Origin of the sequence: Cohnella hashimotonis, from assembly GCF_030014955.1 — a bacterium.
GTDB classification, from domain to species: domain Bacteria; phylum Bacillota; class Bacilli; order Paenibacillales; family Paenibacillaceae; genus Cohnella; species Cohnella hashimotonis.
In genome coordinates, this window is record NZ_JAGRPV010000001.1 from 4,669,241 (window position 1) to 4,784,583 (window position 115,343).

The window sequence follows — 115,343 nt, forward strand, 5'->3', positions numbered from 1 at the left end:
CTTGACCACCTCTTCGTTCGCCTTCGCGCTCCCTCCGGGACTTGGGGCGGCACCGCCCTTATTTCCCCCGTTCGCGCAGCCTGCTGCAATTGCCAGCAGCAGAAGCATCGCAATCCACGCGATAGCTCTCTTTCTCGTATTGACCATTTCCCAGCCCTCCGTCTATTTTCTGATAGAATGTGACCTACGCCCAGAATAACATCCGGACGCAGCCTTGTCGGTATACGAAAAAACAGAATAGGTGGCTGAAACCGACCCTCTGTAAACGCTTTATATTTTCTGCTACACTGAAGCTGATTCCATGGATCGCCTCAAAGACTCCCTCTTATCGGCTATGATCGGTTCTTATTTTGGGCTTGCCATGGCGCGCGGGAATGATTCACGTACATTAGGTGGTGAATACTGACATGAAATTCCTCAAATTGAACATCAACCGCCCGCTCTCCTTCGTGTCCGCCGGCAGCTTCGTCGCCGACCAGCCCTGGATTCACACGAAGCGAAGCATCACAAGCTTTGAACTCATCATCGTTGTGCGCGATACCGTCTACCTGGAGCTCGGCGAGGAGCAATACCCTTTGCAGCCCAAGCAAACCTTGCTGATCCTGCCCAACCAGCCGCATTGCGGCTACGATTGGTCCGATAAGAACTGCTCCTTCCACTGGTTCCATTTTCAATGCGAGAATGATTACGAGGTTATCGAGGAAAAAGAACTGTACGCCGACCTGATCATGTTGGACAACAACCCGTATCTCCATCGTTTGGCCGATTATGTGTACATTCCCGTCTTTTCTTCCCCCCGGGAGATCGAGCGCGTGAATATTCTGTTTCATCAGCTGCTGCACACCATGGAATCCGGATATTACACCGGACATAGTCTGAACTACTTGGTTACGCTGCTGCTCATCGAGCTGTCCGAGCAGACGCTTTCCCAACTGAAGAGCCAATCACAGACGGACGAAGCGGCCGATCCGGCCGAAAAAAAGCTGATGAAGATTCTCGAGTGGATCCGCATTCACAGCGCCGAGCGTATATCGGTCCAGGACGTCGCCCAACAATTCACATACAATAAAGACTACTTAATTCGCTTTTTTAAAAAACATATGGGCATGAGCATGCAGGAGTATATCCATAGCCTGAAAATCGCCAAAGCCAAAAATATGCTGTACCAATCGTCCATGAGCATCAAGGAAATCGCCTTTGCGCTGGGCTTTCAGGACGAGAAATACTTCATGAAGCTGTTCAAACGGCTCCAAGGTCTGACGCCGACGGAATTCCGCAGCGCCTATTACCGCACGCACTTGAACAACAAATGACTGAACGGTCGCTATCGCCCGCGTCCTTCTTTCGCCGTAATGCCCCGCAATGCCTGCAAATTTACATCTTTTTCCGCCGATGTCGGTCCTTTTCAACAGGATAGCTGCTAAAGCGCAGTTATTTTCCTTCATCGGCCCCATTTCCGGCTTGCGCTTTGCATTTACCTACGCATTTGCAGGCATTTTATCCAGCGTCGCATGTCGGCACAAAATACCTGTATAAACGCAGGTTTTTTTGCCCGCCAAACATTCCTAAAGCTCCGGTACGCCAAAATCGCGCTAACCTTTCCGCAAATGGCCGCCCCAATTTATACTTTCCTATCTTTTAAGAAAAACAAGCCCTCGCGGTCTTTCGCGAGAGCTTGTTTGCCTACATATATAAGGGGAACGCCTCCATCCCGCCGTCAGTCGTCCGTCGACCATTCGTTGTCTCCCGGCTTCAGCTCGCGGTCGATCGTCCTTCCGTCGAGCCGAAGAGACAATCGGGCGCTCATCCCTTCCGGAATCCGGGCACGCACGCGGACGGCTCCGTTTTCTTCCCGATACCAGCCCGCTTGAACGATGCCGAGCGGCGTCCGCACATCGGCTTCGGCGAATGTCAGGCCGTCCGGCAAGTACGGGCGGATGACCGCCTTAGTGAAGCCCGGCGCTTCCGACCGGATGCCGACAACGAACTCTTGCAATAGCCGGGCCGGATAACCGTTCCACGCATGGGAGTGGCTCTCGATATCTTCCCAGCCTTCCCACATCGTTTTCGCCCCTTGAACCAGCATGTAGCCCCAGCCGGGATACTCCCTCCGGTCCAGCAGCGCGAACGCTTCGGCCTCCCGTCCGTTCTCGAACAGCATGCGCAGCAGCGGCAGCGAGAGCACGGTGCGGCATTCCCAGGGCTGGCTCGCCACGGAATCGATCGCCGCCTCGCGGTCTTCCGCCGGCACGAGATCCGCCAGCAGCGCGATGGCCGTCACGCCCTGGTGCGTGGCGGACGATTCCGAGCTGTCCCGGAACCGCTTCGCCTCCGGGTCATACAATTGACCGACGATCCGGTCCGACAGCTCGGACGCCAGGTTGGCGTAAGCGCCCGCCTCTTTTTTCTGCCCGAGCAATTCCGCCGAACGGCTCACGATCCGAAGCGCCAGCACGAGCTTGATTTGCTGCACGGTCAGATGTTCTCCGGCGTGTTCGACCGTCGGGTACGGCCAGTCGCTGATATGCCAGCCTTTGTCGAGCGGCACGAGTCCCGTCTTAGGGTCGCGGATGCCAACGAAATAGTCGGTCATGCGGCGCGCCGTCTCAAAATGCTTCTCCAGCACCGCTATATAGCCCGACGCTTCGTACAGCTTCCACATCAGCGTCGCATAGTGCAGATCCCACTCCGGAATCTGAATATGGAAGTCCTTGTGTTCATAGTTGACCGGCGCGACGAACGGGAACGTGCCGTCGGCCAGCTGCGCGTCCGTGAAGTCGGAGAGCGTCTTGTCGACGATGTCGATCGCGTCGAAATTGTACAGCAGCGTCTCCGCCTGCAAATCCGTGTCCGCCGTATATTGCGCTTGCTCGCGGTGCGGACAATCGACCGTCTGCCCCAGCGTGTTGTTCTTCTGCGTCCGGATGGCCGCGGCGTACAGCGCGTTCAGATGCTCGTCCGAGCAGGAGAAGCTGCCTACGTACGCCATATCGGTATGCGCCCAGCAGACGGTCACTTCGCCGGGCATGATCTCATCCGGGTATCCGGTCACCTCGACGTAACGGAACGCCTTGAAGGAAAAGTCCGGCTGCCACGTTTCCGTCTCCTCTCCGCGCATCGTATATTCGTCGTAATAGTGATCCGAATGCTCGTTCGTCACGTTATGCTTGACCCGGCCGTTCTCGTCGAGATCCTCCGACATCCGGAGCCGGATCGTCGCGCCTGCGATTCCCTTGAGCTTAAACTTCGGCCAGCCCGAAACAATGCGCCCGGGATCGAACACCTGCGGCCGCTCCTCGTCTACATCGCTTCCCGCCGGCTGCGGCAGCTTCGCGCAGACAATCTCCTCCTCGATCGCGCCTTCCGGAATCCGCTGGACCGCCATCGGCCACTGTTCCCGAACGATCCTGGCGATCTTCGCCTTCAGCGTCGCCGCTTCCGCGTTGCCGGCGAAGCGCCATTCAGGGTCCAGCTTGCGCGCGTCGAACTTCTCGATCGCCGATACCCGGCGATTTTGCTGATAGGGCGTCCCCGTCTCGTGCGGCATCTCCTTCAGAACGCGCCATGTCGCGTCGGTCCGAACGACTTCCTCGGTGCCGTCAGCATAGGTCAAATGAAGCTGCAGCCTGAAGCCCGGCAACCCGTCGTAGTAGTTCTGGCCGCCCCCGCCGAGGTAATGGGCGTCCGCCGTCAGGCAGTTCGCGCCGCTCGCGAGCAGCGCCGTTACGTCGTAGGCTAGATAAGCTTTTCTTTTCTCGGGATTCGTCGGCGCAGGAGAGACAAACCCGCCCAGTTTCTTTCCGTTTACGTAGACTTTTGCCGTATGATGCGCGGAGTAAAACAGCTTGGCCGAAACGAGCGCCCCCCGCACCTTGAATTCCTTGCGGAAATAAGCGAAATCGTTAATTCGGATGCGGCGAGATCTCCATATCCAATCCGCCTCCCATACGACCTCCAGATCCGGTCGATACCTCACTGTAGTTCCCGGCTCTTTATCGCTTGCAATCACGATGCCGCCATCCTCTCCGCTTCATTTTTCATTAGCATACTAGAGAGAATCGGTTGCTTGTAGAGGGGGGCATATGATATGAATAGGGCAATCGCATCCGGATTGAAAGGAGTCGTACGCGTGCCCGCTACGCCGTTTAAGCTTGAAGGCAAGATTTTCTGGCAGCCCGAATTTCCTATTGCGGTGACGCGGGAACGCGAGCGGTTCACGCTGCCGATTCACATTCACGACTTTGTGGAAATTCAATTCGTGGCCGAGGGCAAGGGCTTCCATTATATCGGGGACGAACGGATTTACGTGGAAAAAGGCGATCTGTTCATCATTCCCGTCGGCACGAGGCACGTCTACCGCCCCGCATCGGAAGCGCCGAAGGACGAGCTGATCGTCTACAACTGCCTGTTCGACCCTTCCGTGCCGGCCATTCTCTCGCGCGCGTACCCGCTGCCTGCGACGGCGCTGCTGCTGCTGTCGGGCGACGACCGGCCGTACCGTCGGTTCAAGGATCTCTATCAAGAGGGGAAAGCTTGCATGGAGGCGCTCTACCGGGAATACGGCTCGCAATTGCCCGGCTACGAAGCCGTGCTCTACGCACGCCTGACCGAGCTTCTCGTCTGCCTGCATCGCCTGGAGACGGCCGGAAGCGCTGCCGTCGCGACAAGCTCCCGGTTGTCCGCCGCGCTCGACTACCTAGAGCGCCATATCGACCAACCGGTTACGCTGGCCGAAGTCGCCGCCCTCCTCCCGGTAAGCGCGAGCTACATGCAGCGCATGCTGAAGCGAGCGACGGGACAATCGTTCACCGAGTACGTGCAAAACCTGCGCATCCGCAAAAGCTGCGACCTGCTGCGCCGAACGACGCTGCCCGTCAAGGAAGTGGCCGCGCGGTCGGGGTATCGCGATTTGAAGTTTTTCCACGAGCTGTTCCGCAAAAAAACGGGGAAAACGCCTATCGCCTACCGTAACGACGGGGACGACGCTGGCTTCTAGACAACGCGAAGCTCCGGCGCGAAGACGGCGGACCTCTTCGGCCGCCGTCTCTTCCTCTCTTTATTCGCGCTCCCTGATCACGGCTCGTAATAAACTTCGACTTCTCCCAACTGAAGAACGTAATGCCCGTTATTGTCCGGGCGCAGCGCCGAAGCGGAGATTCGGATTTTATTCGTCGTATCGGCGTATCCCCAAGTATAGGCAAGCGCTGCCCCCGAGACAGGCTGGGATTCGTTCGTCCGCGTTACCCGATCCTGCCAATTGGCGCCGTCCCACACTTGAATCTTAAAATCTTTCGGATAGCCATAAGGCTCGGTACGGCCGACAAGGACGACCTTGTTGAACTTGACAGGGGTGCCCATATTAATTTCGATCCATTCGGCATGGTCGCTCGTTATCCCCGTCTGCGTAGAAAAATTGGTCGATCTGTTGCCGTCCGTAAGCCGGATCTTCGGCCATCCCGAATACTCGCTGCTTACCGTGACCGCGGCATTAAGCGCCAGGTTCGAAGGGGCTAGCGGCAATGCATACAATCTGCCCTCCCCCGGCGCAAAGGAGGCCGACATCGCGCCCGTAGCCGCGTCGTAATTCGTGGCGACTTCAGCTCCGGTCGTTTTGGAGATTTCCGTTACCGCGCTCGGCTTGGGCGAAAGCGTGAACGAGACGGTCCGCGAATTGACAGTATCCCGGTTCGTCACCATGACATACGCGCGTCCGTCGGCATCCGTCGAGTATCCGATCACCAACGGATCCGCAGCATTGGACGGCTGAAGGAAAAAGCTCGATGGCAGCGCGGTCGTGCCCGCGGGCAGCGATCCGGTATGATATACGGCCCGGGAGGTCAGCGACAATAGCTTGGGTCCGAGCTTTAACACCTCCGCGTTAATATTTTGAGCGTACGTATACGAGGCGTTCTTGGTCCCGTCCGGCAGCAGAATGCCGTCATGGAAAGGCTCTCCTTGTCCGGACGGCGTCTCGTAGGTGAAGTAATTGATTCCTTTGGCCCCGTAGGCGAGGCTGGTGTAGACTTGGTACCTCATTTCCGCTTCCGAAGGCGCCCTTAGCATCCCCGTCACGCCCACGGCTTGAATATAGGTCCAAAAGTCGATCGATGCCGCCAACGATTGCCTGCGTATGATTTCCATATTCGAATAATAATCGGCGCCGATGCCGCCGCTCGCGCTGAACGGATAATGATCGTACATCAGGAAATCGGGGTTTTTGCTGGCCCAGCGATAGACGTAATCTTCATAGGAAAAAGCGGTCAGGTTTTGATTAAGCGTAAACCAGAAATCGCCGCCGGAGGGACTGCCCGCCACGTAAGCCGTGCCGTCCTTCTCCCATTCCGTTCCGTTCGCCGACTTCACGACCCCACCGACGGAATTGTCCCCGCCGCCTCCATGAGTCAGCTCCCAGTAATAGCTTGTATTCGGGCTGACGGCCGCATTTAAAGTAAACTGTGGGTCGTTCGTGCTCGCTCCCGACAGCGTCTGCTGGGCGATCAAGCTCGTTTTGGCGGGAGAATTCCACAGCTTGAGCGTCAAAGGCTCGTTCGTGCCCCAGGTATTTTTGTCGATATGGAGCTGCATCGTCGATATCGCCGTCGTCTTCGAATTTGTTTTAAAAGACTGGCCGACGGATTGAGCCGGACTGACGAATACGCCCATCTGTCCGCCGAAACCGAGGTTGCCCGCATAGGTCGGAAGCAAATTCACGTACGTCAGATGATCCGGATCCGCCGCTCTGATTTTCTCGATCGTGCTCTGCAAACCGACCATCTTCTCCGCGGAAGGCTCATCGAGAAGGTGATAGCCGAGAAAGGCGCCGTTCGTTCGATAATGGCTCGTAATATCGGCGATGTCGGCCGCATACGGCTCCGCCCCTCCGACGAACATGCTCCTGGCGTAATGAAGGTTGAACCACAGATCGCGGCCGGTCTGGGCAACGCCGTCCCGGTAAGCCGTTCCTCCGCTATACGCGTCGGAATTATGATAGATCACGTAGCTTTGAGCCGATGGCCCGTCGGCGGTCAGCTCCATGTAATATGTCGTGTTCGGCGTAAGCCATTTATAAAAATAGAAGACGGGATGGATCGTACCCGCCGGCCCGGTAATCGACGAGCTCCCGATCAGGGTCGTTTTGCTTGGCGAATCGTAGAGCTTCAACGTCATCTTCTGACCGCTCGCCGGCAGATTCTGATCCATGAACAGCTCCACGGTGTCGATCGCGATATCCGGCGTATTCGGCGTCGTGAACGTCTGCCCGAACGAATGGCCGTAGTTGAGGAAATCTCCCCCGTCGCCCAGGTTTTGCAATTCGTTAAATTTATAAGAGTCCAGTCTTTCTTCCTGCACGACGCATTTCAAGCCGTTCGCGGCGCACTGCGTCAATGCGGCATCGTTAAGGGTTTGGTTGATGACGCCGTTCGTTAAGAGCACGTAGGTAGCGTTCATGTCCTTGATCTGTTTGTAATTATTGAACGTCGTGTCTTGAGGACCCGGAGACCAAAAGATTCCGATGGGAAACGGAGCGACCTTCGGATCGGGGATCGCGGCTTGCGCGGAAGAAAAAGCGGAGAAAACGAAAAACGTTGCCGATAGGCCTAGAAGGAACGGTGTCTTTTTTCTCACGATAGAACCTCCTTAAGTTGAGAACGCTTTCCAAAATCAATTTTCGCTTTGCGCTTCACGCTGGCGAAGAAAAGAATGGGCAGTCCTGGGGCCGTGGGGCGCACTTGAGTTGCCGCGGGCCGAAAGTGCTTTCGATTAGAAGCACTTGCGCGCATATGGGTTGGCTCCGGCCCAAATTGCTTCCGATTAGAAGCACTTGAGCCCATATGTGTTGCCGCCTGCCGAAAGTGCTTTCGATTTGAAGCACATGGGCGCACTTGAGTTGCTGCCTGAAGTACAGGGCTGGCTCAGAAGGGTAAGCCCCTCGGAGACAGCCTCTCTTCGGACTATTCCAAATCCGGAACCGTCTTCAAGTTGTTCGTTCTTTCCTCCGAAATCTCGTCGTACCCCAGTTTTCTTTCCGTTTCCTGCCACTTCGAGATAATGCTTCTGATTTCATCCTCGGATTTGGCCAGCACGCCGGCTACGACCATGTCCTTCCACCGGGTCGCATAGCCTGCGCCCTTCTTCAATTCGATCGGTCCCGGGAGGACGTATGGCGCTTTATCCGTAATGTAGCTGTAGACCGGCTCTCCCTGCACGTACCCCATGTTTTTCAAGGTCTCGATGACGTCGGCCCGCTTGTCGTAGGCCGTCGGCGCGTAGTACTTGGCCTGGAGCTCGTAGTTCGGCGTCGGACTGTAATACCAAATCCCTTCAGGGATTTTTTCCGTGAGGCTGCCTTTGAATTTATCCGCGGCCGCTTTCGTCTCGACGATCTTGTGGTCCGCGTCGTATTCCCAATCGACGCCTTCTTGTCCGAAGGTCGTCAGCTTCCAGCCTTCTTCGCCCATCGTGTATTCCATGTACTTAATGAATGCATTCAAGTTTTCTTCACTGATGCTCTTCTTTATGATCCAGTAAGAGTTGACGCCAAGCATCGCCTTTCGGACGAAATCCGTGTTCATCGTCGGATTCGTCTTGCTGCTGAATACCGTCGTGCCTACGAACAGCCCGTCGGGGTCGACGCTCTCCAGGCTATCGTTGACCGTCATGACATGCGTGCCCCACGTTCCGAACAGGCCCACCCGGCCGCTGGACGCTTTCTCGATATATTGACCGTACTTCATCGTCAAGCTTTCCTTGTCGATCAAGCCTTCTTTGAAGAGCGAGTTGTAGTACGCCACAAATTCGTACAGATTTTCCGTGAACACCATGTCATGCCGCTTGACCTTGCCGTCGTTTTTGTCCGTGAACCAGTCGTTCAGGCCGACCGTCACGTTGCCGGAGCCCGCATAGGAGTATTCCGGATTATCGAACATGTATTTATTGTTCCAGAACATCTCTCCGAAATCGATCGAAGGAATGACCTTCTGTCCGTCGGGAAGCTTGATTTTGTCGCGGAAAGCGATCAGCGTATCCCGCAATTCATCCGTCGTCTTGGGCAGCGGAAGGCCGAGTTCGTCCAGCCAATCCTTACGGATGAGCGGCGCCGTCGCGGGCTTGGTTCCGAGCGGGGACTCGAAATTCTGAGGTGCGCGGAACTGCTTTCCGGACTCTACGTCCCTGCTGATCGGAAGAAGCTGGCTCACTTGCGCCTTGTAGTTCGGCATCCGGTCGAGGATATCGTTCCAGTCGAGCAGGATCCCGTTTCTGCCGAGCGAATCGATCGTTTGCGCCGCCAGCGTGGAGCTTGTCGTCATCAAGATATCCGGCATATCGGCTGCTTTGGTCGCCGCCCACAATTGAAGCTTCTTGTCGGCCTCGTCCGAGCTTCCCGCCTTCAGGACATTGAGCTTGACCTTGAAGCCCAGCGCCTTCTCGAGCTCGGGTCCGATTCTGTCCCGGGCTTCGTCTACGGTCGGCCATCCCCAGTTAAAGGAGGATACGGTAAGCTCCGCAGGAAGCTCTTCCTTCGAAGGCGCCGCCGAAGCGGTCGCCTGTTGTTCGGTCGATGAAGCCGCGGTCGCCGATTGTTGAGCCGCGTCGTTCGATTTGGCACAGCCGGCCAGCACGCTCGATACCGTCAGTGCAAGCGTGGCCAGCGATACGATCATCTTCTTTTTCTTCCTCATGCGAACCTCTCCCTATGATTTCATTATATATAAATACCGCGAGGTACTCATACCGCCTGTCCGATTAGCCTTTGACCGAACCCAGCATCATGCCTTTGACGAAGTACTTCTGAAGAAAGGGATAGACGACGATAACCGGGACCGTCGTGATGACCAGCATGGCCATTTTGACGGACTCTGCCGTAACGGTCGCTTTGAAGCCCGAGTCCATCTTGGATATGGACGCGATGTTGGATGCTTCGTTCGTTTGGATGATTTTCAGAAGCACGTTCTGCGCAGTCCAGAGGTGTTCGCTTGTCATATAGGTGAATCCGGAAAACCAGTCGTTCCAATGGAAAACGCCGATAAAAAGCGCGACCGTCGCCAGCACTGGCGTGCTGAGCGGCAGGACGATTCGCCAGAACAGGGAAAAATCGCTCGCTCCGTCGATGACGGCGGATTCTTCCAGGGCGGCCGGAAGCTCGTTCAAATAGCTGCGGAGGATCAAGATATGGAAAGTGGCGAGCAAATGCGGCAGGACGTAAACCATCACGTTGTTGACCAGACCGAGCATGTCCATGACCACGTAAGTCGGGATGATGCCGCCGGAGAAATACATCGGAATCAGCATCCACCAGGTCAGAAATTTTCGGAAGACGAAGTGCTTCTTCGTTAACGCAAAAGCGAACATCGCGGTCAAGACGACATGCAGCACGGTCCCGGCAACGACGCGGAACAACGTAATTTGATAAGCGTTTAACAGCTCCGACGTCTTGAAGATCGCTTTATAATTTTCGAAGGAGAACGACCTTACCCACAGGTAGAGCCCCCCTCGCTGCGCATCCAGCGGATCGTTAAGGGATACGATCAAGACGTAGTAGAACGGATAAATACAGACGAACGCGAAGAGGAGCATCAGCAATCCGTTGACCGCGGCGAACGCGTCGAGTTTTCGTTTCTTCTCCATGCCTAACCTCCGGCTATCAAATAATGGAATCGCTCTTGGCGGCTTTCGCCAAATAATTACAGACGATGAACAAGACCAGGCCGATAAAGGCTTGGAAGATGCCCATGGCCGTTCCGATCGAATATCCCGTGAGCCCCATATCCTTCAAGTATCGAAGCACGAGCGTATCCAAAATTTCGGCCTTCTGCTGAACGGTAACGTTCGACATCGTCCACAGTTGGTCCTGACCCGCCTTGAGCAAGTTCGAGGCGTTCAGAATGAACATCAGCACGATCGTGTTTTTGATGCCCGGCAGCGAGATGTGCCAGATTTGCCTGAATCGGCTGGCTCCGTCCACCCTGGCCGCCTCGTACTGTTGGACGTCGATCGCGGACAGGGAAGCGATAAAGATAATCGCGCTAAAGCCCATATTTTTCCAAGCTTCGGTAAATAGAATGATCGGGTAGAAAGCGTCCTTATCGGCCAAAAAGTAAAACGGCTCTTTCAGGATCCCGAGCGAGACGAGCAGGTCGTTCACGACGCCGCCGTCGATGGACAAAAGCTTGTACCAGATCCCGGCCGCGATGACCCAAGAGACGAAATAAGGCAAGTAAGAGGTCGTTTGAACGAACTTTCGGAACCATCCCGTGCTGATTTCGTTGATCATGAGGGCAAAAACGACCGTCGCGGGGAAGAGCAGGATCATTTTCAGCGCGCTGATGAGGATGGTGTTCTTGAGCGCGTTGTTAAAGTCGGGCATATCGAATAACGTCTTAAAATTATCGAATCCGACGAAGTCGCTTCGGAACACGCCTTTGAAGACGTCGAAGTCCTGAAAAGAAATGACGACGCCGTACATCGGCAAATAGGCAAACACGAGGAAGAACAGAAATCCGGGCAAAGCGAACGCGATCAACCATTTTTGCTGATAAAGCTTGTTCATGCCTTTCACCTTCTTAGCTATAAAATAATCCTCATTTAATGAAAGCGCTTTCTTTAATAATTGAGCCGGACCGCCCGTTCCGCGCTCAGCTTTGACCTTTCCAAAGCGTCGCTCGTAACGGACTCCATCCTCTCGTCGATTACGCCTTGCTTCTTATACCTTTACTTTAACTCACCTTACACCGCTGATCTTGCACGATTCTTACGCGTTTTTTGGACTTTTTTTACGCTTCGTGCGCCATTCGTTCGGGGTCGTTCCCGTCGTTTTCTTGAACACGCGATTGAAATACTGTTGGTCGGAAAAGCCAAGCCCGTGGGCGATATCCGCGATCTCCAGCGCTCCCTGCTCCAGCAGTTCTTTGGCCTTGTCGATCTTGAGCCCGGTCACGTATTTAACGAAGCCCTGATTAGTGGCCGCCTTAAAGACGCGCGACAGGTACGAAGGGTTAATGGCGAATTTATCGGATATTGTCTGCAGCGTCAATTCATCCTCGATATTTCTGGACACGTAAGCGATGATTTGATCGATGACCGACGAATTGAGAGCGGCATTGCGGAGTACGTCTGCCTCCGATCCGGGAGCAGCGCGGAACAATCGTTCAAGCATCGTCTCGATCGCTTTCACGATCGCACCGCGATCCTCGAGCTCGTCCAGCGCTCTCCCCGAAAGAACGTCCGGATCGATCCGCTCGATAAAATCGTAATCGTTTTTCAAGCAGAATCTTATCACGAGATTGACGTACTCGTTAAACAGGTAGTCGATGGAAATCTCTTCACGGCATTCGGCTAGCGAGCGGATGAATACATCCTCCGCGGTATGGCGAAGAAGGCCGATCGCTTTCGCGAGGCTTTTATTTTCCAGGCTTTGTTCGGCCAGCTTAAACTTTAGCGCGAGCGATTGCGAAGCGTTATTGCTGCGAACCTCGTTCGCGGCATACTGAAAGATTTGATCCGTTCCGAAGCAGAATCGGTTCTTCAGCGCCATCGCGGCTTGCCGGTAAGCCGTCTTCGGATCGCCGCAAGGCCGGCTGACGCCGATCGTAACCGGCAAGCCGTGCCGGTCTCGGAACGACGCGCGAAGCCCATGCGTCTCCTTAGCCGCCATGTCGGCTAGCCGATTTTCGTCCTCGCCGCCGAATATCAGAATGAAGGTATCCATGCCGAAGTAATTTTCCAGCATCCAGCCGTTTCCCGTTTCAGCGTCGAACCGATCGCGCATTTCCAAATAGACTTCGCCGCCGACCGGCTGTTCGCCGGCATGGAGTCTGACCGAGGCAACGACGTAGGCGTCGTGTCTCAGAATGGCGATTTCCCGATTCGCTTCCCTCTTCTCGGCTTCGTCCTCCCGCCGCTCGGTCAACAGATGATAGATTTCCTTTTCCATGGCCAAGCGACGATTTTCCCTGCTGACCGATTCGATCCGCTTGTTATCTTCCTTCGCCTGTCCGGATGCCTCGATCGCGGCCCGCATCGCCTCTACCACTTGAATGAGATCTTGGGCTTTGACCGGCTTGAGTACGTAATCCGTAACGCCGTACTTCATCGCTTTGACGGCGTAATCGAAATCGGCGTAACCGCTGATCACGATAAACCGGGTGTCCGGACACCTTTCCTTTACGGCCTCGATCAATTCCAGCCCGTTCAAGACGGGCATCCGGATATCGGTCAGAATCAAGTCCGGAAGCTCGCCGCCTTCGATCAAGTCCAGCGCTTCCCTGCCGTTGCCCGCCGTCAACACGCTTTCGAACGAAACGGAGCTGCCTTTCAGCAAATATACGATTTTGTCTCTGCTCAATTCTTCGTCGTCTATGACCATGACCTTCATCCGGATGCACCTCATTTCATTTTGCGGCTTGTAATGACGACTTTTGTCCCGTTCCCCTTGACGCTTTCAATCGCTATTCCGTAATTGCCGCCGAATAAAAGCTTGAACCGCATGTTCACGTTTTTCAGTCCTACGCCCCCGCGCGGCTCGGCATGCGGCAAGGAACCTCCTCCGTCGATGCTTTGCATGATCTGGCGAAGCTTGGGCTCCTCGATTCCGATTCCGTTGTCCGACACTTCCAGCACGATCGAATCCTCCGTTTCGTAAGCGCTGATCCGAATGAAGTAGGCCCCGGACATTTCGTTAAATGCGTGCTTGATCGCGTTCTCGACGACGGGTTGCAGCGTGAACCGAATCGTCAGGTATTCCGACACGCCTTCGTCGATCTCATAGATGACGCTTAATCGATTGCCGTAGCGAACCTGGATGATTTCCAAATAATTTTTCACGTGCTGGATTTCAGTTCCGATCTCCACGACGTTATGGCTTGCGATGTTCATGTTGTACCGGTAAAAATCGGCCAGCTTTTCCACCATTTCATTGATTCGGACATGATCCCGTTTGATGGCCAGCGAGCTGATCGCGTCGAGCGTATTATACAGAAAATGCGGGTTGATCTGGTCCTGCAAGCTCTTGATCTCGGCTTCGTTGCGGAGCACCTGGTTCTCCAGCACGTTTTTGACCATTGCATTAAAGCTCTGGCTGAGATCGCCGATCTCGTCGTTGCGGTTAATGTCGCTCCGGATTTTGTAGTTCGACTTCTCTATGTTTTTCATCGTCTTGGACAACCGCTTGAGATCCCGCGTGCTCCTCGTCACGAAGAGATGTACGGCAAGGATCAGGATGACCATCACGATGATTCCCGTCAGCATGATGATGATTTTCGAATCGTTGATTTGCTTGTCGATCTTGTTTTGGTTAATCAAAGAGACGACGTACCAGCCTGTCGTCGCGGAGTTTTTAACGTTGGCATAGTAGCTTGATCCGTTAAAATGGAGCGTATCGAACTCGGCCAGCCGGCCGATGTCTTTGCCGCTGAATTCGTCATACGTCGAGACATCGGAATTGAGGCTGAAAATCACCTTCCCGTCGGCCGTCGTAATCAGAATATCGTCGAAGGCCTGGTTGTTGACCCCGTTGAGAAAATCCGAGAACAGGTTTTTGTCGGCGCTCAGCACCATGAAGTCTTTTTCTCCGGGCAGATTGTCCCATAGCTTGATGGCTTGCGAGAATAGCGTATTGTTGTCCTTGCCCGGCAGCAGGGAGAACCCGGGCAGCAGCACCATCGATTGATCGGAATCAGTGATCTCGCGGTACATGTTCATACTCAAGGCGTTACGAATATACTTAAAATCCTGGCCGTCATTTAGATCCGTCGTCAGGATCTCCTGTCTATCGAAGAGAATGACCGACAGCGATTTGTACCCTTTGAAAAAAATGAGCGATCGGATGTTATCGTAAAAATGATTGTAAGCCGAGTAGCCTTCGTAGGTTCCGACGAACTTCTTGTCCGCGATCACGGGGAGATTGGCATCCTCGGAGAGGATCATTAGTACCTTCTGCATATCGTCGACGTAGCGGTCGATGCTGTTGCTGATCTGCGCGTTCAGGCTTGTGACGTACTGATTGATGTTTTCCTTCGTATACTTTTCCATAAAATGAGATAATAGCGCGCTTAAAACGGTAATAAATACGATGCCGATGACGGTATTGAACAAAATGAATTTATTTCGTAAACCAAAAAAGAGGAATCTCATCCTCTTTTGGAAATGTGGAACGATATTCGTTCTAATAAGATAACCTCCTGACGCGGAAGCCCGAACGATATGGCGCTGTAGGTTTGTCTAATTATATCATCGTCAGTCGAATTGCAGTGCAATTTCAGCTTTTCCGTCGAATCGCTCGACCAGGACGGTTTGTCGCGCCACGGCATAAGTTCCGCCCATGACGCTGGCCGGAATCGTCCCCTCCGGGTGCGGGAGACGGATGCTGACCGTATTCGGCTTCCTGTCCGAACGGCAAACGATTTTCGCCACGATCTCCTTCCGGTCCAAATGCGATTCGACGCGCAGCGAGACGGATCCGAAATAAGTCGCGATGCCGTCCAGCTCGATGACGTTGCCGCTCTCCAGCCATTTGCTCGGAATGCCCGGCAGCAGGTTCAACCGCTCTTCCCCGTCTTCCATATACAGCATCCACCGGGTCTGCATGAGAAACCAGCCCTCTTCGTGCGTCTTGTGCGGGCTGGCGTGCCAGAAGTGCTCCCAAAACGTATACGTCTCCCGGTCCGCCAATCCGGCAAAGCCGTTATAATAGGCTTTCAGGAACGGCTTGACCTCGCCGCGCTTCAGATGTACCCACGGATGAATGCTGTAGTACGGCTGGCTTAGCGCGACGTTGCTGGTACACATCAATTCATGATGGTAATTCAACATGAATTCCGCCGCGGCTTCGTCCGGACGAACGACCTCTTGAAAAACGAGGTAAAGCGGGCCGAGAAGCGAATCCCGCGTGGCGACCGACCCGTGCGTCAGCCACTTGCCGCCTTCCCCGTTCACGGCGAGCGGTCCTCTGTGCTCCACCCATGGCGGGACGGTCGGCACCCAGCTCCCGTCGGCCAGCGGGACGACCGGAGAATTCGCCATCGCGGCGAACAAAGCTTGACGGATATCCGCTTTAAAAGCTTGCGCCTCGGCTTCGATCCGCGCGGAATCGCCGGGATCTACGTTTCTGAGCATTTCCGCCAATCTGCTTAGTCCCATGTACGCATACCCGTTTAACATAAAGGAACGGAACGGATCTTCCGGATCCGCCGTCTTCCCTTCCAGCATGCCGTAGCCTTTGCCCCGCAGCGCCTCCGTTTTATTGCGGTCTCTCCACTTCTCCAGATAATCGAACGCTTTCAGCAAATGATCCTTGATCCGAACAACCCATTCGGCGTCCCGCGTATAGCGGTAATGCTCTCCGAGGCTCCACAACGCGGCGCCCGTTTCCAGCATATATCCGCCGTAATTTTGCATGAGGCCGTCGTCGTGCTGCTTATCCAGGAAAAACCGCAGCGCCCGTTCCGCAACGTCGTTCCAGCCCATGGATTCCATGAATTGAATGATCGGCGAGCTCTCCGAGCCGATCGCCGTATACACGCCGATCGTCGGGACGATCGTTCCGCCGGGCTCCAGTCCATAAGAGACGAGATCGAGATGAAGCAAGCCTGCCTTGACCATCTCTTCGATCCGCGGCTCGGGAAGCTTGATCGAAGCCGCCCGGGACAGCTTCTCCCGCCAGAACGCGCGGCACTCCGTCCATCGCTCCTCGAAAGACTGCCGGCTCAAGCCTTCGGCGCGTTCCCTGGAGATCGGACGGTGAGGCAGGAAAAATTCGAAGGCGACCGACGCTCCCGGAGGAAGGAGAACGGCCATCTCTTCCATACGAAGCGGTTGTCCGCCCAACTTGGATACGCAGAAGACACGATCCTCCGAATAGCGGGCGAACCCGTTATCGCCATCAAATTCGTATTGCTTGTCGTCGTTCAGGACAAAAGCGTTGGGCACGACGTTTTTGAACCATGCGTATCTGGGCACTTTGGCGTTGTTCGTGGCGACCGCCCGGAAGTAGAGCACCGTCTCCTCGTCCCGGTTCAGCTCCTGCGGAAGAATCTGTTCCCGCAACGCCGTCTGTTCTTCCGTCAGCATATGGAAGTGGCCGAAGCCGTCGGCGGCCAGATAGTGCGTGCCGCTTAACGTATCGGCATTTAGCGGGCTGCTTTCGTAAGAGACGAACGATACCGTATCGTAAACGACGTCGTTGTCCGAGATCGATGCGTGCAGAATGGGCAGCGTTCCGTCCTCGAGCCTGCGGGCGATTCCTTCCACGCAGCCGACGCCTCGGCCGAGCATGTACCTGTAACAGACGGGCTTGTCTTCGTTCTCGGATAGCTTCGCCTCGAAGCCGTGGAATCTCGGCTGCACCCAATCCCACAGCCGCTCCTCCCCGCCGACGCCGCGAAATCCGACGCCAAAAATCCGAACGTCGCGCGACAACCCGAGCCATGTCTGCGAAGCGAGCTTCCGCGTATGCGCGGCGGCGTTTTCGTAGCTTTCTTCCGGTTCCTCCTCGATCCGCTGCAGGTTGGTGATCAGATTCTTCGCCTTGATGTCGAGCTCGATTTGCTCGTAGGTCCGATCGTCTTCGGCTTGCGTGACGGCGACGCCGTAAGCGGGGATGTAGATCGGATAGCCCTTGTTCACGTCGCTCAGGAAAAAGCTGAACGGGTGCTGCTGCGTATCGATCTTCACCAGGATCGCAGGCAGACGATTAGGTTCCTCCGTTTCTACGGTCACTTCCAGCCGTACCGGATTACCGTCCGTCGAGAAACGATCCCCCTCGGACTTGCCGTTCCCCCGCACGATTGTCGTAGCGAGCGAGCCCGCCGTAGTCGTCACGGCCCCCTCGATCGGTCCAATCTTCCACTCAACCGCGATTTTTGCTTTCATTTATTCCGCCCCTTTATGTCGCAATCGCCATTTCGGTTAATCTTCGATCGTTCGATAGGTCGATTTATTTAAATCAAATATGAAAGATAATCGAACCCTAAGTGAAAGCGCTAACAGACATAATTCTACTATAGCCTGGGGCGAGAAAATACGATTGTACAATGCTTACGTTTTCTTTTGGACTTTTTTTACTTGGGGGAAGTCGTTTGCCAGAACTAGCCATTCAAAAAAGTTGATTGTTTACGCGGATAGCCGACGGCACACATCTGTCTGTCAACGCCCAAGAGGCGGTCGTCGCATCGGGCGAATGCATCGTGCTGGATACCTACCGGCCCGGAGCATATACGGAGGTGGTCTACTGCGTCGATTTCGGGCAAAAGCAGCGAGGAAGATTGCGGTTCGCGTATGCGGGAGCGCATGAGGACGCGGTGCCGTTCGATGCCTGCGACTCGACATTGGCTTGCCCGGCCATCGGTATAAGAGGCGTGTTTTTCGATGGCAACGATGTTCGCAATTTTCGATGGGCGGTCATACGGTGGGCCAGTGGCTGGGGGACGGAACGCCAAGCTTCAACGACGATTCTCAGCCTCATGTCGATCAGCTGCTTCATTACGTACCGTTTACCCCGACCTTTGTCGTTATTCAGGCGCCGATCGTGAACGAGTACCTTCGCCAGACGCCTCTGGCGGTTTTTTGGGATAACCTACTCACCTTGACCGGGAAGCTGAGAAGGCATTTCAATGCTGACGGAGAAGACAGAACGGACCTTCTGCTGCTGACGACGCCCGGCGACAAGCGTATCGCATTCGAAGGCGCGCCGTCGGCCGCGATCGGATACGAGGATTATTACGAGACTTTGAGAGCTTTCTCCCGTACAAGCGGTTTCGGCTTGATCGATTTTGCCAAGTACTTCGCGGACTGCGTACACCAGGGATTGTTGGATTACGAGCTGCTGTTCGACGATCCCATACATCCCAGCCCGTTCGTCAACGAGTTCATCGCCTGCAAGCTTGGGCAAGCCATTGATTTGCTTATGTAGTTCGCTGTGACAGCGACCACTCGCAATTCGATAAACACTTGCCCGGCGATCATTTCTTTACCACTCCGCTACGCTGCCGTCTTGATGGCGCCATATCGGATTTTTCCAGTCGTGTCCGATATGGGCCATCTTCCGCACGTGCGCCTCATCGATCTCGATACCGAGTCCAGGACCGTCCGGGATCGTGACGAAGCCATCCACGTAATTGAAGACGGACGGATCGACGATGTAGTCGAGCAGGTCATTGCCTTCGTTGTAGTGAATCCCCAGGCTCTGCTCTTGTATAACCGCATTATGGCAAGTCGCGTCCACTTGCAGGCAAGCAGCCAGCGCGATCGGTCCGAGCGGACAGTGCAACGCAAGCGCTACGTCGTAAGCTTCCGCCATGCTCGCGATTTTTTTGCACTCGGTGATGCCGCCTGCATGCGACACGTCCGGTTGAATGATATCGGCGTATCCGTCCGCGAGCAGCCTTTTGAAGTCCCACCGCGAGAACATCCGCTCGCCGGTCGCGATCGGGATATTCGTAGCGGACGCGATCTCCCGAAGCGCCTCGTTGTTCTCCGGGAGCACGGGCTCCTCGAGGAACATCGGACGGAATACTTCCAGTTCCTTGGCCAGAATCTTCGCCATCGGCTTGTGAACGCGGCCGTGGAAATCGATGCCGATGCCCAAATACGGACCGACAGCTCCGCGGACCGCAGCCACTCTCTTCAGCACTTCGTCGATCTTTTCGTACGAATCGATATATTGCAATTCCTCCGTCGCGTTCATCTTGACGGCGGTGAAGCCTTCGGACTGCGCGCGCAGCGCGGCTTCCCCCACATCGGAGGGGCGATCCCCGCCGATCCAGGAATATACCTTGATCTTCTGGCGGCAGGCTCCGCCCATCAGCTGATAGATTGGGGCTTGGTGGTATTTCCCCTTAATATCCCACAGCGCTTGATCGATTCCCGCGATGGCGCTCATCAACACGGGACCGCCGCGATAGAAGCCGCCCCTGTACATCGCCTGCCAATGATCCTCGATCGCGAGCGGATCCTTGCCGATCAGGTACCCGCTCAACTCTTCGACCGCGGCTCGCACCGCGCGCGCTCTGCCTTCCACGATCGGCTCTCCCCAGCCCGTTATCCCTTCATCCGTATCGATCTTCAGGAACAGCCATCTTGGCGGCACGACAAACAATTCCATACCCGTAATTTTCATGATCCGCTTCCCTTCGCTTGAATGGCATTGATCATATCTTGAATATGAGACTTCATGAGCGTTCTTGCTTGCTCCGCCTCCCGCTCGCGGATCGCGATGGCGATCAATCGATGATAACCGGCAGCCTTCTCCCGCATATACGGCAGCTTATCCGTCTCCCTCCTTCCTTGCGCCGACAAATCCGCCACGACGGACAGCATTTGGGCAAGCAGCGGGTTGCCTGCGCCTTCAGCGATCTCCTGATGATAGCGGACATCCGTCTGAAAATGCGCCTCGCCTCGCTCCATCTGCGCTTCCATCAGATCCGACAAATCACGGATCGACTTGGCCTGGGCCGCAGACGCCCGCATGGCGCAATAAGCCGCCAGCTCCGGCTCGATCGCAAGGCGCGCCTCCAGCAGCTCAAGCAGCGAACGCGTCTCCATTCCTTTGATCGGAGCCATCGGATCTTCGAGAAGACTCGGATCGTTGCGGACGAAAATGCCTCTGCCATGCTCGATACTGACGACGCTCCGGCTCTCGAGCAGACGCAGTGCTTCCCTTACTGCAGTCAGACTGAGTCCGTACAGCGACGCCAATTCCTGCATCGTCGGCAGGCGTTCGCCGGGCTTCCACGCTCCGGCGCGGATTTGTTCCTGTATTTGCTCGATTACTTCTTCATGAGCCAGCTTCTTCATCAGCGTCTCCCGTACAGCATTTTGCTAATTGATATGATCTTATATCGACTAAGATAATATCTTTATTTTCGATTTGTCAATCCTTGCATTTGCGGCAGGCAGAAATCTACTTTGTTCAATTTGATCCCGGCAGCGGCTATAATCAAGTTGATCGCAAGATGAAGTTCCTGCCAAATGGCGAAAATAGGAGGCTCGTAAAAGGATGAGCATGCGCAAACGTACGATAATCGGCATCGATCAACCCTGCTCGGTCATCGTCATGGGCGGCGTTCCGCTCGGGACGCGGCTGGACGAGCGGCAGTCCATGCGGCTGCTGGATCTCTATGCGGATGCCGGAGGCAACATGGTCGATACGGCCGAAGTTTACGGCAGCTGGGTGCCGGGCAAGGCGAACGCGAGCGAGCTCGTGATCGGTAAATGGATGAAGTCGCGCGGCAACAGAAGCCGCATGATCGTGACGACCAAGGGCGGTCATCCGGATCTGGGATCGATGAGCGTCTCCAGGCTTCAGGCGGCCGACATCAGAGCCGACGCCGAAGGCAGTTTGCGCCGGCTGCAGGTCGACGCGATCGACCTGTACTGGCTGCATCGCGACGACCGGTCGATCCCGGTCGCCGAGCTGCTCGGCTCGCTCGGCAGGCTGGTCGAGGACGGCATCATCAGGAGCTTCGGCTGCTCCAATTGGGAGACGGACCGGATCGCGGAGGCGAATCGCCTGGCGGCGGAGCAAGGCTTGCCGATGTTCGCCGCCAATCAGGCATGGTGGAGCCTCGCAAGCCTGGATTCGGCGCATATCGAGGATCCGACCGTCGTCGTGCTGGACGAGGGGATGTACCGTTATCATGCGGAGACGAGCCTGCCGCTCTTCGCCTACTCGTCGCTGGCCAAGGGCTTGTTCGCCAAGATGGAAGCCGCCGACCATGCGGGGAACGCTTATGAGGCGCCGCCCTTGTACGGTCTTCCGGCGAATAAGCGCCGGTTCGAGCAAGCGAGGCTTATCGCCTCGGATCGAGGCGTATCGATCTCGCAGGTCGCCCTCTCCTATATCGTCTCGCGCTCTTTCCCCGCCTTTGCCGTCGTTGGTGCGACTGACGAATCGCAGCTCGCGGACAGCCTCGGCGCAGGAGATTTGATGCTCGGCGATGAGGAGCTTGCCCTGCTCGATAACTGCCAATTTTCCGGATAAATCAAGCCGCGCCCCCTTCGCAGGAGGCGCGGCGTTTTCATTTTCGCGGCTGTTGTCACCTTATCGAGCCCAGGCAATATGCTGTAGCAAAAGGAGGATGCGCCATGTCGCTTTTGCTGCAGCCTGCCGATATCGAAAACGCCGAGCCCGCGCCGGAAGCGTGGAAAAAAGAGGCGTTTCGTGCATTTGCGGCCAAGATGTCCGACCGGAAAGCCCGCTTCCCTTGCATTCCGGCTACGCAAGCTTTCGCGCTGGGTCACCTGCGATACGGGTTCGTCGCGAGACCCTGGCATCCATCCGCAGCCGGGGAGCTGGGCGAGCTCGTCGCCGAATACGGCAAAGCGTCGCGCCGGTTCGGCGATTATTCGTCTTTGATCGTATTTTTTGACCGGGAGCCGGACGAAAAGGATGTTCTGGCCTACGAGGCGAAATTTTGGGACTTGTTAAGCGAAGCGAGCCGCATGGACCAAGCGGCATGGCCTGCGGACATTCCCGAGGACACCGGACAGCCGATATGGGAGTATTGCTTCGACAACGAACGGTACTTCGTATACTGCGCGACGCCGGCGCATCGCTCCCGCCAGAGCCGCCACTTCCCGTTTTTTATGCTCGCCTTGACGCCTCGCTGGGTATTGGATCGCTGGCACGCGCATCCCGCACGCGCGGCCGCTACGGCTCCCCTTATCCGCGCCCGCTTGGCCGCCTACGACGAAGCGCCGGCGCATCCCGAACTGAAGCCTTACGGCTCGCAGGGGAATCTCGAGTACAAGCAATACTTTCTGCGGGACGACGACACAGCGTTGACGGGCTGTCCTTTTCACCGCGAATTAAAGAAAGAGCATGCGGAATAAAAACGTTAGCCGCTCCTGTCCGCGTGAACGGGGATCTGCAACGATCAATCGATCGGTCGGCCGTCCGTGCCGACTGTCTCTCCCTAATCCTCGAGCTCGACGGCAAGCGCATGGACGTACGGCGTCGGCCGCCGTTCGGGCAGGCGCACGATCAACGCTCCGTCAGGCTGTTCAAACGGGACTTCGCCGGCGCCGAGCAGCTTGACCGACTTGACCCGATCCGCTTCCGTCAGCGTGCGTATCATCGCGATTCCGTCTGCCGGCCAGCGCATCTGGAAGGCATAGAGCATGTTGCCGCGCCGCGTAAACCGGAAATCCGCCGGCGTCCAATCGACGGCATCTTCCTTGAAGTGGTCGATCACGACGCTTGAAGGCCCCTCGCCGAATACGCGAAACGGGCGCGTTCCATAGACGGCCTCCTCGTTGATGCTTCTCCAAGCGGCCATTTCCCGCAGCAGATAAGTGCACTCGTCGTCCAGCGTGCCGTCCGGCTTCTGCGGAATGTTGAGCAGCAGATTGCCGTTTTTGGAGATGATGTCCACCAAAATTTCAATGACATGCGCCGGCGTCTTATAAACCGCGCGCACGTCATAGAACCAACCGCCGACGCAGGTGTCCGTCTGCCAGGGCTCGGGCTTGATGTCGCTCTCCTGGCTGCGCTCGATATCCAAAATGCCGATGGAATAGACGCTCTGCCGCCGATCCTTCTGATTGTATACCGCCTGGTTGACCCCTCCGTGCAGGCTTGCGCTCTTGTTGTACAAGTAGGCGACCGCCTCCAGCCCGGCTTCGAACACGGCCGCCTCGTCCGACTCCGTCGCGCTCTCCTCGATTCTGCCGAAGGGCAGGGCGCCGTCGGAGTAGAGCAGGTCCGGCTCATATCGATCGATCAGCTCTTTCATAACCGCCAGCCAATGCCGGTGCCAGCCTTCGTTCGTCGTATACCAGGGCTCAAGGTCGTGCATGTCTTTGTTCGGGCCGTAGTGCTCCCGGTTGGGCAAGTACAAATCTTCGTAAGCCGGGTCGTTGCCGTCATACGGAACGTTGGCATACAGGCCCGCTTTATCGCCGCCTTTGTTCGGCACAAACCAGCTGAAGGTCGCCCCCATATGCTCGGTCAGACCGAAAGGCAAGCCTTTCTTTAAAGCCGCCGCTCTCCACAGAGCTACGATGTCCTTCTTCGGTCCCATCTGCGCCGCATTCCACCGATGCAGCTTGGAGTCGTAATTAAAGAAGTTGTCATGGTGCATGGCCTGCGCGACGAAGTACTTGGCGCCCGCTGCCGCATACAGCTCCATTAAGGCGTCCGGATCGAACCTTTCGGCCTTCCAGCGCTGAACGATGTCCTTGTAGCCGAATTCGGACGGATGTCCGTACACGCGGGCGTGGTGGCGATATTGGTCCGTATTTTCGATATACATATTACGGGCGTACCAGTCGCCGAACATCGGGACGGACTGCGGTCCCCAATGGGACCAGATGCCAAGCTTCGCATCCCTGAACCATGCCGGGCACTCAAACGTTCTTAACGAATCAAAGGTCGGTTGGAACGGTCCGTTTTTAAAATCAGCTTTCAACAAAAGCACCTCCGGTTGTCCGATTCATATGGAGACAGTCCCGTTTCAAAGGGGACAGACCCATGGTAGCACCGGTATGCTATGCTGAAGAAGATACAAACCTAACCATTGCTTGTATAAAACTAACCATCCTTGCAGGTGAAAAAAATGATGAACGAACGCTCCCGCAAGCGACTTCTGCAGATGTACCTTTCCAATTTGCAGGTCAACGTGACCGCGTTAGGGTTTAATCCGGTCTGGTCCGATTGGCGCGACATCGATTATACGCCGGACTATAACAAGTTTTACTTGATTACGGACGGAGAAGGGTGGCTTAAGATCGGCGACCGGGAGCTCTATCCGAAGCCGGGCCAGCTGGCCCTCATGCCTGAAGGCGTCCGGCAATCGTACTCGGCCATTAACGACAAGCCATACACGAAATACTGGTGCCATTTTACGGCGAAGATCGGAACGATCAACTTGTTCGACCTGATTCGTCTCCCCTGGATGATCGACGTGCAAGAAGAGGACGGCCTGCCTGCCGATCTCTTCAAAGAGATGCTCCGGCTCCACCGGGCCGATACGCTGTCCTCGTCGCTGCATGTGAATGCCTGTATGCTCCGGCTCATCGGATACTTTCTCGACCGATCCGTTCCGGTCGACATCCAGCTCGCGCACGCCGAAACCTCCGATCTCCTCCGCGCCGTGCTGACCTACATCGACGATCATTTTCAGCGGAACATGACAGTGCAGGAGCTGGCGGATTTGACGCATATGCATCCCAATTCCTTTATTCGACTGTTCAAAAAGCACCTCGGCACGACGCCGATCCAATATATCAACCGCAAACGAATCGACAGCGTAAAGCGGCTGCTCACCTCTACCGATCTCACGCTATCCGAGATCGGCGCGCGGACGGGCATTCCCGATACCTCCTATTTGTCCAAGCTGTTCAAGTCGACGACCGGTCTGTCCCCGACGCATTATAAGATGCTCGCAGGGCGTAAGCTCGTTTGAGATTGGAGAGCGCGCCGCGCGAGAGGTTTACGTCGATTGCTTCATCGAGCGGCGCTCCATCCTGCGGAACAAAACCGCGAACACGACAATGCATCCGATCGCGAGCACAGCATTGTACAAGAACACGTTGCGCATTCCCCAGATCTCGCTCGCTTCTCCGCCCGCGTAGCTCCCGATCAAGCGGGCGATGCCCAGACAAAGCAGCGCATTTAGCGTCTGCCCGCTCGCTTTGAGTTCATCCGGCACTTCCCGGTTGATCACGGTAGCCATCGTGACGGATAATACGATAAAGATCAAGCCGTGCAGCACCTGCACCGGAATCGTCCAATAGGGATCATGGATGGCTGAGAACAAGTACCACCGCAGCGCCGCCGCGATGCCTGCGCCGAACAAGATGTAGTGGATGCGCACCCGCTGAAATATTTTCCCCGCCAGCAGCAGGAACGGCATCTCGCTCAGCGACGACAGGACCATCGACCAGCCGAGCCAGGCGTTGCTGCCGCCCAATTCCTGAAAATATAAAGGAAAAAACGTATAGTAGTAGCCCAACGTGATATGAAGAACGAAATTGACCGCCAAATAAAAGACGAGCTTGCGATTGCGAAACAAGATCCAAATTCGGATGCGACGTCCCTGCTTCTGATGGCCTGCGACCGATGGAAAGCGGAGGACGAACGCAAAAGACACGGCCATGACCATCGCGTAGACCGCAAACATCAGGTCTACCCGCTTCTCGGCAATCAAGCCGAACACGATCGACATGAGCGCGAATCCGAGCGTGCCCGCCAGCCGAATCCGGCCGAAGCCGCCCGCCCAGCGACGACGGTCCAACTCTTCAAGCGTGATCGCGTCGCTGAGGGCGAAGATCGAGGCCTGAAAAAATGTGAAAATGCTGATCATGCCTAGCAAATAGCCGAACCCGTCGGATAAAGGATACAGCAGCATGGCGCCTCCGCTCCCGGCGATCAGCAGCAGCAATATATGATTTTTGGTTTTGGCCCGGTCGCTGAGCGTTCCCCATACCGGCTGCGCAAATATGGCAACCAGCGGGCCGATGCCAAGCAGGATGCCGATCTGCGAGGCGTCAAAACCCGCATCGCGGAAGTAGAGCGGGATAAATGTGCCGTATACCGCGTTGCCCATATAAATGAAGAAATAAAACAGATAGAAATAGGAGAGTCGAACCGATGCTGTCATAAGTCGCTTCCTTTGCGGCAGGTTAAAAAAGTTGTTTCTAGCATAAGCCCTGCTGCCTGCAAGATCAACGCTGAATCTTGCAGACAGGCGGCGCGCGGCGCGAGCTCCCTCCCTCGTCGGTTTATCAACCTAGGTCATGCCCTTCCGAATACCTGCTGAGCAAAATTGATCCATCCTTGCGCCGCATGGGACACATAGCCGTCCTTCTTCCATATGATCCCCAGATCCCAACGGATATCCGGCTCGATCAGGTGGATGACCTGAACCATGCCCGGATCGAACTTCGCGCAGATCGTCTCCGGAAGCAACGATATCCCTTCGCCTGCGCATACCAGCTCATAGATGAAATCCCACTGCGTACTTTCGTAGGCAACCTTCGGCTCGAACCCTTCGCGGACGCAAGCTTCCTTCACCCGATCATGCAGGTTGAATTCCTGGTGGAAGAGAATGAACGATTCGTCCCGAAGATCGGTAAGCAGCACCTGCTCCCTCCCCGATAATTTATGCGACAGGGGAACAACCAGATTCAAATGTCTCTCCACAACAGGCACGATCTCGAACAGCCTCTCGTCAACCGGCAGCACGACCACTCCCAAATCTATCGCGCCCTCCAGCAGCAGCTGTTCGATCCTCTTGCCTCCCTCCTCGACAAGCTGAATGCGGATGTCCGGGTACAGCTGATGGAAATCGGAGATCACCTTGGGGAAAAAGCTTGCCCCGATTACAGGCGGAAGTCCCAAGGTGAATTGCCCCGTCCTCATCTCTGTCAAATCCGCTACCGCCGACAGCAGGTTCTGCATCGCATTCAATATCGTCTGGGCATGCGTCTGCACCACCTTCCCCGCTTCCGTTAACACGACTTTCCGCGTGGAGCGGTTGAGCAGCACGACGCCCAGCTCCTCCTCCAGGTTTTTCACCATTTTGCTCAGCGTAGGCTGAGAGAGATGAATAGATTCGCTAGCCTTAGAGAAGCTGGCATGACTAGCCACCGCCATAAAATAGCTTAATTGCCGTAAATCCATGGCTTTCTCACCTCTATATATAGATAAAATGCATATATTATATTCTATATATGTATTTTACCCATAAAAATATCGGTTGTAAAATAAGAATATATGACCTGCATCATACGGTCTTGGCGTTCGACGAGGAGGCCTTTCATGATCAAGAACATCGCTGTCCTGGGAGCCGGCACAATGGGGGTCGGGATCGCCCATCTGTTCGCCAACCACGGTTTCGCCGTATCCTTGTATGAACCGAATGATGCTTTGCTGCCTTCCACCAGGGAGAAGCTTCTCTCCATGGAGAGAACCGATGAACATTGCGCAGTCCTCTTATTCAGCGAACTTGAGAAAGCGGTTACAGAAGCCGACCTGATCGTGGAAGCCGTTCCTGAGCAGCTCACGATCAAGCGGGACGTGTACGGTCGATTGGCGCGGCTCATTAAGGAACAGACCATCGTTGCCTCCAACACCTCCACCTTCGCGCTCGAAACGCTGGCGGAGGGGCAGCCGTTCGCCAACAGGATGGTTATCGCCCATTTTTTCAACCCGGCGCATCTTATTCCCCTGGTCGAGATCCTGGGATTGCCTGCAACCTCTCCTGCGGACATGGAGGAAATCGTTGAGCTGATGCGCGCATGCGGGAAGGCCCCGGTCGTACTTAACAAGGACATTCCCGGATTTATAGCCAATCGCTTGCAAGCGGCATTGATGAGGGAAGCATGCTACCTGCTGGAGAACGGAGTTGCCGACATCGAACAGATCGATACGGCCGTCAAAGAAGGGCTCGGTATGCGTTGGGCATTCAAGGGGCCGTTCGAGATTGCGGATTTGGGCGGGCTCGATATTTGGTCCAAGGTAACCGGGCATCTCTTCCCCAAGCTCGGCGTGAGCACGGATGAACCGGAATCCATTTTGACGAGAATCGCAGAAGACCATCTCGGCGTCAAAAGCGGTAAAGGTTACTACAGCTACGAGGATCCTGTTGGAACGGCTGAGGAACTGCAAAGCAATCTGCAAAAGCTGGTCTCGTTAAAAACGAAAATACGGAGGGATCTTCCCAGTGACTACGAATAACGTGGTGATTGCAAGCGCTGTCCGGACACCGGTCGGTAACTTCAACGGGATGTTCAAGGACGTTGCGGCCGTCACGCTGGGAGCCATCGCCATTGCCGAAGCGATCCGCCGTGCGGGGATTGACCCCGCGCAAGTCGATGAAGTCATCATGGGCAATGTCCTGCAGGCAGGACTGGGCCAGAATCCGGCCCGCCAAGCCGCGTTAACCGCCGGATTACCCGTGGAATGCGCCGCGATGACGATCAACAAAGTGTGCGGCTCGGGAATGAAGGCGGTCAGCTTGGCTTATAACGCCATTATTTGCGGTGACAGTGACATCGTCGTAGCCGGCGGCATGGAGAATATGAGCCTGGCTCCGTATCTGCTGCCAAACGCCCGCTCCGGTTACCGGATGGGAGATCAGACCGTTACTGACTCGATGATCCGGGATGGGCTCTGGTGCGCAACGAACGACTACCATATGGGGATCACCGCCGAGAATATTTGCGAAAAATATGGATTTAAGCGGGAAGAGCTTGACCGGTTTGCGGTGGACAGCCAGAGGAAAGCCTCTGAAGCCGTCGCAGCCGGACGGTTCACCGACGAAATCGTCAGCGTGGACATTCCGCAGAAAAAAGGCGCTTCGCTGACCGTGGCCGCGGATGAGTACCCGCGCCCGGACACGACGCTAGAAGCGCTTGCCAAGCTGCGTCCGGCATTCAAGCCAGACGGAATCGTTACGGCCGGCAACTCTTCCGGAATCAACGACGGCGCAGCGGCGTTAGTCCTTATGTCCGAACGCACGGCCGCGGCTCTTGGTGTGAAACCTCTCGCCATCGTTCGCTCTCACGCTTCTGCGGGCGTCGATCCCGCCATGATGGGAATCGGTCCGGTTCCCGCTTCGCAGCGCGCTCTCGAGAAAGCCTGCCTAAGCATGGCCGATATCAGCCTGCTTGAGGTGAACGAAGCATTCGCCGCGCAGTCTTTGGCTTACACTAGGCACTTCAATGTTGATCCGGGGATCTTTAACGTCAACGGCGGAGCCATCGCCTTGGGTCATCCGATCGGCGCGAGCGGAGCCCGCGTGCTAGTTACGATGCTTTACGAGTTAAGGCGCCGCGGTTCCCGATACGGGTTAGCCTCGCTCTGTATCGGCGGCGGTCAAGGAATTGCGACCGTTGTCGAGGGAATTTAACGATGCAAAGGGAGACGATTGCGCTATGAAACAAATATTGCTTTCCTTTCAAGATGCCGTCAGCCGCATTCCGGATGGCGCGACGCTCATGGTCGGGGGCTTCGGCTTGGTGGGCATTCCGGAGCAGTTGCTTGTCGCGCTGGCTGACTGCGGCACCCGTAACTTAACCGTGATTTCCAATAATTGCGGGGTCGATGATTGGGGACTGGGATTGCTCCTCCGCAACAAGCAGATTAAGCGGATCATCGCCTCCTATGTCGGTGAGAACAAAGAGTTCGAGCGTCAGGTATTAAGCGGTGAAATTGAGGCCGAACTTGTGCCGCAAGGCACGCTTGCCGAGAGAATTAGAGCGGGAGGTGCCGGCATCCCGGCATTCTACACGCCTGCCGGCGTCGGAACTCCGCTAGCCGATGGACGCGAAACCCGCGTCTTCGGCGGTAAGGAATATATTCTTGAGCATGCTTTAACCGCTGATTTCAGCCTCGTTCGTGCGGCCCGGGCAGATCGGATGGGAAATCTCATCTATAACAAGACGGCCCGCAACTTCAATCCGATGATGGCGACCGCAGGCAAGGTCACGATCGCGGAGGTGGAGCAGTTGTTTGAAACGGGCGATCTGGATCCGGAATCCATTGACACACCGGGCATTTACGTACAGCAAATCATTGCAGGAAAACAAGAGAAGCGAATAGAGCGGCTAACGACACGTTGATTGGCCAAGGAGGAGAACTGAGCGTTGAGCGAACCTATGTCCATTCGCGAACGAATTGCCAGGCGTGCGGAAAAGGAACTTCATGACGGTTATTATGTCAATCTGGGAATCGGCATCCCCACCCTGGTTGCCAATTATATCTCGCCGGACAAACAAGTCGTGCTGCAGTCCGAGAACGGTCTACTCGGCATCGGCCCCTATCCGTCGCCGGACCGCGTCGATCCCGACTTGATTAATGCCGGCAAAGAGACCGTCACCGCTATAACGGGCGCAGCTTATTTCAGCAGTGCCGATTCGTTCGCCATGATACGAGGCGGACATATCGATCTGGCTATTCTGGGCGGCATGGAAGTGTCCGCTGCCGGAGATCTGGCCAATTGGACGATTCCCGGCAAGATGGTCAAGGGCATGGGAGGAGCCATGGACCTGGTACACGGCGCGAAGAGAATCGTAGTCATTATGGACCACGTCAACAAGGCAGGTCAGCCCAAGATCCTTAACAATTGCAGCCTCCCCTTGACCGGCAAGCAAATTGTGAATCGGATCATTACAGACCGGGCGGTTATTGATGTTACGCCAGAAGGCCTGCTTCTGGTTGAGGTCGCCGAAGGCTTCACGATCGAGGATATCCGCGGCGCAACGGAGCCGCCGCTTCTGCTGTCCGAAACGCTGCAGATGAATGCCTATTAGTGAGCTGGTTTAACTACTTCCGTGGAAAAGGTGAGGACCATTTACACGAATCGCGTTGTTATCGTCACCGGTGCCGCCCAAGGTATCGGACTGAATATTGCCGAGAGCTTTGCCCGGCAAGGCGCAACGGTCGTTTTGTCGGATCGCAACGGCCCTGTACTTGAAGCTGCCGTACGGGATTTAGCCGAGTCCGGCTGCAGAGCGGTTGCTATTCAAGCGGACATGACGGTGGAGAAGGACATCGTCGGACTCATCGAACAAACGGCATCCCGGCATGGCCGATTGGACATTCTTGTCAATAATGCTGGCATGCAGCACGTCGCGCCGATCGAGGATTTTCCGACAGAGAAGTTTGAGCTCATGATCAAGATTATGCTGACCGCACCCTTCATCGCCATCAAACACGCCCTCCCCCTTATGAAGCAACAGAACTACGGACGCATACTCAATATTGCATCGATTAACGGAATCGTCGGTTTCCCGGGCAAAGCTGCCTACAATAGCGCCAAGCATGGGGTCATCGGCTTAACCAAAGTCGCGGCATTGGAAGCAGCCCCGTTCGACATTACGGTTAACGCGTTATGTCCAGGTTATGTCGATACGCCTTTGGTTCGTGGACAGCTGCAAGATTTGGCCGTTGCTCGCAGCATACCCGTGGAGAAAGTGCTGGAAGAAGTCATTTTCCCGCTTGTTCCGCAGCGCCGATTCCTGGAAGTGGGCGAGATTGCGGATTACGCCCTGTTCCTCGCAAGCGAGAAAGCCAAGGGCGTTACCGGTCAGGCCGTGTTGCTGGATGGGGGCTATACGGCGCAATAGCGATTGAGGACAGCCTAGCGGCCACGCATTATAAAAACAAAGAATCCCTTGCTGCGCAAGGGATTCTCACTGGTCGATCTATTGCAGCTCCCGCTCGTCTAAAACCACCGTTAAATATTAAATCCGCCGGTAATATGAATATCCGTCCCCGTGACTTGCGAAGACTCGTCCGCCAGCAGATAGATGACGCCGTAGGCCATATCTTCCACGGTTTGAAGCCGTCCGCTCGGCACTTGAGACTTTCCCAGGGCTTCAAGGTCCTGTGCATCGATTCCGTCCTTTTCTACTCTGGCGACCTCGCCTTCCGTAGCCACCCATCCCACCGTCACCCAGTTCGACCGGATTTTTTGCGCCGCATAATTTCTGGCGATATGCTTGCTGAGCGTATGCATGGCGCCTTTGGCGCACCCGTAGGCAGCCAAGTCGTCAATTCCCCCGAACCCGTGGGTAGAGCCCATATGGACGATCGACCCTCCGCCCGACTCCAGCATATGTTCGATCGCGAACCTGGAGCAGAAAAAAGCGCTTTTCATGTTCACGTCGAACACCTGGTCATACAGCGCATCGTCCGTCTCCAGCAGCGTCGCCCGGGGAAACCAACCGGCATTATTGACAAGCCCGTCTATCCTTCCGAATCGGTTGACTGTGCGCTCGATGAACATCCGGCATGTCGCAGATTCCGCGATATTGCCCTGAACGAAGCAGATTCGATCGCCGTACTCGGCCGACAGGCGCGAAGCCAGTTCTTCGCCTTCAGAAGCGCTCCTTCCGCCGAACGCCACCTTTGCGCCTTCCCGAACCGCCATCTCTACGATCCCTCTGCCGATCCCCTTCGTACCGCCGGTGACGGCGATCACCTTGTCTTTCAGCCGTCCTTCCATTTCCAACGCTCCTCTCTTATCGGGCCAAATATCCCCCGTCGACTGGCCGTCGATCGCTAAAAAGATGCCGGCGCTCTACGCCGGCATCCAGAACCGCTATCCGTCCCAAACGGTAAAATCGTCGTACCGCGCATCTGCGAATCGGCTGTCCAAGCCGGCCTTGCCGGCCGCGAGCTTGTTGTCCGTCGCGGACACCTCCAGGGTGCCGTTCACGTAAAGCTTGAGCGAGGTGCCCTGAACGACGGCTTTGAACGTATACCATTCGCCGGTCTGGAGCGTATACGCCTTGCTGCCCAATCCGGTATTGGCGCCGGCTACCCGCCGGTAGATGGTCAAGCTGCCGCTTTTGTAGCCGAGAAAATAATAGTTGTCCTTGTCGGCAAATCGGAGGCGAATGCCCGCATTCGGCGAATTGGTGGAAGACCAGCCGTTCACCTTCACGCGCGTCTCTACGGTGTAATCGGTCCAGGAGGCGCTGCCGACGGCGGAAGAGTTGTCGAAGGTCGTACCGGAATTGTAGACGCGGCTCCCGTCATTAACGACATTCCAGGTACCCGTGACGACCGCCCAGTCGCCGGCTCCGCTCTCGAAGTTCGAGAAGTGCAAGTAATTCGGCGTCGTCATCGTGACCGGCGCGCTGGCCGCGGACACGTTGCCGCTGTCATCGTAAGCCGCTACGGTATACGCATAGGATGTCGAGGAAACGACGCTCGTATCCGTATATTGGGTCCCGCTTACGACTGCGACCTGTACGTTATCCCTGTACACCTTGTACCCTGCCATTTTTCGATCGTCCGTAGACGCCGCCCACGTCAGCCTGACCGACTTCCCCTGCAGCGCTGCGGCGACGCTGCCCGGCACGGACGGCGGCGTCACGTCCGGGGCGAGCGTCGTCACACAGGCGCCGCTGCCGCCGGAATCGTTGTTCGCGGCGTCGTAGGCAAGCACGTAATAATAGCCGTCGGCGGATGCGGGCACGCCCGAATCCGTATATGTCGTCGCGGAAGTCGTACCGATCTGCGAGCAGTCTCTGAACACGGCGTAATGGTCGACGCCGGTGTCGTCTTCGGATGCGTTCCAGCCGAGTTCTACGGTACCGGCAGCCATCTCGTAGGCGGTCAGTCCGGAGGGCGCGGTCGGCGCGGTCGCGTCCGAAGCGCTTGCCTGAGCGGATATCAGCATCGCGGCGACGAGGCCCAGCACGAGCGCCTTATAGGTCGTTTTGCCGCGGGATCTTGTCTTCATGCCTGCAAGCACATCCTTTCTCTCCTTATTGGGTGACGGTAAAATCGTCGAACCGCGAATCGCCGAACCGGCTGTCGACGCCGGCTTTGCCCTGCGCGAGCTTGTCGTCGGTCGCGGTCAGCTCCAGGCTGCCGTTCACGTACAGCTTGAGCGAAGTGCCCTGTACGACGGCTTTGAACGTATACCATTCGCCCAAATTAAGAGTGAACGGCTTCGAGGTTTTGGCGGCGTTCGCGCCCGCCACTCTTCGGTAGATGGTCAGGACGTTGTTCTTGTAGCCGAGAAAGTAGTAATTGTTGACGTCCGCGAACCGAACGCGTATGCCCGCGTTCGGCGAATTGGTCGAGGTCCAGCCGTTCACCTTCACGCGCGTCTCCGCGGCATAATCGGTCCACGTATCGCTGCCGATCGCGGCCGAATTATCGTAGGTCGTGCCCGACTTGTAAACGCCGCTGCCGTCGGCGATCACGCTCCAGGTTCCGGTAACCGCCGTCCATCCCGCCGAGCCGCTCTCAAAATCCGAATACGACACGAAATTCGGCGTCGCGACCGTGAACGGCGCGCTGGCCGCGGACAAATTGCCGCTAGCGTCGACGGCTTTGACCGTATACGAATAGGACGTCGACGATTCGATCGTACCGTCCGTATACGTAATACCGGAGACCGATGCGATCTCGCTGCCGTCCCGGTACACCTTGTACCCGCTCAAGCTCCGGTCGTCGGTCGCGGCCGTCCACGACAGCACGATCGACTTGCCGGTTTGCACGCCCGTCGGCGCGCCCGGCACGGTCGGCGGCGTCACGTCGGGAGGCGGGACGGACCGGCATGCCCCGAGTCCGCCCGATCGGTTGCCCGCCAGGTCGTAGGCGACGACCGAATAGAAATATCGGCTGGAAGCCGTGAGGCCCGTATCGGTATACGAAGTGCCGTACGTCGTGCCGACCGGCACGCAGTTGCGGTATACCTCGTATTTGCCGACCCCGATATCGTCGCTCGACGCCGTCCAATTCAAATCGACCGAATAACTGGCCGTCGACACGGCCGTCAAGCCGCGCGGCGCGGTCGGGGCGCTCGTATCGGCGGGCGTCGGGCCGCCGACCGATACGGACAGATCGCTTTGCGCGAGGTCGAGCGTCAAGGTCAGCTGCCCGTCGTTGGACGAGGCGGACGTCTCCGTCGTTCCGTCGCTCCATGTCAGCGTATAATCCGTATCGGGCGCCAGCCCGGTTATCAGTACCTGACTGGACGCTGAAGCCGCATCCCGCGGACTGGACGCCCATAGTTTAAAGCCGTCGTCTTGCTTGGCATAGCGGGCATTAACGGCCTGGCTGAAGGCGAAGCGCAGGTTCGGAATCGTCAACGCGTTCCCTTGAATCATCATCGCGTTCGCCAGATTCGTACCGTTCATCGTATACACGAGCGAACGGGCATTCGAGTCGGCATAGGGGGTCGTAATCGCGCCCGTGCCCGCGGTGCGGAACGACAGGTAGTCCGTTTTTCCGCCCGCTCGCGCCACCGTCATTTTCGTGCCTTCCGCATCTTTAACGACCGTCGGCTTCACCAGATCCGCCTCGCCGTTCAGCTTCGGGTAGAAGACGCCCAGGAAGTTCGTCGTCGTAGAAGGCACCGAATTGCTGACGCTCAGATTCGTGCCCATCTCCGCTTTGCGCGCCGGACCCACGGTCGCCGTCAAGGCGTCGGGCTGAAGCATGAACAGCTGCATGCTGTCCGTACCCTGCGTAATCCGATAACCGCCGCTCGCGTCTCCGGTCCACGTACCGTTGCTGTTGTACAAAAATTGATACGTGCGCTCCCCGCTGCTTGACGCCAGGTCGTCGAACACGACGGCATACCGGCCGTCGACGAACAGCAGATTGCGATCCATCTTGCTCATGTTCGGGTAGGCGTTGTGCAGGTCCCCCGTCGTAAAGCCGTAGCCCGGGCTGCCGAAAAACTCGGTAATGCGCGCGTCGTCCCGCATGCCGGCAGTCGGCTGGAAAAAGGCGATCGCGCCTTCCCCCGATTGTCCGACTCCGTCGACCAGAAGCGAGTTGACATCCTTCGTCCAGCGGTCGACCTTGTCATAGGGCGGATATTCCGCCCAGCGCTTGCCGGCGAATTCGATATACAGATTGCCCGCATCCGGCCGATCGTGCCCAACGTTGACATAAGTGCCGTCCGGACTGATCCGGTCTCTCCACGCATTCAGCTTGTGTCCGCCCGAAGGACCGCTTTTGAACGACACGCTCAGATCGTTCGCTCCCCAACCGGTGCGAAAATTCGCCATCTCGAGGTCCGGGAAGTATCGCCAGGGCTCGTAAGGCGTGCTGTCCGGAACGAGGGAGTCGTCATAGTAGAGGAAATTCCATACGTCCCAGGCGAACGAATTCGGATCGGCCGCATAGGCGGACGATGCCGCCGCTTGAAGCTTGGCGTCCCCGTATTTCGATGCGATTTTGAACAGAAAATTGTTGAAATACCCCGTGCTGTTGCTGTCGTCGGCATACGGCGCAAGACGCTTGTAGCCCGGACCGTAACCGTAAAGTTTGAACAGGCCCATGTTCCGAACGGACTCGTTCCACAGGCTTCCGTCACCGGTGACGGATTCATAGGTGGTCAGGGAACGGACGACATGCTCGTCGCCGAAGGACATGTACTGCATCCCCTCGTGCTGGGAGCCGTCCGGCGCAATCTCGTCCAGGAGCGTCTCCAGCTCCTGCTCCGCGAATGCGTACATCGTCGCGACTGCCGGATCGCCGACATCGCCGAGCACGGCGGCCGTCCCCGTCAACAGCCCCTCGATGCGGAATTGCCGGTGATTGTTCTGGTAGTCGCTTTTCCAATAAGCGAGCGTGCCGCTCATATGATTGAAAAATTCGTCGTACAGCTTCTTCGACTGCAGCTTCAGCTTTAAAGCGATCTGGGCGCGCTCGCTCTCGCTAAAGGCATCGTAGCCCCAGTCGTACGCGAACCCGACGCCGATCAGCCCGCAGGCGTTCCCCATCGAGCCGCCGTAATCGACGGACTCGTTGCCCCAGGAAGGCCGGTTGACGACATCGAGCACGTAGCTCCTCAGCTTCGTCTTGTACGCGTCGTCCTTCGTCAAGTAATAGGCCATCGCCAAGGTCGGAAAGCGGAAAGAGACGACTTCCCAGTCGTAATCGGAGCCATAGCTCGACGTGAACCAGTCGACCGTACCCGGGAACCCGTTGGCCTTGGCGATGATGGAGGCGTAGTACGTCTGGTAGTCGGCATCTTCCGTTCTCCGCGCCAATTCGCTCGCGGAGGCCGGATTGACGATCAGCCGCGGATGGACGCCGATGAGATCCGAGCGGAACGATGTACCGTTTACGAAGGACGCCAGCGTGACGGATACCGGATTGGCGTCGGCCGAATGGTTGCCCGAAGGATCGAAAGCGCTTACAGTATACGTGTAAGCAACGCCGGGCTTCACTTGCGTATCGGTATAATTCGCCGAGGTCGTCATGGCGAGGGCGCTGCCGTCGCGGCGCACGACATAGCCCGCCACGACATCGTCGTCCGTCGAAGCCGACCACGCGAGATTGACCTGTCCGGGCGGCGACTCTGCCGCGGTCAAACCGGTCGGAACCGTAGGCGCCTGCACGTCCGACGGAGGCGGAGTCGCCTGAATCGAGATATCGTCGAAGCTGACGTCTCCGTATGCGGTAAGCAGCCCCAGCTTGCCTGCGGAAAGGGCGGTGTCGATCACGGATAAAATCTCCGTTCCGTTCATCGACAGCTTCAGCCGCGAATGGTCGGACACGGCCTTCAGCGTGTACCAGGCGCCGGCATTTATCGTATACGGCACGCTGGCGAGCACCGTCATCGCGCCGGCCACCTTTTTCTTGATGTTCAGCACGCCCAGGTCGTAGGTGAACAGATAATAATTGTTCGTATCCGTATAGCGGGTTACCAGGCCAACGGTCTGAAACTGGGTCGATCCCCAGCTGTTCAACTTGAATCTCGCAGTAGCCTCATAATTGTCCCAGTCTGGTTGGCCGTAAACCGTACGCGCGATGGAACTCGCGGCAGAGGAACGATAAACTTTGGAGTCATCGTTCACGACGGTCCAGGGGCCGTTGACGACGGTCCATCCGGCCGCTGCGCCGTCCTCGAAGTCCTCCGCGTACGGGAGCGAAGGCGTATCCGCATGGGCGCTGCCCACGCGGGCACCGGGTATTGCAGGTATCGACGAAACGAGCAGCAGCATCGCGAGCAGTCCGGAAAGCATCGACTTGTTGCGCAGCCATTTCCACGCCATCCATGAACCCTTCCTTTCGTCACTTCAGATTGTCGCCGCAAAATAAAGTTATCCAATCCTAATACAAGGTTTTAATTCATCACCTCCTCTCGTCCGATCTTCGAATTCGGGCCGAGCCTTTTCGAATCGATCCACGCCCCGTTAGCCTTTAACGGAACCGAGCAGCATCCCTTTCACGAAATATTTTTGAAGATACGGATACACGGCCAATATCGGAACGATGCTGATCACGACCGCGGCCATCTTGATGCTCTCCGGCGACGAAGCGAGATCCTGCAGGCCCGGCTGGTTGGCGAGCGAATCTTCGCGAAGCATGCCGTTCAATACGACCTGAAGCACTCGCTTGCTCTGGTCGTTGATATAGAGGACGCCAGGCAAAAACTCGTTCCAGCGGGATACGGCGTAGATAAGACCGATCGTGGCGTTCACCGCGCCCGACAACGGAACGACGATTCGCAGCAGCACGTACCAGTCGCCCGCCCCGTCCATCTTGGCCGATTCGATCAATTCGGAAGGGATGCCCTTGTAAAATTTAATCATGATGAGCATGTTGTACACGCTCACCGCGGACGGCACCATGAGCGCCCATAAGGAATCGATCATATGGAGCTGCTTGATCACGATATAGGTCGGGATCAGTCCGCCGTTAAACAGCATGGTGAAAAAAATAAGCGAAAACAGAAATTTGCGTCCCCGCAAGCTTTCTTTGGACAACGGGTAAGCGCAGCCGATCGTGAGCAGCATGCTGATCAACGTGCCGAAGACGGTAACGATAATCGTGTTTTTGAACCCCGTATAGAGAAACGGCTGGGTAAGCACGTATTTGTAGGTCGACAGCGAGAAATGCGAAGGATACAGATTAAGCTTGTTGACGGATGCGCGCAGCGGATCGCTTAGCGAGAACATCAGCACATACCAGAACGGATAGAGCATGATGATGCCCGTCAGGATAAAAAACAAATACAGGAGCAGGACGGAGAGACGCATGCGGCGAGTGCGATTCATTTACATCAATCCTTCCTCGCCGAATTTTTTGCTGATCCACTGGGCGCCCAGGATCAATATCAGCGCGATCGCGGAGTTGAACAGTCCGACGGCGGTCGCGAAGCTGTAATTGCCTTGCTGCAGGCCGAATTTAAAGACGAAGGTGTCCAGGATTTCGCTGACTTCGAGTACCGCGGAATTTTGCATGACGAGGATTTGCTCGAACCCGGCGTTCATCAGCAGGCCGATGCGCAAGATCAGCAGCAGCACGATCACGTTGCGGATGCCCGGCAGCGTGATGTGCCAGGTCTGCTTCCATTTGCCCGCCCCGTCGACCGTCGCCGCTTCGTACAGGCTCGGATCGACCTGCGTCAAGGCGGCCAAATAAATAATGGTTCCCCACCCAAGATCTTTCCAGATATCGGAGGCGACCAGGATGATTCGGAAGGCGGTCGGATCGGCAAGCAGATTTTTCGGTTCCATGCCGAACCATTCGTATACGATCGACAATACGCCGTTCGTCGGCGACATAATGGTGAGCACGATGCCGGAGATGACGACCCACGAGATGAAGTGAGGTAGGTACAAAATCGTTTGAACGTACTTTTTGAAATACCGGTTGCCTAGTTCGTTCAGCAGCAGCGCGACGACGATCGGCGCGGGGAATCCGAACAAAATCTTATAGACGCTGATCTGCAGCGTATTGCCGAGAATGACCCAAAAATCCGAATACGCGAACACTTCCTTGAAGGTATCCCAGCCGACCCACTCGCTCTCTCGGATGCCGCGGAAAATATCGTAGTCTTGAAAGGCGATGACGATGCCGTATAAGGGGATGTATTTAAATACGATAAAAAACAGCAGGCCGGGCAGCAGCATCAAATACAGATGCCTGTCCTTATAAATCGGATGACGCCGGGATAATCGCTTCGCGGCCGCCTCCTCGCGCTTGTACGTATGAACCGTCTCCATATGGAACTCCTCCTGGCAAGGACCAGGGAGAAGCGGACGGGCAAGCCGCTCCGCTCCCCATGGACCGTGTTGCTGATCTCTGTAATGCGAGGCGACTTTATTTCTTGTTTTTCTCTTGATACGCGTCGTTAAACGCTTGCGTCAGCGCATCGCCGCCCCGCTTTTTCCATTCCTTCACGTAATCCGCGAACATGTTGTCGATCGGTCCGTCGCTCATGATCATCTTGACGTATTGCTGGCCGGTATACTGATCCAGCTCGACCTGCTTCGTATTGTTCTCTACGACGAGTCCGTCCGCCGGATCTTTGTAACCGATCTTGTGCGCGTAGTCGAACAATTCCCGATAGCGTGGCGAGGTCTGGTCGTACAGCGCATTGAAGGCGAGCCTTAATTGTCCGATTCCTTCTTGCTTCATCTGATCGTCGGTAATCGTTTTGGTCAGCAGGTCGCCTTCAACCTTGTAATCCACGCCTTCTTCGCCATAGTTCATATACTTGTTGCCTTCGTCGGAGGCGAGGAAATCCAGCACGCGCAACGCAGCATCGACATTGGGCGAACTGTTGAGCACCGCCGTCTTTAACCATCCCCGCCGCGTCAGCATGCGAAATCCGACGCTGTCCCCGGGACCCTTCAGGATGCCGCCCTCGACGAACTCCGCATTCGGGTTATTCTGCTTCAACGGTTCGTAATAATTGTTCAGATTGGAGCTGTCCATCAGGAAGTAACGGTAGACCGGAGCGCCGATGACGCCTTTGAGCACTTTGTCCTTGAATCGGGCGCTGTTGTCGGTGACGAATTCGGGATCGATCATTTTCCCCTTGTACATTTTATTGAGGAATTTGAGCGCATCGAGCGCGCCGGGGACGATGGAGCCCCATACCAGCTTGCCGTCCTGCAAGAGCCAGGAATTCGGCAAGGTCCCGTATGCGCCGAACACCTGGTCCGACGTCGACAGATCGAAGCCCCCGTTCGCGGTCCAGCCGCTCAGCGCATACGTATCTTTCTTCCCGTTGCCGTCGGGATCTTTGTTGGAAAAGGCGTCCGCTACCGCGTAGTACTCGTCGATCGTCGTCGGCACCTTCAGTCCGAGTTTGTCCAGCCAGTCCTTGCGATAGATCGGAATGTTGTCGATGGCGCTGCCGCGGATCGGGATGGCGTAAACGTTGCCGTCGCTATGCTTCATGGCGTCCCAAATGCCGTCCGCCCCGAACTTTTGCAAATTCGGCGTTTTGTCGAAGGAGGCATTGAGCGGAAGCAGCAGCCCCGATTTCGTAAATTTCATCTCGAGGGCGTCGGTGCCGATCTGAATGATATCCGGTTTGTCCCCGGACGCCAGCATAATCTGCAGCTTGTTCTCGAAGTCCGCACCCGGAATCGCAGTGATTTCCAGCTTGGTATTCGTTTTCTCCTCGATATAATGCGTCGTCTTGTTGTCGAATGAGACGCCCGGGTACATCTCGATCACCGCGAGCTTAAGCGTCGTCGGCGCCTCTTTGCTGGGTTCGGCAGACGCGGGGGACGCCGAAGAAGAAGACGATGAAGATGAAGATGAAGATGAAGATGAAGATGAAGATGAAGATGAAGATGAAGATGACGACGGCTTTACGGACGATTCAGAATTGCCGTTCGACGAGCAGCCTGCGAGGACCGAGGCGGCAACCGCGATAATCATGACCTTTTTATACGTATTAGACAACGCTACAACCTCCATTTCATTTTCCCACCCTTGAACAAGCTGAAAGCATACCTGGCCGGCCAACCGTTTTTGAAAAGGCTTACAGTGCACTGTGCCCTTAGTATAGGCGCCGGATGCCCCAAGCTGTAAATGATCGATTTCTCCGATTTATCGCAATTACGACGATACCGGAAGATTTAATCGTTTTCGGCGTCCCGGTCTTATCCGCTCGTCTTCCTGCTCCGTCTGTATTCCAGCGGCGTCATATTATAAGCCTTTTTGAAGAAGCGGATGAAGCTTTGAATGTTGTTGTATCCGACCGCCAATGCCACGTCCTGGATTTTGACGTCCGGATCGAGGACGAGATTGCCCGCCGCCTTCATCCTGACCTGCGTGATATAGTCGTATATGGTCATGCCCGTCTCGTTTTTAAAGATCGTGCTCAAGTAGCCAGGGCTCAAATAGACGTTCGTAGAGATCTCCTTCAAAGAAAGATCCTCCCGATAATGCCGTTCGATAAAATCCATCGTCTTGGCGATCGTCTCCGTGTGCTGCTTCCGCTTGAGAACGGCGGCCGTCTCCATGCAGTCGTGAATGAACCGCGCGATCAATGCCTCCAGCTTCGCGAGCGTATCCGCCTCATGGATGTCTTTCCAGAGCGTCTGTACGTCGATGCCCGCTTCCTCCGGCTTCCCGCCGACCTCCGATAAGGCGTTCATCAGGTTCGAACAGACCTGGAAAATCACATATTTAATATAGTCGATCGAATACGACAGCTCGGTCAACGTACGGGTGAGCGAAGCGAGCGCAGCCGCAGCCTTTTCCGCGTTTTGCGAACGAATGCTCTCCAGCAGGTTTTGCTCCTGCTGCTTGGGGTAGAACGCGCCACGGTCGACTATCGGCCGGATCGTTTCGCTGACGATCATTTCGTTTTTGCCCACGAAAAATTTATGGTTGAGCAGCTGCAGCGCTTCCTGATAAGCGAGAAAAAGCTTGTCCAGGCTGTCGAATATTTTGCTCACGGATATCGTCAGCTCCGCGTCGCCGCGGTTCAGCCTCAGCTTCAACCGGTTGAACATTTCGATCAGCTCGTTTTTGTCCCGCTCCGAGTTCACGATGGCAACCAGACGGCGTTCGCTCATGATCGACAGGAGCATCGATTCCTCGCATTCGAGGAAAAAAGCTTCGATGTCCCCGATCAGACGGTCGGTCAGCTCCGTATTCTCGAAGTCGAGAACGGCGACGACATAATGAGGCTTGTGAAGACTGATACCCAACAGCTGGATGACCGCGCCCAGCTTCTCTTCATCCCACACTTTGCCGCTCAGAAGCTCGAACACGGAATGCTGCTTAATGTAGGGGTAGGCCATATCGAATTGGGATTGCAGCTCGCGGTTTTGCTGGTACAGCGTATTCACGGCGCTGCCGATCATCGCGTATTCGTCTTTGCCTTTGCCTGAAGCGGGATTCGTCCGCCTTCGAATGTCGGCGACAAGCTGCGCAAGCGGTCTATATAAATAGAAGGAAAACAACCCGGCCATGACGAGGGAAATCGACAGCACGATCAGAACGGTAGACAGCAGAACGCGACGAAGCAGCCTGGTCGAATCCACGACCTGCTCGTACGGCTGGGAATAGACGATCGTCCACCGGAGCGCATCCGAGCGCGTCATGCTCAAATAATAGTCGGTTTTGCCGAAGGTTCGGTTGATCGACGTCCCGTCGGCATTGCGCATCTGCGCCAATTGATCGCGAAGGAGACGTTCCTCGATACCGCTGTGATTCAGGATGAGCCGATCCCGGTCATCGAAAATGAGCAGATTCATCGGAGAGGACATGCCCCTCGTCTGCTCCAGACTCTCCGAGAAATCGCGGTAATCGATATTGACCGCGACCTCCATCGACTCTCCGCTGTACACGTTGCGGAAGGCTCGCAAGAGACTGACCAGGCTCCGGTTCGAGCCTCCGATCGCGCCCCCGGTTCGCGGCGGCAAAACGGTATAGTCGCCCTGGACGTCGACTTGAAGCACTTCGGGATCATAAAAGTTGTCCAGACTGTATTTCGCGTCGGACAGTACGTAGTTTTTCGTTTTGTTGATCAAGTATAGCGAGGCGACGTGTTTGTTGGAGCTGACGATCTTATCGAAGAAACGAAGGACGCCCGACATCGCCTCCGCCTGCTCGGGATACGTTTCGTGCGGCTCGAACAATTTCCATACTTCGTCGCTGGCGATGATTTGGTTCGTCAAATAGACGAGCTCGGATATTTGCCGTTCCATGTATTGTTTTTTCTCGTTAAGCAAAATCGTGCTGGATACGTCCGCTTGTTGGATAATATGCGCCGTGCTATAGTTCATGGCCAAATAGCCGATCGAAATCGCCGGCAAGCTGATGGCGATCACAAACATCGCTAAAATTTTATAAAACGACTTTTGCCTCGCAAAACGGTTCAAAGCGACCACCCTCCCCATCATGAATAAAGCGCATTCATTCTATGTTTTCTTGAGTATATGTCAAATTCGGAGCCATGATAAATGTACAAATCCGACGATTATGCATAAATACGCCGATCGTCGGAATCGGGACGGATTGAATGAATCGATTCTTTACGTTTAGGAGTGCCCCTTACTATACTTATGCACGTATGCTCCGAATCCTTTTCGTATCCGATTACCAGACCGCACGGTTTAAGGGGGATTAGCAAACATATGAAGCTGCTCCACATCGGCAACGCCGACTCGCGTTTTCCGGAAGACGGTCCGTTCGTCGACGCCTTGCGGGAAATAGGCGAACTGACCGTTCTAAGGAACGGAGACGCGTTAACGGACGAAGCGCGCGCGGCGCTCATTCGGGAATGCGACGTGCTGCTGACGCTCTGGGGATCGAGCCGCGTACCCGAACAGATCGCCGAAGCGCGCGGCCGATTGTCCTACATCTGCAATATTTCCGGCGGAATCTCCCACTGGATCCCGCTCTCGATCGTCGAAGCGGGCATTCCGGTCACCAACTGGGGAGACGCGGTCGCTCCCGAAATGGCGGAAGCGGCCGTGACGCTGCTGCTGGCCGTATTGAAGGAGCTCCTCCCTCAGCAGCTGTATGTGCGAGAAGGCGGCTGGCATCGGCCCGACCGCCGCATCGGCTCGATGTACGGGCTGCGAATTGGCATCTTCGGCATGGGCGCGATCGGTCGGAAGTTCGTCGACTATGTGCGTCCCTACGAATGCCGGATCCGCTACTACGATCCCTATCTGCCGCCCGCATCGGCGCCGGCCGGCTGCGAGGCCGCGGAGAGTCTTGAACGGCTCGCGGCGGAGAGCGACGCGCTGGTCATTCATGCCGGACTGACCGAAGAGACGCGCGGCGCGGTGAACGCCGCCGTGCTGGCCAAGCTGCCCGACTACGGCATCGTCATCAATACGGCGCGCGGAGACATCGTCGAGCAGGACGCTTTGTTCGACGAGCTGAGGACCGGCCGCCTGCGGGCCGGACTCGACGTGCTGGCGGGAAGGGACGCGCTTGAACCGGACCACCCGGCGCGCGGCTGGCCTAATGTTCTTTTTACGGCGCATGATCTCTTCTCGGCCAACTGGCAGAAGCCGCCGCTCGAAAGGTACGAGGCCGTCTGCCTCGAAAATCTGATCCGCCACAGCCAAGGGAAGCCCCTCATGCATCGCTTCGACCGGGATCGCTATTTGCGAAGCACCTGACAGCCCTGCAAAGCGGACCTGCAAGGCGGACCTGCGGAGAGGCGGGTTGGCGGAACAGCGAACGGAATCGCATTCGGGTGCCAACCTTTTACAGACAAGGAGGAAGTAGAAATGAAGCTGTCCTTCACCACGCTTGGCTGTCCGGATTGGACGTGGGAACGTATCGTCGACGAGGCGGCGCGGCTGGGCTACGACGGCGTGGAGCTTCGCGGCATCGCGGGTGAGCTGCGGCTTGGCCGCTGCGAAGCGCTGCGCGAAGAGCGGCTCGAAGCTACACTGGCCTATGCCAGGGAGCGCGGCATCGCGATATGCTGCCTGGACACTTCGTGCGCGTTTCACGACGAGGAACGGTTCGATGAAGCCATTGAAGTAGGCATGGAGACGATCGATCTGGCCGTACGCATGGGCGTCTCTTCGATCCGTGTGTTCGGCGATTCGATCGCGGATAGCGGCCGCGCGCAAGAGATCGTCGCACGCGTTGCCGGCGGGCTTCAGACGCTCGGCGAATATGCGGAAGACAAAGCCGTTCAAGTGCTGCTCGAGACGCATGGCGACTTTTCTTCGTCAGACCGGGTACGCGAGGTGTTTCGGCAGACGTCTTCGCCCGCCATCGGCGTCATCTGGGACATCCACCATACGATCAAATACGGCGGCCATGAATCGCCGGCGGAAACGTGGAGAAAGCTGGGCGACGATATCCGGCATGCGCACATCAAGGATGCGCTTGGCGGACGGCCCGTTCTCTTGGGCGAGGGCGAGCTGCCGCTCCCGGATTGGATCGCGCTGCTGCGCAAGGTTGGCTATGACGGCTGGTTGTCCTTCGAATGGGAAAAACGTTGGCATCCGGAGATCGAAGAACCCGAGCTTGCATTACCGGCCTTTATGGACTACATTCGCCGCTTTCTTTAAATCCATTCTAGTACGGGAGAATCCCTAATGTTCGTATGGCAGCTTGTATTGACGAGCCTGTTGTGGGCCGGAAACTTCGTGGCGGGCAAATGGACGGCCGGACACGCCTCGGCGATGATGCTGTCCGAATTGCGATTCGGAATCGCGATCCTCGTCATCCTCCCATTCGTGTGGATGAAGGAAAAACGCCTGCTCCCGCCGCGGAAGGCCATCCTTCTTTTGCTTGGCATGGGCGCGACGGGCGTGACTTTGTTTAACGTGCTGCTGTTCGAGGCGCTTGCGCATACGTCGGCCGCCAACACGGGATTGTTGTCGACGCTCAATCCTGCCGCGATCGCCTTGATTTCGTTCTTAGCGTTCGGTCATCGGTTGACGCTGCGCCAGGCTGCCGGCATGCTCGTGTCCTTCGCGGGCGTCGTGATCGTCCTTACGCGGGGGGACTTGGAGCGGCTGCTCGCCCTCCAATTCAATCGCGGCGACCTGATGATGATCGGCGCCGTGCTGTTCTGGGGCTGCTACACCATCCTGTCCCAAAAAGCGATGGCCTACGTGTCGCCGCTTGCCGCAACGCTGTGGTCCGGCATTTTCGGCCTGGCGTTCATGCTTCCTTTTAACATAAGGCAATTCACGTTAGTAGATGTCACGCCCGCGTTCTGGGCAGCCATGATATATATCGGCGTCGGCGCGACCGTGATTGCCTCGCTGCTTTGGAATCTGGGCGTCAAACGAATAGGCGGCACGCATGCAGGTATCTTTCTGAATTTAAACCCTGTATTCACCTCTTTGCTTGCCTACCTGTTGCTGGACGAACGAATGAACGCTTCGCAATGGATCGGCACGGCGGTCGTCATCGGCGGCATGCTGCTGTTCTCGACGAAGAAGCGGATGAAAATCCGGCGCGGCGCGGATTGTTGCAGCGCGGATTGATTTCGATCTAATCGATTAGATATCATTACTACATAACGAGAATACGAAAAACACGCCTCATCGGCGTGTCTCGTCTAAAACCACCATCTGATGTCCCTGAACGCGGGGAACGGTCAGCTTCACGATGTCGCCGGACTGCACAAAGGGTATGGATTCACCCTGGGGAATCAACGTCGCCCGCGTCACGCGCGATCCGACGGTCAGCTCGACAGCAACGTCGTAGATCGGCGGCATATCCTCGATCACGCTCGTCCTGCCCCGTTGAATCGGCGCGGCATACGTCAGGTGCAAAATATATCGCTCCCGCGAACGCTGATAGACGAACCGTGCCCGACCGCAGCTGGGCAAGCTTACCCGCATGACAGGCTTGCGATAAACCAGGTTCAGGGCGTTGATCAGATAGTCGCGATGATATTTGGCGCCATGACGGAAGTACATCGAGCAGATCGGATGAGCCACATATACGATGCTGCCTTTGCGGATGGCAGCCGGGTAATCGGCTGGGTCCATACGATAGGGCGTGTTCTGATGCGAGCAATAATGGCCGTATGTCCTGTTGAAGAACGGCTCGTAGATCGTGGCCAGAACTTCCGCGTCCTTCACGCTCACCTGCTCGGCGCCTTCATAGAACAAAAACGGACTCGTTACGATGCCGGCGTTCAACGATTTGCCCGCAAGCACATAATCGTTTTCGTATAAAGAGGGACCTTGATAGGCGGCACCGACATCGAGCTGAAAATGGGTTTTCCCCGGATTCAAGCCGCTTGACCCCGTGAGAAGCACACTTCCGCCCCGGTCGACATAGCTTTGGATTCGCAAGGCCGATTCCTCGTTTAACACAACCGAATCCGGCAGGATCAGCGTCTCGAATCGGTCCAACGCTTGTGTCGGGTCCGCGATGTCGAAGTCGAGCTGGCATTCGAGCAGCATTTTGGTCAGACCTTCATCCGCTTCCGATCGGTTCGATAATATCACGCCCAGCTTAGCCGTCTCCTCGACGTTGAAGCACCATTCCTCGATCTGTTCCGCATAGCGGTAAGCTTCGCCGATCGTGCGATAAGTCTCCATATCCATCAGACCGCTCGGATGCATCTGATCGCCGATGCTGCAGCGGGCGCCATACATCATCATCGAAGCGACCTCGTAGCGAAGCGCTTCGGGGCTCTTAAATCCGCCGAACTCGCCCCACATCGTGTGAAATTTCCCGGTCATCCCGAGGTACGAACTTCCGAGGGCGGCAAAATATTTGGCGCGCACGGGCATCTTGTCGTACCCGCCCCATGTCGTCGGCAAGTCTTCCATCTCGATATGGGTGTGGACGCCATGCCACTCCTTGTGATTCAACTCCGCGCCGCCGTTAAAGAAAATGGACGCATCACGGTGATACTCTCTCAATATTGACGTGCAGGTTGAAGTAAAACGCGTCCATTTGAGAACTTGATAGCTGCGCACGTCCTGTTCGATAGCCGGGTTTAGCCCCTGCTCCTTCATGCCGGCAACGCAATTGGCACACCAGCATAGCGGCGGCTGGAAGCAAATATCGTAAAAAAGACCGTCCAGCTCCGGATAACGTTCGCACACTTCGCGGGTTTGCGCATAAATCAATTCCGCATAGCGGCCGCTCGGACACATGAACTTCCAGGAGACGATCGGCCGCTTGTCGGAGGGCGACGCGTCCGGCACGCCGCCGATCATCTGTATCCCGCCATCCTGCTGCCGCGCTACGCATTCCGGCATTTCGTCCGCATCCCCTGCCGACCAGCCGACCGTAATATAGACCGGCGCCTTGACCCCGATCGCATGCGCGGCGTCCATCATCGCGCCGGTCAAGTCCGTATTGAGCGTCGGATGCATGCGCCCCGCCTTGGTCGGGTAATAGCTCCAGCTATGATGGCATTTGGCGAAAATCGTGATGGAGTTTACATGTCCCGCTCGAAGCGCATCCTGGAATTGCGCTGCATCGAATTTAGCACCTACGCCCGGTATGAACTCGGAAGTATGAAAATCCAGATGCACTTGTCTTGAAGCCAGCTTGTTCATTCGTCAGACCTACTCCCTCTCGTGATCGTTCACGTTGCCGATGTCCCCTGTAACCCTCTGGTGGCCTTTACATATTCCGTGGGAGCCACCCCCATGATTCGCTTGAATGCCCGCCGGAACGTGTGGTCGCTGCTGTATCCGACCGCCTTGGCTACGTCTCGTATCGTAGATTCCTCTCCGTTCAACAGCTCGCACGCGCGCCGAATGCGCGTACCTTCGAGATAATCGGAAAAGGTGGCGTTCATCAGCTCCTTGAACAGCTGGTACATGTACGTTTCCGAAAAGCGAAGCTGCGATGCAAGCTCATACAACACAAAATTTTCCTGCATATAGGATTGCTCGACAATCGCCGCGATCTGCTCCTTCAATCTGGCTTTGTCCTCATTTTTCTGTTCGGCCTGCGCATGGCATAATAACAAATGCGACGCCAGAATCGCTTCGAAAATGTCCTCGATCCGGTCCATCCGCTGAACCTTCTCCAGCAACCGACCGACTTGCGGCTCCATTTCGTTCGGACCGAGACATCGGACGACGGTGCCTTTAAGCACATGAATGAGCTGCTCGATCATCCCGGATGTCAAGCTTCGGTTCACGAAGTTCTCCTCGCTGATCCTGCGGATGATCCTGCGAACCTCCGCCTCGTCGCCGCTCTTGACGTTGCTGATGAGCTTCAGTTCCAGCTCAATCGGATAGTAGAACTTCTGGTTCTCGTTCGGCACTTCGCTAAAAAGCGTATAGGCTCTTCCGCTCTTCGCGTAACGGGCGTATTCGAGCGCCTGCTTGGCCTCGTCGAACGAAATGCTCACATTTTGCAATCCCGGATACACCCCACCTGCGGAGAAGTGAACGTCGAAGAGCAGCTTGTCCCGAACCTTCTCCTCGAACCATTCGACGATGCTCCTCATCGACGACGGATCGCCTTCACCGAAGGAAACGACGATCACGATCCGGTTATCGTTCAGGTCATCCTTATAATAGGGTACTTTAGCTTCGGTACACAGCTCCTCCTTGACGAGAAGCATCAGTCTGTTCATTTGTTCCGCCGTCCGTCTGTCCGACGTATCCTTGCCCGGCATGATCCGCGCCAGCATGACGCCGAAGCGTTCTCCTTCTACATGAACCGGCAGCGAATCCTCGCCCTGATCGTAAAAACCGCCGTTCAGCAGCCGCTCGAAAAAGGTCGTTCGGAGCATCTGGTCGCGCATGCTCCGATGGCTGCGGTACAATTCCGAAATCCTGCTGTCCAGATAATCATACTCGCTCATGCTTCTGTCGTTGTCCGTTCCGAATAGCTCCCTGATTTTGCCGACCAGCTGTTTGACCGGCTTGTAGTTCCGATAAGCCAGCATGCAAGCCGTGACGACGCCAAGCGTAAGCGTGATCAGCAGTACGGCAAAGGTAATATTGCGGATGTAGTCCACCTTGGTCATCACCAGTCTCGACGGGACGACGGAAACGTATTTCCAGCCGCTTACAGTCGACAACGAACGGGACACGATAAACTTCTCCCCGGCAGGCGATACGTAGTTTCCGTCTCGAAGGTTGCCCGCAGCCATGCCGGACGGCTCGATGACCGTCCGATCTCCCGTCAACTGCGTAATGATGTCCCCATCCTGATTTTCGACGAATATCATCCCGCTGCGTCCGAGGTTGATCTTGGACAACAGGTTCTGAATGGCGGATTCATCGATCAGAATCATCAACGCGCCCTTGGGATTGCTGCTATACTCCCAAGGGATCGACTGCAGGTAATAAATGACGCGGTGGCTCTTGCCGTCGATCGTCACGTGGCCGCCGGCGACGTATTGGCTTTGGTGACGCTCGTTCCACAGGATGCGGTTCCAGTCCGGGCGACCGCTGTCTTGATTCCGATACAGACTTTTCTCGAACGCTTCCGGACTCGTATAGGACCGGTCCGACGACAGCACAAGCCGATTGTCCTTGAAGAAAACAAAATAATCGACGATAAATTTGTTGGTTAAATTGTACTTGGGGTTCGTGCTCAGGATGTCCCAGACCTTGTAGTAATCGTTTGATCCTTCCGCGATTTCCTCGACGTTCATCAGGGAGATAATCTTGCGGTCCATCGCGATATACTTGGAGATGGCGCCAAGCTCGTTCAGCCGCTCGTCCACAATCGCCCCCGTTTGCTCCAGAAGGGATTGATTGGAACGGAGCGCCTCCTCCTGCGCAAGCTGGACAGTTTCCTTATAAACGTAGCTTCCGATCAGCAGCGGAATGACGAGGACAAGCAGATAGGACAGGATCAGTCTGGTCAGCGTGGCATGCCTGCGTCTTTTCTTTAGAAATGACATCGAATCCCCCCAGCACTTGCGAAAGCGTTGTCAAAAAAGTATATCACAGCCCTTTTGGTGTTGCCATCTTGCAGAAGGGCAAGAGGCAAGGCCGCCATAACGAAGTTATGGCGGTCTTTTCCGTAGCTTCCGTATGCTTAATGGCCCGCGTACTGTCGATCGTAAGCCTTCTGATTGATCTCGACGAATCGTTGGAGTCCGATCTTATCGAGGCTCTGCACGTAGCTGTCCCAATCGGCTGCAGGCTTCAAGTTGCCGGTAATAAATCGAACCGTCGATTCGTTGATATAGTTTTCCAGCTCGATCCGGATCGTTTGAAGCTCGTCGTTTTCTTCTGCCAGCAGTTTGACCGGCGGCATGACCGTCGTATTTTCCGGCGTATAAGGCTGGTATTTTTTTGCCGTCTCCTCATACAACAGACGCTCGAGGCCATCCGGCGTGAAAAGATCCGAGCTGGGCTCCACCTGTTCGCCCAGTCGCCATTCGGCCGGCGCGTATTCGATGGCCGCATGCATCCAGCCGTCATTTTGCGGTTCATTCGTATAAGGCTTCAGTCGCTTCAGCAGCGCCGGCTTCCCGCTCAGCCCCACGGCGCCCGGATCCGGCGTTGTCCAGCCCACGTCCTTCGGCCCGGTGATCAACCGAGTCTGGGTTTCGAATTCATACAGACCGTCCGCCCAGCGAATGGCCGCTTCCGGATATTTGGAGGTGGAAGAGATCAGGAAGTCGCCGCCTTGCACCGCATCAAACTTGAAAAACGTAGCTTGTCTCGTTCCGTCCGGCCCTTTAAGCGGAGGTACGGTAACGTACTGCTTGTACCGTTCCTGGTTCGTGGCGGGATCGATCACGCCGACGCTGGCTCCGGTCGGGAATGCGCCGAGAATCGCGCTTCCTTCGCTCGCGGCAATCGACTTCAGCTGGTCGATTTTCTGGGTGAACGAAGGCTGATAGATCAGCCCCTCGGCATACAATTTATTCAGATAGGCGAGACCGTCCCTGTATTGCGGCGTATTTACGATCGACATGACCTTTCCGTCCTGTACGATCATCTTGAGCGGGTTATACATGCCTGGATTAAGAATAAACGGATTCATTAGAAAGCCGTCGATCGTCGTGTACCAGCCGTCAGTCGCGCCGGCCAGCGGAATTTCGTCGGCTTTGCCGTTGCCGTTGGGATCCTTTTCCTTGAAGGCCTTCATCACTTGATAAAACTCGTCTGTCGTCGTAGGCATCGGAAGTCCCAAGTTATCGAGCCACTCTTGATTGATCCACATTTTTTGGGCATAACCGCAGTGGAAGCAGTCGTTCCAGGAAGGCAGCGAATAGATGTTGCCGTCCGTGGCGGTGATTCTTCCCTTAATGTCCGGATGCTTCTGCATAACCTCCTTGAAGGCAGTCATGTGCTTCTCGATCAAGCCGTCGAGAGGCCGGAAAATTTGCTGACCGACACCGTACTGGGCTTCGATGACGTCGTCGACGCCGAGGCCGAGAAAGATGTCCGGATAGTCGCCACTTGCCAGAACGAGATTCAGCTTCTCTTTGACGTTCCCCGAAGGGACGACTTCCCATTCGATATGAATGTTCGTTTTTTCTTCATACCATTTCGTAAACTCGTTGGTGTTAAAGTCGATGATCTGTGGAATTTGCGGCGCCATGACCCGCAACGTAATTTTATCTTTGACGATCGGGTAGCTGCCGGGTTCGGTTACCGCCGCTTCTCCGGCGCTGCCGCCGCCAGAGGCGTTCGGGCTGCCCGTCTGATTACCGGTTCCCTTATCTATGGCGCATCCGGCAAGAATGAAGGACAGACAGATTAGGCTTAATACTAACGTTTTGACAACCTTTTTCATGGTATACCCCCAGTTGTGTTTTCGTGCGACCGACCCTTTCAACCATTACACCGCTTTTGTGCCAGGCTTGCAATCAGCCTTTGATTGCGCCGATCATGATCCCGCGAACGAAGTATTTCTGCACGAATGGGTAGATAAGCAGCACCGGCAGGCTTGCAACGACGATGACGGCATATTTGACGATGTCGGCCAGACCCTGCTTGCGCTGCAGCACCTCGAAATCCTGCATCATCGTCGGGTCCAGCTGATTTAGCACCAGGATATTGCGCAGTATGATTTGAAGCGGCTGAAGATCCGGCGATTTCAGATAGATGAGCGCATTAAAGTAACTGTTCCAGTGACCGACCCCGTAATAGAGCGCCATGACGGCCAGAATCGGCGCGGACAGCGGAAGTGCCATACGGAGAAGGAAGCGAAAGTCGGTGCAGCCGTCCATCGATGCAGCCTCGTATAATTCGTCCGGGATCGTAGCCTGAAAGTATGTTCTTGTGATGATCAGGTTCCATACCGACAAGGCCACGGGCAAAATCATCGCCCACCTCGTATCGAGCAAGCCCAGGTCCCTGACCAGCAGGAAGGTCGGAATGAGCCCCCCTGAGAAGAGCATCGTAAACAAGAAGATCGCCATAAACAGGTTTCGGCCGAACAGCTCCTTCCGGGACAGGGGAAACGCTGCCATAACGGTCATCACCAGATTGATCAGCGTGCCGGCCACCATGTAAAAAAGCGAGTTGGCAAAGCCGCTTACCAATTGCTTGTTTTTGAATACGGCCTCGTAACCGTTTAATGTCGGCTCTACGGGCCAGAGCCAAACCTTGCCTGAGATTACCGCGCTCGGCGCACTGAAGGAAGCGCTTACGACATAGATCAGCGGATAGGCGACCAGCACAAAAACAATCGCCAGGTATAAATAGGTCGCTACATTAAATATCCGGTCTCCGGGCGACTCCTTCATCAACCGATTCGGATGCGCTTCCATGGTGTCCCCTCCTTTTTTCACCACAGACTGCTATCGGTGAACTTCTTCGCTGCGTAGTTCGCCGCCACCAGCAGAATCAGGTTGATAACGGAATTAAATAAACCGATTGCCGTAGAGAAGCTGAAATTCGCATTGACCAAACCAACCTTGTACACATAAGTCGAAATGATCTCGGATGTCGTCAGATTCAAACTGTTCTGCATAAGGAAAATCATCTCATACCCGACGTTCATCACGTTGCCGAAGCTTAAAACGAGCAAAATGACGATGGTAGGACGGATGGCAGGCAGATCGACATGCCAGATCCGCCGAAGCTTGGACGCCCCGTCGATAACGCAGGCTTCCTGCAGATCCTTGCTGACGCCTGACAAAGCCGCGAGATAAATAACGGCCGAATAACCGGTTCCCTGCCAGATGGTCGTCCATACGTAGATAGATTTGAAGTATGCCGCCTTGCCCATCAGGTTGACGGGATCCCCGCCGAATAACGCGATAAATTGATTGATCACGCCGATCCGCGGATCGAGAATTTGCATCAGCATTCCCACGAGCACCACCGTCGAAATAAAGTACGGCGCATACGTGACCATCTGAACCGTTTTCTTAAAAAAACGTCCCCGCACTTCGTTTAACGCGACGGCAAGCAAAATGGGAAACGCAAAACCGGCCGCGAGCGAATACAGGCTGATGCCGACCGTATTCCGGATGATTCTCCAGCTGGAAGGCGAACTGAAGAACTGGTCGAAATGTTTGAATCCAACCCAAGGGCTGCCGGCGATCCCGCTCATCGCCTGGAATTGTTTGAAAGCAAGCTGTATCCCGTACATCGGGATATAGTGAAAGATGATCACATACAGCAACGGAGGGAGCAGGATCACGTAAAGCTGCCAGTGGGCCAGCATTCTCCGGATCGTATGTCTGGTTATGCGTCGCGACTTCCGATTCCATTCAGTCCGAACAAGTATGTCGGCCTTCAATACGGTATCCCCCCCATTCAATCAACTGGACGTCAGAAATGTGCTTGCCCGTTCGTCAAGCTTCTCGCGATGCTCGGTCGCATATGCGTTTGCGTTCACGTTTGCGTTCAATCGTGATGGCGCCTCCTTTCCCCGGTCTCGGCTATACGCAGTGCCTGTCCCAAACGTATCATCGGGCTTGCTAGAAGAATACGGCCAAAACTTAGTTTGCGCGGGCAATTCTCGGGAAACCGACATGATACGGCCGCCGGCAGCCGACGGACGATTTATAAAATGGCGTACGATTTATGGCGTAAATGCGAAAAAGCTTCTTTAATAGAGGGGCTTTACGGGAATTTAGCCGGGAGACCGAAGCAGTCTTGAGCATTGACGGTCAAATGCAAAAACACGCCTTATCGGCGTGTTTGAAGTTAGCATTTGGTGAAGCGAGTTCATAAAGAACATTCAAATGTTTTTCATGAAATGGCGCCGGACTCCTTTCTGATCAAGCGAACGCTCTTCTTCTGCAGCCGGAAATCGTCCAGCAGGCTCTCGATGTCGCGTTCGGCGTAATGGTCCCATACGCTTGCCCGGCTCAGATCAATCGTCACCGCCGTCTCGTCACTCGGTAACTCGATCTTCTCCCGTAGCATCGGCGAAGAGCCGAAAAACAGGTGGCCCGTTACCGCATAGGTGAGCGTGGTGCCGGTCCGTTCGCTCGTCACATGAATACGCGACATTTGCACGACGAATAGAACAAGGTTGAGCAGCACGCCGGCGAACACGCCGATTGCCAGATCGTGCGTCAGCAGCGCTGCGACCATCGTCGTCAGCATGATCGTGGTTTCGCTCTTCGGGATGCGCCGAATGTTCTTAAGCGAGCCCCAATCGAAAATTTGCACGCAAATCATGATCATTACCCCGGCCAGCACCGACATCGGAATATAATTCAGCACGCTGCCGAATACGAGCACGAGTGACAGCAGGAAAAGCCCTGCCGTCAGCATGGACAAACGGCCTTTTCCCCCAAGCTTGACGTTCAGCACGGATTCAGCCACCAAGGCGCAACCGGCCATGCCGCCAAAAAATCCGGAAGCAGCGTTTGCGATGCCCTGACCGCGAATTTCCTTATTTTTATCCGTCTTCTCGCTCGTCAGTTTATCCAGAAAATCCTGCGTCAGCAGCGTCTCCGTTGTGCCTACGATGGCCAGCGACAGCGCATAGGGTAAAATCACTCGAAACGTCTCCCAGGTGAGCGGAACCTGCGGCAGGCCGAATCCAGGCAGCGCCGACGACAGCTGCGCCACGTCGGATACGCGCTGCAGCGGAATGTGGAACGCCCAAGCCGCAACGGACATCACGACGACCGCAAACAGCGGCGAAGGAATCGTCTTGTTGAGGCGGGGGAACAGAAAAACGATGACAAGGGTGACGCCAGCCATCGCAAATGCGCCCCACGGCTGGCCGCGGAAATTTTGCAGTTGGGCCATAAAGATAAAGATGGCAAGCGCATTGATAAAGCCGGTGACGACGGCGCGCGACACGAAGTTCATCCAGCGCCCCACGCGCAGCAGCCCCATGGCGAGCTGAAGGAGTCCGGTCAGAATGGTCGCCGCGAACAAATACTGCAGCCCGTGGCCGGCGACGAGCGTGGTCATGAGCACCGCCATCGAGCCCGCCGAAGCAGAGATCATGCCGCCGCGAGCGCCAAGTACCGTAATGACCAGCAAAATGATAATCGACGTGTAAAAGCCTACGTTCGGATGAACGCCCGCCATAAAGGAAAATGCCAATGAATCCGGGATCACGGCCAGCGAGGTCGTAATCCCCGCCAGCACCTGAACTTTCCAATTGCTGAAAAAACTTTGTTTGCCAAGCAAAACCGTTCACTTCCAATCTGTATGCGTTTAATGCCAAGATGTGCTGCCGACAGCACAATGTCCATTTTACCATTCCCCTTCAAATCAGCAATCCGTATGCAGCGAAAATAGGCACAGCCCCTCAATCTCTTGAGTGACTGTGCCTTTATTATTCGTCGGGCTTTTACTTTGCCGTGTGGTCCACGGAGGCCGCTTGTAGAGGCTGGATACGACAATGCAGGCAAGAGAATTAAGCGCTCTGAAACCATCAAGGCATCCGGCATTCGAGAAGCGGAAAAGGAACTAGCAAAGTTTCAAGTTGAAGTCGAAGCCGGTGAATACATTGCGCCTGAGAAAATGGTTTTCTCAAAGTTCGTGGCCGAATGGAATGAAAAATACGGTAGCAAGCACCTTGAACTCAAAACCTTGGAGAATTACTCCCACATGCTTAGAAACCACATTCTTCCTACTTTTGGCCATAAGAGACTCCGATGAAATAAAGCCATTACATCTTATTACTTTGCTCCAAACACTTGAACAGGACGATGCCAGAAGAGACGGAAAAAACGGAGGGTTATCCTCCACCATACTTCGTTTTATTCATCGCATTTTAAAAGATATTTTTGATCGGGCTGTAGAATGGAGAGTGATAAAGGAAAGTCCAGTTCAAGCAATTAAGCGGCCTAAAGTCGCAAAAACAAATGTCGATGTCTATTGTGAATCGGAAGTGTCCGAGCTCCTAGAGTCTCTTCACCTCATTTCACTTCACTCCTTCTTGCATAAAAAAATCCTGCTCTTCACAAAAGAGCAGGACGCAAAACCGAAATATTACATGCATTACATAACCAAAAACTAGAGGGTAAGGCACCGGACCCTCTTATTCAATTTTTATGGCGAACAAGAACTTCATTAAAGCTCCCGCCGTTCGCAAATACCCGTTCTTTTCCACCGTCCCACCGCACTCGCAAGGGGATCCCGATCGGAACGTTTCCTGTAATGAAGAGAGAGTCCTCCTCTTTTCTCCAAGAAACCGTCACTTGGCCGACTGGCGTTTGAAGGGTTCCGCTCATTTCTGTCAAGTACGACGAGTGGGGCTCAATATGAATTGCGGTCCATCCCGGACTTCCTGCCTTAACGCCAAGCAGACAATGCGTGAATTCATACAGAGGCAGCGCGCTCCATGCATGGCAATCGCTGCGCGGCTCTCTCGGAGTCTCCGGAAGCGTTGTTAAATGTAGCGGAAGCAGATCGATCCATTGCTGGAGCAGTTCCGACGTTCGCGAATAAAGTCCGGATTTCTCTAAGGCACGGAATAAGAAAAAGGCCATCGAAAACGAGCATTTGAGCACGTCGGGCTCATCTAACGCCTTCAACATCACGCTTCGTGCTCCCTGTTCCTCGCACAATCCAGTTAATACTGCCCAGATCTGGGCATGCTGGCTGTATTGTTCGACGGCTGGCCCTTCACGGTACATTCCCTTCTCTTCCGACCAGCATAAATGTTCGATCGAGGCAAGGATCCGGTTTGCGCGGTCTGCATACTCGGATCCGATCTGTGAACGTCCCGTAGCGTCGTTCAATTTTGCCCCCACTTGCAATGCGCTCGCATAAACAAGATTATGCACAGTTGACGGGCCTGTCTTACAGGCGGTGGGTACGCCTTCCTTCCACTCGGCTACCCAATCGATATACGCCCAATACCCAATTCTCTCGACCAAGCCGGACTCGCCGACTCTTCGGTCGAACCAATCCAATACCGCATCGATCGTCGGCCGATATCGTTTAACGAGAGTGACGTCTCCGGTCTGCCAATAATAATCGTGCAGCATAAACACAAAATGAAGGGAGAAGGACGGAATAATCTGCGCCATGGCACTTGGAAACCGATCCTGGGTAATCCCTTCCGGGAGCAGCGAGCCGTGGAAATCCTCCAACGCCTTCCGGACTAAGCCGATATCGCCTCCGACACCATACGTAAAAAGCGCTTGGAGACGCGTGTCCATGATGAACTGCATTTGCTCGTAATAGGGACAGTCCTCATACGTCTCGTGCATGCACAATTGCAGCGTACGAAGACTGATATCCCAAAGCTGCCTGATCCAGGGCGCTGGCGAGTTAACGAACGATTGGGCATTTAACGGATAAGCGCTCTCTCGAAATGCGGGACGGTGAAGCAACAGTGGTTGCGGACCTGTCTGCACCTCGATCCGGATGAATCGGAACGCCCTTAACCAGAAGGGCTCGTACACCTCGGCATTTCCCGACGGATAATAAATATCCTCGAACCCCCGAATGATCCCGTTCTCGGCATCGTCCCGGACCGTATTCGCCTTCTCGTTCCCTGGCTGTACATACCTTTCTGCATAGCGGAATACGATCTGAGCGCCTTTGCCTTGCTCGATGGAATAAACAGGGTAGCCGGTCGTCAGCTCTCCTGCATCCAGTTCGACAACGGCGCGACTGAAAGGAGGAACCATGGCGGATCCCGTTTGTTCGCTAAAACGAATCGGACCTGCGTCTCCCTTGCGTGCAGGCATCTCTCGAACGAAGCCTCGCACACGCTCGAAAAGAAGCGGAATCGGTCTGCTTACCAAAGGAAGCTGCGGAACGATAAAAAGGGGGTGGGGATCGTCTTTACCCAGGCATGGCTCTCCTTTCTCCGCAGCTGCCCATCTGCCTTCGGGGTTCTTTGCACATTTCCACCCTTCCGGAATAAGCTCCCCTTGCACCCGTTCGGCAATTGCCCCCATAAAGATCGTATAGTCTTCGTCTGAATGGGTTTCAATCGCCTGATCCACCATGACTCGCCAATCTGCGGTGCCTGTTTGAAGGTTGGCCAACGGCTTGCCCGTTTGATCTTTGCATATGCCGGACAGCGCCAGTCTGGGACCGACCGGAAGCGAGGCAACCGTGAACAGCGGTTGATCCGAACGTCTCGGATCGTTGACCATATACGTATTTAACGACCATACTTGAACGGCGAATACGTTATGTCCCGAACGAAGATACTGCCCCGCTTCAAAGGTCTCATAATAATGCCGCCAACGATCTCCCCGGCAAGGACCGGAAAGGACGGGCTGTCCATTGATCCACAACCGATACCGGCTGTTCGCGCTGATGGACAGCTCCAGAGAGGACGGCGAATCCAGCTCGACTCCAAGCCGGTAATAGACGAATCGATTTTCCTTCCGATCCGGAATGAGTCCCTTGTCTTCGTAAGCTTCCCGCGACGGCTTTAACCAATACGCGCCGCTCAACAGGCATGTCTCAGGGTTGATCACTGCGCGTCTCCTTCCGCTGCCGCCGATTGTCGCCATTCAACGGTTGTCTCGTATTTGCCGCCGTTCTCGACACTGACGGACGAACCGTTAGGGAGAACAAGCGTACAAGTGAGATGTTCAGGCCATTTCGCGCTTATATGAAAGTATCCGTCGTCTACCCGCCAATCGACATCGACCGGGCCGTGCGGAGTCATGACGCGCCCGCCCGCATGCGTTAACCTGCCGATGAAGGGGCGTATTCCGATTTCCTTGAAGCCCGGCGCTTTGGCGTGGACGCCAAGCGTCTCGGCCGCATATTCGTAGATCGGGACCGAGCCCCACGCATGCGCGTCGCTCCGCTGACTAACCGTATCCTCCATCCAGGTCGTCAGACCGTCCTTCGCCATTTTTCTCCATGGCGCCAGCAGTTCGTGCACCCGCTCGTACAAGCCAACCATAGTCAGGGCACGATACTGATAGAACGACATGGCAAAAGAGCAAGGGACAAAAGAAGGATCGTCCAGCGCCGTCAGCAAAGCGTTACGCCCCTCTTCAACACTCGCAGCCCCGCTCAATATCGCCCAGATCTGCGCATGTTGGCTATACGCCTCCACGTTCGGCCCATCCGTAAAACAGCCGGGGATATCGGCCGACATGCAATGCGTTCTCACGGCGCGTATCATGTCGGATGCGCGATCCCGATACTCGGAAGCCAGCCGGGCCCGGTTGGCATAGTCGGCGATCTCTGCAGCCTGGCGCAACGCGTAGGCGTACATTAAACAATAGACCGTTAACGGCCCCTTTTTCGCAGCATCCGGTACGCCATAGTCGTCTTTCCACTTATCGGCCCAATCTACAAAGGACCAGTACCTTGGATTCATGGGACCGACGAGCCCGCTGGCGTCAATCGTGCGATGGAAATATCCCAGGACCGCATCTATGCTCGGCAAATACCTCTCCAGCATTTTGCGGTCGCCGGCGAACATCATATGATCGTGAAGCATATAAATCCAATAAAGCGAGAATCCCGGAATGACTTGCGTCGCGACCGAAGGATACCTGGACTGCGTTAATCCTTGCGGCAAAAGGGAGCTATGGAATTCATAAAAGGTTTTCCGCGCCAATCGATCGTCGCCCGACAGGCAATAGGTGAACAAAATTTGCGAGCGAGTATCCATCGCATACTGAAGCTGCTCGTAATAGGGGCAGTCTTCATAGGTTTCGTGCATGCAACGCCTTAGCGTTCTCACGCTAATGTCCCATAAGACGGACTCCTCGGGATCGGAGGAACGATACTCGGCTGCAACGTCGATCGGATACCCCGTTTCCCGGTACGTTAATCGATGCAGCCTCAGCGGTTGCTCTTTGGTTTCGATCTTGATTCTGACATATCGGAACGTACGAAACCAAAAGGGCTCGTACTTTTCCAGCTTCGATCCGCTCTCATCGCCTTCGCCTGCAGGTTTATAGAGGTCGATATCGCCGTACAAATCGCCGTTAACGCTGTCCGTACGATCTCCTTTATCGCGCAACCATGGCACCAATATGGGCTCTTGTTCGTAGCATTCGGCGCATAGCAATTCGATCGCAGCGTCCTGTCCCCCGCTCATCAGCAGTTCAATATAGCCTGTCGTCAGCTCTCCGGCATCGACGTCTACGGTTACGGACTTCTTGGGCTCGATGAAGACTGCGCCTCTGCCGCTCAACAAGTTTGCCCAATATTCCTCTGCCTCATCGGAACCGGCGAACTTGCTAATGCTTTGAAAAGTCCGGCCGTTCTCGTACATCATCGGAATCGGACGCTCCGACAGTTCCCAAGGCCTTAATTCCCCATGCTTCGTATCGAAAACATACGAACGGGCTTTTTGCCATCCAGTGTCATCAAAGCGGACGTTATCCCATCCAACCGGCAGCTTTGCACCGTCAACCGATTCCGTAACGCCAAGAAACTGCGTATATACGCCTTGCGTCAGAACGATAGCCTCATCCTTCAAGCAAAGCCATGAATCGTCGGTATGTGCATGTACAATCTCATTGCTTGAAGGATTCCTGATGTCGGCATGAACGTACAAGCCGGGGAGCCTGGTCCGCCAAACCGACTGATTCCCGCCGCCCGCGTACGGATATCTCAGCACCTGGACCGCAATCACGTTTTGTCCTGGCCTTAGTCGGTCTCCGATTGAGAGGCTGTCGTAATACCAGGTGAAGCGATCCCCTTTGCTGGGGCCGCTGCAGATCGAATGGCCATTGACGAACAGCCTGTAGCGACTATCTGCCGAGATCCGGAGCGTACAATTGAACGGTCCTTCTCCCAGTTCAACCGTTTTTCGAAAATAAACGAACTTGCCGATCCCAGATTCATCTTCATGTGTCCAATCCGCCGTCCATATCCAGCTTGCTTCGTCTTCCCAAGGTGTCTGCACAGTTCGTAATCTCCTAACAAAATCGCTTATTCTTTAATGCTCCCTGAGGCTACACCCGAAATAACCCGTTCGGAAAATATGAAAAAAAGAATCAAAATCGGAATCGTAGCTAATACGGAGCTGACCAAGGCATAATCCATGCTCATCAAAATATTCGAAGTATACTTCATAATCGCAAGCGGAATCGTCTTTACCGTTTCGTTTTGAAGCATAACAAGCGGCACAAAAAATTGGTTCCACACGCTTACCGATAAAATGATGCACAAGCTTACGATTACCGGCGAAGCCAGAGGGAACATAATTCGATAAAAAGTTTTCCATTCACCCGCCCCGTCCAGTCTGGCGGACTCCGCTAACGCATTGGGCAGACCCGCAAAAAAATTCGACAGCAGCAATACGGGCATGGAGATGCCGGCCGACAAGATTAAAATGACGCTCCATAACGAATTGATAAGTCCCATGTTCTTGATGATGAGAAAAATAGGCACGATGCCGAGCTGCACCGGAAACATCAAACCTACCAAGAAATAGAGAAGGACGCCTTGCTTGAATTTAAACTTGTAGCGTCCCAATCCGTAGGCCACCATAGAAGCGAGGGCGACGATAATGAAGATCGTAACGACCAGAACGACAACGCTATTCCATATGTGAATGCCGAAATGTTCGTCGCGGAAAATGTCGACATACCCGTCGAATGTAAAAGATTTAGGCCAACCGAGCGTATTGGATAATACATCTCTCTTCGTACGAAACGAATTCCAAACGAGATAACCCAAAATAAATAACGTAAAGCAAGAAAAGAGCCAAAGTATCAGCTTGGATATATACAACCTTTTTATATCCGCCATTTACTGTTCCTCCTTCCGATAGGAGAGTCTCAACTGAATCAACGCTACGATAAAAATGATGGCGAACATCACGCAGGCAATCGTGGTCCCCATGCCGACCGAGTTAGAGCTAACCGTTCCGCCCATGGCTCCATTCGTTCCGAAGGTAATGCGGTAGAAGAAAAGCGTCATGACATCCATTTTATTGTCTATGCCTCCGCTAACGCCTCCGAGCAAATAGCTGAAATCGAACAAAGTCATCGATGCAATGTAACTAATAACGGCAATGTTGACGATGCTCGATCGAATTTGCGGGATGATAACCGAAAAGAAACGTCTCCAGTAGCCTGCCCCGTCCAGATAGGAAGCTTCCATCACTTCATCGGAGAGCATCTTCATGGCGGCTACGAAGTAGATCATGCTGAATCCGACGCCTGTCCAGGCATTGATCACGAATAACGTGATCATCTCGTAACCCGGCACTCCGAGCCAATTGCGCGTATATTCGCCGAGACCGATCTCGGACAAGAGATTATTAAAAATGCCGATATTTTGATCGAAAATGAGGGATGCCAGAAAGACGATAACGCTGGTCGTAATAAATTGAGGCGCAAAGATCATCGTTTGAAAAAAACGATAGCCTTTGACCTTGGTATAAATAATGTAAGCAAAGTAAAGCTGAATCGGAATCAGCAAGCCTACATTCAAAACGACCAAAAATAAATTGTGCTTTAATGCGTTTAAAAACTGATGCTTCAACTCGGGATTCGAGAATAGCTCGACATAATTGTCCAGGCCGACGAATGCTTTGTCGCCGAATCCATTTGAATGAAAAAGGCTAAGCTGAGCGGCAGAAAAAATCGGATAGATCACAAACAACGAATACAAGATAAAGCCCGGCAGAATAAACCACAAATAAGGCTTATTGCGCAGCGACATCGCGATTCCTCCTCATGAAAAGGCGACGGCTAAGCAAGTAGCTTGCTTAACCGTCCAATTGATCTCGTTATTTTGTACGGAGCAGCGCTTCTTCCAAAAGATCCGCAGCCTGCTGTCCATCAATCTGCGAAGTCAGCAGTTTGGGCATCACTTGCTGCATGAAAATATCGGTCAGTTTGACGTTTTCCGTAGATACGTCTGTGAGCACGGAGTAAATGTTATAGCCCAGAGAGTCGAACGAGCTGAGCTCCTTCACGCTTTCATCTCTCGGTTGGATATCTTGAAGCGACGGGACGGCTCCGGTTTCATTTTCGAATAGCTGCTGCGCCTCTTGCGTCGTAAGAAATTTAACATACTCAGCGGCTTCGGCAGGATGCTTCGTATTCGCAGCTACGGCATACGTCGTCAGGTTGCTAAAGCTTTGCGCAGCGATTCGCTTGCCGTCTGCCCCCGGAATGTAGAACCGTCCAAGGTTCATCCCCGAACCTGCGAAGGTCGGATCGTTCCAAGTTCCATCCGCCATCATAGCCGTTTTTCCGTTCGTGAAGGCCAGCTGCGCACCCGCATTATCGACAGACGCCAGATCTTTCGTATAATAGCCCTTATCCGCAAAATCGCGAATCGTTTGGAAAGCCTTCACGATTCCCGGATCTTTAAAGGTCCCGTTGCCCGCATCGATTTTTCCCAGCGCATCGTTGGCCGTTACCGGCGCCAAGGCGAAAGCAAGCCATGCTCGTTCAAATTCGGTCTTGCCCGGCACGCTGAACGGAGTTATCCCGGCCGCCTTTAACGAGTCGGCCAACTTCGCGAATTCATCAAGCGTCGTCGGCACCTTGAGCCCGTGCTTGTCGAATATATCTTTGTTGTAGTAAATGAGCTGTGAATCCATGAAAGCCGGCGGAGAAGCGTACAGTTTGTCGTTCACTTTGGCATAGTCAAGAGCGGCTTCATCGTAACGGCTAACATCGATCCCGTACTCGTCCAGGGGTAGCAAAGAACCGCTGTTTACGTAAAGGTCCATTTTAGGCGTCTTGTTGCCTTGAACGAAAAATACGTCCGGCAGCGAATTGCTTTTCACAGCCGTATCGATGGAAGCTTCCGTACCGGCATATTGGAAGTCCAGCTTAATGTTCGGATGCTTCTCCTCGAAAGCTTGGTTGATCGCTTTAAAAGCGCCTTCGACGGAAGACTGGTTCGCTTGGTCTCCCCAAACGGTCAGCGTTACTTGCTTAGAAGCGTCGCTGCTTTTCGATGCCGTCCCCGCATTGTCGTCCGAATTGCCGCCGCACGCGGACAAGCTAAGCGTGGTCAGCGCCGCAGCGGCCATCAGTGCATATTGTTTTTTACCGATCCTCATGTGTGAATCCCCTTTCATTTCTCTACTACGTCTTTGCCTGAATCTATCTTAATTCTCATGCGGTTCGATCGCCATGAACATTGTTTAGCGTTTGATGCCTGTTTATTCGTCTTTTTGGGACCGAATCCATTCAAATAGCCCGCGAATCACCATTCGCGGGCTTTGATTCCATTTTATTCGATTTATGTTCTATTTTTTTCGTTGTATCCGGCGTTTTTAAATTCGGATATCGTGATTCCCGTAATTTTTTTAAATACCTTCACGAAGTAGTTCGCATTCGTATATCCGACCCGGGATGCCGCTTCTTCGGCCGATAGACGCTCGTTTTTCATGAGCCCCATCGCTTTGCGCACGCGAAGCCGGGTTAAAAATTCGAGAAACGTCATCCCTGCTTCCTGACTGAAACGATGACTAAAATAATTCACATTGAGACCCGCGATCGATGCCGCATCCTCAAGACGAATGTTGTCTGAAAAGCGTTCTTCGATAAATGTTAGGATAGGTTGAAGCCAAGGATTGCTTCTTTTTTTGGCAAGCAACTCATACTCCTCGATCGCTTGCAGAAGCATCGTCTCGAGCTCTGCCCAAGAACGAAAGTAATTCGTCGATTCGAACGCCGCGCGCCTGGGGTTAGGGTCCGATTCACCCTCTACAAGATGGAACTCATCTTCGGCACGTTCGTGCATGTATGCCTTGAAGATCCACTTGGCGATACGAATCGCCTCTTCGGGCGAACATTGCATGATCATCCGTTCTTTAAGCGAATCCAGCCGCTCCCCCATGGCTGGCGCCGGTCGGCTTCTAACGAACGACAGGATCTCGTCCTGCCATGTCAACCAGGTAGGCGTACCTATCGTTTGCCCGTCCAAAGACATACCGTGCTGGAATCGATAAATACCCGGTCCCTCGTAAAATGCGACGTCAAGCGTCCGCTCGGCTTCGCAACGCAACATTTTGCTATCTTCAAAAACGCCTGGTAACGACAAGCCAACCGCCACGGATATCGCTAGATTTTGTTTGACGGTATCGATCCACTCTTTAACGAGATTATGCATCCCTTGCTCGAATCCGGCTTCTTCGCTCGCTTCCGCGCCTGCCGGTACGATAAGCAAGCCGTAAAAGACAGAGCGGTCCGTGCCGAGCGGAATCACGTACTCCGTCCGGTTCATGAGATCGTGAAGAAGAAACCGCATGGCCGAAATATCCGAGTCCATATAGGGATGTTCGTCGGGCACATCCCGAACCGCAACCCAGTATACGTTCCCGCGGTTCCCCATTCGTTCTGCGATTTGCGGATATTCGGATTTTAAGGTCGATCCGGCCAGCGGTATAACGCCCGGAAGCGCCCTTGAGCTTATGATGAGCCGTTGTGTTTCAGCCATCATGGCTTCCGTTCGGTCTTGTTGCACATGGGTTGCGGCAGCCGCTTTTTTCTTCGTTAACCGGCTAAGCGTCGCGATCAACTCATCGGGATCAAACAGATGCTTGGGTATATAATCTTGAACGCCCAATTGAATCGACTTGCGATAGTATTCAATTTCCTCAAAGCTGCTTAATATCAATATAATCATGTCAGCGTCTTGTTTTCGTATATTGTCGATCAATTCCAGCCCGTCCATTTCGGGCATTCGGATATCGGTCAACAGAACATCGGGAAAGTCTGATGCGCTAAAGGCCTCCCATGCTTCTTTGCCGTTTCGATAAACCCCCTGCACCTCATAGCCGTTTGCCGTCCAGTCGATAATCGTCTGAAATCCGACGCGAACAAGCGATTCATCGTCCACGATCGCTATTTTCAACATTCGACGCATCCGCCTCGCTTTCCAGGAGAGGAAGTCTTACCTCGACAGCCGTCCCGCCCCCCGGACGACTTGAAATTTCCAGCCCGTAGGGAAACCCGTAGTGAAGCTCGATTCTCTCTTTGACGTTTGAAATGCCGATGTGTCGGCCTTGAATGCCTTGCCGAAGGTTAATGCTGATCTGTTCGAGACGTTCTGCCTCTATTCCTGCCCCGTTGTCCACGATTTTTATGCGAAGCATCTTTTTTTCTTCTGAAGCGATCAGTCGTATCTCGCCGGCATGGCCGATGGACGACAGTCCGTGCACGATCGCGTTTTCCAAGAGCGGTTGAAGCAGAAGCTTGAGCATCCTTCTGCTCAGCAGAGCTTCGGGCACATCTACGATGAACGAGAAGTTTTGATAGCGTACCTGCTGAATCTTTACAAAATCCTTCATGATGGCCACCTCGTCCTCCAAGGAAACCAACTCGTTCGTATCCCGAATGGTATAACGAAGCAGATGGCTAAGCGCATCGACCATATCCCTGATGTGATCCTGTTTTCGTATCATCGCCATCCAGCGTATAGAATTGAGCGTATTGTACAAAAAGTGAGGAGACAGCTGATGCTGGAGGACTTGGAGCTGGGCATCCCGCTTTCGCTCCTCGCTTTTTTTCACCTCGGCGATTAAATTATGAATCTCGTACATTACGGATATAAAAGTGTCGTTCAGTTCTCGAATCTCGCGTGCGCCTTTAATTTTGCGCAGCGCGTGGGGCGGTCCTCCACGTAACCCCTGCTTCATATTCGCCATGAGCTTGACGATCGGCACCGCCAGGTCGGACCTAACGACCTGAGAAGCGATTAAACCGAGCGCCACGCAGATCAACGCCAACCAGACGGCAAAGATGCTCATCCGATACATCGTCGCATACAAAGTGGACAGCGCGAAGGTTGCCGTCAACGTCCAACCGTTGTGTGCCAGCGTTTCTCCGGTCCGCAAAGCGCGAGAGAAGGACGCAGTCTGATCTGCCGGTTCGCCCAACAAACGGCCCTGGACGCCGGTCAATTCAAAATAAGTATTCGGACCGGCCATAGCGGAACTCAAAATGTCTTTGAAAACATCCCTGTTAACGACAAAGTAAAAAATTCCGATCGGACGAAAGTTATCATCCTTCATCACGCGGCTTAGCCTGAATACATCGTCACTAGCTCCACCTTCCGATTCGGCCGGAGAGGATGCCCAATAAGGCGCGCCGTTCTGTTGCTCGATTGCTTGCCGATCGGCAGCCGTCAATCCGGATTCAGGTTGTTTGCCGATGGCGTAAACGCCGCTCTTAACCTCAAACACGCAAGCCATGATTTTTCGGCTATCTATTCCGCCTATTATTGGCGTAGCGGCTTTTTCCAGCTTGCGTTGAATTTCCAGTCTTTCAAACTCATTGGCGGTCGGAGTGGTAAGAAGAGAAGTAATCTCGGATGACGTCAGTAATTGCAGACTAAGCTTGTTATAACTTTCGATGGCCGCATCGAGCTTGTCGACGGTCAAGCTTACGATTGTATCGGAATATGCTTTTGCATTTTCCCGCGTTACCGTATTGTAATTTTTGGCCAGCAGAGCAAGCCCCATAACGGAAGGAAGAATGAAAAAAGGGAGATAAAAGAAGACCAGCTTTTTGGTTAGGCTCATTTGATACCATTTCCGTTTGATTCCCAACATTAAATGACAGCCCCCAACGCTTAAGGTCCTCCTGCAACGCGAAAGACACAGGCAAGGTGCCCGTGTCTGGAAAAGAACCTGGAAATTCTCATACATGAATCGCGATTATGTTAACATAACGTTCTTTGAGCTGCAACTGAGTTTCTACAGGTTGAGCCATTTCGTACATTCGGCAGTCATTTTCTAATTGTTAAATTACAGCGTAAGTCCTCCATCAACGGCGATAACCGAGCCCGTCATGTAGCTCGAGCCGTGACCTGCAAGAAATACGACCATCTCCGCGAGTTCGGTAGGATCTGCAAAGCGCCCTATCCGCATGTTCGGGAACTCCTCCGGGACGTACCCGGACTCCTGCATCATGGTCGGAACTGCCTGCGTAAGCGCCGTATCTACGCCGCCCGGGCAGATCGCGTTGACGCGAATGCCTTTTTTTACGTATTCGATCGCCGCTGCCTTCGTGAGTCCGATGACCGCATGCTTGCTCGCCGTGTAAGCCGACATGCTATGCTCCGCGCGGAGTCCGGCTGTGGAAGCGGTATTAATAATCGAACCGTAGCCCTGCGCATGCATAACTTTTAATACATGCTTCAAACCGAGAAAGGTGCCTCGTACGTTTACATTCAAAATTCGATCGAACTCGGACGCTTCCAGGTTCTCCAGAAGCTTAAATTTCTGCAGCACGCCGGCGTTGTTGAAAAAGGCGTCGATTCGGCCATACTCGTCCGTTGCTGCTTTGACGTAACGCTCGACGTCTTCTTCCTTTGAGACGTCGGCTTGAACGAAGATACCTTCCCCTCCCTGCTCGCGCAGGAGCCTAAGCGTTTCTTCACCCGTCGACGCGTTAAAGTCGACCGCGACGATCTTGAAGCCGGCCTCGGACAGCTTGAGCGAAGATGCGCGGCCGATGCCGCTTCCCGCTCCCGTGACGACTGCGACCTGCGCGCCAGAAGGCTTTGCGAGAATGTCTGCTTTTGGTGCCGGAGCAGTCGCTTCCACAGGCGAAGCTCCTCCCAGGTCGGCTATCAGAGCGGCCAGCGTATCCGCAGCAATACCGGCTTGAGGAAGCGCCCCAAGCTGCGCAAGGGTGAACCCTTTTGCCATTTCAATCATCGGGTTTGTGGATATTCCCGGCAAATGTTTTTCCAGTATCTTTTTTGTCGATTCATTCGCAAGCAGTTCGCCGATTTTAGATTTTCCGCCATAAGCCATGTGAAGTCCCTCCGTTATCTTGGAATCCGCCTGCACGGCGGCATTTAATTGCTCCAGAAGCCCTGTCAGATGCTCCTCCGTCATCGCGCCGCCCGTGAACGGAAGCAGCGCCCGAAGCGGCATGTAACGCATCATCGCCATCATCATGTCGGCATTTACGGCTTCCGATTGCGCATCGGACGTGGGCGCCATGCGCTGAAGCTGCGCCAGTATCGGGACGGTAGCCGGGTTGCTCATCAGCTCGCCGAGCGTCGTGTTGCGGTGGAAGCGCGGAACGATCACGTTCGTCGAGGTCACGTTCAAGGACGTCTTCTGCCTGATATCGCGGGATGAACTGCCGATGCCGATCTCGAATACGCCCGTCTCGACATGCCAATCCTTCAGACCAGCGTCGTAGAACGCAAAGCTGCGTTTATTCAGCTCGAACTTTAATACAGTGGTTTCGCCTGGCTGAAGCGCAACTTTGGCGAACCCTTTCAGCTCCCGCTCCGGGCGCAGAACAGAAGATTCTACATCCCGAACGTAGAGCTGTACGATTTCTTGCCCATATCTCTCTCCCGTATTCGTAACCCGGACAGATACCTGAACGGTGTCTTCGTCAGTCATCTCGCTTCGGTCCATCTCGATATCGGCATATTCGAAGGTGGTATAGCTGAGCCCGAAGCCGAATGGAAACAGCGGTTCGATGTCTTTCGCGTCAAAGTAACGATAGCCGACGAAGATGCCTTCCCGGTATTCCACGCGATCGCCTTCCCCAGGGAAGTAAGGATGCGATGGATTGTGCTTCAGGCTCGCCGGGAAAGTCTCGGCCAGCTTGCCGCTCGGATTCGCGTCGCCGAACAGCAGGTCTGAGATCGCTCCCCCTGCGGCCTGTCCGCCAAGATAAGCTTCCAATACCGCCTTCACGCTGCCGAGCCAAGGCATGACGACCGGGGCGCCGTTGCTTAATACGACTGCGACGTTCGGCTGAACTGCAGCGACTTCTTCGATCAGACGGATTTGGTTGCCCGGCAAATTCAGATGCGTCCGATCGTAGCCTTCCGACTCGTATCGGTCAGGAAGACCGACGAACAGCACCGCCGCTTCGGAATTGGCTGCGAGCTTCTTCGCCTCTTCAAGGAGCGACATTTCATTCTCGTCGTTTTCAAGCAGATAGCCCGGTGCATAACCGATCTCCGCCGCAGGGGCCGAAATACGGAACTCCGTTAAAATATCGTCAAGCTTCGTCGGGTTGATATGGGAGCTTCCTCCCCCCTGATAGCGTACTTTGGCGGCCAAGGTTCCGATAACGGCGAGTTTGCCGCTTTTCGGGAGGGGCAGCAGTTTCGTTTCGTTTTTCAGCAGCACCATCGTCTCTCTTGCCGCTGCGCGCGCCAGTCGATGATGTTCTTCATGGTCATACGAAGCGTCCGTTTTCTGGTTGTCGACCGCTTTGAAGACGACCGTAAGCAGTCTCTCGACCGAACGATTCAGCGTTTCTTCCGGCAATGCGCCGCTTCGAACCGCATCAACGATCTTGCGAGCCCCTTCGCCATGGCTGGAGGGCATCTCAAGTTCCATGCCTGCGGCTACGCTCGCCACCGCTTCGTTGACGGCGCCCCAGTCCGAGACAACGATGCCGGCATGTCCCCACTCTTCCTTCAGAATCCGGGTCAGCAGCGTCTCGTTTTCGGAGCAGTACGTTCCGTTCAGCTTGTTGTACGCGGACATCACGGTCCAAGGCTGCGATTGTTTCACCGCATTCTCAAAGCCGGTAAGATAAACCTCGCGCAGTGTCCGCTCATCAACGACGGCATCCGTCGTCATCCGGCGATGCTCCTGGTTGTTCACGGCAAAGTGCTTGAGGGAAGTTCCGACGCCCTGGCTCTGCACGCCTTCGATATGCGCGGCTGCCATCTCGCCCGTCAAATAAGGATCTTCGGAGAAATATTCAAAGTTACGCCCGCATAGCGGCGAACGCTTAATGTTGGCGCCCGGGCCCAGCAGCACCCCTACGCCTTCCGCCTGGCACTCTTCGCCGAGCGCTACGCCGATACGGCGGACCAGATCCCGATTCCAAGAGCTGGCCATCCCCACCGCAGATGGGAAGCAAGTTGCGGGTACGCTCTCATTCAGACCGAGATGATCCGCGTCGCCGGCCTGCTTGCGCAGGCCATGCGGTCCGTCCGTCAGCATAATGGACGGAATGCCCAGTCTCTCGACCGCTTGCGTCATCCAGAAGCTTGACCCGGAGCAAAGTCCGGCCTTCTCCTCCAACGTTAGCTGCGAGACAATATCACGCATGGATCGATTACTCATCGTGCGTTCGCTCCTTTTTTAAGCCTTGATGTCGACGGGTACTTCCCGCAGATCCGCATCAAGCTCGTCAAGTTGTTGGCCGGTTAGCAGGCCGCCGCCGAATTCGACGACCAAACGAAGCGGGACGCCCATTGCATCCTCAAGCTGAGGACTCTCTTGCAAAATCGGGAGCCGCTCAAGAATTAGTCGTTTGCATGCTGCGTTTTTCCACAGCACGCCCAGCGTCACGTCTACGCCGAAGGAATCGACTGGGACGTCCCAAGCCCCCTCACGATCCGCGGCGAAATCTTGGAAGACGTTCTTCAGCCAGGCGATGCAGAGCGCAAACCATTTGGCCGCATCCGTGTCCTTCATGTACCTCGATCCGCCGGATGTCGATGCCTTGGCCAAGGACAAGCCATGTGCGCCGTTCTGGAAAACGTGCATCTCAAACGGGACCTTCGCGTGCTCCAAGGCGGAAGCAAACGCCAAAGCGTTGTTGACAGGGACGAGCGAATCCGAGTACGTATGGAACAGGAAAGTCGGAGGCGTCAACCCGTCAACCGCCTGGCTAACATCCGGAATCGGAGCCGGAAGAATGCCGCTCATGGACGACAGGATGCACGGGTAACCGAGTATGAGCGCATTCGGTCGCATGCTTCCCATCGTTCCGAGGGCGGCGGCTAGATGTCCGCCGGCGGAAAATCCGCAAGCCGCCACACGTTCAGGATCGACGCCCCACTCCCCGCTGTTCGAGCGGATTCGTTCAATCGCCTCCTCTGCATCGTTCAGCGGGCGAGGAAATGCCGCATTCTCGTTTAAAGAGTAACGCAGGACAAAGGCATTATAGCCTTCAGCGAGAAACGCCATCGCGATCGGCTCGGCTTCGCGGTCGGAACAGCCCCTGTATCCGCCTCCGGGACAGATTAGAATCGCGGGACGGACGGCGACATTCGGCATTTCAGCCGACTCGTCAAGCAAATAAGCGGTCAACGTGACGCCCGAATTCGTCAGATTTAACGTAAAATGCTTCATGAAGCACTTCGCTCCTTTAGCTCAGCGCTTTTAGCTTGGCATCTAGATCATCAAGGAAGTCCGCATCCATCGGATAATAGACGGCTAATTCGCGCGGCGAGGCATCGCCGATCATCGCCCGCAACGCATCCGGATTCAGATCGATCCCCTGCGGAGCCAATTGCGCGATCAATTCTCGCGCACCTTCGTTCGCAATCAAGTCAGCCAAAGGCAAATAGGTGCTTAAGCGTTTGATGTAGCTCCTGGTAGGCATATACCGAATTATATAGCTTCCGCTCTCCAGCTCGAGCAGCGTATCCTCTTCGTCTTGAAGCGCCGACGAGGCGTCGGCCGGTCCGTCAATCGATAGCGATACCGCTTCCGCGCGAGGCAATCTTACCCGCGCAGTCGCATGGAACGGGATCTCGAAGGCAAATTCCAGACGCCCCTCGCCATCGAACCGCCATTCGCTCGTGTACGTGCCGACTGCGGTATCGACCTTCGCCTTCGCCCACTGCAGACGGTAGTCGGGCTTCGGAGCAAGCTCCGCCCTCCGGAAACCGGGCGCTTCTTCGACAGGATTGATGCCCGCGATCGCGCGGTACATCCATTCAGCGATCGCGCCGTAGGCATAATGATTAAGCGAGTTCATGCCTGTGCCGCTAATCTTGCCGTCCGGAAGAATCGAATTCCACCGCTCCCAGATGGTCGTGGCTCCCAGCTTAACGGCGTACAACCAGCTAGGGTAATCGTCGTTCAGAAGAAGCGTATAACCAAGCTCTTCATAACCGTTGTCCGAGAGGGCGAAGTTCAGGTAAGGCGTCCCGACAAAGCCTGTCCGCAAGTGATTGCGATCGATCTTAAGTCGCTTCACTAATCCGCCGATGACTCTGGCCTTAAACGGCTCCGGTACCAGGTCCATGTACAGCGCAACGGCATAAGCGGTCTGGTTATCAAGCGCCAGGCGGCCGTTTTTCGAGAAGAATTCATCTTCGATAGCCGCTTTGACTTCCGCCGAGATTTTTGCGTAGTAGTCGGCTTCTTCTTCTCTTCCAAGCACCCTCGCTGCTTTCGCCACCAGGCCCGACGAGTAGCAATAGTACGCCGAAGCGATGAATTCCGTATCCGTGCCGCCCATCGGGGAGTCAGGATTGCTGCCGTCCAGCGCGAGCCAGTCTCCGAAGTGAAAGCCGACCGTCCATAGTCTTCGGCCGCCGGATCCTTCGTCGGCGCGGATGATGAAATCGACCCAGCCCTTCATGCTCTCGAACTGCTGTTCCAAAATCGACTTATCTCCATAGTGGAGGTAAGCATTCCACGGAATAATCGTAGCCGCGTCAGCCCATGCGCTGGATCCCCCGCCCTGGACGTTCGCCGCGGGCACGACCATCGGAACCATGCCGCCGCGGTCCTCCTGTTCTTTCCCCATGTCGTAGCCGTACTTTTTGTAAAAGGCGAACGAATCCATATTGAAGCATGCGGTCCCGGAGAACACTTGGGCGTCCCCTGTCCATCCCATCTTCTCGTCCCGCTGCGGGCAATCCGTCGGGACGTCCAGGAAGTTGCCCTTTTGACCCCACAACGCGTTCAGGAACAACCGGTTCACGAGCGGATTGTTCGTCTCGAAGCTGCCGGTCTGTTCGAGATCGGAGTAGAGAACGCACCCTGTGAAGTCATTCGGATCAATCGGACCTGCCCAACCTTCAACCTTCACGTAACGGAATCCGAAAAAAGTGAAAAACGGACGAACGACCGTTTCCGTTCCGTCAGCCGTATACCTGTATTCCGCTTTTGCCGTGCGGAGGTTGTCGCGATAGAAATTCCCGTCCTGCAACACTTCGCCATGCTGAAGCAAAATAACCGTTCCCTTAGGAGCTCGGGTCTTGAAACGCAGCCATCCGACCATGTTCTGTCCCATGTCGAGTACGGTTTCGCCGGCCGGGGTACGTATGACCTCAATCGGCTTCAGTTCTTCCTTGACGACGATCGGCAAGCTGAGTCTTGCCGTAAGTCGATCGTACCCGAGATCGCCTTCGCGAACGGGATAGGTTTCCTTCGTCTCGAGCGTAGCGTCGTATTCTTCGCCGTCGTACAGATTGCCGCTTATGACACGACTCTTCGTCGCCGTCCAATCCGTATCTGACTTCAAAACTTCGCTCGATCCGTCAGCATACTCGACGCGAATCTCGCACAGGAGAGCGAACTCGCTTCCGTACAATTCAGCGTTATTCCCTTCAAATCCGAAGCGGCCTTTGTACAACCCATTACCTAGGCTGATTTCGATCCGGTTATCGCCTTCCTTGAGCAGCGCCGTCACGTCATAGGTTTGGTATTGCAGCCACTTTTGATAAGCGTTGAAATGCGGCGTCAAATATTCGTTACCGGCTTTAACGCCGTTCATTTGCAGCTCGTACAATCCCAGACCGCAGACGTATGCGCGCGCGGACGCGACGGGAGCAGCCAGGCTAAAGGATTTGCCCATAACCGGAAGATGATCCTTGTCCATGTCGGGGACGATCCACTTGGCTTGCCACGGCTCGTCTAACTTCGCAGTCTCGAACCAAGCGGGCTCGCTGGCCGCATGCTCTCCATTATCCGCCCAAACTTCTACTCGCCAGTAATAACGCGTTCTCGGCTGGAGCTCGATCGGCAACTCGAAAGCGAGGCTGTCAATGTCGGCGCGCTTGCCGCTATCATAAATAACGTTTGCGAACGCCGTATCCAGCGCCACCTCGTAACGGGCGGCCGTTTGCTTCTTCGCAGTTGTGTCCTCGACGACGTAGGACAATCTCGGGTGCTCTCCGAGCGTAAATCCCAAAGGCTCAACCACGCGATTGGTTTTAAGTCTCGTTATGATCATCTCGAAAATTCCTTTCCGTTAATCCTATTTTCTTTAGGAGAGCAGGTAAGCGAACCTTATCCGATCCTGAAGTTCCCTTTCAAAGTACCATCTTCAATCAAAGAAAACGATGTGAAATCGCGCCATTTTCACAACGCCTGGTTCCTTAACCGGAACGCGGCCGGCGTCATGCCGCAATGACTGCGAAACAACCGATAGAACGAATACATATCGGAAATGCCGACGGTTTCCGCCACGGCCTGAACGCTTAATCGCGTATACTGAAGCAGGCCGCAGCTATGCCGAATCCGAATTTCTTGCAACAGCTGCACGAACGATCTGCCCGTAAACGACTTGAAAACCCGTTGAAAATGCCGCGTGCTCATCGCCACGCGACGGCTGATCTCCGGCACGGATAACGAATTCATAAATCGACAGCTCATGATCGACAACGCTTGCCGAATCGGAGAATCCTCCGCTTCAAACGGCCTAAGCTCAGACTTTTCAGGCTCCATGAGCATCCAATTCATAAAGCCTTCCCAGCCGGCCGAGATACCGTCGGATTCCGAATCTGGATTCCCTCTTTCCGGCAAACCGCACAGAAGCCGCTCGAACTCTTCAACATGCCGGGGAAATACTTTCCATCTCATAGGTAAAATGGGCGCCGCCATTCCGAGGTGATTCGCATGGAACTTGCGATAGGCCATTCGTAAGGATGGGCTTGCTGCTGCTCCCCTATTTACTTCTATGTCCTCGCCGATCGGAAGAAGGACCAAATCGCCTTGCTCTAGCCGGATGGTTTTATCGCCGTAAACGAGTTTGCCGCACCCTTCAGTCGCAAAAAAAATCTCGATATTCCTGACCGCCAGTTCAAGAAACGCCTTGTCCATGAGATCGTCTCCTTCATAAACCGATAGTGCCCTTGCGACGCTCCAGATCGTCCAAAATACGCGTATATTGTTTTTCCAAAGAGAAAAAGAACAAGAGAACGGCAATCGCCACATAGATGACGAGTGGAATGTATAAGTTAAAAGCGATTATCATTTGCTTCGCAGCTTGTCCTTGGACGGTGGCGCCTTCCACATAATGCCCCCAGGCAAGCATCCACCCGATCACAGCCGTGCCCAGAGCGGCCCCGATCTTGCCTCCGAAGCCGTTCACGCTGTTCGTCAAACCGACGATCCGTTGTCCATGCTTCCATTCGCCATATTCGATCGTATCGGCGTTCATCGGTCCGAGCACGATCATCAACGGAATGAGACCGAACGCTTGAACGAGAGAGCCGATCAAGCCAAGCGTAACGCTGTCCGGATCGAACATTCGAATCGCGATGCCAAACGATCCGATGATAAGCCCCAGAATCGCGGTATTGCGCTTGCCGATTCGCTTCATGAGCGGGCCTGAGGCGAGAAACACGACCGCTACGGGTATCAGGCCGATGCCTCCCATGATGCTGACCAGATTGACATCCCCCCAGACATACTTCGCGTAGTACATGCCCGAGGTTGCCGACAATCCGAACAAAATCTGGGACAACAATCCGGCGCTAAAAATAATCAGCCAGTACCGATTCGTAAACAAAAGTCTAAATGAAGCGCCAAGCGACAACGTTTTTTTAACTTCGCCGCTATCTTTAAGTGCTTGCGTATTGTACTTCTCCTTCGTTGACTTGAATGCGATGTAGACGCCTAGAGCGGCCAATGCCCCGAAAATAGCCGCAAGGAGCGTCCACTCGTGTCTGCCTCCCCCCATTGCGTTGACGATCGGAACGAAGCCGACCGCTACGAGCATGCCCGCCAAATAACCGAAGCCTGCCCGATAAGCGCCCATCAGGCCGCGATCGACAGGGCTTCGGGTCGTCAAGGCCATCAAGCTCACATAAGGAATCGAGAGAGGGGTGTAAACAAAGACGAAGAATAGGATATTCGTTGCTACCGCATAAACGATTTTGGCATCGTGTCCGATATCAGGAACCGAAAACAACAGCAGGATAGAGAGCAGCAAAGGTCCCATCATCCACAATAGCCATGGCCTCGCTTGGCCGTGCTTAGACCGCGTTCGATCGACGAGTACGCCCATGCCCACGTCCGCGAAAGCATCGATCGCTTTGGTCATCAGCATGATAGTGCCGACGATTCCTGCCGACACGCCGACGATGTCCGTATAATAATAAGTAATGATGCCAAGAAGCCCCGAGCTGATATTAAGGGCAAACTGCCCTGCCGCATCGCCGGCCAGCGTTTTGTTCGATAGCTCTCTGTCCACTCCAAGCTCCTCCTCCGTGCAATAAAGATACGCGTTCGCTTAATTAAAGTTTACCGAAGGCTTCGAAGGAGCTATATAACGCATTTTAAAGATGGCGTAGTTCGATCTTAACTTGGAGGCGTACTGTGAAAGAAAACCGAAACGCAAAGAGGCCGACATTTTGGGTCGGCCTCCCTTTTCGTCATTTATCGTCTACCCGCTGGATAGATGAAGACCGTCGGTCGTATACTTCAGCTTCATATTGCCATGCTCGTCTTGTAACGCTGGGTGAAGATCTAGCCGACGCCCTTTATTCCGCTCTCTCCCCAATCACGACTCCAACGGGACCAATCAAGCCGCAATCTAGCGGTTGCCGGTTAGGATCGAAGACGCTTAGCGCATTGTTCAGCGTCGTCGCCACTTCGACCTCTAGCTCGTTGTCTTCTTCATAGCGCAAGTATTCTCCGATAGGGATACGGCGGCCGATCTGATCGACACGGTGGAGCTCTTGGCCGTTAACGAAGACCCTGAACGTATCGGACACCTCACCCATCTCTAAAATAACGGCATCGGAAATCGCGCAATCATATCGCGATTTTCCTCACGCTCAAGCGCTCCTGTCCATTCATCGGCAACCGCGATCAAAGCCGTTCCGTTCGGAGCGAGTCGCAGCTTTGCCGTCGTTTGTCCGGAGCCTGTATGAACCGCGACTATCGGGCATACCGTTCCATCCCAAGCGTTCAGCTTGAAAGGATTCCCTGTCCCCGTGAACCGTACTTCTCCTTCGAATGCTTCCACTTGACTTGGAACGCGATCTTAATCTGTATTAACGATTAGGATGGAAAGAAAGCTAGTCAACTAGTGTAGTGATATATTGCTCCGTTCTTTCATCCTTGCATGCGTCTTGATCTTGATTTTTCCGGTCAAAGGTGTCAGGAAGAATCCGATAAGGACTAATAATGCACCCCAAAGGAACACGGTATGCAAAGCATCAACGAGCAGTATTTTCAACAGAGGTACAATATCCGAAATGATCGCTGGAGGCAATTGAGATAAAGTATTCGGGCTAAGTAAACTGGAAAACAGCTGCTGGGGATCATGTTCGGCGAGAGCCGTCATACTGACTATCCATTCATCCATCGCGGGCGGAAGTTGTTGCAGCTGTGGAACCAAAGTCGTCTTCAGATCTTCGCTCGATTTTATGTTCATAATAACGCCTAGAATCGTCATGCCGAACGTACCGCCGATTTGCCTGAAGAAGGTGCTAGAGGACGTCACTACGCCAAGCTCTGAATCCGGATAACTCTCCTGGAGCGCAACGGTCAATACGGGCATGACAAGCCCCATTCCGAAACCTAAGAGCAACATATTAGCCGCAACTGTTAAATTGGAAGTATCCTCGCCCATGGCCATCATCAGAATGAAGCCGATCGCCATAATCAACATTCCTGAGGCCAACTGCCGCCTCACTCCCAGCTTTTGTATAAATAACGAACTGACCATGCTGGCAGCAATCATCGTTATCATCAAGGGCATCAATACGGTGCCGGAATCCGATGGACTTACTCCCTTTATCCCTTGCAGGAAAAGAGGGACGAACATCATGGCGCCGAACATGCCGATGCTCATGAAAAAACCGATACCGTTGATTACCGTAAATGCACGGTCTTTAAAGAAATGCATGGGAACAATCGGTTCACTAGCCTTCGTCTCGGTCCATACGAACAAGCCTAAAAACAAGAGAGATAAGGAGAGAAGACCGATCATCTGCCAGGAAGACCAGGCTAACTCTTTACCGCCGAAAGTCAATGCCAGAAGCAACCCCATCACGCCGATCGACATGGTCACGATCCCGGCTAAGTCAATATTGACCTTCCCGGTCTTTAGATGTTTGGGAAGTCCCAACGCAAGTAATATGACGGCCGCGACACCGAACGGCAAATTGATATAAAACACCCAGCGCCAACTGGCATAATCGACGATCCACCCTCCCACCAATGGTCCGATTACGCTCGACAAGCCGAACAGACCCCCGAATACTCCCTGCCACTTGGCACGCTCCGTTCCGGTGTATACGTCTCCAACAATGATCATTGCAAGCGGCATCATGACGCCGCCGCCAATTCCTTGAACGGCACGGTATATGATCAGTTCGACCATAGAATGCGCCATGCCGCATAATACCGAGCCCACGATAAAGATTAGTAAACCGGAAAGATATACAGTCTTACGGCCGAGTAAATCCGACAGTTTGCCGGCGACCGGAATGATTATCGTCGAGCTCAACATGTAGGCAGTCGTCAGCCAAACCATGAGACCTAGCCCGCCAAGATCGCCTATAATCCTCGGCATGGCCGTCCCCACAATTGTTCCGTCCAACGCCGCGAACAACATGGCAATGACGAGACCTGAGATCAGAAGTCCCCGCTTACCATACACTCGGGAAAGGTCTGTTTCTTCTATTGCTTTTTCCATTGTTCAGCCACTCCAGTCATGAAGAACGTATCTGACGATGATTTCATCGATCGTTGTAATCTGCTTCTAAAGTAACAAGACTGCTGACGGAACGATATGTGGGATCGTGCCATAATCGATGTGCCGTCTGCTTCTATAAAAATTCAAACGGCTCCGGTTTGCACCGAAGCCGTTTCTTTTCCTAATTTGTTAATGCTTTACCGAATCGTACCATTCGTTGACTTCTTTCGTAATATCGTCGCCGCCCGAGGACTTCCACTTCTTCACGAACGAATCGAATTCGTCCGGCGATGACTTGCCGTATATGATATTCGTGAACGTATCCATTTGCATCTTCTTGAGCAACTCGTTGCGTGAGGACATCGTATCCGTTGTCGGTCCGAGGAAGTACTCGGGCACGTCTGCTTCCTTTTGTCCCATTGCGACCACGGTGGCTTGTCTGGTGATCTTCTCCAGCGGATTCGTCGCGTCGACGCCGATGATGCCCGTCGTTGCCATCGAAGCGAGATCAGAGCCTGTCAACGCCTCGCCATTTGCTATCTTGATGTCAGTAGCGAGCGTCTTCGACGGATAAATCGAAGCCGCGCCTGTCAAAGTATATTTCATGGTGGACACCTTACCGCCCGGTATGTCCTGCTCGCTCATGTCGGCTTTGCCGTCCTTGATGACATAATCGTAGCCTTCCTGGAATCCTTTGAAAAGGAACGGATCGTCGCTTTTATAAGCGGAAAACATCGTGTTCTGGTAATGGAAAAACGCTTGGAGCGCTTCGTCTGAAATGTCTTTGCTGATCAGAATCGCGCTCGTATATGGCGCTCCGATCGTGCGAAGCGTTTTCTGGCCGCCCTCTCCCGTCGGCAACGCATAAGGCACATACATGGCCGTAGGATTCGAACCGAGCATGAGCGATCCGGGGTAAACCATAAGCCAGTTCTCGCCGCCCAGGATACCGACCTTGCCGGCCGCCACATTTTCCGACACCTTATTAAAATCGTGGAGCGCAATATCTGTCGCGACATAGCCCTTGTCTTTCCATTCTTTGATCTTCACAAGCGCGTTCTTTACGCCTGGTTGCACCGATCCGTACTGGAGCTTGCCATCCGCTCCCGGATACCACCGCTCCGGTATCGCCCCGAACATACCGAAGATCCAGGAGGAATCCCCGATCGGATACCCGAGAAACGCATCCTTCATCGCGAAGTCCAGCGCCAAAGTATCCTTTTTGCCGTTGCCGTCCGGATCCTGATTCGCGAAGGCGTCCATGACTTTCTCAAGTTCGTCCAGCGTCTTCGGCGCCTGCAGGTTGAGCTTCGTTAACCAGTCTTGACGAATCCATAGCGGAGATTGCGTACCCATGTTTTGACGAATCACGGGGATCGCGTATTTTTTGCCGTCCTTCATGAAAGGCTGCCAAGCCGTAGGCGACTCGCCGACCGCCGCCTTCCAACTCGCTGAAGCATACTTCTCGAACGCTTCCGACACGTCCATCACTTTGCCTGATTCGATGAACATATTTGTCGTCGCTTGCTGCGTGGAGACGAAAACATCGGGGAGCTTGTCTCCGGACGAGAGCATAAGCTTCAGCTTCGTGTCGTACGATCCGTCGCCGGTTGGCGAGGTCCAGAGCGTCTCCATATCGACGCCTAGCGTATCTTTTGCCCAGCGTGTATGGACATTGTCCGCATAGGTCTCGCCGTTCTTGAACTTGGCAGTCGGGTCTTCGCCGCGAACGGTCGTGATCGTCACCGTATGATCGATCTTGCCGTTTACGATATTAAGCGCGGGACTTTCGCTTGAAGCGGAGGATGCGTCAGGCGACGACTGCGCGTTGTTGTTGTTCGAGCTGCATGCGGTAAGCGATGCGACCCCGACGGATACCGCGAGCAATGCGACAGCGGCCTTGACTTTGTTACTCATTCCGATGTGCCCCCTATGACCTGGCGTGAAATTCGCTTACTCCTTGACCGCTCCGATAACGATGCCTTGTGTAAAGAAACGCTGAAGAACAGGATAGATGAGCAGAATCGGCAATGCTCCGATAAGTACCTGAGCCGCGCGAATCGATCGGTTATTCAGCTTAGCCACTTCATTGGCGTTAGATGCATCAACGACCGGTACAGAGATGATCGATTTCAGCAAAGTGCTGAGAGGAACGTTATCTCCCTTCATATAAATCGAACCCATAAACCATTCATTCCAGTCGTTGACGACCATGAACAAGCCTACGGTCGCGAGCACCGGCAACGATAACGGCAAGAACATCCTTGCGAATACTTGCCAGTGGTTGGCTCCATCCATAAAAGCCGCCTCTTCCAGCTCCTTCGGAAGCGCCTTAAAAAAATTCATGATGAGGATCAGATAAAAAACGTTGACGGCGCCGGGCAGAACAAGCGCCCAGATCGTATTGTAAAGCCCGATATTCGTCACGAGCAAATAGGTGGGTATCATACCGCCGTTGAACAACATCGCTACGATAAAAAATCCGACGAAACCGGAATAACCGGCGATTCCGTCGCGACCGCCTCCCTTTGAAAGAACGTAGGCAGCCAGACAGTTCACCAACAGACTGATGGCCAGGCTTAGGATCGTGCGTTCCGCCGACAAGCCGAGCGCGGGCAGAAACGTCGGATTTTCCAGTGCCTTCACGTAAGAATTAAAGTTCAGTCCGATCGGCCAGAACGTCACCTGATTGGACATGACCGCGGGGCTCGAACTAAGAGAAATCGCTAGCACGTGCAATAGCGGAACGAGACAAATCAACGCCAGCAGCACCATCAAAATTTGATTGAAAAACTGGAATCCGCGTTCGGCGGCAGTCATCGGTTGCAAGAGAAATCCACTCCTTTAGAAGATTTTGTAGTCGGCAACCTTATACGCGATCCGATATGCGCCGAGAATAAGGATGAGACTGACGATGGACTTGAAGAGGCCTACTGCGGTGGAGAAGCTATAATTGCCGTCTACAAGTCCTATACGATACACAAAAGTGTCGATAATATCTCCCTTGCCGTAAACCAACGGATTGTACAAGTTAAAAATCTGATCGAAGCCCGCGTTCAGCACTTGGCTGATGGACAGCGTAAGTACGACGGCAATCGTCGGCACAATCGACGGCAGCGTGATATGCAGCGTTTGCTTCCAACGGCCCGCGCCATCCAACTGTGCCGCCTCGTACAGCGCGGGATTAATGCCGGCCAGTGCGGCCAGGAATACGATCGAACCGTAACCGAACTCTTTCCAGACATCGCTCGCGACTACGGTAAAGACAAACCAATTGTTTTCTCCAAGGAAGAAAATCGGCTTGAAGCCCATCGCTTTGAGCGCTTCGTTGACCAGTCCGTTAGCCGGATCGAGGATTTCCAAGAAGATGCCGCCAAGCACGACCCAAGACAGAAAGTGCGGCAGAAAAACGAATGTCTGGACGGTGCTGCGCAGAAACTTTTTACGAACTTCATTGATCAACAAGGCAAAGGAAAGCGTCGAGACGGTGCCGAACAACAACTTTAGCAGCGCGATCCGCAACGTATTCCAAAACACCTGAACGCTGTCCGGATATTCGAACATGAAGCGGAATTGATCCCATCCGACCCACTTGGAGCCGGTGATGCCCAGATAAGGCTTGTACTCCTGAAAGGCCATGACGATACCGCCGATCGGAATGTAGACGAAAACGAATGCGAGCGCCAGTGCTGGCAGAAGCATCAAATAGAGCTGCCAGCTGTCTTTGCGCCTTACGATTTTTTCTTTCTTTTTTATGGCTTTTACCGTATCCATAATAACCTCCTGATGACCTGACTGACGAGATGCCTTCATTGTAAGACCGAGGCCAAGCGGGCGATATAGTGCGATTTAAAGGAAGGATAACGCGATCTTAACATCTTCCCTTCTTCCACTCATTTTGATTTATAATCGTATCAAGCTCCTACACCCCATGAATTCGAGGATGCGCAACGTGCTCAAACAATACAGAACGTTCTACAGCGTGCTGCTGCTTCTGGCGCTCACGACAACGATCGTCATCGTCATGTATACCTTTACGATTAATACCAGCCTGTCTACCGTCAAGGAAGATATCCAGACCAACAACTTGAACCGGATTCGGTTCGTCGCGAACAATCTGGATCATAGCGTCAGGCAGCTGGATATGCTCGGCATCGCGCTTGAAGCCGATTCGAAGCTCAGTCTGCTGCCGTCGATCGAGCTCATGGACAGCTACGACCAGGTCAAGCTCATTCGAGAATTGACGGATAAAATGAACTTGCAAAGCTTCTCCGAAGGCTGGAGCAATCGCATCGCTATCTATTCGACCGTGCTCAAACAATGGATCGGTTCCTCCCCGACGCCGCAAGGAGCTCCAGATCGGGCCGCAGAGGACAAGTGGATGCTGGATGAAACCAAGCAGACCTTTTTGTCCTACCGTATTCATAACGGCTATACGATACAGGTTTCCTTTCCTCGGGAAAACATTCAGCAAATGCTCGATCAAGCGACCGTGGCGCATAACGATCCGTTCTTCTATAAACCCGGCAATCCGATCATCGCCAACAATGGAGCGGATGCGTCTCGAATCGGTAAAATTCTGAATAAGCTGACGCTATCAGGGTCTGAAGGCACCTTCACCGTCAATCTCGACGGCACGCCTTACATGGTAAATTATTTGCTGTCAGAATCGCTGGGCTGGTATCTAATCGACTTTGTACCGTCTGATGAAGCGCTTCAGCCTATCGTTAAGACGAAAAACTTTTTCTATGCCGCTTGCGTTGCGCTGTTTCTCGCCGGCGTTCTCATCGCCGTGTTTCTCTACCGCAAGGTTCAGATTCCGATCGTGACGCTGCTCAAGGGCGTTCGGCTGCTCAAGCACGGCGACTTCTCTTACCGAATCAAGCGAGTCAGCAACAACGAGTTCGACTTCCTGTACGAAAATTTTAATGATATGACTGCCCAAATCGAAGCGTTGATCGAGAAAGTGTATAAAGAGAAGATTGCTTCGCGCGAAGCCATGGTCAAGCAGCTTCAGGCGCAGATCAATCCTCACTTTTTGTACAATTGCCTGTTCTTCATCAATAATATGAACCGGCTCGGGAATGACGAAGCTGTAACAGCCATGACCAAAAACCTTGCCGAATACTTCCGCTATTCGACCCGGCTGGACGAGCCGGTGACGACGCTCGAAAAGGAGCTCGGCGTCGTGCGCAACTATCTGGAAATTCAAAGTCTTCGGATGGATCGTCTGCGGTACGAGATCGACATACCGGAATCCATGCTGCGGCTGCGGATACCCAAGCTGCTGCTGCAACCATTGGTGGAAAACTCCGTCATTCACGGCATCGAGAACAAAAAAAACGCCGGCCTCGTGACCGTAACCGGAAGCGCAAAAGACGGTGAATTCGAGCTGCGGGTGGCAGACGACGGCAAAGGGATGTCGGAAGAGGAGATCCAGGAGTTGCTCGGACGACTGCGCTTGCCGCCCGACGATTCGATGGGTCGCGCACTATGGAATGTCGCTCAGCGAATGAGCGTTCACTTCGACTCGCCTTCCGGCATGGAGATCGAGCCTCGGTCGGAAGGCGGATTAGCGGTCGTCTTGCATTGGAAGGCTTCGCCGAGTAAGGAGGAATAACGAATGTATCAACTGCTTATCGTGGACGACGAGCATTCGGTCGTCGACAGTCTGGCGCTAACGATCCCCTGGGAAGAGCATGGCATCGAAGAAGTCCACCGGGCCTATTCCGCCGAAGAAGCATTAACGATCGCGAATCATCATGCCATCGACTTGCTGATCACCGATATTCGCATGCCGGAGATGGACGGGCTGGAATTGATCGAAAGGATCCGGCGTTTTTCCCGTAAAGTACGCTGCATCATCTTGTCGGGCCATGATGAATTCGAATATGCGCAGAGAGCAATTCAATTCGGAGCGATGAGTTATCTGCTTAAGCCGGTCGATATCGATGCTCTGATCGCGGCCGTACGTACCGGCATCGACGATATAGAACGCGAATGGAAAGAAATCAGTTCGCGTCAGCGTCTGCAACAAACCCTTCACGCCAATTTGCCTTTACTGCGCAACCAACTTCTAAACGACCTGCTGCGAAACAAGCCTCTTCGCAGCGAGTTGCTTGAAGAACGTCTGTCGATTCTTGGTCTGGAATTCAGGATAGGCTGCGCTTATCAGATCATGGTCGTCCGTCTGGAGGAGGATTTTTCGGGGTACGATCTTCAATCTCTATCGTTGTTGGAGTATGCGGTTGGCAACATTGCCGAGGAAGTGCTTCATGACTTATTCGAGGTGTGGCATGGCACGACAGAACAAGGCTACTTGGTATTTCTGCTTCGCAGTCGAACGAAAGAAGGCATTGCATTAGCCGATTCTTATGCGCTCAAACTCCAGAACCATGTTCAGAAGTTTTTAAAGGGGTCTATTACGATCTGCCTCGGCGGAGGCGGCACGTTCCCCGAGCGTTTGTCGGAATGTTACCTCTCCTCCGTCTCCTCCATTCAGAGGAACGCGGGATTGCATCATAGCTATTTCATCACGGTGGACGATATGCCTCCCCCGCCTAAGGATAAGCGGCGTATTTCCTTGCTTGAGCCCCCTCTTCTCCCGTCGCTTCTTGAAGCGGGCAATTGGGAGGAAGCGCTCGTCAAGGTTGGCCGAATGCTGCAGGCGGACGAGCACGCCGGCGAACCTCCCCCCGATCACCTGTTGACGGTCTTGCTCTATTTGTCATCCGCGTTCAGTATCTCCTTTTCTGCGGAAACCGGTTCAGTCGAAGAGCAGCTCGGCGAGGAGTTCGATCTGCTTGTGCGAAAAAAAGGGCATCTCTCCCGACAACGCATACTCGATTGGGCAAAAGACCGGATCGAAGCGATCCGTTCCCGAACTTCCGATGGTATGGAAGATGCCCATCGTCAGATCGCTTCCAAGGTCCGTGCGTTTATTCAGGAGCATCTGGCCGCCGGTGTCTCCTTGCAGCTTGTTGCCGACCATGTCGGCCTGCATCCTGTCTACCTGTCGAAGGTCTATAAGACGGTTACCGGCGAGACGATCGGAGATTATCTGTTTAGGACACGAATGGAACGAGCGGCCCACCTGCTTCACGACTCGACATTAAAAATCGCGGAAATCAGCAGCCAGCTCGGCTTCCTTGCCCCTCCGCATTTCATCAAGATTTTCAAAAAGCATTATGGGTGCACCCCTCAGGAATTTCGTACGCGTTAAAAGACAGAAGCAGGGCTGCGCGGCCTTCGCGCACCCTGCTTTTTTCAACCGATCAAATCCATACCCGTGCCGCGGAAGGTACTACGTTCCGAAACAAATGGCCTCAATCACCAAGTTACTGCATTCGTTGAATTGAAGCCTGATTTCATGCCTCCCGGAATTCCCTTGAAAGGTTGAAAATACGGCGATTCCGTTATTCAACACCACTCGACCGGATGCATCCTTCTCTCCGTCGATGAAAACTAGAATTTCACCACTCCCGGAACCTTCGATTGATATCCCCGTTGCCGGACTTTCCCACTCCACATAGCGATAGACAGCCTCATCCCGGTCCTTGATCCCGATTAAGCTTTCGCGTCCCGTTTGAGACGGCCCAATATATACGTTGCCGGTCAATTGACACGCTCGGTAAGCCTCGATTCTCTCATGGATGCTAAACGGCCTTCCAGCGCCTTGAGACGTCATATGAACTTCCGAAATGGTACCGTCCTCATTAAAAAAAATCGGCTCGATACACAACCTGCGGTTCTGCTGGCTATTTCGTGAACTCCGGTGATAAAATACATACCACTGTCCGTTCACTTCTTCGATGGAGCCATGATTATTCCAGCTAGCGGGATCACAGCCGTCATTATCGACGATAATTCCCCTATACTGAAACGGCCCAAGAGGAGAATCACTGGTCGCATAGGCTAATGAGGTCGGTTTACCGCGTTTCATGCAGGAGTATACGAAATAATAAATGTCGCCGCGTTTTCGAATCGAGCTCCCCTCATGAAAGTAATGCTCCTCTTCCGTGAGAAGGCCATTCACTATCGATCCTTCCTCAAAATCAACCATACTCGGCGTTAATTTCGCACCGTTCGCCTGAAACTGGCCCCAGTAGAAATATGCCTGTCCATCATCATCGATAAAGACTGCCGGGTCGATGCCCCCGCACGGTAGTTGAACTGGATCGGAGAACGGCCCCTCCGGTTTGTCCGCAACCGCAACCCCCTCGCTCGAATCAGACATGCAAAAATATAAGTAGTATTTGCCGCCCTTATTAATCGCGTCCGGCGCAAACAGCATGTCAGGGACATGTTCAGGGGGCGGCTCTGTCATGTATTGCGCATACTGTTCCATAAGCTTTCGCATGAATGGAGAGGTTGCCATTGGATCAGAACCCGAATACTTAGGTGCATTATCGTCAAAGACCCATGAAACCTGGCTGGAATCGAAAGATACGCCATGATCCGTCCAATCGATCATATTTTCCGATGAAATTACCCGATACTCTCTACTGCAAAAATGGTTACCTTCTTGGTCCCAAGACCCGTAAACATAAACTCTTCCATCCGGCATAACGTGCGCTTCCGGATCCGGTATGCATAAGTTCGGCGGTAACACGGGATTTCGGCAATCGTTATATTCCTTCATATTTGTTCCTCCCAGTTTTTGCGCGATATAAAGATGTCACTTTACAGTCTTTACGGAGTCGTACCACTCATTGACTTCCTTGGTGATATCATCTCCGCCGGAAGATCTCCACTTCTTAACAAAGGAGTCAAAGTCGTCGGGCGATTGCTTACCATAAATGATTGCCGTAAACGTATCCATTTGCATCTTCTTGAGCAACTCGTTTCTCGATGACATCGTCGGTGTGGTTGGACCCAAGAAGTATTCAGGAATATCGGCTTCTGGTTGGGTCGTCGCGATCAACTCGGCTTGGTGCGTAATCTTCTCGAGCGGGTTGCCATCGTTCACGCCGATAATGCCGGTGGTGGACATTGCAGCCATATCCTTGTTGGTTAGTGTTTCTCCCTTGGCAATCTTCAAGTTAACATCGACCAGCTTAGAAGGAAAACTCGTTGCTGCACCAGTAATCGTGTATTTCAGGGTTGACACTCTACCGCCGGGAATATTCTTCTCGTCCATATCCGCTTTTCCATCTTTAATGACATAATCGTAACCTTCTTGGAATCCTTTAAAGAGAAATGGATCTTCACTGTTATAAGATTCATACAGGGCGTTCTCGTAATGGAAAAAGGCCTGCAATGCTTGCTCGGAAATGTCTTTGCTGACTAGAACCGCGCTCGTATAAGGTGCTCCGACGGTCCGCATGCTTTTACCGTCGATTCCCTTCGGAAGCGGATTAGGCGTATACATGGCCGTCGGATTTGTCGCCAGCATCATAGAACCGGGATACACCATCAACCAAGCTTCTCCACCCAGCATGCCGACTTTTCCGGAAGTTACGTTTTCCGCCACTTTATTGAAATCATGCAATGCAATGTCGTTGGCGATATAACCTTTTTCCTTCCATTCTTTCAATTTCGACAAAGCGGTTTTGACTCCCGGTTGAATGGAGCCATATTGCAGCTTGCCGTCCGCGCCGGGATACCAGCGTTCCGGAATGGCCCCGAATAATCCGAAAATCCACGAGGAGTCGCCGATCGGATAGCCTAAAAAGGCATCTTTCATACCAAAATCCAGCGCCACCGTATCTTTTTTACCGTTGCCGTCCGGATCTTGGTTGACGAAAGCGTCCATGACTTTTTCGAGCTCTTCCAGATTCGTAGGCACTTTCAGATTGAGCTTGTTCAACCAGTCCTGTCGAATCCACAACGGCGACTGTGTTCCAGTGGGCGCGCGCAGAACCGGGATCGCAAATTTCTTCCCATCCCGGATGAACGGCTGCCATGCGGTCGGATTTTCCGCCATCGCGGCTTTCCAAGTAGGAGAAGCATACTTATCGAAAGCCTCTCCTACATCCAGTACCTTGCCAGATTCAATAAACATGTTTGTTGTCGTCGTGTTCGTAGATACAAATACGTCAGGCAGCTTGTCTCTGGAGGAAAGCATCAACTTCAGTTTGGTATCGTATGAACTGTCGCCTGACGGAGCTGTCCACAACGTCTTGATGTCGACACCCAGCGTATCTTTGGCCCAGCGCGTATGCACGTTGTCGTAGTAAGTTTCTCCATTTTTAAATTTCACGGTCGGATCTTCGCCCCGAATTGTCGTGAGCGTGACAGCCGGTTCGATCTTCCCGTTTACGACGTTCAATTTGGCCGAATCCGCGCTTGCGGAAGAACTAGCCGCGGGACTGCCCTCCGAAGGGGCAGACCCGTCATTCTTACCCGAACTGCAGGCGATCAAGGAACCGAAACTAACGGTCAAAGCCAGTGTTGTCATCAGAAACTTGGTCTTCTTTCCCATCTGATATAACCCCCATAAACTTATAAGAGTGGTTGCATGTTCATTATAAAAACGCTTGCATAGTCAAGATATAGCGGAAACCAAACATCTCATAGCGCGATCTTAACATATAACGAATTCGCATTCTTAACCTTCCACGATTACGCAATTGTCACGATCGGCCCGATCGTCATCGCAATGTATACCTTTACCGGTAGGTTCTTCAACACAAAAACCCCGCTTCGGAAGCGGGGCTCATAACTGTATACTTTTAGTTGCAGTCGTCAAAAACATTTAGAATGGGCTTGGCTTCCGCGATTTTAGTAGCAGGGTTTGCCTTGAACAGCGACATCGAACTCCATTCGCCTAGTATCATGAATTTGATTAAATTTTACAAAAAATCAATATATTCAATATAGCGAAATTTAAAGATGGCATAACGCCATATTAAGATTAGTGACCCCTTTTCACAGCAAATAAGCGCTCTTCGAAAAATGACGAGCGCTTTTCGCATTTTTCACTGCAATTCAGTAGCTGCCTACGCCTTTACAATCCCAAGCTCAACAGCCATTGCCACAGCTTGGGAACGGGAATCCACTCCCAGTTTGTTGTACACGTTGGTTAAGTACGCTTTTACTGTACGCTCTGAAATCTCCAGCTGAACGGCAATCTCCTTACTTCTCAGACCAAGCGCCGCTGCCTGAAGCACCTGCTGTTCCTTCTCCGTTAGTGAAGTTGCGAAACGCTCGGTCGGTGTCGGCTTTAAACGCTCCCGCTGAGCTGCCAAGACTCGAGATAAAATATCCGGCTGCAGCAACGTTTCGCCGCGTTGCGCCGCATCGATTGTTCGGAATAAATGCTCTCTGTCCGTATCTTTCAGCAAATAGCCTTTGGCGCCTAACGCAAGCCCCTGCATCATCCACTCGTCTTCGTTATAAGTAGTCAGAATGACGACCGGAATATCGATGCCGCGGCCGATCATCGCCTCTATCGTTTCAAGCCCGTTCAGCTGCGGCATATTCAAATCCATCAGCACGAGATCCGGCATGACTTTTTCCATGAGTGCCAGCGCTTCGTTCCCATTCGCCGCTTCCCCGATTACCTTGTACTTCTCTTCGGTTTCCAGAATCATTTTAAGGCCTTCCCGAACGACGAGATGATCGTCGACAATCAAGATTTTGCAGTCCATGGCTCAGCTATCCTCTCTGAAGGAGATAGGGTATCGGCAAGGAGCTTCCAGCTTCACCAGCGTCCCCTCCTCTCGTGCACTCTCTATGGTAAGCTTTCCATGCAGGAGACGGGCGCGCTCCTGCAATCCGATCAGACCGTAATGGCCTGGCTGGCGACCGATTTGCTCTGCATCAAAACCGTTACCGTTGTCTTGTACCTCGACCGAAATCCGATCTTCGATATGCCGAATTTGGATTCTGACCTGCGAAGCGCCGGCATGACGCGCAATATTCGTAAGAGATTCTCGAATCATATGCTGCGCATGTTCGAACAGTATTTGGGAAACCGAAGGTAAAGGGTCGATGACCAATTCCACCCGAATGCCGGTCGCCGATGAGAAACGCTCTACCTCCTGACGAATCGCGTCTTCAAAAGTCAGCGCAGGATCGGCAAGCAGCCTCAAGTTGTCGATTGCTTTTCGAGCCTCTGCGAGCGCTTTTTTAGATCCCTCCCGGGATTGGCGTACGATATGACCGGCACGATCCATATTCCCTTTCGTAATATAAGCATCGGCCGCATCCAACTGCATGACCAGTCCAGCCAATCCTTGCGCAAGCGTGTCATGCAGATCTCGGGCCATCCGCTGCCGCTCGTTCGCCAGCGTCAGTCTCTCCACTTCCCAGTGAGCCTGCTTCAGCTCGTTCAGAAAGCTCTCCGTGCGAAGCCTCGCCAGCACTTCTTTCTGGAAAATGCTAATGTAAGCAATAACGATAGCATTCATCATGATAAAGAGCGCCAAGATGAAAATGAGGGAAGAATGGTCACCAAGCTTCAAGACAATAAAAATCACTAAGACATAAAAAACAAAAGCAACTCCGACGACCTTAAGCTTTCGGGGGTAGATAACCGCACTTTGACCGATGAGCACCGGTATCAGCCCAAGAACAATGGGTTGGTATCCTTCGGGCATGAGCAATGCGCAGCCGGCAATAAGAATGCCCTGAAAATATAGATACAACCATGGTTGCCTGCGAGTGAACGACTCGGAATGCCAGTAAAGGGAACAGTGCAGCAATAAAAGAAGATGGAAAAACAAGCTCGGGATCGGCTCAAAATGATTGGTCCATTGCAACACAACCGTCGCAATATAGCTGATCGCGACCCAAAAAATAATATGTTTGCGCGTATCCAGCAGCGCAGTCGGTACGTCGACGAACGGTCGGCCATTCCGGTCACTATTCACGTACCATTGGCTCCCTTCTTCCTTCGCAAAAGCACGCTTTCACTTACGCATGATACAACGTGCAATCCAATCTAGTCTATCATATCCGCTCTCCCCCGATTAATCGAAAGGATCAATGCGGTCGTCATTCAAAAGAGCGACCGCAGCAAGCGATCGCTCTAAATTCATCATCTGCTTTTTTAAGAAGATTTATTCTTCATTGATTCGTTACATCGCCTGCCGATTATCAACCGTTATCTTGTGGGACTTCTCCTCAAGAGCGGCCCCCTCCACATCAATATTCGGCAAGATGCGATCCAGCCACTTGGGCAAATACCATGAGTGACGGCCAAGCATGCTCATAATGGCCGGCAGAATGGCTAGGCGTACGACAAATGCATCGAATAAGATACCGAAAGCCAGCGCCAGCCCCATAGATTTAATCATCGTATCGTCCATAAATATAAAGCCGGCGAACACGCACACCATGATTAGGCCCGCCGCGGTGACGACACTGCCGCTGCTCTTGATGCCGAATAAAATCGCCCCTTTAGCATCACGCGCATGAATAAATTTCTCTCGCATGCGACTTACCAGAAATACTTCGTAATCCATAGCGAGACCAAAAAGAATGCCGGCGGTTAACAGTGGCAAAAAGTTCAATACAGGCCCCGATTGGGTTATTCCAAACAAATTTGCAAAATGGCCATCCTGTACCACAAACACAACAAACCCCAGCGTAGCCGTCATTGTCAATAGGTAACCGAGCACAGCCTTGAGCGGAACGAGCAACGAGCGAAAAACAAGAAGAAGTAGAACGAAAGCGAGTCCGACGACCAAAAGACCGAATGTCGGCAAGGCGTTGTTTAATTTTTTCGAAATATCGATATCCACGGCTGTCGATCCCGTAACCATTAATTTAACACCATACTGACTTTCCATCTCTTTAGATTCGCCACGAATCGTAGACACAAGCTTGCCGGTTTCTTTATCGAGAGGACCGCTTTTTGGGATGACGGATATGATCGCCGCATCTCCACCCGCATTGAGGATCGGCGGTGCAGCGCTGGCTACCCCCTCCATTTTGGACAACCCTGCCGTTGCTTGTTCAATGGCAGATTGAGAATTGTTCGTGCCGTCCGCGGTGGCTAATACAACAAGAGGTCCGTTGAAGCCGGGACCGAAGCCTTCCGACAGCAAGTCATAAGCTTGTCGCTCTGTTGTATCTTCGGACTTCATCCCATTATTCGGGAGTCCGATCTGCAGATGCAGCGCCGGCAGGCTAATAACGCTAAGCAGCAGAATACCGGCTACAGCAACCGGAAGCGGGAACTTCGTAATGAATCGTCCCCAAGCATTAGATTCGGTTGCGGGCTTTTTCTTCAATTTCTTATTCCTTTCGTTACCCGCAGCGGCCTTTGGCAAGATACGTTCACCCAGTAACGACAACATGGCAGGGACAATCACAATTGCAGTCAATACGGCTATAAAAACGGTTAATGCGGCCGCTAGTCCCATCGTGCTCAGGAAAGGAATACGAGTTACCGACAGTCCCGCTAGCGCGATAATAACGGTCATTCCGGCGAATACGACCGCACTCCCTGCCGTACCGGTAGCATTCGCGATCGATTCACGGATGCTCATACCCGCCAGCATGTTTTGGCGATGTCGGGACAATATGAACAAACCGTAATCTATGCCGACAGCCAAGCCTAGCATAACTGCCAAGGTAAGTGTCACCGCCGACATATCTATAAAATTGGAACCGATGAGAATGAGCAGAACCCCTATTCCCAGTCCAAAAATCGCTATAACGATCGGCAAGCCCGCCGTAAGCACTGAGCGGAACATGACGAGCAGAATGATAAACGCCATCGCTATGCCAATAACTTCTGAAATACCGCCTATTTCCGGTACCCCTCCGGAACCAACGGTGCCGCTCTTCTCTACCTGGATGCCCGCCTTACGCATTTTGTCCGCTTGTCGTTCAACGTCTTCAACGGATTTCTCCGTAACATCGGCGGCAGGCAGTTTATACGTTATAGTGGCGTAGCCAATTTCTTTGTTCGCACTGATTGCGCCAGACGAATAAGGATCGGCGACCGACGCTACATTTTGATCTTGCAAGATGGAATTGAGACTCGTTTGTATAACCTTCTTTGTTTCCGCCGATTCAAGCGACTTTCCCTGAGCTGCTTTAAAAACGAGTTGAATCGTACCGCCGTCTACAGCGTCACCTGAAGGGAACTTCTCCTGCAGGGCGTTCGCTGCCTTTTCGGATTCCGTGCCCGGTATGGACATATCACCCTCAAATACAGGGCCCATCCGCAAGGCAACGACGGCTAACAACAACAGGATGATGATTCCGCCGCCAAGCGTCGACTTTCGCCACCGCGCGGCCCATCCGCCAATACGATACAAAATATTTGCCATTTTCCCTCTCTCCTCACCTAGAAACGCTATATCGTGAGTATAGAGGAGATGCCGTCAGACGGTAATGTACGATCGGGCATGCCCCGCATGTACCTTTGGGCAATGATTGTAAAGCTCCGAATCGTCACTTGGCATAATCAACGTTGTTTGAATTTTTGCCTTTGCTTAAAGGCATGCTAATGGAGTAATCTCGACAATTGCTTCGTATTTAATCTATCCGGCTTCGTCTAATTCTTTAGCTAATGAGGCTGCAGCACAAGGTGCATGCACAGTTTTGGTACGCAACAACACCGTCGCGCGGTTGGTCAACAAGAGCCCAAACTGAGGAAGATGTCACGGACTTTGACGTGTAGCGAGGTAACGAAGAAGTGCATCGCTCGAACGATTGACAAGCGGAGCGCTGCGTGCGCCTAATCAAGGAGTGCTCGGCCGCGCCAACATTTTCGGCTACGGCGAAGTCTATCAGTACAATCGCTCGAGCACGCTGATATCGGCCTACAAGCATCTGGAGAATCATCAGCAGTTCCTAAATTACGTCAAACGCGAGAAAGACCCCAGAGTACAATGCGTTGAAGACGTTTTTCAACAAGCGGGAAGCCGTCGTATAGTCAGATTAATGAGAAAGCAGGCGTCCTATCGGAAGTAACCCAGCCTTCCCATTGTATAGCGGTTCAGCCGGTTTATCCGTGCTGCTTTTGTTTTTGAGAACATGGATCAGCGATCCGCAAGGGGAGGTTCATGCTCCAACCAATTCCATTCATTGTTGTCGACGAACAAACTAACCGCTTTCTCGAACGAAATTCCCGGATCTCGAAAGCCGAGCAGCATGGTCGCGAAAGACATGCACTTATCAACGGTAGGCGTGTTCAGCAGATCTTCCGCCTGCTTATCGAAATGATCAGGCTTATTAGGCGCCTGTTTGATTGCCTTCATCAAGTCCTTGTGGCAGGGGAACAACATACGGTTATGCGCGAGAATAATTCGGCCACCGAACAGCACGAGCTGTGTTGCCGAATGATGGAGAAGATATAAGTTATTTTTCTGGGCCGCCTCATTCGAAAAATAGTAACCGTACAGATAAATTTGGGCATAGAAATCTCGTAGATTCCGCTCACGATTCGCTTCCGGATAAACCGGAATTCGGTCTATCACAGATTGAAGGCCTTCGATACGCGAGTAGACTGTCTTGGAACCAATGAAGGCGTTCCGGGTTGGCTCGCTTCCCCGCTCTGAAGCCAACTTCAGGAACTGGACGTTCACCATCTTCCCATCGATATATCCTCCCTCGTAATCGCAAATATCGCGGTTCAGATACGACAGATCATTGGATTGCTTCCGTCTCTCGTAAGCTTCGTCAGTTAGAACTAGGAAAACATCCACATCCGACGACTCTCTTGCCCTATTCTGCGCGACAGAACCTGCGGTCACAAGTGCCAATACGTCGGAGTCTTGTTTCAGCTCTTCCACAAGCGCGTCCAAAGCTCTTTGATGATGGTCGTACATGTATTCAAATTCCTCCTTGTCCAAGAATGCCACTTATTCCTAGAATATAACAGAACACAGCGTCGTAAACGATGTGAATTTGCGCCATTTTCAGAAAACAAGACCTTCAGTCATACCGATAGTGGCGAGAGCAGGAGACTAAAGCAGAGCCTGTCCGCAAAAAAGCAGGTATGCCCAGTTTTCCGGCATACCTGCTTTTTGAGGGAACGTACTAGAGAAATTCTAAAAGCTCAACCTCCCGCTTTTATTGCGAGCGATCAAATAATTCAAGTTCAAGCAAACTGCAAAGGGTATGGTAAATCGGAAGATGTTGTTCTTGAATATCAGCCGTAGTTAAGAAACGCGCCAGAGTATAGCTCCGCTAGTCTACCGCCTTCACCACCCGTCAAGCCGATCGATGAAGCGCCCAGCGCATACGCGACCTGAACCGCTCTTATCACATTAAGCGGATGGCCCGAGGTGCTGATCGCCAGCAGGACATCTCCAGGCTTGGCCAATCCGTAAACCTGCTGAGCAAAGATCTTGTCCGGAGCGTCATTGTTGGATATCGCGCTGATGAGGGCGGCATGACCAGCAAATGAAACGGCAGACAGTGCTCCCTGCAAACGATCGGCTAAATAAACGCCCTCCGTCATGAAGGCCGACTCGATTTACTCAAAATCAGCGTTGATCGTGACTTCCTTCCAATCTTCTATATCGGCCAGCAAGCTCGTGAATTTATGAGTTGCTGCTTGATAAGCGGCTTTACCGAGAAGTAAGCGAAGCGGCGGCTTGGAGGCTTCGACCACCTTTATTACCGCATCTGCGGCTTTCACAGGATCGCCGGACTCTTGTCCGTTGCTCTGCTGAACGCCTTTTAACATTTGCCCGACCACCGATTGCTGTAACTCAGGGATCTGAGTATCCGTTTTAACGGAGGAACGTCCGCCCCAGTCCGTGCGGAAGCCACTGGGCTCAATTAAAGTTACCGCGATGTTGAACGGCGTCAATTCTTTGGCCAAGCTCTCTGAAACTCCTTCAACCGCATACTTGGTTGCGTGATAATAACCGAGGGTCGGGAATGAAGTCAAGCCGCCAATAGACGAGAAATTAATGATATGGCCCGACTTCTGCGCTCTCATATGAGGCAAGACGGCATTGGTCATATGCATAAGTCCCCAGAAGTTGACTTCAAACATCCGGCGCGTCTCTTCTTCGACACTTTCCTCAACCGAACTAAAATAGCCGATTCCAGCATTATTGATCAGTACGTCAATACGTCCAAACTTCCTGATCGTCTGCTCAACCGCGTCTTTAATTTGTTCATCGTTCGTTACATCCAGCGTCAGTGCAAGCGTGTTTTCTTCGTTTCCGGATACGATATCTTGAATCTGCTCGATCTTGCGCGCCGTCACGACTACTTTATAGCCGGCTTCGATGGCTTGCTTTGCGATCTGGCGGCCAAACCCGGTTGAGCAACCGGTAATAAACCATACTTTTTGCTGTAAAGACATGTAACTCACTCCTTTAGAATGTATATATCCACTGTACATCTTTAAGTTAACTTTAAGTCAATAGGAGACAATGGAATTGGCCGGGTTAATTTTTTTTCTTATGCATTAAAACGTCATAAACGGTGATTTTACGAATGATCTTTTCCAGATGATACTGTGTTTTTGCTAACGATTTCTCTACATTGCTTTTATGCTCCAATAGGAATTCTCGTCGGATGTCCAGCGTTTCATCCCCTTGCTGGATAAGATTCGTGTAGGCTTTTATTTCTTCGATGGACATCCCTGTATCTTTTAAAGCCACAACCAATTCAAGCCACTCAAGTATTTTATCGTTATACATTCTTCGTCCGTTGGTGTTCCTATTTACATCGGGAAGGATACCTTCTTGTTCATAGTAACGTAGCGTAGACGCCGGAATTCCGGTTATTTTTACAATCTCGTTAATGCTATACAAATTTAATAACCACCTTTTATTAAAGTTGACTTTAAGATATTTCACATTAGCTCTCAAGTCAATATTAGCTTATAGTCTTGTCGTTGTGCTGTGACAATGTCACCTTAACTGTTCTGAGATAATGTCACTATGGGACATGAGACAGTGACATTGAGCAGATTTGAAGAAAATCGTCGTGGTGGAGAAGATCATTAGCGGACATATGGCGAACGCGGAAGGAGCAGCAGCACTGGGACTGACCAGTAGACAGGTGATGCGATTAAAAAAGAGGTATGTGACGGAGGGAGGGGCAGCGGCGCTTGCTCACCGCTACCGCGGCAGGAAGCCTGCTCATGCACTTGCAGACGATACGAAAGAACGCGTAGCAGCACTCTACAATCAGCAGTATGTCGGAAGCAATAACTGCCACCTTGCAGAACTGCTTACCGAGCGTGACGCACTGGAGCTAAGTCCTTCCAGTGTGCGTCGGATTTTACTCTCCAAGGGCTTGAAGCAAGCAAAGCAACGACGCCGCAAAAAGGCACATCAGCCGCGAGAACGCCGTTCCAAGCCGGTGCACTCTGGCAAATCGATGCGGTATTGGGTCACGCCCGTTACCCATTTTGATTCGGTGCATATGCTTCAAATTGGCGAGCTAGGACGTTTTTCACGACGCACAGAATGGAGTTGTCAAAAAAAGTGCAGTTTGAAAACACCCTCATTCAGAATCCCGTTACTAAGCTGCTTGTGACAGCATTCTTTCTCGATAAACAATTGGGGGGCCATCCCCCTGGATTCGAGGAGTAGATCCTTCGCCTGTTGTAGTAGACCATAATGTATCTGAAGATAATCGATTTAATGTAAGCCATTGAATAGCGTTCTGTGTTGATCTTGTAAAGCTTCTCTTTCTTTAGCGTAGCAAAAAAGCTTTCCATCCTTGCGTTATCATAGCAACGCCCTGTGCCGCTCATGCTCTGAACGGCACCTCGTTTAGCCAGACTTTCCCGGAAAGCATGGCTCGTGAACTGGCTGCCTCGATCGCTGTGATAAATCATTCCGTGAGCATTTCTCGCTTTACAAGCGTTCTCAAAGGCTTGAATGCAGAGTTCCTTACGCATGTTGTCGCCCATGGCGAGGCCTACGACCGCTCCGTTGAAACAATCCAGTACCGCGGACAGATATAGCTTGCCGTCTGAACAAGGGACTTCGGTGATATCTGATAGCCACTTTTGGTTAAGTGCTGAGGATTTAAAGTCTCTTTGGATCAGGTTCTCGCTCTTTTGCGCTGCGGCATCCTCACGTGTAATACCGTTTGGATGGCGCTTTGCTTTTTTAGCAGTCCGTGCTTTTTCATAACTCTATAGACCGTGCTGTAGCTGGTCGTAACAACTATTTGTAACAGCGCCAGCAGAATACGCTGAACACCGTAATTGCTGTTGTCATGTTCCCCGATGATTTCTTTGATTTTGACCAGAAGGCGTTGCTGCTTCTCCTGCTTATTCTACAGAAGGATGGAACTTATTGCTTTCCAGTTCACTTAGAGTCCCTTGTGAAATGCCGATTGCCTGAGTAAATGCTACTTGATTTAGTTCATGAAGTTTTCTGACATACTTGATCCTTGCTCCAATGGAGTCCATTTTCCCCCGCCTTATAAAAATGTTCCCGAATGATTATTATCATCGAGACCACTTGTAGTTGATATTTATTAGCTCAGAACAGCAACGGAACACCAACATTAATGTCCAGATACCAACATTAATGTCACCGAACACCACACCACCCTTTGCGGCCGCTCTCACTCCACTGTTACACTCTTCGCCAAATTCTGCGGCTAATCCACTCATACCTAGCGAGCGAGCTTATACGACTGCAGCTACAGATAGAGCACCACAAGAGCTGTATCGCTCTGGATACCACTCATCCCTGGCACGCTACCGCTATCGCTCAATCACTTTATTACGCTCAGATCCTCACAAGACGGTTGTGAAAGTTCGAATGTCTGGGCAGTGTCTTGCTTTCTGCAAAGATCTTCGCGGAAGTAGATGATGAGAACATCGTTCCCGATCAGGACAAGCGTACTTGCTTATGTCCCATGCGGTCTACGCTTCCAAGTGAAAGTATGGAATCTACTTCAGTTTGAGTGAGTCTTTAAGCGCTATGACGAACTGATGCCGTTACCGATAAAGAACAGGCGGTCCGCCTTGGCGCGCGATCGACTCGGCGTTTCCAATGACCAATACGGCTCGATCCAAAATGTACTCGACCGCTCCACCATTGAGGCATGATGTGCACGATCTTGGTTTTTTTGTGCGTGCCCCGCTTTTGGGCCATGTACGGCTCGACGAGACAGTAATCTCAGTTTCTGTTCACATAGGGATGACTCGGCTATCTCGCAGACGACTGAGCTCGCAAGCATTGTAAATTGCATAACACAAACGCCGTCACGCTCACAACCACGTCCAAGTGGACGTGGTAAATAGTCGTTGTTTGGTGGAGCCAAGGGGGATAACGATATCCTGATTCAATTTGCTGACGAAGCGCATTCACCGAAGTAGAGCGCTGCGGTAGATATCGATGCCATGCTCGTCCGCCTCCGGCTCCCTGCGCGTGGAACGCCCCCCTGGGGCTCGCCCCCTACGGGGCTCCACCAAATGCAAAAAACACGCCTCATCGGCGTGTCTGAAGTTTGCATTTGGTGGAGCCAAGGGGGATCGAACCCCTGACCTCATCGCTGCCAGCGATGCGCTCTCCCAGCTGAGCTATGGCCCCATATGATCTGTCGTTCGTTGGCGACAAGAATGATCTTACCACAGGATGAAAAGCTATGTCAACAATAATTTAGACCAAGATTTGTTGATAAATGCGAAGCTTACAAGCTCTGCCCGGTGGGGAGCAGAGCCTGTCCGCCATTTACATGAATTTTGCACAGGCAGGTCAAATCCCGTGCTTGTTGATCAGAACGTTCAACTCTTTAAGGAACATGTTGATGTCCTTGAACTGCCGGTACACGGACGCGAAGCGCACGTAGGCGACTTCGTCGACCGGGTACAGCTGCTCCATGACGCTCTCGCCGATCATGTTGCTGTCGATCTCCGCCTGGGCGGTGTTGCGCAGCTCGCGCTCGACGTTGGAGACGAGGATCTCGAGCTGTCCGACGGACACCGGGCGCTTCTCGCAAGCGCGCAGCAGGCCGCGCAGCAGCTTTTCGCGGCTGAACTCCTCGCGGCTGCCGTCTTTTTTGATGACGATGAGCGGCGTCTCTTCGACCATCTCGAACGTCGTGAAGCGGCGATTGCAGGATTCGCATTCGCGACGCCGGCGGATCGACTTGTTGTCGTTGGCCGGACGGGAGTCCAGCACCTTCGTACCGTTGTAGTCGCAATAAGGACATTTCATATATCGACGGCTCTCCTTCGACGAGAGAAACTTTTTTTAAATTTCCAAGCCTTCCCTTACATGATTCCGGGAATAAGGCACATAATACGTTTACCAACCGCGAGGAGGTGAACAACATGAGCCAAGGAAACAACAGCAACAGCAACAACCTGGTGGTACCTCAATCTCACGGTGCGCTTGACCAACTGAAGTATGAAGTTGCTCAAGAACTCGGCATCGCAATCCCGCAAGACGGTTACTACGGGAACATGGTTACTCGCGACACCGGTTCGATCGGTGGCAGCATCACTAAGCGTCTGGTGCAAATCGCCGAGCAACAACTCGCAGGCCGTTTCTAAGTTTCTGCTCTACACCTAGGTAATTCAATAATAAGGAGTCTTGAAGCTTCTCGCTTCAGGGCTTCTTTTCCATTTTAACGCGCTTAAGACCAATTGTCATACAGTTCGTCGTATTTCTTGCGGTAAAAAAGCACCTTTTGCACATATCGCCGGGTTTCTCCGTAAGGAATGTCAGATAGCGTCTCTTCGCGGCCGTCCCATTTGCCGTCACGCAGCCACTGCTTTACCTTGCCGGGTCCCGCATTGTAAGCCGCCAGGGACTTGACCGGATCGCCGTCAAATTGTCGAAGCAATTCCTTGAGATACCACGAGCCCAGACGTATTCCGGCATCTGCCCGCTCGCCTGCAAGCTTGGTCGTAATGCTGCCGAAGTCGTCTTGCTTGAGAATCCACTCCGCGGTATCCGGCATGATCTGCATGATGCCGATCGCCCCCTTCGGCGAGACTGCGTTCGGCTCGAAATTGGATTCTACCCGTATAACAGCCGCGATCAGGCGAGGATCCACGGCATAGCGATCCGCGTTGGACTGTATTTCTCTCTGGTACTGGATAGGGTACACCATCTTGCCGAGCCATTCTGAGCGGATAAACAGCAACGCCACGATAATGAGGAACAGCGCCAAAAACCAGCGTTTTCGTTTCGGCCTCGTCCTTTTTTTGCTCATAACGGAACCGTTCCGGACTTGAGCGACCGCCAAAAGCGATCCAGCTGCGCTTCCGTATCGGCGATTGTTCTGCTATTGTCTATGACGTAATCGGCCAGCTGCCGCTTCTTTTCAATGTCCATTTGCGCGCCGATTCGCTTGTCGGCTTCTTCAGGCGTCATCCCGTCGCGTTCGATCAGACGTATTCGCTGGATTTCGCGAGGCACGTACGCCACCATGATACCTTCGTATAAATGCTGCAGCCCCGACTCGTACAGCAGCGGAATATCCGCCACGACCAATCTGTCCGGCCGCTCCGCCTCAAGTGCAGCGATCCGCTCCCGCATCAGCTCGCGAATGGCCGGATGCGTAATCGCCTCCAGCGCTTTGCGCTCCTCCGCATCCGCAAACACGATCGAACCCAGCAGCCGCCGATCCAGCGTTCCGTCCTCCCGTATGACCTTTGCGCCGAAACGCTCTGCGATCCTGACGAGAGAAGCTTGTCCGGGCTCGACAATTTCCCGGGCAATTCGATCGGCGTCGACAAGCGCGGCCCCCCGGGCAACCAACATACGCGCGACTGTACTCTTGCCGGTAGCAATGCCGCCGGTCAATCCGATGTTCATTCTGCCAACCTCCTTGCAGCGGCAAAGTATGCCGTCTTTCGCTCCAAATAAAAGGGTTGCCGCTCATTGAATGATTATACCGCTCGCTCAGCGCCGGCGCTCCCCTGCCATGCCATTATCCCCTCGGCTCAGATACGGCTTCAAGCTGTGCAAGCCTGGCTATTCAAGCCAAGCTGTTCAAGCCAAGCTGTTCAAGCCAGACTGTTCAAGCCAAGCTGCTTAAACCACCCTGTTCACGCCGGCTGCCGATCGAACCTGCTGAGTCAATGGGATAATGGCATGAGCCGAAAAAAGAACCCTGCAACGCAGGATCTCAGGAGGCCTGCATCAGCTTGAATATCCCCATTACGATTAAAATAATGCCCGGCAGCACGGTCAAACGCTGAACCCAGCGCAGACCCGACGCCAAAAATCCCACGCGCATGCCCGCCCAGAGAAACATGCCGCTCGCCGCCGCAATCAAGATAGCCGTCGGGACGGCGGGGAAGCCGACGAGCGCAGCTCCAATGCCAGCCCCGAAAGCGTCCAGCGATAATGCTATGCCGAGCAGCAGCGCCTCGCCGGAGGTGATGATGCCCGACCGGTCGACGTCCGCGACCGACGGCGTACGCAATATTTGTATGATGAGGCCGAATACGCGAAGCTCCAACGTCAGCATCGGCATGACGCCTTCGGCGTCAACTGCATGCGGCGCATCCCCCTCGGATCCCGGAGCGAGAGATTTCCCAACCGGGATGCCCGCCGCTGTCGCCTCGCTCTGTTCCCTGTCAGCCGACTCGCTGTTCGCCTCGACGCTTGTTTCTTTATCCGCCTTGCGATTTCTCGCGAACTGGATTAAAGCCCAAGTCCCGATTCCTATAAGAATCACGGCGCCTACAGCTTTGGAGCCGTACGGAGACAGCCACCCCGCAATCAGAGATCCGACGAGCATGGAGACGAGAATTACAACGCCCGAGCAAGCCGCGATAATCGCGACGGACGGAAGCGGAATACGAATCTTGCGAAGACCGTACGTGATGCCGACACCGAAACCGTCCAGACTGACTGCGAACGCGAGAAATAATAAAGATGCCGAATGAGCGAGCATGATCGTACCTCCTGCATAGGCGAAGACATGCGCCGAATCCGGGTAGGGATCGACGGTTCTGTTCATCCTATGCAGAAGGGAAGGCGAATGCCCGCTTCGATCTCGAACAATCGGTTACGTATGGCCGGCGGCCGATCCGTCCAGCCTGCGCTTTACGGTGTTGCCGCCCTCGCGGTAACGCTTCGACGCGGCCGCGCTGACGCCGCTCGCCGGTCCGGCTGCGCCCTTGGGCGGCTTCTGGCACTTGGCGCACACATGCGTGCCGCGCCCGCCGACGACCGACTTGGCGATCGCGTTGCCGCAGACCGGGCAGGCCTCGCCGGTGCGTCCGTAGACGCGAAGCCGGTGCTGGAACATGCCCATCTCGCCCTGCCCGTTGACGTAAGACTTGACCGAGGAGCCTCCGGCCTCGACCGCCGCCGACAGCGTCGTTACGATCGCTTCATGCAGCCTGCTCCAGTCCTTGGGCTTCAGTTCGCCGGCCATGCGCTCCGGATGAATGCCTGCCAGATGGAGCGCTTCATCTACATAAATATTGCCGAGTCCGACGATCCATTCCTGATTCAGGAGCAGCGGCTTGATCTTCGTGTTTCTGCGGCCCAGCGAGGTCCGCAGCGCATCTGCGGTGAAGCCCGCTTCGAGCGGCTCGAGCCCGAGCTTCGCAAGCGGCGGCGACACGAGCTCTTCTCCCGCAGGAAATAGGTGCATCGTGCCGAACTGCCGCACGTCCGTGTACCGCAGCGCCGTACCGTCCGTAAAATGGAAAATGACGTGCGTGTGCTTGTCCAGCGGCGCTTCGTCCGCGAACATGCCGTACCGGCCTTCCATTCGCAAATGGGACACGAGCACGAGTCCGTCCAGAATCAGCCGCAGGAACTTGCCCCGCCGCTCGACGGCCGTAAACGTGCGTCCCTCCAGCATCGTCCCGAAAACGTCGGGATCGTCCGGCTTTTGCAGAATGCGCGGCAGGCGCACCGTTACCGCTCGAATCCGCTTGCCTACGATCAGCTCGCTCAGCGTGCGTCTGACCGTCTCTACCTCCGGGAGCTCCGGCATATGGGTCCATCCTTTCTCTAAGTTTACTGATCGATTCGTTAAAATGTTGGATTGCGCGCGCGTCTCTTACTTCGCCTCGTACCAGTTGACGCCTGCGCTAACCTCAGCCTTCAGCGGCACGTCGAGCGGCAGCGCGGAAGCCATTACTTCCGGCACGAGCTTCTTCATCCTATCCAGTTCCTCCGGCGGCACCTCGAATACGAGTTCGTCATGCACCTGCAGAAGCATTCGGCTCTTGAGTCCCTTGTCTCTGAGGGCTTCTGCCATGCGCACCATGGCAAGCTTGATAATATCAGCAGCCGTGCCCTGGATCGGCGTATTCATGGCCGTACGCTCCGCGAACGAACGCAGGTTAAAGTTCGAAGAGCGGATGTCCGGAAGATAACGGCGCCGCTCGAGCATCGTCTTGACGTAGCCGTCCTGCTTGGCCTGCGCCACGATGTCGTCCATGTACCGGCGTACGCCAGGGAAAGCTGCAAAGTACTGCTCGATAAAGGATGCCGCTTCCTTCCGCGTAATGCCGAGGTTCTGGGACAGGCCATAGTCGCTGATCCCGTAAACGATGCCGAAGTTGACGGCTTTGGCGCTGCGCCGCATGTTGCCGTCCACCTGCTCCGCGCTGACGCCGAACACGTCCATCGCCGTCTTCGTATGAACGTCCATTTCCAGGCGAAACGCTTCCTTCAGTCCCTCGTCGCCCGAGATGTGCGCCAGCACGCGCAGCTCGATCTGCGAGTAGTCGGCGGCGAGAATCTGCCAGCCCGGCTCGGACGGCACGAACGCCTTGCGGATCTGGCGCCCCTCCTCCATGCGGATCGGGATGTTCTGCAGGTTGGGGTACTGGCTGCTAAGCCGGCCCGTCGCCGCGATCGTCTGCCGGTAATAGGTGTGGATCTTGCCGTCCTCCGGACGAATTTCCTTAAGCAATCCTTCGATATAGGTCGACTGCAGCTTGGCAAGCTGACGGTAGTGCAGAATAAGGCGTACGATCTCGTGATACGGCTCCAGCTTCTCCAGCACCTCGGCGTCCGTCGAGTAGCCGGTCTTGGTCTTCTTGACTACGGGCAGGCCGAGCTTGTCGAAGAGCACCTCGCCGAGCTGCCTGGTCGAGCCGATGTTGAATTCGAAGCCCGCGATCCGGTAGATTTCGGTCACGATCTGGCCAATCCGAGCCTGGAAGTCCTTGCCCAGCTCCTCAAGCGCCTCGGCCTGCACGACAATCCCCTGCTTTTCCATGTCGGCAAGAATGATTGCGAGCGGCTGCTCGAGCTCGTAAAACAGCGGCTTCATCCCCGCCTCGTCAAGCTCGGACGCCTGACGCGACGCAAGACGCCGGACGGCATCCGCCTTGGACGCCAAATGGGCGGCCAGCGCCCCGGGCTCCGGCACCCGAAACTTCGCGCCCTTGCCGTAAGCCGCTTCGTCGGAAGCGATGCCCGGAAGCCCGGCCTTCGCGAGCAACCCGACAAGTGATGGATCCGCGTCCGTCGGGTCGAGCAGATACGCCGCGAGCGAGCAGTCGAACGCCTGGCCGCGCAGCTCGAGGCCGTGGCGTGCCAGCACGAGCTCCGCGCGGTGCAGGTCGTAGCCGGTCTTCGGCGCTCCTGGGTCGGCGAGCCAGTCTCTCAGCGGCGCGGCCTCCGGCGCCTTCAGCAGCGCCTCGAACGGCAGCGCGTATACCTTCGCGCCGGCGGCGACCGCGATGCCGATGCCTTCGCTCATATGCGGGTTGTCGCCGCTCGCATCCAGAATGAAGCTGTCGGCGTGCGGGAGCGCCTCCGCGAGCGCGGACCAGTCCGCGACATCGTTCACGCGCACCGTCTCGTAGGCGGCAGCGGCTTCGGCGGCGGACGCCGCGTCCGCTTCGCCCTCGCTGAGCGCGAGCCGCTCGATGAGCGATTTGAACTCAAGGTTGCGCAACGCCGCGAGCAGCGCCGGTTCCTCGGCGCCCTCCCAGGCGAGCTGGTCCCAGTTCCGCTCAAGAGGGATCTCGCGCATGATGGTCGCGAGCTCCTTGCTCATTTTCGCCGATTCCATATTGCTGCGCACGTTCTCTCCGAGCTTGCCCTTGATTTCTCCGGCATGCGCCAGCACCTGTTCGACGCTGCCGTACTCCGCGAGCAGCTTGAGCGCGGTCTTCTCTCCGACCCCGGGAATGCCCGGAATATTGTCCGAAGCGTCTCCCATGAGTCCCTTCAGGTCGATGATCTGAAGCGGCGCCAGACCGTATTTGTCTCCGATCGCCGCAGGCGTATAGCGCTCCGTCTCACTCACGCCCTTGCGCGTGAGGAGCACGCTCGTCCGTTCGGACGCCAGTTGCAGCATGTCCTTGTCTCCCGAAACGACGACCGCCTCGATGCCCGCTTGCTCGGCCTGCTGCGTCAGCGTTCCGATGATGTCGTCCGCCTCGTAGCCGGGAATCTCGTACCTTGCGATCGAGAACGCGTCCAGCAATTCCTTGAGCAGCGGAAATTGCTCGGACAGCTCCGGCGGCGTCTTCTGGCGGCCGCCTTTATATTCGACAAAGCCCTCGTGGCGGAACACCGTCTTGCCCGCGTCGAACGCCACGATCAGATGCGTCGGACGCTCCTCCTCAAGTACCTTGAGCAGCATCGTCGTGAAGCCGAATACCGCGTTCGTCTGCAAGCCGGCAGCATTCGTCAACGGGGGCATCGCATAAAACGCCCGAAATACGATACTGTTGCCGTCAATCAATAGCAGCTTGTCCCGCCCGCCTTCGCCTTGTCCGGTTTTCCATCGTTTAGCCATCGGTTTCGCACGCTCCATCCGTTCTTCTTCCATTAAGATCAATCATACCATAAACGCCGGAGGACGGGCGACGTCGGGAGCCAATCCCGCTTTGAGGAAAGTTTAAGCACTTCGCCCCGGCGGGCTGTGTTAATATTGCTAATATATTTGAAAGGTAAGGAGAGTTTGCGTTGACCCAAGCGAGACGCTACATCCCGGAGATCAACTTATTGCGCGCGATGGCGATACTGGCCGTCGTTATGATCCACGCCACGAGCAATGCTCTAGTTCAGCTGCAGACGTCCTCTTCCTTTTACGGATTGTATGTGTTCCTGCACGAGTTCGCCGTCTTCGCCGTGCCGGCGTTTATCTTCATCAGCGGTTTCGTGCTTACGTACAATTACGTCGGCAAGCCCTTGAACGGCGGCACGATCGCCGTCTTTTACCGCAAGCGCATCTGGAACGCCGTGCTCCCGTACGCGATCTTCAGCCTGCTTTATTTTCTGCTCAAAGCCAAATTCGCGCCGACCGCCGATTCGGCAACCAAATTCCTGGGGCAGCTGCTTACCGGACAGGCATACGGCCACTTGTACTTTATGTTCGTCATCATCCAGTACTACATCCTGTTCCCCATTTTGCTGCTCGCGCTGCGCAGCGGCTGGGTCCGCCGCCATATCTGGTGGATCGGCATCGTGCTTCAATTTGGCTACTACTACCTGAACCGCGAATACATCGTCCATCAGACCGGATGGCCCGACGTCCTGCATCGTACCGGAAGCCTGTTCATCTCCTACTTCGGCGTCTTTACGGTCGCCATGTGGATCGCTATCCACTACGAGCGGATTCTGTCCTGGTTCGCGGCGCGTCCCGCCGCTCGCCGGCTGTCCGCGCTGCTGGCATACGCGCTGTGGCTCGCGTCCGGCTTTTACTTCGTCTACTTGCGTTATCAAGGCCTCGTGCACAAGGACTGGGCAGACGGACAGGTTTTCACCTATACGCAATTCGTGTTCAACATCGCGTCCGCAATCGCACTTTTCCTGCTCTCCAACTTGATCTTGCGCCGACCGAAGGCGCTTTTGGCCAGGCTGCTGGGCAATATCGGCATTTGCTCCTTCGGGATCTACTTTGTTCACCCCGCCGTGCTTTACTATTACCGCGACATGCCGGTTCCGGGCAACGGCATGCTGTTCCACGTTTATTACGTCTGCGAATATCTCGCGGCGCTGCTTGTCGCTTGGGGAATCACCTGGGCGATTCAGCGCAATTTCCGGTGGGCCTGGATTCTGTTCGGCACCTCGTCGGTGCCTAAAAAGAAGCCGTCCGCATCTCAATAAAAAGACGACCAGCTCCCGATTTTCAGGGCATAAACGTCGCTCAAAAGGAAGGCCGTCCGTCCGGGCGGCCTTTTGTTCGCCGTTTCTTCACGAATTCAACGCAACTTTTGAGTGCGGCAATCGTCTAGAATAGAGTCCCATGCAACCGTAATCGTCGGATTTCAGAAGTAAAAGGAGACTTTAGCACTATGAATTGGAAGCTCGAAAGACAACGCTTGATCAAATGGATCACCGCCGCCGCGCTGCTCGTCACGCTGCTTGCGCCGACGGCCACGCATGTAGCCACAGCCGCCGGCCCCAGCGACAACGTTCTTACCTTGACCCTGAACAAAGCGCAAGTATCGGTCAACGGCACGACTTACGCTTCTCCGCAGCCTGCACTTATCGTCAAAGGCGTCACCTATGCGCCGATCTCCATGCTTGCCGCCCGATTCGGCTATAAAATTGCTTACAATGCCGCCTCCAAGTCCTATACGATTTCCACCGACGGCAATGCGGTCGAATTCAAGACCGGGAGCACTTCTTTTTGGCAGAACGGAGCGAAGGTCGCTTCCTCCGGCAAAACTTATATCTACAATGGCAGCCTGATGGTACCGCTTCGCGATTGGGTCAAGGCGACCGGCTCCAAGCTGTCGGCCGCGCCCGGCACCGTATCCCTGACCTGGAGCGTTGCGCCGACCGCGGACTTCAAGGTGGATCAGGACGTGATCTACGCGGGCCAGACGCAGGTCACTTACACAAGCCTTTCCAAAAACGCGAACAAGATCTGGTCCGAGAGCTGGGACGGCAACTTGAGCGTGTTCCCTGAGCCCGGTACATACGTGATCACCCGCAGTGTGCAGGACATGGCCGGCAATTGGCTCGATCCGTACGCCGTCTCGATTACCGTACTGCCTCCGAACCAGCCGCCTGTCGCTCAATTTACGACGGACAAGGACACGTATATGATCGGCGAACCGATCACTTATACGGACCAGTCGTACGATGAAGAGAACGCGATCGTATCAACCGAATGGTCGAACAACAAGCGCGGCTTTTTCGTATCCGGTCCACAGACGATCTCGCTCCGCGTCACCGACAAGCACGGCAGCATTTCGGACTTCTCCAAGACGATTACGATTTCGACGGACGTTATGTACACCGAAGCCGAATTCAACGAACGCTTCACGCTTGTCGGAGACAAATATCCGGTCGTCGGCGCGGACATTCTCAAGATTCCGACGGTGCCTTATACGTTCTATAACACGAACCGCGCGCTCATCGCTTCAGACAGCCCCGAGGATCTGACCGGTCCCGGCGTCCTGTACCGCGACACCCTGGCCGGGGACCTTCGTCTGTTCCTGTACCATCAGAACCTGGGTTCCGAGCCGCTCAAGATCTATCTTGCCGCAACCAACGAGAGCGCGACCGAATCCGCATCGATCGATCTCGGTGCCTGGGGCAGCGCGGGGCCGGAGACGTTCGGCGCTTATACGGGCAAGATGGCGGCGATCCGCTACCTGGATGCCCGCGACTCGCAGACGACCTCTACGACGTGGCTGGCGCCGGGCGCGACCAAGCTGATCGTGCCCGAGCTGAATCAGAAGGCATTGTCCAAAGGCCAAACTTTCTCCGCTTATGCGGACCTAAGTTCGTCAACCAACGTCAAGTACACGCTGTTCGCCGTGAAGAGCGGCGCCGATCCGCTGTCCACGCTGCCGACGCTCGGCGTCATGAAGCGTGACGGCAAGCACATCCGCGGCACGTTCCAGGGCGCGGACCGCGAGGTCGTCATCCAAGAGACGCTTGGCGACACGGCGAAGCGCATCGTGTTCGGCGACCACAGCATCGATCCGGCGCTCGACGGCATCGACCAGCTGAACGGCCAGCCCGAGAACAACTGGGGCAACTTCGGCGTCGTCTACCACATGACGGTGCAGGTCAAAGCGAACACGCTCATCTCGCTTAACGCGCGGGGCGGCATCTACACCGGCGCCTTCCTCGTCAACGGCGTGAAGGTCCCCGTCACCAACACGAGTATCCTGGAAAACCCGAACGTCGCAACGCCGGTCTACCGTACCGGACAGTACAACGAGACGGTCGAGATTTCCTACCTGACGGCGCTCGGCTCCAATCTGCCGATCACGCTCATGTTTATTCCGCTGAAATAATGGGAAAAGGGTCGTTCCTCCGCCTCGCGGATGGGAACGACCCTTTTTTTATGCCTATTATACGCCCACCGTCCTCTGGTTTGGGCGATCATCGCCCACGTTGTTGTTTTGACGTAATGCCTGCATATACATCTATTCCGCCAATGTCGGCCCTTTTAATCAGAAAAGATGCCAATTTTCAGTTATTTTCTTCCATCCTGCGCATTTCCGGCTTGTGCTTTGAATTTACCTGCTTATTTGCAGGTATTTTATCCAATGCCGCGGGTCGGCAGAAAATGCATGCACAAATGCAGGCTTTTGAGCCACGCATAACACTTGAGCCACGCATATCATTTTAACCCCGCATAACATCGAAAAAGCGCCGGCACGCCTTGAGCCGCTTGCTTCCACCGGTTCGCCCAACCAAAACCGATATAGCAAAAAGAGCTGCCCGACAGCCATCTAATGACTGCTGGGCAACCCTTTGTCGACTCAGGCTATACAGCCGCGCCTGACCGCTTAGCTTACTGATTCAAGTCAGGCCGCGTACCGACGACGAGGAAGACGACGTTCTCGCCGATGTTCGTCGCATGATCCGCGATCCGCTCGATGTAGCGTCCGACAAAGCAAAGGTTCATCGCTTGTCCGACGTTCTTCTGATTCTCGCCGGCCATTTCGAACAGCTCGCGCAAAATTTGTGAGTACAAAGCGTCGATCATGTCGTCGTCCTTGGCCATTTTGTAAGCCAGATCCACGTTCTCGTCGATGTAGGACCGGATCGACTCCCCGATCATTCCTTGCGCCAGCGATGCCATGCGCGGCAAGTCCACGAGCGGCTTAATCAGCGATTGGCCCTCCAGCCGGATTGCGACTTTGGCGATGTCGACGGACAGATCGCCCATCCGCTCCAGATCCGAGGAGATCTTGAGCGCCACGAGGATGCGGCGCAGATCCTTCGCCACAGGCTGCTGCGTAGCGATCAGCTTGGACCCCAGGTCGGCGATGCGCTCCTCGAGCCTGTTCAGCTCCGGATCGGCTTTGACGATGCGCTGCGCCAGCGTCCCGTTCAAGCCCTCCAGCGCCTGCATGGCGTCGCCAAGCGCCTTCTCCACTCTGTCGCCCATTTCTACAAGCATGTTCTGCAATTGCACGAGACCGATATCAAATTCCCTTCTCGCCGTCATTGGCCGTTTGCCCCTTCCACGTCGTTTAGCCGAATCTTCCGGAGATATAGTCCTCCGTCCTTTGATCGCGCGGCGCCCGAAACAACTGCTCCGTCTCCGCGGACTCCACTACCTCTCCGTTCAGGAAAAACACCGTCC

Annotated in this window: 83 protein-coding genes, 1 tRNA gene and 4 pseudogenes (2 of these 88 running past the window's edge); 23 read left to right on the forward strand and 65 right to left on the reverse strand. The window is 54.2% G+C overall.

What is annotated here, in order from left to right; all coding sequences use genetic code 11:
- Nucleotides 1–147: the 5' end (the start) of an extracellular solute-binding protein gene (locus KB449_RS18885; protein WP_282909856.1), read on the reverse strand. It extends 1,260 nt beyond the left edge of the window; 147 of the gene's 1,407 nt are visible here — the first part of the coding sequence; the start codon lies at nt 145–147; the stop codon falls past the left edge of the window.
- 260 nt (nt 148–407) lie between these two features.
- Between KB449_RS18885 and KB449_RS18890 the strand changes: the two genes are divergently transcribed.
- Nucleotides 408–1,313 (forward strand): AraC family transcriptional regulator, encoded by a 906-nt coding sequence (locus KB449_RS18890; RefSeq protein WP_282909857.1) that lies wholly within the window; start codon nt 408–410, stop codon nt 1,311–1,313.
- Between the two features lie 404 nt (nt 1,314–1,717).
- Here the strand turns inward: KB449_RS18890 and KB449_RS18895 are convergent, their stop codons facing one another.
- Nucleotides 1,718–4,009, reverse strand: coding sequence for a family 78 glycoside hydrolase catalytic domain (locus KB449_RS18895; RefSeq protein WP_282909858.1), 2,292 nt, complete (start codon nt 4,007–4,009; stop codon nt 1,718–1,720).
- 78 nt (nt 4,010–4,087) lie between these two features.
- Between KB449_RS18895 and KB449_RS18900 the strand changes: the two genes are divergently transcribed.
- Nucleotides 4,088–4,996, forward strand: coding sequence for an AraC family transcriptional regulator (locus tag KB449_RS18900; RefSeq protein WP_282909859.1), 909 nt, complete (start codon nt 4,088–4,090; stop codon nt 4,994–4,996).
- Nucleotides 4,997–5,073: 77 nt separating this feature from the next.
- On the opposite strand, the gene KB449_RS36530 is transcribed toward KB449_RS18900, so the two are convergent.
- The 7 genes from KB449_RS36530 to KB449_RS18935 all read right to left on the reverse strand — a co-directional run bounded on the left by KB449_RS36530 (nt 5,074) and on the right by KB449_RS18935 (nt 17,865).
- Nucleotides 5,074–7,626: a discoidin domain-containing protein gene (locus tag KB449_RS36530; protein ID WP_282909860.1), complete on the reverse strand. Its 2,553-nt coding sequence runs from the start codon at nt 7,624–7,626 to the stop codon at nt 5,074–5,076.
- Nucleotides 7,627–7,952: 326 nt separating this feature from the next.
- On the reverse strand, nt 7,953–9,680 hold the full coding sequence (locus KB449_RS18910; protein WP_282909861.1) for a type 2 periplasmic-binding domain-containing protein: 1,728 nt from the start codon (nt 9,678–9,680) through the stop codon (nt 7,953–7,955).
- 64 nt (nt 9,681–9,744) lie between these two features.
- Nucleotides 9,745–10,626, reverse strand: a complete 882-nt coding sequence (locus tag KB449_RS18915; RefSeq protein WP_282909862.1) for a carbohydrate ABC transporter permease — start codon at nt 10,624–10,626, stop codon at nt 9,745–9,747.
- A 16-nt stretch (nt 10,627–10,642) separates the two neighbouring features.
- Nucleotides 10,643–11,548, reverse strand: coding sequence for an ABC transporter permease (locus KB449_RS18920; RefSeq protein ID WP_282909863.1), 906 nt, complete (start codon nt 11,546–11,548; stop codon nt 10,643–10,645).
- A 201-nt stretch (nt 11,549–11,749) separates the two neighbouring features.
- Nucleotides 11,750–13,372 carry a response regulator gene (locus KB449_RS18925; protein ID WP_282909864.1) on the reverse strand — a complete coding sequence of 541 codons (1,623 nt, stop codon included), beginning with the start codon at nt 13,370–13,372 and terminating at the stop codon, nt 11,750–11,752.
- 11 nt (nt 13,373–13,383) lie between these two features.
- On the reverse strand, nt 13,384–15,090 hold the full coding sequence (locus tag KB449_RS18930; protein WP_282909865.1) for a sensor histidine kinase: 1,707 nt from the start codon (nt 15,088–15,090) through the stop codon (nt 13,384–13,386).
- A 141-nt stretch (nt 15,091–15,231) separates the two neighbouring features.
- Nucleotides 15,232–17,865 (reverse strand): glucosidase family protein, encoded by a 2,634-nt coding sequence (locus tag KB449_RS18935; protein WP_282909866.1) that lies wholly within the window; start codon nt 17,863–17,865, stop codon nt 15,232–15,234.
- A gap of 535 nt (nt 17,866–18,400) precedes the next feature.
- Between KB449_RS18935 and KB449_RS18940 the strand changes: the two genes are divergently transcribed.
- Entirely contained in the window at nt 18,401–18,904 is a 504-nt protein-coding gene (locus KB449_RS18940; protein ID WP_282909867.1) for an SGNH/GDSL hydrolase family protein, read from the forward strand.
- 57 nt (nt 18,905–18,961) lie between these two features.
- Here KB449_RS18940 and dgoD read toward each other — a convergent pair whose 3' ends face one another.
- Entirely contained in the window at nt 18,962–20,110 is a 1,149-nt protein-coding gene (gene dgoD, locus KB449_RS18945; protein ID WP_282909868.1) for a galactonate dehydratase, read from the reverse strand.
- Nucleotides 20,107–20,787, reverse strand: coding sequence for a FadR/GntR family transcriptional regulator (locus tag KB449_RS18950; RefSeq protein ID WP_282909869.1), 681 nt, complete (start codon nt 20,785–20,787; stop codon nt 20,107–20,109). Before KB449_RS18950 ends, dgoD begins: the two co-directional genes overlap by 4 nt.
- 202 nt (nt 20,788–20,989) lie before the next feature.
- Between KB449_RS18950 and KB449_RS18955 the strand changes: the two genes are divergently transcribed.
- Together KB449_RS18955 and KB449_RS18960 are read left to right on the forward strand one after the other, a co-directional pair.
- Nucleotides 20,990–21,973, forward strand: a complete 984-nt coding sequence (locus KB449_RS18955; RefSeq protein WP_282909870.1) for an aldo/keto reductase — start codon at nt 20,990–20,992, stop codon at nt 21,971–21,973.
- A 104-nt stretch (nt 21,974–22,077) separates the two neighbouring features.
- Nucleotides 22,078–22,824 (forward strand): YqcI/YcgG family protein, encoded by a 747-nt coding sequence (locus KB449_RS18960; RefSeq protein ID WP_282909871.1) that lies wholly within the window; start codon nt 22,078–22,080, stop codon nt 22,822–22,824.
- Nucleotides 22,825–22,907: 83 nt separating this feature from the next.
- On the opposite strand, the gene KB449_RS18965 is transcribed toward KB449_RS18960, so the two are convergent.
- A complete protein-coding gene (locus KB449_RS18965; protein WP_282909872.1) occupies nt 22,908–24,401 on the reverse strand; it encodes an alpha-L-fucosidase in 1,494 nt (497 codons plus the stop codon).
- 150 nt (nt 24,402–24,551) lie between these two features.
- Here KB449_RS18965 and KB449_RS18970 point away from each other — a divergent pair, with 150 nt between their 5' ends.
- Nucleotides 24,552–25,397: an AraC family transcriptional regulator gene (locus tag KB449_RS18970; RefSeq protein ID WP_282909873.1), complete on the forward strand. Its 846-nt coding sequence runs from the start codon at nt 24,552–24,554 to the stop codon at nt 25,395–25,397.
- Between the two features lie 27 nt (nt 25,398–25,424).
- Here the strand turns inward: KB449_RS18970 and KB449_RS18975 are convergent, their stop codons facing one another.
- Nucleotides 25,425–26,594: an MFS transporter gene (locus KB449_RS18975; protein WP_282909874.1), complete on the reverse strand. Its 1,170-nt coding sequence runs from the start codon at nt 26,592–26,594 to the stop codon at nt 25,425–25,427.
- A 134-nt stretch (nt 26,595–26,728) separates the two neighbouring features.
- Nucleotides 26,729–27,616, reverse strand: a complete 888-nt coding sequence (locus KB449_RS18980) for a LysR family transcriptional regulator (protein WP_282909875.1) — start codon at nt 27,614–27,616, stop codon at nt 26,729–26,731.
- A 138-nt stretch (nt 27,617–27,754) separates the two neighbouring features.
- On the opposite strand from KB449_RS18980, the gene KB449_RS18985 reads away from it, so the two are divergent.
- From KB449_RS18985 to KB449_RS19005, 5 genes are read left to right on the forward strand one after another with little or no spacing between them, the layout of a single operon-like run.
- The gene (locus tag KB449_RS18985) at nt 27,755–28,672 is read left to right on the forward strand and encodes a 3-hydroxyacyl-CoA dehydrogenase family protein (RefSeq protein WP_282909876.1); all 918 of its coding nucleotides are present in this window, start codon (nt 27,755–27,757) and stop codon (nt 28,670–28,672) included.
- The gene (locus KB449_RS18990; RefSeq protein ID WP_282909877.1) at nt 28,659–29,846 is read left to right on the forward strand and encodes an acetyl-CoA C-acetyltransferase; all 1,188 of its coding nucleotides are present in this window, start codon (nt 28,659–28,661) and stop codon (nt 29,844–29,846) included. The genes KB449_RS18985 and KB449_RS18990 overlap by 14 nt, the downstream gene beginning before the upstream one ends.
- Nucleotides 29,847–29,871: 25 nt before the next feature.
- Nucleotides 29,872–30,558 (forward strand): CoA transferase subunit A, encoded by a 687-nt coding sequence (locus KB449_RS18995; RefSeq protein WP_282909878.1) that lies wholly within the window; start codon nt 29,872–29,874, stop codon nt 30,556–30,558.
- Between the two features lie 36 nt (nt 30,559–30,594).
- Nucleotides 30,595–31,248 carry a CoA transferase subunit B gene (locus KB449_RS19000; protein WP_282912853.1) on the forward strand — a complete coding sequence of 218 codons (654 nt, stop codon included), beginning with the start codon at nt 30,595–30,597 and terminating at the stop codon, nt 31,246–31,248.
- Nucleotides 31,249–31,287: 39 nt separating this feature from the next.
- The gene (locus KB449_RS19005; protein ID WP_282912854.1) at nt 31,288–32,064 is read left to right on the forward strand and encodes a 3-hydroxybutyrate dehydrogenase; all 777 of its coding nucleotides are present in this window, start codon (nt 31,288–31,290) and stop codon (nt 32,062–32,064) included.
- Between the two features lie 110 nt (nt 32,065–32,174).
- Here KB449_RS19005 and KB449_RS19010 read toward each other — a convergent pair whose 3' ends face one another.
- From KB449_RS19010 to KB449_RS19035, 6 genes are all read right to left on the reverse strand, one after another.
- Nucleotides 32,175–32,945 carry an SDR family NAD(P)-dependent oxidoreductase gene (locus tag KB449_RS19010; RefSeq protein ID WP_282909879.1) on the reverse strand — a complete coding sequence of 257 codons (771 nt, stop codon included), beginning with the start codon at nt 32,943–32,945 and terminating at the stop codon, nt 32,175–32,177.
- Nucleotides 32,946–33,041: 96 nt separating this feature from the next.
- On the reverse strand, nt 33,042–34,190 hold the full coding sequence (locus tag KB449_RS19015) for a 3-keto-alpha-glucoside-1,2-lyase-like domain-containing protein (RefSeq protein WP_282909880.1): 1,149 nt from the start codon (nt 34,188–34,190) through the stop codon (nt 33,042–33,044).
- Nucleotides 34,191–34,215: 25 nt separating this feature from the next.
- Nucleotides 34,216–38,472: a 3-keto-alpha-glucoside-1,2-lyase-like domain-containing protein gene (locus KB449_RS19020; protein WP_282909881.1), complete on the reverse strand. Its 4,257-nt coding sequence runs from the start codon at nt 38,470–38,472 to the stop codon at nt 34,216–34,218.
- Between the two features lie 141 nt (nt 38,473–38,613).
- The gene (locus KB449_RS19025) at nt 38,614–39,477 is read right to left on the reverse strand and encodes a carbohydrate ABC transporter permease (protein WP_282909882.1); all 864 of its coding nucleotides are present in this window, start codon (nt 39,475–39,477) and stop codon (nt 38,614–38,616) included.
- A complete protein-coding gene (locus KB449_RS19030) occupies nt 39,478–40,428 on the reverse strand; it encodes an ABC transporter permease (protein WP_282909883.1) in 951 nt (316 codons plus the stop codon).
- 97 nt (nt 40,429–40,525) lie between these two features.
- A complete protein-coding gene (locus KB449_RS19035; RefSeq protein WP_282912855.1) occupies nt 40,526–41,884 on the reverse strand; it encodes an extracellular solute-binding protein in 1,359 nt (452 codons plus the stop codon).
- 37 nt (nt 41,885–41,921) lie between these two features.
- Between KB449_RS19035 and KB449_RS19040 the strand changes: the two genes are divergently transcribed.
- Nucleotides 41,922–42,158 (forward strand): hypothetical protein, encoded by a 237-nt coding sequence (locus KB449_RS19040; protein ID WP_282909884.1) that lies wholly within the window; start codon nt 41,922–41,924, stop codon nt 42,156–42,158.
- A 166-nt stretch (nt 42,159–42,324) separates the two neighbouring features.
- Here the strand turns inward: KB449_RS19040 and KB449_RS19045 are convergent, their stop codons facing one another.
- Complete coding sequence (locus KB449_RS19045) at nt 42,325–44,556, reverse strand: helix-turn-helix domain-containing protein (protein ID WP_282909885.1); 2,232 nt, start codon at nt 44,554–44,556, stop codon at nt 42,325–42,327.
- A 255-nt stretch (nt 44,557–44,811) separates the two neighbouring features.
- On the opposite strand from KB449_RS19045, the gene KB449_RS19050 reads away from it, so the two are divergent.
- From KB449_RS19050 to KB449_RS19060, 3 genes are all read left to right on the forward strand, one after another.
- Nucleotides 44,812–45,810 carry an NAD(P)-dependent oxidoreductase gene (locus KB449_RS19050; protein WP_282909886.1) on the forward strand — a complete coding sequence of 333 codons (999 nt, stop codon included), beginning with the start codon at nt 44,812–44,814 and terminating at the stop codon, nt 45,808–45,810.
- Nucleotides 45,811–45,921: 111 nt separating this feature from the next.
- A complete protein-coding gene (locus KB449_RS19055; RefSeq protein WP_282909887.1) occupies nt 45,922–46,719 on the forward strand; it encodes a sugar phosphate isomerase/epimerase family protein in 798 nt (265 codons plus the stop codon).
- A gap of 27 nt (nt 46,720–46,746) precedes the next feature.
- On the forward strand, nt 46,747–47,646 hold the full coding sequence (locus KB449_RS19060) for a DMT family transporter (RefSeq protein ID WP_282909888.1): 900 nt from the start codon (nt 46,747–46,749) through the stop codon (nt 47,644–47,646).
- Nucleotides 47,647–47,703: 57 nt separating this feature from the next.
- Here the strand turns inward: KB449_RS19060 and KB449_RS19065 are convergent, their stop codons facing one another.
- From KB449_RS19065 to KB449_RS19090, 6 genes are all read right to left on the reverse strand, one after another.
- Nucleotides 47,704–49,686, reverse strand: a complete 1,983-nt coding sequence (locus tag KB449_RS19065; RefSeq protein WP_282909889.1) for an alpha-amylase family protein — start codon at nt 49,684–49,686, stop codon at nt 47,704–47,706.
- Between the two features lie 29 nt (nt 49,687–49,715).
- Nucleotides 49,716–52,001, reverse strand: coding sequence for a helix-turn-helix domain-containing protein (locus KB449_RS19070; RefSeq protein WP_282909890.1), 2,286 nt, complete (start codon nt 51,999–52,001; stop codon nt 49,716–49,718).
- A 137-nt stretch (nt 52,002–52,138) separates the two neighbouring features.
- Nucleotides 52,139–53,851: an ABC transporter substrate-binding protein gene (locus KB449_RS19075; protein ID WP_282909891.1), complete on the reverse strand. Its 1,713-nt coding sequence runs from the start codon at nt 53,849–53,851 to the stop codon at nt 52,139–52,141.
- A gap of 73 nt (nt 53,852–53,924) precedes the next feature.
- A complete protein-coding gene (locus tag KB449_RS19080) occupies nt 53,925–54,830 on the reverse strand; it encodes a carbohydrate ABC transporter permease (protein ID WP_217595485.1) in 906 nt (301 codons plus the stop codon).
- A 17-nt stretch (nt 54,831–54,847) separates the two neighbouring features.
- The gene (locus KB449_RS19085; protein ID WP_282909892.1) at nt 54,848–55,807 is read right to left on the reverse strand and encodes an ABC transporter permease; all 960 of its coding nucleotides are present in this window, start codon (nt 55,805–55,807) and stop codon (nt 54,848–54,850) included.
- A gap of 455 nt (nt 55,808–56,262) precedes the next feature.
- Nucleotides 56,263–57,666: a SulP family inorganic anion transporter gene (locus KB449_RS19090; protein WP_282909893.1), complete on the reverse strand. Its 1,404-nt coding sequence runs from the start codon at nt 57,664–57,666 to the stop codon at nt 56,263–56,265.
- Between the two features lie 336 nt (nt 57,667–58,002).
- On the opposite strand from KB449_RS19090, the gene KB449_RS36535 reads away from it, so the two are divergent.
- Complete coding sequence (locus KB449_RS36535) at nt 58,003–58,140, forward strand: tyrosine-type recombinase/integrase (RefSeq protein WP_350356275.1); 138 nt, start codon at nt 58,003–58,005, stop codon at nt 58,138–58,140.
- Between the two features lie 386 nt (nt 58,141–58,526).
- Here KB449_RS36535 and KB449_RS19100 read toward each other — a convergent pair whose 3' ends face one another.
- The 17 genes and pseudogenes from KB449_RS19100 to KB449_RS19180 all read right to left on the reverse strand — a co-directional run bounded on the left by KB449_RS19100 (nt 58,527) and on the right by KB449_RS19180 (nt 85,781).
- Nucleotides 58,527–60,485, reverse strand: a complete 1,959-nt coding sequence (locus KB449_RS19100) for an alpha-L-rhamnosidase-related protein (RefSeq protein WP_282909895.1) — start codon at nt 60,483–60,485, stop codon at nt 58,527–58,529.
- A gap of 437 nt (nt 60,486–60,922) precedes the next feature.
- Nucleotides 60,923–63,328, reverse strand: a complete 2,406-nt coding sequence (locus KB449_RS19105; protein WP_282909896.1) for an alpha-L-rhamnosidase-related protein — start codon at nt 63,326–63,328, stop codon at nt 60,923–60,925.
- Nucleotides 63,329–63,354: 26 nt separating this feature from the next.
- Nucleotides 63,355–64,158, reverse strand: a complete 804-nt coding sequence (locus KB449_RS19110) for a carbohydrate ABC transporter permease (RefSeq protein WP_282909897.1) — start codon at nt 64,156–64,158, stop codon at nt 63,355–63,357.
- An 18-nt stretch (nt 64,159–64,176) separates the two neighbouring features.
- On the reverse strand, nt 64,177–65,094 hold the full coding sequence (locus KB449_RS19115; RefSeq protein ID WP_282909898.1) for a carbohydrate ABC transporter permease: 918 nt from the start codon (nt 65,092–65,094) through the stop codon (nt 64,177–64,179).
- Nucleotides 65,095–65,161: 67 nt separating this feature from the next.
- Nucleotides 65,162–66,451, reverse strand: a complete 1,290-nt coding sequence (locus tag KB449_RS19120) for an ABC transporter substrate-binding protein (RefSeq protein WP_282909899.1) — start codon at nt 66,449–66,451, stop codon at nt 65,162–65,164.
- Between the two features lie 182 nt (nt 66,452–66,633).
- Entirely contained in the window at nt 66,634–68,250 is a 1,617-nt protein-coding gene (locus KB449_RS19125; protein ID WP_282909900.1) for a response regulator transcription factor, read from the reverse strand.
- Nucleotides 68,225–69,949 (reverse strand): sensor histidine kinase, encoded by a 1,725-nt coding sequence (locus tag KB449_RS19130; protein WP_282909901.1) that lies wholly within the window; start codon nt 69,947–69,949, stop codon nt 68,225–68,227. The genes KB449_RS19125 and KB449_RS19130 overlap by 26 nt, the downstream gene beginning before the upstream one ends.
- Before the next feature lie 195 nt (nt 69,950–70,144).
- On the reverse strand, nt 70,145–71,158 hold the full coding sequence (locus tag KB449_RS19135) for an SDR family NAD(P)-dependent oxidoreductase (RefSeq protein WP_350356276.1): 1,014 nt from the start codon (nt 71,156–71,158) through the stop codon (nt 70,145–70,147).
- A gap of 42 nt (nt 71,159–71,200) precedes the next feature.
- Nucleotides 71,201–73,456: pseudogene (locus KB449_RS19140) on the reverse strand (beta-glucosidase); the annotation flags it as partial.
- Between the two features lie 18 nt (nt 73,457–73,474).
- The gene (locus tag KB449_RS19145; protein WP_282909902.1) at nt 73,475–74,470 is read right to left on the reverse strand and encodes an alpha/beta hydrolase; all 996 of its coding nucleotides are present in this window, start codon (nt 74,468–74,470) and stop codon (nt 73,475–73,477) included.
- A 16-nt stretch (nt 74,471–74,486) separates the two neighbouring features.
- Nucleotides 74,487–77,309: an alpha-L-rhamnosidase gene (locus KB449_RS19150; RefSeq protein ID WP_282909903.1), complete on the reverse strand. Its 2,823-nt coding sequence runs from the start codon at nt 77,307–77,309 to the stop codon at nt 74,487–74,489.
- Between the two features lie 128 nt (nt 77,310–77,437).
- Nucleotides 77,438–78,178, reverse strand: coding sequence for a helix-turn-helix domain-containing protein (locus KB449_RS19155; protein ID WP_282909904.1), 741 nt, complete (start codon nt 78,176–78,178; stop codon nt 77,438–77,440).
- A gap of 13 nt (nt 78,179–78,191) precedes the next feature.
- Complete coding sequence (locus KB449_RS19160) at nt 78,192–79,553, reverse strand: MFS transporter (protein WP_282909905.1); 1,362 nt, start codon at nt 79,551–79,553, stop codon at nt 78,192–78,194.
- Nucleotides 79,554–80,390: 837 nt separating this feature from the next.
- Nucleotides 80,391–82,007 (reverse strand): MDR family MFS transporter, encoded by a 1,617-nt coding sequence (locus KB449_RS19165; protein WP_350356231.1) that lies wholly within the window; start codon nt 82,005–82,007, stop codon nt 80,391–80,393.
- A 189-nt stretch (nt 82,008–82,196) separates the two neighbouring features.
- Complete coding sequence (locus tag KB449_RS19170; RefSeq protein ID WP_282909906.1) at nt 82,197–83,924, reverse strand: type 2 periplasmic-binding domain-containing protein; 1,728 nt, start codon at nt 83,922–83,924, stop codon at nt 82,197–82,199.
- 36 nt (nt 83,925–83,960) lie between these two features.
- The gene (locus tag KB449_RS19175; RefSeq protein WP_282912857.1) at nt 83,961–84,827 is read right to left on the reverse strand and encodes a carbohydrate ABC transporter permease; all 867 of its coding nucleotides are present in this window, start codon (nt 84,825–84,827) and stop codon (nt 83,961–83,963) included.
- A gap of 24 nt (nt 84,828–84,851) precedes the next feature.
- Entirely contained in the window at nt 84,852–85,781 is a 930-nt protein-coding gene (locus KB449_RS19180) for an ABC transporter permease (RefSeq protein ID WP_286672226.1), read from the reverse strand.
- A 178-nt stretch (nt 85,782–85,959) separates the two neighbouring features.
- Here KB449_RS19180 and KB449_RS36540 point away from each other — a divergent pair, with 178 nt between their 5' ends.
- Nucleotides 85,960–87,627: a sensor histidine kinase gene (locus tag KB449_RS36540; RefSeq protein WP_282909907.1), complete on the forward strand. Its 1,668-nt coding sequence runs from the start codon at nt 85,960–85,962 to the stop codon at nt 87,625–87,627.
- A 3-nt stretch (nt 87,628–87,630) separates the two neighbouring features.
- A complete protein-coding gene (locus tag KB449_RS19190) occupies nt 87,631–89,229 on the forward strand; it encodes a response regulator (protein ID WP_282909908.1) in 1,599 nt (532 codons plus the stop codon).
- A gap of 81 nt (nt 89,230–89,310) precedes the next feature.
- Here the strand turns inward: KB449_RS19190 and KB449_RS19195 are convergent, their stop codons facing one another.
- From KB449_RS19195 to KB449_RS19215, 5 genes are all read right to left on the reverse strand, one after another.
- Nucleotides 89,311–90,648, reverse strand: coding sequence for a family 43 glycosylhydrolase (locus tag KB449_RS19195; RefSeq protein WP_282909909.1), 1,338 nt, complete (start codon nt 90,646–90,648; stop codon nt 89,311–89,313).
- 36 nt (nt 90,649–90,684) lie between these two features.
- Nucleotides 90,685–92,430, reverse strand: coding sequence for a type 2 periplasmic-binding domain-containing protein (locus KB449_RS19200; protein WP_282909910.1), 1,746 nt, complete (start codon nt 92,428–92,430; stop codon nt 90,685–90,687).
- 517 nt (nt 92,431–92,947) lie between these two features.
- Complete coding sequence (locus tag KB449_RS19205; RefSeq protein WP_282909911.1) at nt 92,948–93,598, reverse strand: response regulator; 651 nt, start codon at nt 93,596–93,598, stop codon at nt 92,948–92,950.
- 3 nt (nt 93,599–93,601) lie between these two features.
- A complete protein-coding gene (locus tag KB449_RS19210; protein WP_282909912.1) occupies nt 93,602–94,822 on the reverse strand; it encodes a sensor histidine kinase in 1,221 nt (406 codons plus the stop codon).
- Between the two features lie 207 nt (nt 94,823–95,029).
- Nucleotides 95,030–97,234, reverse strand: a complete 2,205-nt coding sequence (locus KB449_RS19215) for an MMPL family transporter (RefSeq protein ID WP_282909913.1) — start codon at nt 97,232–97,234, stop codon at nt 95,030–95,032.
- A gap of 395 nt (nt 97,235–97,629) precedes the next feature.
- On the opposite strand from KB449_RS19215, the pseudogene KB449_RS36725 reads away from it, so the two are divergent.
- Nucleotides 97,630–97,842, forward strand: a pseudogene (locus KB449_RS36725) (sporulation protein YhbH); the annotation flags it as partial.
- Between the two features lie 106 nt (nt 97,843–97,948).
- Here the strand turns inward: KB449_RS36725 and KB449_RS19220 are convergent.
- The 4 genes from KB449_RS19220 to KB449_RS19235 form a co-directional block, all read right to left on the reverse strand.
- Nucleotides 97,949–98,737, reverse strand: a complete 789-nt coding sequence (locus tag KB449_RS19220; RefSeq protein ID WP_282909914.1) for a nucleotidyltransferase domain-containing protein — start codon at nt 98,735–98,737, stop codon at nt 97,949–97,951.
- 323 nt (nt 98,738–99,060) lie between these two features.
- Complete coding sequence (locus KB449_RS19225) at nt 99,061–99,372, reverse strand: SIS domain-containing protein (protein WP_282909915.1); 312 nt, start codon at nt 99,370–99,372, stop codon at nt 99,061–99,063.
- Nucleotides 99,373–99,387: 15 nt separating this feature from the next.
- Entirely contained in the window at nt 99,388–100,230 is an 843-nt protein-coding gene (locus tag KB449_RS19230; RefSeq protein ID WP_282909916.1) for an oxidoreductase, read from the reverse strand.
- 85 nt (nt 100,231–100,315) lie between these two features.
- Nucleotides 100,316–100,684 (reverse strand): MerR family transcriptional regulator, encoded by a 369-nt coding sequence (locus KB449_RS19235; protein ID WP_282909917.1) that lies wholly within the window; start codon nt 100,682–100,684, stop codon nt 100,316–100,318.
- Between the two features lie 202 nt (nt 100,685–100,886).
- Here KB449_RS19235 and KB449_RS19240 point away from each other — a divergent pair.
- A pseudogene (locus KB449_RS19240) lies at nt 100,887–101,260 on the forward strand (helix-turn-helix domain-containing protein); the annotation flags it as partial.
- A 125-nt stretch (nt 101,261–101,385) separates the two neighbouring features.
- Here the strand turns inward: KB449_RS19240 and KB449_RS36545 are convergent.
- The 5 genes and pseudogenes from KB449_RS36545 to nrdR form a co-directional block, all read right to left on the reverse strand.
- Nucleotides 101,386–101,985 (reverse strand): annotated as a pseudogene (locus KB449_RS36545) (IS3 family transposase); the annotation flags it as partial.
- Entirely contained in the window at nt 101,928–102,137 is a 210-nt protein-coding gene (locus KB449_RS36550) for an IS3 family transposase (RefSeq protein WP_350356277.1), read from the reverse strand. The pseudogene KB449_RS36545 and the gene KB449_RS36550, both read right to left, overlap by 58 nt.
- A gap of 22 nt (nt 102,138–102,159) precedes the next feature.
- Entirely contained in the window at nt 102,160–102,300 is a 141-nt protein-coding gene (locus KB449_RS36555; RefSeq protein WP_350356232.1) for a helix-turn-helix domain-containing protein, read from the reverse strand.
- Between the two features lie 1,056 nt (nt 102,301–103,356).
- Nucleotides 103,357–103,432 (reverse strand) — tRNA-Ala (locus KB449_RS19245).
- Nucleotides 103,433–103,597: 165 nt separating this feature from the next.
- Nucleotides 103,598–104,059, reverse strand: coding sequence for a transcriptional regulator NrdR (gene nrdR / locus KB449_RS19250; RefSeq protein WP_090113883.1), 462 nt, complete (start codon nt 104,057–104,059; stop codon nt 103,598–103,600).
- A 116-nt stretch (nt 104,060–104,175) separates the two neighbouring features.
- Between nrdR and KB449_RS19255 the strand changes: the two genes are divergently transcribed.
- Complete coding sequence (locus KB449_RS19255; protein WP_090113886.1) at nt 104,176–104,397, forward strand: alpha/beta-type small acid-soluble spore protein; 222 nt, start codon at nt 104,176–104,178, stop codon at nt 104,395–104,397.
- An 83-nt stretch (nt 104,398–104,480) separates the two neighbouring features.
- On the opposite strand, the gene KB449_RS19260 is transcribed toward KB449_RS19255, so the two are convergent.
- The 5 genes from KB449_RS19260 to polA form a co-directional block, all read right to left on the reverse strand.
- A complete protein-coding gene (locus KB449_RS19260; RefSeq protein WP_282909919.1) occupies nt 104,481–105,062 on the reverse strand; it encodes a lytic transglycosylase domain-containing protein in 582 nt (193 codons plus the stop codon).
- Nucleotides 105,059–105,667, reverse strand: coding sequence for a dephospho-CoA kinase (gene coaE, locus KB449_RS19265; RefSeq protein WP_282909920.1), 609 nt, complete (start codon nt 105,665–105,667; stop codon nt 105,059–105,061). The genes KB449_RS19260 and coaE overlap by 4 nt, the downstream gene beginning before the upstream one ends.
- 313 nt (nt 105,668–105,980) lie before the next feature.
- Nucleotides 105,981–106,754, reverse strand: coding sequence for an MntP/YtaF family protein (locus KB449_RS19270; RefSeq protein ID WP_282909921.1), 774 nt, complete (start codon nt 106,752–106,754; stop codon nt 105,981–105,983).
- 114 nt (nt 106,755–106,868) lie between these two features.
- Nucleotides 106,869–107,810, reverse strand: a complete 942-nt coding sequence (mutM, locus tag KB449_RS19275; protein ID WP_282909922.1) for a DNA-formamidopyrimidine glycosylase — start codon at nt 107,808–107,810, stop codon at nt 106,869–106,871.
- A gap of 66 nt (nt 107,811–107,876) precedes the next feature.
- Nucleotides 107,877–110,579: a DNA polymerase I gene (polA, locus tag KB449_RS19280; protein ID WP_282909923.1), complete on the reverse strand. Its 2,703-nt coding sequence runs from the start codon at nt 110,577–110,579 to the stop codon at nt 107,877–107,879.
- Between the two features lie 170 nt (nt 110,580–110,749).
- Here polA and KB449_RS19285 point away from each other — a divergent pair, with 170 nt between their 5' ends.
- Complete coding sequence (locus KB449_RS19285) at nt 110,750–111,892, forward strand: acyltransferase (protein ID WP_282909924.1); 1,143 nt, start codon at nt 110,750–110,752, stop codon at nt 111,890–111,892.
- 188 nt (nt 111,893–112,080) lie between these two features.
- Complete coding sequence (locus tag KB449_RS19290; RefSeq protein WP_282909925.1) at nt 112,081–114,042, forward strand: stalk domain-containing protein; 1,962 nt, start codon at nt 112,081–112,083, stop codon at nt 114,040–114,042.
- 503 nt (nt 114,043–114,545) lie between these two features.
- Here KB449_RS19290 and phoU read toward each other — a convergent pair.
- Nucleotides 114,546–115,205, reverse strand: coding sequence for a phosphate signaling complex protein PhoU (gene phoU / locus KB449_RS19295; RefSeq protein WP_282909926.1), 660 nt, complete (start codon nt 115,203–115,205; stop codon nt 114,546–114,548).
- A gap of 25 nt (nt 115,206–115,230) precedes the next feature.
- On the reverse strand, nt 115,231–115,343 hold the 3' portion of the coding sequence (pstB, locus tag KB449_RS19300) for a phosphate ABC transporter ATP-binding protein PstB (protein ID WP_282912859.1). 634 nt of this gene lie beyond the right edge of the window; 113 of the gene's 747 nt are visible here — the last part of the coding sequence; its start codon lies off the right edge, out of view; its stop codon occupies nt 115,231–115,233.

What these genes read in the sequence shown, in the direction of transcription:
- KB449_RS19050 (WP_282909886.1), top strand. Translation starts at nt 44,812, where the DNA reads ATGAAGCTGCTCCACATCGGCAACGCCGACTCGCGTTTTCCGGAAGAC.
- KB449_RS19010 (WP_282909879.1), bottom strand. Translation starts at nt 32,945, where the DNA reads ATGGAAGGACGGCTGAAAGACAAGGTGATCGCCGTCACCGGCGGTACG.
- KB449_RS18980 (WP_282909875.1), bottom strand. Translation starts at nt 27,616, where the DNA reads ATGGATTTACGGCAATTAAGCTATTTTATGGCGGTGGCTAGTCATGCC.
- KB449_RS19220 (WP_282909914.1), bottom strand. Translation starts at nt 98,737, where the DNA reads ATGTACGACCATCATCAAAGAGCTTTGGACGCGCTTGTGGAAGAGCTG.
- KB449_RS18915 (WP_282909862.1), bottom strand. Translation starts at nt 10,626, where the DNA reads ATGGAGAAGAAACGAAAACTCGACGCGTTCGCCGCGGTCAACGGATTG.
- KB449_RS19035 (WP_282912855.1), bottom strand. Translation starts at nt 41,884, where the DNA reads ATGTACCCGGGCGTCTCATTCGACAACAAGACGACGCATTATATCGAG.
- KB449_RS19165 (WP_350356231.1), bottom strand. Translation starts at nt 82,007, where the DNA reads ATGGAAAAAGCAATAGAAGAAACAGACCTTTCCCGAGTGTATGGTAAG.
- KB449_RS19155 (WP_282909904.1), bottom strand. Translation starts at nt 78,178, where the DNA reads ATGGACAAGGCGTTTCTTGAACTGGCGGTCAGGAATATCGAGATTTTT.
- KB449_RS19080 (WP_217595485.1), bottom strand. Translation starts at nt 54,830, where the DNA reads ATGGAAGCGCATCCGAATCGGTTGATGAAGGAGTCGCCCGGAGACCGG.
- KB449_RS19260 (WP_282909919.1), bottom strand. Translation starts at nt 105,062, where the DNA reads ATGAGCAAAAAAAGGACGAGGCCGAAACGAAAACGCTGGTTTTTGGCG.
- KB449_RS18920 (WP_282909863.1), bottom strand. Translation starts at nt 11,548, where the DNA reads ATGAACAAGCTTTATCAGCAAAAATGGTTGATCGCGTTCGCTTTGCCC.
- KB449_RS19145 (WP_282909902.1), bottom strand. Translation starts at nt 74,470, where the DNA reads ATGAAGCATTTTACGTTAAATCTGACGAATTCGGGCGTCACGTTGACC.
- KB449_RS19075 (WP_282909891.1), bottom strand. Translation starts at nt 53,851, where the DNA reads ATGAAAAAGGTTGTCAAAACGTTAGTATTAAGCCTAATCTGTCTGTCC.
- KB449_RS19020 (WP_282909881.1), bottom strand. Translation starts at nt 38,472, where the DNA reads ATGGCGTGGAAATGGCTGCGCAACAAGTCGATGCTTTCCGGACTGCTC.
- KB449_RS19225 (WP_282909915.1), bottom strand. Translation starts at nt 99,372, where the DNA reads ATGACGGAGGGCGTTTATTTAGCCGATCGTTTGCAGGGAGCACTGTCT.
- KB449_RS19205 (WP_282909911.1), bottom strand. Translation starts at nt 93,598, where the DNA reads ATGGACTGCAAAATCTTGATTGTCGACGATCATCTCGTCGTTCGGGAA.
- KB449_RS19070 (WP_282909890.1), bottom strand. Translation starts at nt 52,001, where the DNA reads ATGTCATTTCTAAAGAAAAGACGCAGGCATGCCACGCTGACCAGACTG.
- coaE (WP_282909920.1), bottom strand. Translation starts at nt 105,667, where the DNA reads ATGAACATCGGATTGACCGGCGGCATTGCTACCGGCAAGAGTACAGTC.
- KB449_RS18955 (WP_282909870.1), top strand. Translation starts at nt 20,990, where the DNA reads ATGAGCATGCGCAAACGTACGATAATCGGCATCGATCAACCCTGCTCG.
- polA (WP_282909923.1), bottom strand. Translation starts at nt 110,579, where the DNA reads ATGGCTAAACGATGGAAAACCGGACAAGGCGAAGGCGGGCGGGACAAG.
- KB449_RS18975 (WP_282909874.1), bottom strand. Translation starts at nt 26,594, where the DNA reads ATGACAGCATCGGTTCGACTCTCCTATTTCTATCTGTTTTATTTCTTC.
- KB449_RS18900 (WP_282909859.1), top strand. Translation starts at nt 4,088, where the DNA reads ATGAATAGGGCAATCGCATCCGGATTGAAAGGAGTCGTACGCGTGCCC.
- KB449_RS18925 (WP_282909864.1), bottom strand. Translation starts at nt 13,372, where the DNA reads ATGAAGGTCATGGTCATAGACGACGAAGAATTGAGCAGAGACAAAATC.
- KB449_RS19120 (WP_282909899.1), bottom strand. Translation starts at nt 66,451, where the DNA reads ATGAGGATCGGTAAAAAACAATATGCACTGATGGCCGCTGCGGCGCTG.
- KB449_RS19025 (WP_282909882.1), bottom strand. Translation starts at nt 39,477, where the DNA reads ATGAATCGCACTCGCCGCATGCGTCTCTCCGTCCTGCTCCTGTATTTG.
- KB449_RS19175 (WP_282912857.1), bottom strand. Translation starts at nt 84,827, where the DNA reads ATGACTGCCGCCGAACGCGGATTCCAGTTTTTCAATCAAATTTTGATG.
- phoU (WP_282909926.1), bottom strand. Translation starts at nt 115,205, where the DNA reads ATGACGGCGAGAAGGGAATTTGATATCGGTCTCGTGCAATTGCAGAAC.
- KB449_RS18960 (WP_282909871.1), top strand. Translation starts at nt 22,078, where the DNA reads ATGTCGCTTTTGCTGCAGCCTGCCGATATCGAAAACGCCGAGCCCGCG.
- KB449_RS19055 (WP_282909887.1), top strand. Translation starts at nt 45,922, where the DNA reads ATGAAGCTGTCCTTCACCACGCTTGGCTGTCCGGATTGGACGTGGGAA.
- KB449_RS18970 (WP_282909873.1), top strand. Translation starts at nt 24,552, where the DNA reads ATGAACGAACGCTCCCGCAAGCGACTTCTGCAGATGTACCTTTCCAAT.
- KB449_RS19000 (WP_282912853.1), top strand. Translation starts at nt 30,595, where the DNA reads ATGTCCATTCGCGAACGAATTGCCAGGCGTGCGGAAAAGGAACTTCAT.
- KB449_RS18985 (WP_282909876.1), top strand. Translation starts at nt 27,755, where the DNA reads ATGATCAAGAACATCGCTGTCCTGGGAGCCGGCACAATGGGGGTCGGG.
- KB449_RS18950 (WP_282909869.1), bottom strand. Translation starts at nt 20,787, where the DNA reads ATGAAGAAGCTGGCTCATGAAGAAGTAATCGAGCAAATACAGGAACAA.
- KB449_RS19150 (WP_282909903.1), bottom strand. Translation starts at nt 77,309, where the DNA reads ATGATCATAACGAGACTTAAAACCAATCGCGTGGTTGAGCCTTTGGGA.
- dgoD (WP_282909868.1), bottom strand. Translation starts at nt 20,110, where the DNA reads ATGAAAATTACGGGTATGGAATTGTTTGTCGTGCCGCCAAGATGGCTG.
- KB449_RS19195 (WP_282909909.1), bottom strand. Translation starts at nt 90,648, where the DNA reads ATGAAGGAATATAACGATTGCCGAAATCCCGTGTTACCGCCGAACTTA.
- KB449_RS19015 (WP_282909880.1), bottom strand. Translation starts at nt 34,190, where the DNA reads ATGAAGACAAGATCCCGCGGCAAAACGACCTATAAGGCGCTCGTGCTG.
- KB449_RS18890 (WP_282909857.1), top strand. Translation starts at nt 408, where the DNA reads ATGAAATTCCTCAAATTGAACATCAACCGCCCGCTCTCCTTCGTGTCC.
- KB449_RS19270 (WP_282909921.1), bottom strand. Translation starts at nt 106,754, where the DNA reads ATGCTCGCTCATTCGGCATCTTTATTATTTCTCGCGTTCGCAGTCAGT.
- KB449_RS19135 (WP_350356276.1), bottom strand. Translation starts at nt 71,158, where the DNA reads ATGGCTTATGGCGGAAAATCTAAAATCGGCGAACTGCTTGCGAATGAA.
- KB449_RS19060 (WP_282909888.1), top strand. Translation starts at nt 46,747, where the DNA reads ATGTTCGTATGGCAGCTTGTATTGACGAGCCTGTTGTGGGCCGGAAAC.
- KB449_RS18910 (WP_282909861.1), bottom strand. Translation starts at nt 9,680, where the DNA reads ATGAGGAAGAAAAAGAAGATGATCGTATCGCTGGCCACGCTTGCACTG.
- KB449_RS19130 (WP_282909901.1), bottom strand. Translation starts at nt 69,949, where the DNA reads ATGTTGGGAATCAAACGGAAATGGTATCAAATGAGCCTAACCAAAAAG.
- KB449_RS18995 (WP_282909878.1), top strand. Translation starts at nt 29,872, where the DNA reads ATGAAACAAATATTGCTTTCCTTTCAAGATGCCGTCAGCCGCATTCCG.
- nrdR (WP_090113883.1), bottom strand. Translation starts at nt 104,059, where the DNA reads ATGAAATGTCCTTATTGCGACTACAACGGTACGAAGGTGCTGGACTCC.
- KB449_RS19215 (WP_282909913.1), bottom strand. Translation starts at nt 97,234, where the DNA reads ATGGCAAATATTTTGTATCGTATTGGCGGATGGGCCGCGCGGTGGCGA.
- KB449_RS36535 (WP_350356275.1), top strand. Translation starts at nt 58,003, where the DNA reads ATGGTTTTCTCAAAGTTCGTGGCCGAATGGAATGAAAAATACGGTAGC.
- KB449_RS19170 (WP_282909906.1), bottom strand. Translation starts at nt 83,924, where the DNA reads ATGAGTAACAAAGTCAAGGCCGCTGTCGCATTGCTCGCGGTATCCGTC.
- KB449_RS19230 (WP_282909916.1), bottom strand. Translation starts at nt 100,230, where the DNA reads ATGTCTTTACAGCAAAAAGTATGGTTTATTACCGGTTGCTCAACCGGG.
- KB449_RS19180 (WP_286672226.1), bottom strand. Translation starts at nt 85,781, where the DNA reads ATGGATACGGTAAAAGCCATAAAAAAGAAAGAAAAAATCGTAAGGCGC.
- KB449_RS19190 (WP_282909908.1), top strand. Translation starts at nt 87,631, where the DNA reads ATGTATCAACTGCTTATCGTGGACGACGAGCATTCGGTCGTCGACAGT.
- KB449_RS19200 (WP_282909910.1), bottom strand. Translation starts at nt 92,430, where the DNA reads ATGGGAAAGAAGACCAAGTTTCTGATGACAACACTGGCTTTGACCGTT.
- KB449_RS19255 (WP_090113886.1), top strand. Translation starts at nt 104,176, where the DNA reads ATGAGCCAAGGAAACAACAGCAACAGCAACAACCTGGTGGTACCTCAA.
- KB449_RS18935 (WP_282909866.1), bottom strand. Translation starts at nt 17,865, where the DNA reads ATGAAAGCAAAAATCGCGGTTGAGTGGAAGATTGGACCGATCGAGGGG.
- KB449_RS19290 (WP_282909925.1), top strand. Translation starts at nt 112,081, where the DNA reads ATGAATTGGAAGCTCGAAAGACAACGCTTGATCAAATGGATCACCGCC.
- KB449_RS19115 (WP_282909898.1), bottom strand. Translation starts at nt 65,094, where the DNA reads ATGTCGCTGCGCAATAAGCCTTATTTGTGGTTTATTCTGCCGGGCTTT.
- KB449_RS19065 (WP_282909889.1), bottom strand. Translation starts at nt 49,686, where the DNA reads ATGAACAAGCTGGCTTCAAGACAAGTGCATCTGGATTTTCATACTTCC.
- KB449_RS19030 (WP_282909883.1), bottom strand. Translation starts at nt 40,428, where the DNA reads ATGGAGACGGTTCATACGTACAAGCGCGAGGAGGCGGCCGCGAAGCGA.
- mutM (WP_282909922.1), bottom strand. Translation starts at nt 107,810, where the DNA reads ATGCCGGAGCTCCCGGAGGTAGAGACGGTCAGACGCACGCTGAGCGAG.
- KB449_RS36555 (WP_350356232.1), bottom strand. Translation starts at nt 102,300, where the DNA reads ATGGACTCCATTGGAGCAAGGATCAAGTATGTCAGAAAACTTCATGAA.